Origin of the sequence: Cellulomonas sp. 73-92, assembly GCF_001898175.1 — a bacterium.
Classification (GTDB): Bacteria; Actinomycetota; Actinomycetes; order Actinomycetales; family Cellulomonadaceae; genus Cellulomonas.
In genome coordinates, this window is the sequence record NZ_MKTH01000014.1 from 850 (window position 1) to 116,192 (window position 115,343).

102 protein-coding genes, 2 tRNA genes and 1 pseudogene (1 of these 105 running past the window's edge) are annotated in these 115,343 nt (G+C 73.0%); 66 read left to right on the forward strand and 39 right to left on the reverse strand.

Annotated elements, in window-relative coordinates; translation table 11 throughout:
• Nucleotides 1-139: 139 nt before the first annotated feature.
• The 15 genes from BGO37_RS10280 (at nt 140) to pyk (ending at nt 19,804) form a co-directional block, all read left to right on the forward strand.
• On the forward strand, nt 140-1,966 hold the full coding sequence (locus BGO37_RS10280) for an ABC transporter ATP-binding protein (RefSeq protein ID WP_291754573.1): 1,827 nt from the start codon (nt 140-142) through the stop codon (nt 1,964-1,966).
• A gap of 329 nt (nt 1,967-2,295) precedes the next feature.
• Nucleotides 2,296-4,086: an ABC transporter ATP-binding protein gene (locus BGO37_RS10285; RefSeq protein WP_291755193.1), complete on the forward strand. Its 1,791-nt coding sequence runs from the start codon at nt 2,296-2,298 to the stop codon at nt 4,084-4,086.
• A gap of 25 nt (nt 4,087-4,111) precedes the next feature.
• A complete protein-coding gene (hisI, locus tag BGO37_RS10290; protein ID WP_291754575.1) occupies nt 4,112-4,495 on the forward strand; it encodes a phosphoribosyl-AMP cyclohydrolase in 384 nt (127 codons plus the stop codon).
• Nucleotides 4,492-6,057 carry an anthranilate synthase component I gene (locus BGO37_RS10295; RefSeq protein WP_291754576.1) on the forward strand — a complete coding sequence of 522 codons (1,566 nt, stop codon included), beginning with the start codon at nt 4,492-4,494 and terminating at the stop codon, nt 6,055-6,057. The genes hisI and BGO37_RS10295 overlap by 4 nt, the downstream gene beginning before the upstream one ends.
• Entirely contained in the window at nt 6,054-6,647 is a 594-nt protein-coding gene (locus BGO37_RS10300; protein WP_291754577.1) for a Trp biosynthesis-associated membrane protein, read from the forward strand. Before BGO37_RS10295 ends, BGO37_RS10300 begins: the two co-directional genes overlap by 4 nt.
• 50 nt (nt 6,648-6,697) lie before the next feature.
• Nucleotides 6,698-6,985: an HGxxPAAW family protein gene (locus tag BGO37_RS10305; RefSeq protein WP_291754578.1), complete on the forward strand. Its 288-nt coding sequence runs from the start codon at nt 6,698-6,700 to the stop codon at nt 6,983-6,985.
• A 44-nt stretch (nt 6,986-7,029) separates the two neighbouring features.
• A complete protein-coding gene (locus tag BGO37_RS10310) occupies nt 7,030-7,632 on the forward strand; it encodes a DUF4190 domain-containing protein (RefSeq protein WP_291754579.1) in 603 nt (200 codons plus the stop codon).
• A 4-nt stretch (nt 7,633-7,636) separates the two neighbouring features.
• Nucleotides 7,637-8,083 carry a DUF2752 domain-containing protein gene (locus BGO37_RS10315; RefSeq protein WP_291754580.1) on the forward strand — a complete coding sequence of 149 codons (447 nt, stop codon included), beginning with the start codon at nt 7,637-7,639 and terminating at the stop codon, nt 8,081-8,083.
• A gap of 191 nt (nt 8,084-8,274) precedes the next feature.
• Nucleotides 8,275-9,087, forward strand: coding sequence for an indole-3-glycerol phosphate synthase TrpC (gene trpC, locus BGO37_RS10320; RefSeq protein ID WP_291754581.1), 813 nt, complete (start codon nt 8,275-8,277; stop codon nt 9,085-9,087).
• Between the two features lie 35 nt (nt 9,088-9,122).
• Entirely contained in the window at nt 9,123-10,367 is a 1,245-nt protein-coding gene (gene trpB, locus BGO37_RS10325) for a tryptophan synthase subunit beta (RefSeq protein WP_291755194.1), read from the forward strand.
• On the forward strand, nt 10,364-11,185 hold the full coding sequence (gene trpA, locus BGO37_RS10330) for a tryptophan synthase subunit alpha (RefSeq protein ID WP_291754582.1): 822 nt from the start codon (nt 10,364-10,366) through the stop codon (nt 11,183-11,185). Before trpB ends, trpA begins: the two co-directional genes overlap by 4 nt.
• The gene (lgt, locus tag BGO37_RS10335; protein WP_291754583.1) at nt 11,182-12,060 is read left to right on the forward strand and encodes a prolipoprotein diacylglyceryl transferase; all 879 of its coding nucleotides are present in this window, start codon (nt 11,182-11,184) and stop codon (nt 12,058-12,060) included. Before trpA ends, lgt begins: the two co-directional genes overlap by 4 nt.
• A gap of 161 nt (nt 12,061-12,221) precedes the next feature.
• A complete protein-coding gene (gene gltB, locus BGO37_RS10340; RefSeq protein WP_291754585.1) occupies nt 12,222-16,784 on the forward strand; it encodes a glutamate synthase large subunit in 4,563 nt (1,520 codons plus the stop codon).
• Nucleotides 16,777-18,243, forward strand: coding sequence for a glutamate synthase subunit beta (locus BGO37_RS10345; RefSeq protein ID WP_291754586.1), 1,467 nt, complete (start codon nt 16,777-16,779; stop codon nt 18,241-18,243). Before gltB ends, BGO37_RS10345 begins: the two co-directional genes overlap by 8 nt.
• A 130-nt stretch (nt 18,244-18,373) precedes the next feature.
• Nucleotides 18,374-19,804, forward strand: coding sequence for a pyruvate kinase (gene pyk / locus BGO37_RS10350; RefSeq protein ID WP_291754587.1), 1,431 nt, complete (start codon nt 18,374-18,376; stop codon nt 19,802-19,804).
• Between the two features lie 59 nt (nt 19,805-19,863).
• On the opposite strand, the gene BGO37_RS10355 is transcribed toward pyk, so the two are convergent.
• The 13 genes from BGO37_RS10355 to BGO37_RS10420 all read right to left on the reverse strand — a co-directional run bounded on the left by BGO37_RS10355 (nt 19,864) and on the right by BGO37_RS10420 (nt 33,365).
• Nucleotides 19,864-20,043, reverse strand: a complete 180-nt coding sequence (locus tag BGO37_RS10355; RefSeq protein WP_291754588.1) for a hypothetical protein — start codon at nt 20,041-20,043, stop codon at nt 19,864-19,866.
• 126 nt (nt 20,044-20,169) lie between these two features.
• Nucleotides 20,170-21,273 (reverse strand): sugar kinase, encoded by a 1,104-nt coding sequence (locus tag BGO37_RS10360; protein WP_291754589.1) that lies wholly within the window; start codon nt 21,271-21,273, stop codon nt 20,170-20,172.
• Nucleotides 21,274-21,297: 24 nt separating this feature from the next.
• Complete coding sequence (gene eda, locus BGO37_RS10365) at nt 21,298-21,951, reverse strand: bifunctional 4-hydroxy-2-oxoglutarate aldolase/2-dehydro-3-deoxy-phosphogluconate aldolase (protein WP_291754590.1); 654 nt, start codon at nt 21,949-21,951, stop codon at nt 21,298-21,300.
• Between the two features lie 3 nt (nt 21,952-21,954).
• A complete protein-coding gene (locus BGO37_RS17850; protein WP_367188102.1) occupies nt 21,955-23,595 on the reverse strand; it encodes a DapH/DapD/GlmU-related protein in 1,641 nt (546 codons plus the stop codon).
• A 1-nt stretch (nt 23,596) separates the two neighbouring features.
• Complete coding sequence (gene kduD / locus BGO37_RS10380) at nt 23,597-24,361, reverse strand: 2-dehydro-3-deoxy-D-gluconate 5-dehydrogenase KduD (RefSeq protein ID WP_291754591.1); 765 nt, start codon at nt 24,359-24,361, stop codon at nt 23,597-23,599.
• Nucleotides 24,358-25,176: a 5-dehydro-4-deoxy-D-glucuronate isomerase gene (gene kduI, locus BGO37_RS10385; RefSeq protein WP_291754592.1), complete on the reverse strand. Its 819-nt coding sequence runs from the start codon at nt 25,174-25,176 to the stop codon at nt 24,358-24,360. Before kduI ends, kduD begins: the two co-directional genes overlap by 4 nt.
• Entirely contained in the window at nt 25,173-26,060 is an 888-nt protein-coding gene (locus tag BGO37_RS10390; protein ID WP_291754593.1) for a fumarylacetoacetate hydrolase family protein, read from the reverse strand. Before BGO37_RS10390 ends, kduI begins: the two co-directional genes overlap by 4 nt.
• A gap of 10 nt (nt 26,061-26,070) precedes the next feature.
• Nucleotides 26,071-27,249, reverse strand: a complete 1,179-nt coding sequence (locus tag BGO37_RS10395; protein WP_291754594.1) for a glycoside hydrolase family 88 protein — start codon at nt 27,247-27,249, stop codon at nt 26,071-26,073.
• 81 nt (nt 27,250-27,330) lie between these two features.
• Nucleotides 27,331-28,008 carry a DUF624 domain-containing protein gene (locus tag BGO37_RS10400; RefSeq protein WP_291754595.1) on the reverse strand — a complete coding sequence of 226 codons (678 nt, stop codon included), beginning with the start codon at nt 28,006-28,008 and terminating at the stop codon, nt 27,331-27,333.
• 5 nt (nt 28,009-28,013) lie between these two features.
• Complete coding sequence (locus BGO37_RS10405) at nt 28,014-28,904, reverse strand: carbohydrate ABC transporter permease (protein WP_291754596.1); 891 nt, start codon at nt 28,902-28,904, stop codon at nt 28,014-28,016.
• The gene (locus tag BGO37_RS10410) at nt 28,904-29,845 is read right to left on the reverse strand and encodes a carbohydrate ABC transporter permease (RefSeq protein ID WP_291754597.1); all 942 of its coding nucleotides are present in this window, start codon (nt 29,843-29,845) and stop codon (nt 28,904-28,906) included. The genes BGO37_RS10405 and BGO37_RS10410 overlap by 1 nt, the downstream gene beginning before the upstream one ends.
• Before the next feature lie 112 nt (nt 29,846-29,957).
• Complete coding sequence (locus BGO37_RS10415; protein ID WP_291754599.1) at nt 29,958-31,304, reverse strand: ABC transporter substrate-binding protein; 1,347 nt, start codon at nt 31,302-31,304, stop codon at nt 29,958-29,960.
• Between the two features lie 57 nt (nt 31,305-31,361).
• Nucleotides 31,362-33,365: a DUF2264 domain-containing protein gene (locus BGO37_RS10420; protein WP_291754601.1), complete on the reverse strand. Its 2,004-nt coding sequence runs from the start codon at nt 33,363-33,365 to the stop codon at nt 31,362-31,364.
• A gap of 172 nt (nt 33,366-33,537) precedes the next feature.
• On the opposite strand from BGO37_RS10420, the gene BGO37_RS10425 reads away from it, so the two are divergent.
• Together BGO37_RS10425 and BGO37_RS10430 are read left to right on the forward strand one after the other, a co-directional pair.
• Nucleotides 33,538-35,439: a heparinase II/III family protein gene (locus tag BGO37_RS10425; RefSeq protein WP_291754603.1), complete on the forward strand. Its 1,902-nt coding sequence runs from the start codon at nt 33,538-33,540 to the stop codon at nt 35,437-35,439.
• Complete coding sequence (locus BGO37_RS10430) at nt 35,436-36,569, forward strand: substrate-binding domain-containing protein (protein ID WP_291754605.1); 1,134 nt, start codon at nt 35,436-35,438, stop codon at nt 36,567-36,569. The genes BGO37_RS10425 and BGO37_RS10430 overlap by 4 nt, the downstream gene beginning before the upstream one ends.
• A gap of 162 nt (nt 36,570-36,731) precedes the next feature.
• Here the strand turns inward: BGO37_RS10430 and BGO37_RS10435 are convergent, their stop codons facing one another.
• Nucleotides 36,732-38,444: a hypothetical protein gene (locus BGO37_RS10435; RefSeq protein WP_291754607.1), complete on the reverse strand. Its 1,713-nt coding sequence runs from the start codon at nt 38,442-38,444 to the stop codon at nt 36,732-36,734.
• Entirely contained in the window at nt 38,441-38,998 is a 558-nt protein-coding gene (locus tag BGO37_RS10440) for a SigE family RNA polymerase sigma factor (protein ID WP_291754608.1), read from the reverse strand. Before BGO37_RS10440 ends, BGO37_RS10435 begins: the two co-directional genes overlap by 4 nt.
• 156 nt (nt 38,999-39,154) lie before the next feature.
• Between BGO37_RS10440 and BGO37_RS10445 the strand changes: the two genes are divergently transcribed.
• The 3 genes from BGO37_RS10445 (at nt 39,155) to BGO37_RS10455 (ending at nt 41,397) form a co-directional block, all read left to right on the forward strand.
• Nucleotides 39,155-39,619, forward strand: a complete 465-nt coding sequence (locus tag BGO37_RS10445) for a phage tail protein (RefSeq protein WP_291754610.1) — start codon at nt 39,155-39,157, stop codon at nt 39,617-39,619.
• A 156-nt stretch (nt 39,620-39,775) separates the two neighbouring features.
• Entirely contained in the window at nt 39,776-41,059 is a 1,284-nt protein-coding gene (locus tag BGO37_RS10450; protein ID WP_291754611.1) for an ammonium transporter, read from the forward strand.
• The gene (locus BGO37_RS10455) at nt 41,059-41,397 is read left to right on the forward strand and encodes a P-II family nitrogen regulator (RefSeq protein WP_291754614.1); all 339 of its coding nucleotides are present in this window, start codon (nt 41,059-41,061) and stop codon (nt 41,395-41,397) included. The genes BGO37_RS10450 and BGO37_RS10455 overlap by 1 nt, the downstream gene beginning before the upstream one ends.
• A gap of 224 nt (nt 41,398-41,621) precedes the next feature.
• Here the strand turns inward: BGO37_RS10455 and BGO37_RS10460 are convergent, their stop codons facing one another.
• Both BGO37_RS10460 and BGO37_RS10465 read right to left on the reverse strand, forming a co-directional pair.
• Nucleotides 41,622-42,326, reverse strand: coding sequence for a DUF4839 domain-containing protein (locus BGO37_RS10460; RefSeq protein ID WP_291754615.1), 705 nt, complete (start codon nt 42,324-42,326; stop codon nt 41,622-41,624).
• Nucleotides 42,327-42,779: 453 nt separating this feature from the next.
• Nucleotides 42,780-44,095 (reverse strand): annotated as a pseudogene (locus tag BGO37_RS10465) (ISL3 family transposase).
• Nucleotides 44,096-44,501: 406 nt separating this feature from the next.
• Here BGO37_RS10465 and BGO37_RS10470 point away from each other — a divergent pair.
• From BGO37_RS10470 to BGO37_RS10480, 4 genes are all read left to right on the forward strand, one after another.
• Nucleotides 44,502-45,563, forward strand: a complete 1,062-nt coding sequence (locus BGO37_RS10470) for an IS110 family transposase (RefSeq protein WP_291754616.1) — start codon at nt 44,502-44,504, stop codon at nt 45,561-45,563.
• Nucleotides 45,564-46,030: 467 nt separating this feature from the next.
• Entirely contained in the window at nt 46,031-46,651 is a 621-nt protein-coding gene (locus tag BGO37_RS10475; protein WP_291754618.1) for a DUF6308 family protein, read from the forward strand.
• A 171-nt stretch (nt 46,652-46,822) separates the two neighbouring features.
• Nucleotides 46,823-47,125, forward strand: coding sequence for a YkvA family protein (locus BGO37_RS17855; RefSeq protein WP_367188103.1), 303 nt, complete (start codon nt 46,823-46,825; stop codon nt 47,123-47,125).
• Between the two features lie 524 nt (nt 47,126-47,649).
• Entirely contained in the window at nt 47,650-48,786 is a 1,137-nt protein-coding gene (locus BGO37_RS10480) for a hypothetical protein (RefSeq protein ID WP_291754619.1), read from the forward strand.
• Here the strand turns inward: BGO37_RS10480 and BGO37_RS10485 are convergent, their stop codons facing one another.
• From BGO37_RS10485 to BGO37_RS10495, 3 genes are all read right to left on the reverse strand, one after another.
• Complete coding sequence (locus BGO37_RS10485) at nt 48,787-49,314, reverse strand: N-6 DNA methylase (RefSeq protein WP_291754620.1); 528 nt, start codon at nt 49,312-49,314, stop codon at nt 48,787-48,789.
• A complete protein-coding gene (locus BGO37_RS10490) occupies nt 49,271-50,191 on the reverse strand; it encodes an Eco57I restriction-modification methylase domain-containing protein (protein WP_291754623.1) in 921 nt (306 codons plus the stop codon). Before BGO37_RS10490 ends, BGO37_RS10485 begins: the two co-directional genes overlap by 44 nt.
• Before the next feature lie 200 nt (nt 50,192-50,391).
• Nucleotides 50,392-50,464, reverse strand: a tRNA-Leu gene (locus BGO37_RS10495).
• Between the two features lie 136 nt (nt 50,465-50,600).
• Here BGO37_RS10495 and BGO37_RS10500 point away from each other — a divergent pair.
• Nucleotides 50,601-51,233, forward strand: a complete 633-nt coding sequence (locus BGO37_RS10500; RefSeq protein ID WP_291755195.1) for a response regulator — start codon at nt 50,601-50,603, stop codon at nt 51,231-51,233.
• Nucleotides 51,234-51,364: 131 nt separating this feature from the next.
• The gene (locus BGO37_RS10505) at nt 51,365-52,069 is read left to right on the forward strand and encodes a GNAT family N-acetyltransferase (protein ID WP_291754625.1); all 705 of its coding nucleotides are present in this window, start codon (nt 51,365-51,367) and stop codon (nt 52,067-52,069) included.
• Here BGO37_RS10505 and BGO37_RS10510 read toward each other — a convergent pair.
• Nucleotides 51,985-52,380: a hotdog fold thioesterase gene (locus BGO37_RS10510; RefSeq protein ID WP_291754626.1), complete on the reverse strand. Its 396-nt coding sequence runs from the start codon at nt 52,378-52,380 to the stop codon at nt 51,985-51,987. The genes BGO37_RS10505 and BGO37_RS10510 overlap by 85 nt on opposite strands.
• Here BGO37_RS10510 and polA point away from each other — a divergent pair.
• Nucleotides 52,379-55,123 carry a DNA polymerase I gene (gene polA / locus BGO37_RS10515; RefSeq protein ID WP_291754627.1) on the forward strand — a complete coding sequence of 915 codons (2,745 nt, stop codon included), beginning with the start codon at nt 52,379-52,381 and terminating at the stop codon, nt 55,121-55,123. The two genes, BGO37_RS10510 and polA, sit on opposite strands and share 2 nt — an antisense overlap.
• A 128-nt stretch (nt 55,124-55,251) precedes the next feature.
• Here the strand turns inward: polA and BGO37_RS10520 are convergent, their stop codons facing one another.
• Nucleotides 55,252-56,073 carry a class I SAM-dependent methyltransferase gene (locus tag BGO37_RS10520; protein WP_291754628.1) on the reverse strand — a complete coding sequence of 274 codons (822 nt, stop codon included), beginning with the start codon at nt 56,071-56,073 and terminating at the stop codon, nt 55,252-55,254.
• A 28-nt stretch (nt 56,074-56,101) separates the two neighbouring features.
• Complete coding sequence (locus BGO37_RS10525) at nt 56,102-56,668, reverse strand: hypothetical protein (protein ID WP_291754629.1); 567 nt, start codon at nt 56,666-56,668, stop codon at nt 56,102-56,104.
• Nucleotides 56,669-56,827: 159 nt separating this feature from the next.
• On the opposite strand from BGO37_RS10525, the gene BGO37_RS10530 reads away from it, so the two are divergent.
• The 7 genes from BGO37_RS10530 (at nt 56,828) to BGO37_RS10560 (ending at nt 65,186) form a co-directional block, all read left to right on the forward strand.
• Nucleotides 56,828-57,853, forward strand: coding sequence for a 6-phosphofructokinase (locus tag BGO37_RS10530; protein WP_291754631.1), 1,026 nt, complete (start codon nt 56,828-56,830; stop codon nt 57,851-57,853).
• Between the two features lie 204 nt (nt 57,854-58,057).
• Nucleotides 58,058-59,524: a 30S ribosomal protein S1 gene (rpsA, locus tag BGO37_RS10535; RefSeq protein WP_291754632.1), complete on the forward strand. Its 1,467-nt coding sequence runs from the start codon at nt 58,058-58,060 to the stop codon at nt 59,522-59,524.
• A gap of 95 nt (nt 59,525-59,619) precedes the next feature.
• On the forward strand, nt 59,620-60,234 hold the full coding sequence (coaE, locus tag BGO37_RS10540; protein WP_291754634.1) for a dephospho-CoA kinase: 615 nt from the start codon (nt 59,620-59,622) through the stop codon (nt 60,232-60,234).
• A 130-nt stretch (nt 60,235-60,364) separates the two neighbouring features.
• On the forward strand, nt 60,365-60,817 hold the full coding sequence (locus BGO37_RS10545; RefSeq protein WP_291754636.1) for a hypothetical protein: 453 nt from the start codon (nt 60,365-60,367) through the stop codon (nt 60,815-60,817).
• Between the two features lie 51 nt (nt 60,818-60,868).
• Complete coding sequence (gene uvrB / locus BGO37_RS10550) at nt 60,869-62,971, forward strand: excinuclease ABC subunit UvrB (RefSeq protein ID WP_291754637.1); 2,103 nt, start codon at nt 60,869-60,871, stop codon at nt 62,969-62,971.
• Nucleotides 62,972-63,153: 182 nt separating this feature from the next.
• Nucleotides 63,154-64,161 carry a TerC family protein gene (locus tag BGO37_RS10555; RefSeq protein WP_291754638.1) on the forward strand — a complete coding sequence of 336 codons (1,008 nt, stop codon included), beginning with the start codon at nt 63,154-63,156 and terminating at the stop codon, nt 64,159-64,161.
• Complete coding sequence (locus BGO37_RS10560; RefSeq protein WP_291754639.1) at nt 64,158-65,186, forward strand: TerC/Alx family metal homeostasis membrane protein; 1,029 nt, start codon at nt 64,158-64,160, stop codon at nt 65,184-65,186. The genes BGO37_RS10555 and BGO37_RS10560 overlap by 4 nt, the downstream gene beginning before the upstream one ends.
• Before the next feature lie 172 nt (nt 65,187-65,358).
• Here the strand turns inward: BGO37_RS10560 and BGO37_RS10565 are convergent, their stop codons facing one another.
• The gene (locus tag BGO37_RS10565) at nt 65,359-65,643 is read right to left on the reverse strand and encodes a YciI family protein (protein WP_291754641.1); all 285 of its coding nucleotides are present in this window, start codon (nt 65,641-65,643) and stop codon (nt 65,359-65,361) included.
• Between the two features lie 36 nt (nt 65,644-65,679).
• Between BGO37_RS10565 and BGO37_RS10570 the strand changes: the two genes are divergently transcribed.
• The 3 genes from BGO37_RS10570 (at nt 65,680) to uvrA (ending at nt 71,587) form a co-directional block, all read left to right on the forward strand.
• Nucleotides 65,680-66,837 carry an acyl-CoA dehydrogenase family protein gene (locus tag BGO37_RS10570; protein ID WP_291754643.1) on the forward strand — a complete coding sequence of 386 codons (1,158 nt, stop codon included), beginning with the start codon at nt 65,680-65,682 and terminating at the stop codon, nt 66,835-66,837.
• A 62-nt stretch (nt 66,838-66,899) separates the two neighbouring features.
• The gene (locus BGO37_RS10575) at nt 66,900-68,630 is read left to right on the forward strand and encodes an AMP-binding protein (RefSeq protein ID WP_291754644.1); all 1,731 of its coding nucleotides are present in this window, start codon (nt 66,900-66,902) and stop codon (nt 68,628-68,630) included.
• Between the two features lie 95 nt (nt 68,631-68,725).
• The gene (gene uvrA, locus BGO37_RS10580) at nt 68,726-71,587 is read left to right on the forward strand and encodes an excinuclease ABC subunit UvrA (RefSeq protein ID WP_291754646.1); all 2,862 of its coding nucleotides are present in this window, start codon (nt 68,726-68,728) and stop codon (nt 71,585-71,587) included.
• 120 nt (nt 71,588-71,707) lie between these two features.
• Here the strand turns inward: uvrA and BGO37_RS10585 are convergent, their stop codons facing one another.
• On the reverse strand, nt 71,708-72,238 hold the full coding sequence (locus BGO37_RS10585) for an OsmC family protein (protein WP_291754647.1): 531 nt from the start codon (nt 72,236-72,238) through the stop codon (nt 71,708-71,710).
• Between the two features lie 79 nt (nt 72,239-72,317).
• Between BGO37_RS10585 and uvrC the strand changes: the two genes are divergently transcribed.
• The 10 genes from uvrC to BGO37_RS10635 all read left to right on the forward strand — a co-directional run bounded on the left by uvrC (nt 72,318) and on the right by BGO37_RS10635 (nt 81,629).
• Nucleotides 72,318-74,408 carry an excinuclease ABC subunit UvrC gene (gene uvrC / locus BGO37_RS10590; protein WP_291754648.1) on the forward strand — a complete coding sequence of 697 codons (2,091 nt, stop codon included), beginning with the start codon at nt 72,318-72,320 and terminating at the stop codon, nt 74,406-74,408.
• The gene (gene rapZ / locus BGO37_RS10595) at nt 74,405-75,355 is read left to right on the forward strand and encodes an RNase adapter RapZ (RefSeq protein ID WP_291754649.1); all 951 of its coding nucleotides are present in this window, start codon (nt 74,405-74,407) and stop codon (nt 75,353-75,355) included. The genes uvrC and rapZ overlap by 4 nt, the downstream gene beginning before the upstream one ends.
• On the forward strand, nt 75,352-76,344 hold the full coding sequence (gene yvcK / locus BGO37_RS10600; protein WP_291754651.1) for a uridine diphosphate-N-acetylglucosamine-binding protein YvcK: 993 nt from the start codon (nt 75,352-75,354) through the stop codon (nt 76,342-76,344). The genes rapZ and yvcK overlap by 4 nt, the downstream gene beginning before the upstream one ends.
• A 62-nt stretch (nt 76,345-76,406) precedes the next feature.
• Nucleotides 76,407-77,387, forward strand: a complete 981-nt coding sequence (gene whiA, locus BGO37_RS10605) for a DNA-binding protein WhiA (RefSeq protein ID WP_291754652.1) — start codon at nt 76,407-76,409, stop codon at nt 77,385-77,387.
• Nucleotides 77,388-77,597: 210 nt separating this feature from the next.
• A complete protein-coding gene (gap, locus tag BGO37_RS10610) occupies nt 77,598-78,602 on the forward strand; it encodes a type I glyceraldehyde-3-phosphate dehydrogenase (RefSeq protein ID WP_291754654.1) in 1,005 nt (334 codons plus the stop codon).
• 140 nt (nt 78,603-78,742) lie between these two features.
• Entirely contained in the window at nt 78,743-79,945 is a 1,203-nt protein-coding gene (pgk, locus tag BGO37_RS10615; protein ID WP_291754656.1) for a phosphoglycerate kinase, read from the forward strand.
• A 6-nt stretch (nt 79,946-79,951) separates the two neighbouring features.
• Nucleotides 79,952-80,746: a triose-phosphate isomerase gene (gene tpiA / locus BGO37_RS10620; RefSeq protein WP_291754658.1), complete on the forward strand. Its 795-nt coding sequence runs from the start codon at nt 79,952-79,954 to the stop codon at nt 80,744-80,746.
• Nucleotides 80,747-80,875: 129 nt separating this feature from the next.
• On the forward strand, nt 80,876-81,118 hold the full coding sequence (gene secG / locus BGO37_RS10625; protein ID WP_291754659.1) for a preprotein translocase subunit SecG: 243 nt from the start codon (nt 80,876-80,878) through the stop codon (nt 81,116-81,118).
• Nucleotides 81,119-81,124: 6 nt separating this feature from the next.
• Nucleotides 81,125-81,472 (forward strand): RNA polymerase-binding protein RbpA, encoded by a 348-nt coding sequence (locus BGO37_RS10630; protein WP_291754660.1) that lies wholly within the window; start codon nt 81,125-81,127, stop codon nt 81,470-81,472.
• A 7-nt stretch (nt 81,473-81,479) separates the two neighbouring features.
• A complete protein-coding gene (locus BGO37_RS10635; RefSeq protein WP_291754661.1) occupies nt 81,480-81,629 on the forward strand; it encodes a hypothetical protein in 150 nt (49 codons plus the stop codon).
• Nucleotide 81,630: 1 nt separating this feature from the next.
• Here the strand turns inward: BGO37_RS10635 and pgl are convergent, their stop codons facing one another.
• The 5 genes from pgl to tkt all read right to left on the reverse strand — a co-directional run bounded on the left by pgl (nt 81,631) and on the right by tkt (nt 88,423).
• Entirely contained in the window at nt 81,631-82,470 is an 840-nt protein-coding gene (gene pgl / locus BGO37_RS10640) for a 6-phosphogluconolactonase (protein WP_291755196.1), read from the reverse strand.
• A 191-nt stretch (nt 82,471-82,661) separates the two neighbouring features.
• Nucleotides 82,662-83,579, reverse strand: coding sequence for a glucose-6-phosphate dehydrogenase assembly protein OpcA (locus BGO37_RS10645; RefSeq protein ID WP_291754662.1), 918 nt, complete (start codon nt 83,577-83,579; stop codon nt 82,662-82,664).
• Nucleotides 83,576-85,117 carry a glucose-6-phosphate dehydrogenase gene (zwf, locus tag BGO37_RS10650; RefSeq protein ID WP_291754663.1) on the reverse strand — a complete coding sequence of 514 codons (1,542 nt, stop codon included), beginning with the start codon at nt 85,115-85,117 and terminating at the stop codon, nt 83,576-83,578. Before zwf ends, BGO37_RS10645 begins: the two co-directional genes overlap by 4 nt.
• Nucleotides 85,114-86,241, reverse strand: coding sequence for a transaldolase (gene tal / locus BGO37_RS10655; protein WP_291754665.1), 1,128 nt, complete (start codon nt 86,239-86,241; stop codon nt 85,114-85,116). Before tal ends, zwf begins: the two co-directional genes overlap by 4 nt.
• A 64-nt stretch (nt 86,242-86,305) precedes the next feature.
• Entirely contained in the window at nt 86,306-88,423 is a 2,118-nt protein-coding gene (tkt, locus tag BGO37_RS10660) for a transketolase (RefSeq protein WP_291754667.1), read from the reverse strand.
• Between the two features lie 251 nt (nt 88,424-88,674).
• On the opposite strand from tkt, the gene BGO37_RS10665 reads away from it, so the two are divergent.
• From BGO37_RS10665 to der, 10 genes are all read left to right on the forward strand, one after another.
• Nucleotides 88,675-89,652, forward strand: a complete 978-nt coding sequence (locus BGO37_RS10665; RefSeq protein ID WP_291754669.1) for a heme o synthase — start codon at nt 88,675-88,677, stop codon at nt 89,650-89,652.
• A 10-nt stretch (nt 89,653-89,662) separates the two neighbouring features.
• Nucleotides 89,663-90,634, forward strand: a complete 972-nt coding sequence (locus BGO37_RS10670; RefSeq protein ID WP_291754671.1) for a site-specific tyrosine recombinase XerD — start codon at nt 89,663-89,665, stop codon at nt 90,632-90,634.
• A gap of 26 nt (nt 90,635-90,660) precedes the next feature.
• Entirely contained in the window at nt 90,661-91,518 is an 858-nt protein-coding gene (locus BGO37_RS10675; protein ID WP_291754672.1) for a ParA family protein, read from the forward strand.
• On the forward strand, nt 91,502-92,356 hold the full coding sequence (locus BGO37_RS10680) for a segregation/condensation protein A (RefSeq protein ID WP_291755198.1): 855 nt from the start codon (nt 91,502-91,504) through the stop codon (nt 92,354-92,356). Before BGO37_RS10675 ends, BGO37_RS10680 begins: the two co-directional genes overlap by 17 nt.
• Nucleotides 92,353-92,982 (forward strand): SMC-Scp complex subunit ScpB, encoded by a 630-nt coding sequence (gene scpB / locus BGO37_RS10685; RefSeq protein WP_291754673.1) that lies wholly within the window; start codon nt 92,353-92,355, stop codon nt 92,980-92,982. The genes BGO37_RS10680 and scpB overlap by 4 nt, the downstream gene beginning before the upstream one ends.
• Nucleotides 92,979-93,770, forward strand: a complete 792-nt coding sequence (locus tag BGO37_RS10690; RefSeq protein ID WP_291754674.1) for a pseudouridine synthase — start codon at nt 92,979-92,981, stop codon at nt 93,768-93,770. Before scpB ends, BGO37_RS10690 begins: the two co-directional genes overlap by 4 nt.
• Entirely contained in the window at nt 93,767-94,876 is a 1,110-nt protein-coding gene (locus BGO37_RS10695; RefSeq protein ID WP_291754675.1) for a prephenate dehydrogenase, read from the forward strand. The genes BGO37_RS10690 and BGO37_RS10695 overlap by 4 nt, the downstream gene beginning before the upstream one ends.
• Nucleotides 94,873-95,574, forward strand: a complete 702-nt coding sequence (cmk, locus tag BGO37_RS10700; RefSeq protein ID WP_291754676.1) for a (d)CMP kinase — start codon at nt 94,873-94,875, stop codon at nt 95,572-95,574. Before BGO37_RS10695 ends, cmk begins: the two co-directional genes overlap by 4 nt.
• A complete protein-coding gene (locus BGO37_RS10705) occupies nt 95,571-96,260 on the forward strand; it encodes a 1-acyl-sn-glycerol-3-phosphate acyltransferase (protein WP_291754678.1) in 690 nt (229 codons plus the stop codon). Before cmk ends, BGO37_RS10705 begins: the two co-directional genes overlap by 4 nt.
• Before the next feature lie 342 nt (nt 96,261-96,602).
• Nucleotides 96,603-98,072 (forward strand): ribosome biogenesis GTPase Der, encoded by a 1,470-nt coding sequence (gene der / locus BGO37_RS10710; RefSeq protein ID WP_291755199.1) that lies wholly within the window; start codon nt 96,603-96,605, stop codon nt 98,070-98,072.
• Nucleotides 98,073-98,076: 4 nt separating this feature from the next.
• On the opposite strand, the gene BGO37_RS10715 is transcribed toward der, so the two are convergent.
• Entirely contained in the window at nt 98,077-99,294 is a 1,218-nt protein-coding gene (locus BGO37_RS10715; RefSeq protein WP_291754680.1) for an FAD/NAD(P)-binding oxidoreductase, read from the reverse strand.
• Nucleotides 99,295-99,349: 55 nt separating this feature from the next.
• On the opposite strand from BGO37_RS10715, the gene BGO37_RS10720 reads away from it, so the two are divergent.
• The 8 genes from BGO37_RS10720 to BGO37_RS10755 all read left to right on the forward strand — a co-directional run bounded on the left by BGO37_RS10720 (nt 99,350) and on the right by BGO37_RS10755 (nt 108,673).
• Nucleotides 99,350-100,048, forward strand: coding sequence for a Crp/Fnr family transcriptional regulator (locus BGO37_RS10720; protein ID WP_291754683.1), 699 nt, complete (start codon nt 99,350-99,352; stop codon nt 100,046-100,048).
• A 68-nt stretch (nt 100,049-100,116) separates the two neighbouring features.
• Nucleotides 100,117-100,737 (forward strand): DUF6448 family protein, encoded by a 621-nt coding sequence (locus tag BGO37_RS10725; protein ID WP_291754684.1) that lies wholly within the window; start codon nt 100,117-100,119, stop codon nt 100,735-100,737.
• Nucleotides 100,737-101,156: a signal peptidase I gene (lepB, locus tag BGO37_RS10730; RefSeq protein WP_291754686.1), complete on the forward strand. Its 420-nt coding sequence runs from the start codon at nt 100,737-100,739 to the stop codon at nt 101,154-101,156. Before BGO37_RS10725 ends, lepB begins: the two co-directional genes overlap by 1 nt.
• Before the next feature lie 136 nt (nt 101,157-101,292).
• Complete coding sequence (gene mscL, locus BGO37_RS10735) at nt 101,293-101,676, forward strand: large conductance mechanosensitive channel protein MscL (protein ID WP_291754687.1); 384 nt, start codon at nt 101,293-101,295, stop codon at nt 101,674-101,676.
• 56 nt (nt 101,677-101,732) lie between these two features.
• A complete protein-coding gene (locus tag BGO37_RS10740; RefSeq protein WP_291754690.1) occupies nt 101,733-103,499 on the forward strand; it encodes a thiamine pyrophosphate-dependent enzyme in 1,767 nt (588 codons plus the stop codon).
• Between the two features lie 7 nt (nt 103,500-103,506).
• Nucleotides 103,507-106,536 carry an FAD-binding and (Fe-S)-binding domain-containing protein gene (locus tag BGO37_RS10745; RefSeq protein WP_291754692.1) on the forward strand — a complete coding sequence of 1,010 codons (3,030 nt, stop codon included), beginning with the start codon at nt 103,507-103,509 and terminating at the stop codon, nt 106,534-106,536.
• Nucleotides 106,536-107,633: an enolase C-terminal domain-like protein gene (locus tag BGO37_RS10750; RefSeq protein ID WP_291754695.1), complete on the forward strand. Its 1,098-nt coding sequence runs from the start codon at nt 106,536-106,538 to the stop codon at nt 107,631-107,633. Before BGO37_RS10745 ends, BGO37_RS10750 begins: the two co-directional genes overlap by 1 nt.
• Nucleotides 107,634-107,659: 26 nt before the next feature.
• Nucleotides 107,660-108,673 carry an SDR family oxidoreductase gene (locus BGO37_RS10755; protein ID WP_291754697.1) on the forward strand — a complete coding sequence of 338 codons (1,014 nt, stop codon included), beginning with the start codon at nt 107,660-107,662 and terminating at the stop codon, nt 108,671-108,673.
• A gap of 28 nt (nt 108,674-108,701) precedes the next feature.
• Here BGO37_RS10755 and BGO37_RS10760 read toward each other — a convergent pair whose 3' ends face one another.
• Complete coding sequence (locus tag BGO37_RS10760; RefSeq protein ID WP_291754698.1) at nt 108,702-109,271, reverse strand: low molecular weight phosphatase family protein; 570 nt, start codon at nt 109,269-109,271, stop codon at nt 108,702-108,704.
• Between the two features lie 141 nt (nt 109,272-109,412).
• Here BGO37_RS10760 and BGO37_RS10765 point away from each other — a divergent pair, with 141 nt between their 5' ends.
• On the forward strand, nt 109,413-110,816 hold the full coding sequence (locus BGO37_RS10765; protein ID WP_291754699.1) for a PLP-dependent aminotransferase family protein: 1,404 nt from the start codon (nt 109,413-109,415) through the stop codon (nt 110,814-110,816).
• Nucleotides 110,817-110,878: 62 nt separating this feature from the next.
• Here BGO37_RS10765 and BGO37_RS10770 read toward each other — a convergent pair whose 3' ends face one another.
• The 7 genes from BGO37_RS10770 to BGO37_RS10800 all read right to left on the reverse strand — a co-directional run.
• On the reverse strand, nt 110,879-111,454 hold the full coding sequence (locus tag BGO37_RS10770) for a DUF1097 family protein (protein WP_291754702.1): 576 nt from the start codon (nt 111,452-111,454) through the stop codon (nt 110,879-110,881).
• Nucleotides 111,455-111,551: 97 nt separating this feature from the next.
• Nucleotides 111,552-111,965, reverse strand: a complete 414-nt coding sequence (locus BGO37_RS10775; RefSeq protein WP_291754704.1) for a cupin domain-containing protein — start codon at nt 111,963-111,965, stop codon at nt 111,552-111,554.
• Nucleotides 111,966-111,969: 4 nt separating this feature from the next.
• Nucleotides 111,970-112,812: a phosphoenolpyruvate hydrolase family protein gene (locus BGO37_RS10780; RefSeq protein WP_291754706.1), complete on the reverse strand. Its 843-nt coding sequence runs from the start codon at nt 112,810-112,812 to the stop codon at nt 111,970-111,972.
• 13 nt (nt 112,813-112,825) lie between these two features.
• A complete protein-coding gene (locus tag BGO37_RS10785; protein ID WP_291754709.1) occupies nt 112,826-114,067 on the reverse strand; it encodes a Tm-1-like ATP-binding domain-containing protein in 1,242 nt (413 codons plus the stop codon).
• Between the two features lie 273 nt (nt 114,068-114,340).
• Nucleotides 114,341-114,414 (reverse strand) — tRNA-Pro (locus BGO37_RS10790).
• Between the two features lie 66 nt (nt 114,415-114,480).
• The gene (locus BGO37_RS10795) at nt 114,481-114,834 is read right to left on the reverse strand and encodes a hypothetical protein (RefSeq protein ID WP_291754712.1); all 354 of its coding nucleotides are present in this window, start codon (nt 114,832-114,834) and stop codon (nt 114,481-114,483) included.
• A 73-nt stretch (nt 114,835-114,907) separates the two neighbouring features.
• Nucleotides 114,908-115,343, reverse strand: the 3' end of a protein-coding gene (locus tag BGO37_RS10800) for a LacI family DNA-binding transcriptional regulator (RefSeq protein ID WP_291754714.1). It continues 593 nt past the right edge of the window; 436 of the gene's 1,029 nt are visible here — the last part of the coding sequence; the start codon falls outside the window, past its right edge; its stop codon occupies nt 114,908-114,910.

The window sequence follows — 115,343 nt, forward strand, 5'->3', positions numbered from 1 at the left end:
GGGGCTGGGCGGGGAGGCGGTGAGGGGGGTGGGGGGCTGGGGGGCACGGTTGCGCGGCATGGGCGGCCCGGCGGCCGCCGGGCGGGGCGTGCGAGGATCGGAGGCACTCCCACAAACCCCCGGCGAGAGGTCTCCGCGCGTGTCCACCCCCCGGCGCCCGGCCGCGCTCCGGGGGTCGCTGGCGCATCGGGGTGTCGTACTCATCTGGCGCGGGGTGCGCACGCACCCCTGGGTGTACGCGGCCGCCATCGGCTCGTCGGCGTTGTTCGGGGCAGCGACCGTCGCGGTGAGCAAGGCCCTGGGGTGGGCGACGGACGCCGTGGTCGTGCCGGCGCTGCGGGGCGAGCCAGCGGCGCGCGCCCGCCTCGGCGAGGCCGGGCTCGCGGTGCTCGCGGCGGCGCTGCTGCTGGCGCTCGGCGTCTGGGGCCGGCGCGTCTGGGCGGGCATGGGCGTCGCCGACCTCCAGGCCGACCACCGGCGTGCGGTCACCCGCCGGCTGCAGGAGCTGCCGATGTCGTGGCACCGCGGTCACGCCACGGGACGGCTGCTCGCGACCGCCAGCGCCGACGCGGAGGCGGCGACCGAGGTCTTCAGCCCCACCCCGTTCGCGCTGGGCGTCCTGGTGATGCTCGTCGTCGCCGCGGTGGAGCTCCTGGCGACGGACGTGTGGCTGGCACTGGCGGCGCTCGTCGTGGTGCCGGGGGTGCTCGCCGCGAACGTCGTCTTCCAGCGCCGCATGAGCCCGGCCGTCGCGACGGCGCAGCGGCTGCGCGGCGAGGTCGCCGAGGTGGCGCACGAGAGCTTCGAGGCGGCCGTCGTGGTCAAGGCGCTCGGCACCGCCGACCGCGAGGAGGAACGGTTCGCGACGAAGGCGGCGCAGCTGCGGGACGCCAACGTCCGGGCGGGCACGGTGAGGGCGTGGTTCGACCCGGTGGTCGACCTCATCCCGAACGTCGGCACGCTCCTGGTGCTGGTCGTCGGCACGTGGCGGCTGGCGGCCGGGGCGGTCGGCACCGGCGACGTGGTCGGCGCCGGGTTCCTGCTGTCCATGCTGGCCGTCCCCGTGCGGTCGATCGGCTTCATGCTCGGTGGCCTGCCGCGCAGCCTGGTGGGCTGGGACCGGATCGCCACCGTCCTCGACGCGACGGGCGACCTGTCCGACGGCGCCGAGCCCTGGCGGGAGCCCGGTCCGGGCGCGGCGGTGGTGCTGGAGGGCGTCGACTTCACGGTGGGCGCCCCGGGCGACCGGGTGACGCTGCTGCACACGGTGGACCTCGACATCGCCGCGGGTCGGACCGTCGCGATCGTCGGCCCCACCGGCGCCGGCAAGACGACGCTCGTCGGGCTCGTCGCGCGGCTCGCCGACCCGACCGGCGGCCGGGTGCTCGTCGGCGGCGTCGACCTGCGGGCGCTCGACCCTGCCGAGCGGGCCCGGCACGTCGCGCTCGTGCCGCAGGCCGCCTTCGTGTTCGAGGACTCGGTGCGGGGCAACGTGACCCTCGCGGACCGCGACGACCCGGGGGCGCCGTCCGACGACGAGGTGTGGGCCGCCCTGGCGGCAGCCCGCCTCGACGACGTGGTGCGCGCCCTCCCCGGTGGCCTGGACGCCCCCCTCGGTGAGCGGGGTGCCAACCTGTCCGGCGGCCAGCGGCAGCGGCTGGTCCTGGCGCGGGCCCTGGTGCGCCGGCCGCACGTGCTGCTGCTGGACGACGCGACCAGCGCGGTGGACCCGCGCGTCGAGCGTGACATCCTCGGCGGGCTCGGCGGTGGCGGCGGCCCGACAGTGCTCCTGGTCGCGTACCGGATGTCGTCGGTCGCGCTGGCCGACGAGGTGGTGCACGTGGCGGGCGGCCGCGTGGTGGACAGGGGCACCCACGACGAGCTCATGGCGCGCGACGCCGGGTACCGCGAGCTCGCCACCGCCTACGAGCGGGACGCCGCCCGCCGCGCGGAGGCGGCACGGTGAGCGGCCGCGGTGCGGTGAGCGGCCGCGGTGCGGCGGGTGGTGGCGGTGCGGTGGGCAGCGGCTCGGTCGGTGGTGGCAGCGCGGCGGACGGCGGCAGCACGGTGGGCGGCGGCCCGCTGGGCGGCGGCAGCGCGGTGGGCGGCGGCCCGCTGGGCGGCGGCCCCACGGTGGGCGGCGGCCCGCTGGGCGGCAGGCCCACGGTGGGCGGCGGCCGGCTGGGCGGCGGCAACACGGTGAGCGGAGGCCCGCTGGGCGGCGGCCCCACGGTGAGCGGAGGCCCGCTGGGCGGCGGCCCCACGGTGGGCGGCGGCCCGCTGGGCGGCGGCCCCATGGGCGTGGCGGCGGCCCGCCTCGCGGTGACGAGCGAGCTCGGCGTCCGTCAGACGCTGCGGCGCGGCGTCCAGGTGTCGCCCGAGCTGCTCTCGGGCGTCGGCGTCTCGATGGCGCTCGCCGTGCTCTCCGCGATGTCCCGCGTGCTGGTCCCGGTCGCGGTGCAGCAGGCGATCGACGGCGGCATCCTCGCGCCGGGCGGCCCCAACGGCGCGCGGGTCGCGGCGATGTGCCTCGTCGCGCTCGTCGGGCTGCTCGCCGGGACCTGGGCGCAGGCGTACGCCAATGTGCGGCTCTTCCGCTCGAGCGAGCGGGGGCTGCTGACGCTGCGCCGGCGTGCCTTCCGGCACGTCCACGACCTGTCCGTGCTGACGCAGGGCACGGAGCGGCGCGGCGCGCTGGTGTCGCGGGTGACGAGCGACGTCGACACCATCTCGTTCTTCGTCCAGTGGGGCGGCGTGCTGCTGCTGGTCAGCGCCCTGCAGCTGACGGTGGCGACGGTCGTCATGGCGGTCTACTCGTGGCAGCTGACCCTCCTGACGTGGGCATGCTTCGTGCCCCTGCTGCTGGCGGTGCCACCGATGCAGCGCGAGGTGAACCGGCGCTACGCCGCCGTCCGGTACCGCATCGGGCTCCTGCTGGGGGCCCTGTCGGAGTCGGTGGTCGGCGCCGAGACCGTGCGCGCCTACGGCATCCAGGCCCGCACGCGGCGTCGGGTCGAGGCGGCGATCGTCGCGGCGCGTGACGCGGCGGTCCGCGCCCAGACGATGGTGGCCACGGCGTTCTCCGCCGGCGTGCTGGTCGCCAACGGCGTGCTGGCGGCGGTGGTCGTCGTCGGGGTCCTGCTGGGCGTCGGCGGGCACATCACCATCGGCCGCCTGCTGGCGTTCCTGTTCCTGGTCCAGCTCTTCACCCAGCCGGTGCAGCAGGCCACCGAGGTGCTGAACGAGCTGCAGAACGCCGTCGCCGGCTGGCGACGCGTGCTGGGCGTGCTGGAGACGCCGATCGACGTGCCCGCGCCGGCGGCCGGGGTGCCGAGCACCCGCGGCCCGGCGCGCCTGGAGCTCCGGGGCGTGTCCTACGGCTACCCCGACGGCCCGGCGGTGCTGCACGGCATCGATCTCGAGGTCCCCGCCGGGTCGCAGGTGGCGGTGGTCGGTGCGACCGGCTCGGGCAAGACGACGATGGCCCGCCTGGCGGCGCGCTTCGTCGACCCGAGCGCGGGGCGCGTGCTGCTCGACGGCCAGGACCTGCGCACGCTCGACGGCGACGACCTGCGCCGGCGTGTCGTCTACGTGCCGCAGGAGGGCTTCCTCTTCGACGGCAGCATCGCGGAGAACCTGGCCTACGGGCTGCGGGACGGTGCCCCCGACGACCCGCGGATCCGCGCCGCGGTGGACGAGCTCGGGCTCGGCCCCTGGGTCGACGAGCTGCCCGCCGGACTCGACAGCCCGGTGGGCCAGCGCGGCGAGCGGCTGAGCGCGGGGGAGCGGCAGCTCGTCGCGCTCGTGCGTGCCCGGCTCGCCGACGGGGACCTGCTGCTGCTCGACGAGGCGACGAGCGCGGTCGACCCCGCCACGGAGGTGCGCATCGCGCGGGCGCTGACCGGCCTGACGGGTGGCCGGACGACGGTGACCATCGCGCACCGCCTGTCGACGGCGGAGGCAGCCGACCTCGTCGTCGTCCTCGAGGCCGGCCGGATGGTGGAGCTGGGCCACCACCGCGACCTCGTCGGCCGCGACGGTGTGTACGGGCGCCTGCACGCGGCCTGGGTCGCCCAGACGCGCTGACCCGCCGGCGTGCGAGGATCGGGCCGTGCCCGAGACCGCCATCCCGACCTCCGGACTCGATCCCGCGATCGCCGCACGCCTCAAGCGCGATCCTGCCGGCCTGGTGGCCGCCGTCGTGCAGCAGCACGACAGCCGCGAGGTGCTCATGGTGGGTTGGATGGACGACGAGGCGTTGCACCGGACGCTCACCAGCGGCCGCGTGACGTTCTGGAGCCGGTCGCGGCAGGAGTACTGGCGCAAGGGCGACACCTCCGGGCACGTGCAGTGGGTCAAGGCGGTCAGCCTCGACTGCGACGGCGACGCGCTGCTCGTCGAGGTGGACCAGGTCGGCGCGGCGTGCCACACCGGCGCGCGCACCTGCTTCGAGGCCGGAGGTCCGCTGCCGGTGGTCGTCGGGACGGCGGAGTGAGCGCCGCGATCGCACCGGCCGACGTCGTGCACCTGCCGTGGGGTGCCACGTGGCCGGCGCTCGACGAGTTCCGCGCGCTGGCGCCCGGACGCCGCGTGATCCCCGTCGTCCGCAGGCTGCTGGCCGACGGCACGACGCCCGTGGGGCTGTACCGCGCGCTGGCCGACGGGCGCCCCGGCACGTTCATCCTCGAGTCGGCCGGGTCCGACGGGACGTGGGACCGGTACTCGTTCGTCGGCGTCAACTCCCGCGCCATGCTGACCGCCCGGGACGGCGCGCCGGTGTGGGCGGGGGACGTCCCCGTGGGCGTGCCGACGAGCGGGACGCTGCTGGACGTGCTGGCCCGCACCCTCGAGGTGCTTCGCACGCCGGCCGTGCCCGGCCTGCCGCCGCTGACCGGCGGGCTCGTCGGCGTGCTCGGGTGGGACATCGTGCGGCAGTGGGAGCCGACGCTGCCCGCGACGGCGCCCGACGAGCTGGGCGCGCCCGAGCTGGCGCTGCTGCTCGTCGGCGACCTGGCCGTTGTGGACCACCACCAGGGCACCGTGTGGCTCGTCGCGAACGCGATCAACCTCGACGCGACCGACGAGCGGGTCGACGAGGCCCACGCCGACGCCGTCGCGCGGCTCGACGCGATGGAGGCGCTGCTGGCGCGGTCGGCCGACCCCGCCGTGGCGGTGCTCGACCCGGCGATCGAGGAGCCGGACCTCGAGTTCCGCACGCCCCGCGGCGAGTACGAGGCGGCGGTGCTCGCCGGCAAGGAGGCCATCCGCGACGGCGAGGTGTTCCAGGTGGTGCTGAGCCAGCGCCTCGACCTGGACTGCCCGGCGTCGCCGTTCGACGTCTACCGCGTGCTGCGCACCATCAACCCGAGCCCGTACATGTACTACCTGCAGCTGCAGGACGCGGAAGGACGGGACTTCGCGGTCGTCGGCTCCAGCCCCGAGACGCTGGTCAAGGTGACGGGCGACCAGGTGCTGACGTTCCCCATCGCGGGGTCGCGGCCCCGCGGCGCCACGCCGGAGGCGGACCGCGAGCTGGCCGACGAGGTGCTCGCCGACCCGAAGGAGCGCGCCGAGCACGTCATGCTCGTCGACCTCTCGCGCAACGACCTCGTCAAGGTCTGCGAGCCGGCGAGCGTCGAGGTGCTGGAGTTCATGGCGGTCCGCCGGTACTCGCACATCATGCACATCGCCTCGACGGTCGTCGGGCGGCTGCGGCCGGGATCGACGGCCCTGGACACGCTGGTCGCGACGTTCCCGGCCGGGACGCTCTCGGGGGCGCCCAAGCCGCGGGCGATCGCGCTCATCGACGAGATCGAGCCGGCGCGACGCGGCATCTACGGCGGCACGGTCGGCTACTTCGACGTCGCCGGGGACATGGACATGGCGATCGCCATCCGCACCGCGTTCCTCCGTGACGGCCGTGCGAGCGTGCAGGCCGGTGCCGGCATCGTCGCCGACTCGGTGCCGGCGACCGAGTACGAGGAGACGCGCAGCAAGGCGGCCGCCGCGGTGCGGGCGATCCAGGTCGCGGCACGGCTGAGGTCGGCGGGCGCGTGAGCTCCGCCTCGGCGCGTGAGCAGCGCACGACCCGCGGCCGCGGCGTCCTCGTGGTGCTGCTGCTGGCGGCCGCGGCGGGCGCGTCCGCGGCGCCCACGTGGGTGACCGCGAGCGGCGTCAGCGCCCTGGCCGGGCAGGTGGCGGTGCGGGTGCCGGGCTCGGCGGCGGCCCCCGTGGTGCCGGCGACGGCGCTCGTGCTGGCGGCGGCCGGTGCTGCGGTCGCCCTCGCGGGACGTGTGGGGCGCTGGGTCGTCGCCGCGGTGGTGCTGTCCGGGGGAGCCGCCCTGGTGACGGCGGCCGCGGTCGTCCTCACGGACCCGGCGGCCCCGGCGGCCGACGCCGTCCGGGCCCAGACCGGGGTGGATCACCTCGTCGGCCCGGCGGTCGCGACGGCGGCGCCGTGGTTCACGGTCGCCGTCGGCGTGATCACCGTCCTGGTCGCCGTCCTCGTGGTGCGGTGGTCGGGCGCCTGGTCGGCGCCGAGCCGTCGCCACGAACGCGCGGCCGGGTCGGCTGCCACACCGACGCCCGACGAGCGCTCGGACTGGGACGCGCTCACGCGCGGCGCCGACCCGTCGGAGGGCCCCTGACCGGGGGCCCGGCGGTTAGGGTTGTCCCATCCGACCCACGGAGGACTGACATGGTGGACCAGCACGTCGACACGCCCGCGACCGCGGTGGACCAGCCCGTCCCGGCCGCCGCGTCGCGGCCTTCCGAGGTCCCCCTCGCCGCCGCACCGGCGAACGAGGGCAAGACCGTCGCGGCCTGGACGACGGTCGCGATCGTCGTGCTCGGCGCCATCGTCGCCGCGCTCGGTGTCGCCTCGGGCCAGGTGTGGCTCGACTGGACCGGGGCCGCGATCATCCTGGTCGGCCTCGTCGTGGGTGCGTTCATGCGCCGGGCGGGCTACGGCCAGCCGCGCCGCTGAGGCAATCGTTGTTCGCTCAGGGCTGAATCTCGCGAGGGAGTGCGATGTCGAACCCGTCGGACGATCCGTTCGCACCACGGCCGGAGCAGCCGGCCGGCGGCCCGGCGACGCCCGGTACCCCGCCACCGGGGCCGGGCGAGCCCGCCGGCGGCTACGGCCAGCAGCCGTACGGCCAGCAGCAGGGCTACGGCGCGCCACCGCCGCCGTACGGCCAGCCGGCGGCGGCCCCGCCGTACCCGGGCGCCGGCCAGTACCCGCCGGCCCCGGCCCCGCCGTACCCCGGTGCCGGCCAGCCGGCCGCCGCCCCGCCGTACCCGGGCGCCGGCCAGTACCCGCCGGCCCCGGCCTACGGCACGTATCCCGCGCCGCCGTACGGGGCCTACCCGACGCCGTACCCGAAGAACCACTTCGGCGTGATCTCGCTCGTGCTGGCGATCGCCTCGTTCTTCACCCTGGGCTTCCTCATCGCGATCCCCGCCGTGATCCTCGGGAACATGGGGCGCCGGGCGGCCGACGAGGGGCAGGCGAACAACCGCTCGCTGTCGACGGCCGGCATCATCGTCGGCTGGGTCAACATCGTGGTGAGCGCCCTGGCGATCGTGGCCGTCGTCATCTTCGCCGTCGCCGCGGCCAGCCGCCACGCCTGAGCTCGTGAGCACCGCGGGCGTCGTCGGGCCGCAGGCAGCGGAGCCGGCGGCGCGCGCGGCTGCCACGGCGCAGGTCAGGCGCCTGCTCGGCGTCGGCGGCTTCGTCGTCGCCGCGGCCGCGCTGGTCGCGCTGCACGACCCGCACGCGCCCGGCAGCTACGGCTTCTGCCCGCTCCATGCGGTCACCGGCCTGTGGTGCCCCGCCTGCGGCGGCCTGCGCGCGACGTACGACCTCGCGCACCTGCACCTGGCGGCTGCCTGGGGCGAGAACGCGCTGTGGGTCGTGGCCGCGCCGTTCGTCGTCGTCGGCTGGCTGCTCGCGCTGGCGCGCCGCGCACGGGGGCTCCCGGCGCGACCCGTGCCTGTCTGGGCGCAGGTGGCCGGGCTGGTCGTCGTCGTCGCGTTCGGCGTCCTGCGCAACGTCCCGGCGTTCTCCTGGCTCGCCCCGTAGCGCGTGCCGCACCTCCGACCCACGTCGTGTCCGCGTGGTGCCCGCGTGGTGCCCACGTCGTGCCCGCGTGGTGCCCACGTCGTTCCCACGTCGTTCCCACGTCACGGGCGCGTGACAGAGGCGCCGGTGCGCCCATCTACGATGGCCGGTGTCCGCGGATCGTCCCGCAGAGCACCGGAGAGGTGGGGGCTATGACCGTGCTCGACGACATCGTCGCCGGCGTCAGGGAGGACCTCGCCGTGCGGGAGGCGGCCATCCCCCTCGATCGCCTCAAGGAGCTCGCCGGCCGCCGGCCCTCCGCCCTGGACGGGCCCGGCCGCCTCCGGCTCGACGACGCGGTGACGGTCATCGCCGAGGTCAAGCGCTCCAGCCCCAGCCGGGGCGCCCTCGCGGAGATCACCGATCCGGCGGCCCTCGCCGCCGAGTACGAGAAGGGCGGCGCCGCCGCGATCTCGGTGCTCACCGAGCGGCGCCGGTTCCGGGGCTCGCTCGAGGACCTGGACGCGGTGCGCGCCGTGGTCGACGTCCCCGTGCTGCGCAAGGACTTCGTCGTCACGCCGTACCAGGTGTGGGAGGCCCGCGCGCACGGCGCGGACCTCGTGCTCGTCATCGTCGCCGCGCTGGAGCAGATGGTGCTCGAGGGCCTCGTCGACCGCGTCCACTCCCTCGGCATGACCGCGCTGGTGGAGGTGCACGACACCGAGGAGGTGGCGCGGGCCGTCGACGCCGGCGCCCGGGTCATCGGCGTCAACGCCCGCAACCTCAAGACCCTGGACGTGGACCGCACCACGTTCGCCCGCGTGGCGCCGGCGATCCCGGCCGGCATCGTCAAGGTCGCGGAGTCGGGCGTCCGCGGCCCGCACGACGTCATGGACTACGCCCGCGCCGGTGCCGACGCCGTCCTCGTCGGCGAGGCGCTCGTCACCGACGACGCGCCGCGGCAGTCGGTCGCGGACCTCGTCGCCGCCGGTTCCCACCCCTCGCTGCGCAAGGTGCGCCAGTGAGTCCGATCCGCGGTGGGCGGGCGTCCGAGGGGCGGCTGGGGGTGCCGGCCACCGGTCCGCTCGCCACGCACACGGGTCCCTACTTCGGCGGCTTCGGCGGCCGGTTCGTGCCCGAGGCGCTGATCGCGGCGCTCGACGAGCTCGACACCGCCTACCACAAGGCGCTCGCGGACCCGGCGTTCGGCGCCGAGCTCGCGCGCCTGCACCGCACCTACACCGGCCGGCCGAGCCCGCTGACCGAGGTGGCGCGCTTCGCAGCCCACGTCGGTGGCGGCGCGCGGGTCTTCCTCAAGCGGGAGGACCTCAACCACACCGGGTCGCACAAGATCAACAACGTCCTCGGCCAGGCGCTCCTCGTGAAGCGCATGGGCAAGACCCGCGTCATCGCGGAGACGGGTGCGGGCCAGCACGGCGTCGCCACCGCGACGGCGGCCGCGCTCATGGACCTGCAGTGCACCGTGTACATGGGCGAGGAGGACACGCACCGGCAGGCGCTCAACGTCGCCCGGATGCGGCTGCTCGGCGCCGAGGTGATCCCGGTGACCAACGGCAGCCGCACGCTGAAGGACGCCATCAACGAGGCGCTGCGCGACTGGGTGGCCAACGTCGAGACGACCCACTACCTGCTCGGCACGGTCACCGGCCCGCACCCGTTCCCCGAGATGGTGCGCGACTTCCACTCCGTCATCGGCGAGGAGGCCAAGGCGCAGCTGGCCGACGAGATCGGGGCGCTGCCGGACGCCGTCATGGCCTGCGTCGGCGGTGGGTCGAACGCGATGGGCATCTTCAACGCCTTCCTCGACGACCCGTCCGTGCGGCTGTTCGGGTTCGAGGCCGGCGGGCTCGGCATCTCGTCGGGCAAGCACGCGGCGCGGTTCTCCGGCGGTGAGCCCGGCGTGCTGCAGGGCACCCGCAGCTACCTGCTGCAGGACGACGACGGGCAGACGATCCCGAGCCACTCGGTGTCCGCCGGCCTGGACTACCCGAGCGTCGGCCCGGAGCACGCGTGGCTGCACGACATCGGGCGCGCGGAGTACCGGCCCGTGACGGACGTCGAGGCGATGGACGCCTTCTCGCTCCTGTGCCGCACCGAGGGGATCATCCCGGCGATCGAGTCGGCGCACGCGGTGGCCGGGGCGCTCCAGCTCGGCGCCGAGCTGGCGGGCTGGGACCTGGACCACGCGCCGGTGCTGCTCGTCAACCTCTCCGGCCGGGGCGACAAGGACGTGGAGACCGCCGCGCGGTGGTTCGGGCTGATCGACGAGGGGAGCACGCGGTGACGACGCAGACCGCCTCGCCCGTGCAGGCGCGCCTCGACGAGCTCGTCGACGGCGAGGGGCGTCCGGCGCTCGTCGGCTACCTGCCGGTCGGGTACCCCAGCGTGCCGGGCAGCGTCGACGCGGTGCGCGCGATGGTCGACGCCGGCGTCGACGTCGTCGAGCTCGGCATGCCGTACACGGACCCGGTGATGGACGGCCCGGTGATCCAGCGGGCCGTCGAGGCGGCCCTGCAGCGCGGCACACGGGTGCGCGACACGCTGCACGTGGTGGAACAGGTCGCCGGGCGCGGTGCGCCGATCCTCGTCATGACCTACTGGAACCTCGTCCTGCGCTACGGCGTGGAGGCCTACGCGCGCGACCTCGCGGCCGCCGGCGGCGCCGGGCTCATCACACCGGACCTCATCCCCGACGAGGCCGCCGACTGGCTCGAGGCCTCCGACCGGCACGCGCTCGACCGGGTGTTCCTCGTCGCGCCGAGCTCGACGCCCGAGCGCCTCGAGCTGACGGCGAAGGCCAGTCGGGGCTTCGTCTACGCGGCGTCGACCATGGGTGTCACGGGGGAGCGGGCGACCGTCGGGTCGCGCGCGGAACGGCTCGTCGCCGACACCCGCGCCGCCGGAGCCCACCGCGTCTGCGTCGGGCTGGGTGTGTCGCGGCCGGAGCAGGCGGCGCAGGTGGGGAGGTACGCGGACGGCGTGATCGTCGGCTCCGCGCTGGTCCGGGCGCTGCTCGAGGCGCCCGACGAGTCCGCCGGTCCCGCGGCGGTCGCAGCCGTCGCGGCAGGTCTGGCCCAGGGTGTCCGGGAGGCACGACGATGAACGGTCTGCTGGCGGCGATCCCCAGCCCGCCCCGCGGGGTCTGGTACCTCGGCCCGGTGCCGATCCGGGCGTACGCGCTGGCGATCCTGCTCGGGATCGTCGTCGCCTACTTCATGCTCAAGCGCCGGTGGGCGGACCGGGGAGGCGACCCGGAGAAGGTCCTCGACATCGTCTACTGGGCCGTCCCGTTCGGCATCGTCGGCGGGCGGATCTACCACCTCATCACGTCGCCCGACGCCTACTTCGGCAAGGGCGGCGACCCCATCCACGCCCTGTACATCTGGAACGGGGGCCTCGGCATCTGGGGCGCCGTCGCCCTGGGTGCGGTCGGCGCCTACATCGGGACCCGACGCGCCGGCGTCAAGTTCGCGCCGTTCGCCGACGCGCTGGCGCCCGGCCTGCTCGTCGCGCAGGCGATCGGGCGGCTCGGGAACTACTTCAACCAGGAGCTGTTCGGCGGCCCGACGACCCTGCCGTGGGGGCTGCGCGTCTCGGACGCGAACACGTTGGCCGCGGGCTACCCCGTCGGCACGCTGTTTCACCCGACCTTCCTCTACGAGCTCCTCTGGGACCTGGCCGCCGCCGCGGTGATCATCTGGGCGGACCGGCGGTTCCGGCTCGGCCACGGGCGCACCTTCTGGCTCTACGTCCTCGTGTACTGCATCGGCCGGGGCTGGGTCGAGCACCTGCGCATCGACACCGCGCACCACTTCTGGGGGCTGCGGCTCAACGACTGGACGTCCATCCTGGTCGGTCTGGGGGCGCTGGTAGCGTTCGTGCTCGTCGGCCGCCGGCACCCCGGGCGCGAGACGACCGTCCTGCTGGACCCACCGGCGGCGCAGGACGACGAGGAAGCGACCGAGGCCGCGCGCTGACACGGCGGGCGCCGGCCGGTCGAGCCAAGGGATGGCGGGATGCTGACCCGGCGCGGTCCGGGAGGTAGTGTCGCCCCACTGAGCGGGCCGACGACGTCCCAACCACTCACCAGGACGGACGTGCGGTCCCCAGCGACACGGGACCGCGGAGGGCGGTGCTGATGTCGACGTCGCGCGTGACCGGCTCGTGGCAGCCGGGCATGCCCACCGGGTTGTACGACCCGGAGGCGGAGCGGGACTCCTGCGGCTTCGCGTTCGTCGCGACGCTGCGCGGCACGCCCGGCCGGGACATCGTCGACGCGGGCCTGACGGCGCTGCTCAACCTCGACCACCGCGGGGCGGTGGGCTCCGAGGTCGACTCCGGCGACGGTGCCGGCATCCTCACCCAGATCCCCGACGCCTTCCTGCGCGACGTCGTCGACGCCGAGCTGCCGCCCGCGGGCCACTACGCCATCGGGCTCGCGTTCCTGCCGACCGACCTCGAGGAGCAGCAGCGCGCGGTGCGCGCGATCGAGGCCATCGCCGCCGACGAGAAGCTCGACGTCCTGGCGTGGCGCGAGGTCGTGGTGACGGCCGACCTCGTCGGGCCCACCGCGCGTGCGAGCATGCCGGCGTTCCGGCAGCTCGTCGTCGCCGACCCGTCGCGCGAGCTGGCCGGCATCGACCTCGACCGGCTGGCCTTCCGCCTGCGGCGGCGCGCCGAGCACGAGGTCGGCGTCTACTTCGCGTCGCTGTCGAGCCGCACCCTGACGTACAAGGGCATGCTCACCACCGGCCAGCTCGAGCCCTTCTTCGCCGACCTGTCCGACCCGCGCTACTGCACCGAGATCGCCGTGGTCCACTCGCGGTTCTCGACCAACACGTTCCCCTCCTGGCCGCTCGCCCAGCCGTTCCGGCTGCTGGCCCACAACGGCGAGATCAACACGGTCCGTGGCAACCGGAACTGGATCGCCGCGCGCGAGGGCCAGATGCGCTCGGAGCTGCTCGGCGACCTGGCGCCGCTCATGCCGATCTGCACGCCCGGCGGCTCGGACTCCGGCAGCTTCGACGAGGTGCTCGAGCTGCTGCACCTGGCCGGACGGTCGCTGCCGCACGCGATCCTCATGATGATCCCGGAGGCGTGGGAGAACCACGCCCAGATGGACCCCGCGCGGCGCGCGTTCTACGAGTACCACTCGACGCTCATCGAGCCGTGGGACGGCCCGGCGGCGATGGCCTTCACCGACGGCACGCTCGTCGGCGCCGTGCAGGACCGCAACGGCCTGCGCCCGGGTCGCTACTGGGTGACCGAGGACGGCCTCGTCGTCTGCGCGTCGGAGTCCGGCGTGCTGGACCTCGACCCGTCGACGGTGGTGACCAAGGGCCGGCTCGAGCCCGGGAAGATGCTGCTCGTCGACACCAGGCGCGGCCGCGTGGTGGACGACGAGGTGCTCAAGGCCGAGCTGGCGGCGACGCGGCCCTACGCGCAGTGGCTGGCCGAGAACGCCGTGCACCTCGAGCAGTTGCCCGAGCGCGAGCACATCGCTCACTCCGCGGCGTCGGTCCGCCGCCGGCAGCGCACCTTCGGCTACACCGAGGAAGAGCTCAAGGTCATCCTGACGCCGATGGGCGCGACGGGGACCGAGCCGCTCGGCGCCATGGGCTCCGACACCCCGGTGGCGGTGCTCTCGGACCGGCCACGCCTGCTGTTCGACTACTTCACGCAGATGTTCGCGCAGGTGACGAACCCGCCGCTGGACGCGATCCGCGAGGAGCTCGTCACCGCGATCGGTGGCGCCATCGGCCCGGAGCCCAACCTGCTGGCCGACGGCCCCGAGCACGCGCGCAAGCTGTTCCTGCCGTTCCCGGTGCTGGACAACGACCAGCTGGCCAAGATCGTCCACGTCGACCGCTCGCCGGAGTTCGGCTTCAAGGCCGCGATCGTCCGCGGGCTGTACAAGGTGGACGGCGGCGGCGCCGCGCTCGAGGCCCGGCTGGAGGAGATCTTCGCGGAGGTCGACGCGGCGATCGCGCAGGGCGTCACCCACGTCGTGCTGTCCGACCGCAACTCGGACGCCGACCTCGCGCCGATCCCGTCGCTGCTGCTGCTGTCCGCGGTGCACCACCACACGCTGCGCCGGCACACCCGCACGCGGATCTCGCTCGTCGTCGAGGCCGGTGACGTGCGCGAGGTGCACCACGTCGCGCTGCTCATCGGCTACGGCGCCGCCGCGGTCAACCCGTACCTGGCGATGGAGACGGTCGAGGACCTCGCGCGCCGCGGCTACCTGCCGGGCGTGGACCCCGAGAAGGCCGTCCACAACCTCATCAAGAGCCTCGGCAAGGGCGTGCTCAAGGTGATGTCGAAGATGGGCATCTCCACCATCGCCTCCTACCGCGGCGCCCAGGTGTTCGAGGCCATCGGGCTCTCGCACGCCCTCGTGGACCGCTACTTCACGGGCACGACGAGCCGGCTGGACGGCGTCGGGCTCGACGTCGTGGCCGCCGAGGTGGCCGCCCGCCACGCGGACGCCTACCCGGCCAGCGGCAACCGCCAGCCGCACCAGCACCTCGCGGTGGGCGGGGAGTACCAGTGGCGCCGGGGCGGCGAGGAGCACCTGTTCGACCCCGAGACGGTGTTCCGGCTGCAGCACTCGACGCGCACGGGCCGGTACGACGTGTTCGAGCAGTACGCCCAGCGGGTCAACGACCAGGCGCACCGCCTCATGACGCTGCGCGGCCTGCTCGAGCTCAAGGAGGGCGTGCGCCCGCCGGTGCCGCTCGACGAGGTCGAGCCGGTGTCGGAGATCGTCAAGCGGTTCAGCACGGGCGCGATGTCCTACGGCTCGATCTCGGCCGAGGCGCACACGACGCTGGCGATCGCGATGAACCGGCTCGGCGCCCGCTCGAACACGGGCGAGGGCGGCGAGGACCCCGAGCGCCTCCACGACCCGGAGCGGCGCTCCGCGATCAAGCAGGTGGCCTCGGGCCGCTTCGGCGTGACGAGCGAGTACCTGGTCAACGCCGACGACCTGCAGATCAAGCTGGCGCAGGGCGCCAAGCCGGGGGAGGGCGGCCAGCTCCCCGGCCCCAAGGTGTACCCCTGGGTGGCCAAGACGCGGCACTCGACGCCGGGCGTCGGGCTGATCTCGCCGCCGCCGCACCACGACATCTACTCGATCGAGGACCTCAAGCAGCTCATCCACGACCTGAAGAACGCCAACCCCCGCGCCCGCGTCCACACCAAGCTGGTCAGCGAGTTCGGCGTCGGCACGGTCGCGGCGGGCTGCGCGAAGGCGCACGCGGACGTGGTGCTCATCTCCGGCCACGACGGCGGCACCGGCGCGTCCCCGCTGACGAGCCTCAAGCACGCGGGCACCCCGTGGGAGATCGGCCTGGCGGAGACGCAGCAGACGCTCGTCCTCAACGACCTGCGCGACCGCGTCGTCGTCCAGGTGGACGGCCAGCTGAAGACCGGCCGCGACGTCATCGTCGGCGCGCTGCTCGGCGCCGAGGAGTTCGGCTTCGCCACCGCGCCGCTGGTCGTGTCCGGCTGCGTGATGATGCGCGTCTGCCACCTGGACACCTGCCCGGTCGGCGTCGCGACGCAGAACCCCGAGCTGCGCGCGCGCTTCAGCGGCAAGCCGGAGTACGTGGTGACGTTCTTCCAGTTCATCGCCCGGCAGGTGCGCGAGTACCTCGCCCGCCTCGGCTTCCGCACGCTCGAGGAGGCCGTCGGGCACGTCGAGCTCCTCGACGTGCGCGAGGCGGTGGAGCACTGGAAGGCCGCCGGGCTCGACCTGACGCCGGTGCTCGCGGTGACCGAGCCCAAGCCTGGCTCGTCCCTGCACCACGCCAAGTCGCAGGAGCACGGCCTGGAGAAGGCCCTCGACAACCAGCTCATCGCGCTGGCGGCCGGGGCGCTGGACGGCGGCGAGCCGGTCCGCATCGACCTGCCGGTGCGCAACGTCAACCGCACGGTCGGCACCATGCTCGGCTACGAGGTGACCAAGCGCTACGGCGGGGCCGGGCTGCCCGACGACACCATCGGCGTCACGCTCACCGGCTCGGCCGGCCAGTCGTTCGGCGCGTTCCTGCCCCGCGGCATCTCCCTGCGGCTGTTCGGGGACGCCAACGACTACCTGGCGAAGGGGCTGTCGGGCGGCAGGATCGTCGTCCGCCCCGACCGCTCGTCGGTGCTCTCGAGCCAGCACAACGTCATCGCCGGCAACGTCATCGGCTACGGGGCGACCGCGGGCGAGGTGTTCCTGCGCGGGCTCGTCGGCGAGCGCTTCGGCGTGCGCAACTCCGGTGCGACGCTCGTCGTCGAGGGCGTGGGCGACCACGGCTGCGAGTACATGACCGGCGGCACCGTGCTCGTGCTCGGCCGCACCGGGCGCAACTTCGGCGCCGGCATGTCCGGCGGCACGGCCTACGTCCTCGACCTGCAGCGCGACCTGGTGAACATCCAGGCGGTCGCGTCCGGCGAGCTCGAGCTCGGCGCGCTGTCCGACGAGGACTGGGCGATCGTCGAGCGCCTGCTGCGCACGCACCTGGAGGAGACCGGCTCGCCGGTGGCGGCCCAGCTGCTCGAGGACCTCGACGCGACGCGCGGGCGGCTGACGCGGGTGCTGCCCGCCGAGTACGCGCGGGTGCGCGAGGCGCTGGCGAAGGCCGAGGCCGACGGCGTCGACCCGGGGGCGCCGGGCGTCTGGGAGGGCATCCTGGCGGTGGCCCGTGGCTGACCCGCGGGGCTTCCTCAAGGTCCGGCACCGGGAGCTGCCTCCCAACCGGCCGGTGCCGGTGCGCCTGCAGGACTGGAAGGACGTCCACGAGCAGATGCAGGAGGGGCAGCCCTTCCTGCTGTCGCAGGCGGCGCGGTGCATGGACTGCGGCGTGCCGTTCTGCCACAACGGCTGTCCGCTCGGCAACCTCATCCCCGAGTGGAACGACCTGGTGCGCCGCGGCCAGTGGGCGGACGCGATCGACCGGCTGCACGCGACGAACAACTTCCCCGAGTTCACCGGACGCATCTGCCCGGCGCCGTGCGAGTCGAGCTGCGTGCTGGGCATCAACCAGCCGCCCGTGACCATCAAGAACATCGAGGTCTCGATCATCGACGAGGCCTTCGAGCGGGGCTACGTCACACCGCAGGTGCCGCAGCGCCTCTCGGGGCACACGGTCGCGATCGTCGGCTCCGGTCCCGCCGGCCTGGCGGCGGCGCAGCAGCTGACGCGGGCCGGCCACACCGTGGCGGTCTACGAGCGTGACGACGCGATCGGCGGCCTGCTGCGGTACGGCGTGCCGGACTTCAAGCTCGAGAAGCACCACATCGACCGGCGCCTGGCGCAGATGACGGCCGAGGGCACGCGGTTCCGGCCGGGCGTCGCGATCGGCACCGACATCACGTGGTCCGACCTGCGGGCCCGGTTCGACGCGATCGTCGTCGCGACGGGTGCCACCGTGCCCCGCGAGCTGCGCCTGCCGGGCCGCGACCTCGCCGGCGTGCACGTCGCGATGGACTACCTGCACCAGGCGAACGAGGTCGCCAAGGGCCACGAGGTGCCCGACCAGATCACGGCCGCGGGCAAGCACGTGGTCGTCATCGGCGGCGGGGACACCGGCTCGGACTGCGTCGGCACGGCGCTGCGGCAGGGTGCCGCCTCCGTCACGACGCTGGCGATCGGCCGCCGGCCGCCGGAGGAGCGCCCCGCGCACCAGCCGTGGCCCACCGACCCCATCGTCTTCGAGGTGTCGAGCTCGTACGAGGAGGGCGGCGAGCGCGACTACCTCGCCTCGACGGTTGCGTTCGTCGGGGACGACGAGGGCCGGGTGCGCCACCTGCGCCTGGCGACCACCGAGTACCTCCCCGACGGCCGGCGCGTGCCGACGGCGGGCACCGAGCGGGACATCCCCGCGGACCTCGTGCTCATCTGCCTCGGCTTCACCGGGCCGGAGACCGGGTCGATCGGCGCGCACCTCGGTGTCGGCGTCAGCGAGCGTGGCCTCGTCGTGCGCGACGACGACTTCGCGACCACCGTGCCGGGCGTGTTCGTCGCCGGTGACGCGGGACGCGGCCAGTCGCTGGTCGTGTGGGCGATCGCGGAGGGCCGGGCCGCCGCGGCGGCGGTCGACGCGTACCTCATGGGCAGCACCGAGCTGCCGGCGCCGGTGACGGCGAGCACCACGGCGCTGCGCGCGTGACCGCGGGACGAACGCCGGGCGGCCGCCCGGGGCTCGTCGTCGTGCGTGCGGGCGCCTAACGCCTCCAGACCACGACCAGACAGGACGTTCGGTCAGATCCGCAAGGAACGAAAGGCATAGGCTCCGAACCATGCGTAAGGCAAAGATCGTCTGCACCCTCGGCCCCGCGGTCGAGTCCCCGGAGCAGATCCAGGCACTCGTCGACGCCGGGATGGACGTGGCGCGGATCAACCGCAGCCACGGCGAGGCCGAGGCCCACGCGGAGGTCTACCGCCGCGTGCGGGCCGCCGCCAAGGCCTCCGGCCGCAACGTGGCCGTGCTCGTCGACCTCCAGGGTCCGAAGATCCGGCTCGGGCGGTTCGTCGAGGGCAAGCACTTCCTCGAGGTGGGCGACACCTTCACCATCACGACCGAGGACGTCGAGGGCACCAAGGAGCTCGTCTCGACGACCCACAAGGGCCTGCCGGGCGACGTGCGCCCGGGCGACCCGATCCTCATCGACGACGGCAAGGTGCTCGTCCGCGTCGTCGAGGTGAACGGCCCACGGGTCGTCACCCGGGTCGAGGTGCCGGGCCCTGTCTCGAACAACAAGGGCCTCAACCTGCCGGGCGTCGCGGTGTCGGTGCCGGCGCTGTCCGAGAAGGACGAGGAGGACCTGCGCTGGGGCCTCAAGCTCGGCGCCGACTTCATCGCCCTCTCCTTCGTCCGCAACGCCGCCGACTACGACGACGTGCGCCGGATCATGGAGGAGGAGGGCCGGATCGTCCCGGTCATCGCCAAGATCGAGAAGCCGCAGGCCGTCGACAACCTGGCCGAGATCGTCCACACGTTCGACGGCATCATGGTCGCCCGCGGCGACCTGGGCGTCGAGCTGCCGCTCGAGCAGGTGCCGCTGGTGCAGAAGCGCGCCGTGGAGCTGGCCCGCCAGAACGCCAAGCCGGTCATCGTCGCCACGCAGGTGCTCGAGTCGATGATCACCAGCCCGCGTCCGACGCGGGCCGAGGCCTCCGACTGCGCGAACGCCGTCCTCGACGGCGCCGACGCGGTCATGCTCTCCGGCGAGACGAGCGTGGGCGAGTACCCGATCGAGGCCGTGCGCACGATGGCGCGGATCATCGAGGTGACCGAGGAGCTGGGCCGCGAGCGGATGGCGCCCCTGGGCTCCGTCCCGCACACGCGCGGTGGCGCGATCACCCGGGCCGCCGCCGAGGTCGGCGACACGCTCGGCGTGAAGTACCTCGTCACGTTCACGCAGTCGGGCGACTCGGCGCGCCGCATGTCGCGGCTGCGCTCGTCCATCCCGCTGCTGGCGTTCACGCCGCTCGACTCGGTGCGCAACCAGCTGGCGTTGTCGTGGGGCGTGCAGACCTACCTCGTCCCGCAGGTGGAGAGCACCGACGTGATGGTGTACCAGGTGGACCAGACGCTGCGGGCGAACGGCCTGGGCGAGGTCGGAGACCAGGTCGTGGTCGTGGCCGGCACACCGATCGGCATCACGGGCACGACGAACTCCGTCGTGGTCCACCGCATCGGTGGCGAGGTCCCGGAGAAGCTGCGCTGACGCGCTGACGGACAGACGAGGGGCGGGACCGGTCGCGGTCCCGCCCCTCGGCCGTTCTCTCAGCCGGAGTAGGCCGGCCGGTGTGCCTCGATCTCGACGCAGTGCTGGCAACGCGGTCGGTCGTCCGTGCCCGGCCGCTTGTTCCACCACGGGATGTCGCGCCCCGCCGGGCACTCGTCGTCATCGTGGTAGACCTGCACGTCCGCCGGGTGGGCGGAGTGGTACGCCTTGACCTTCATGCAACGGCCTCCTTGCCGACGCGCTGACCCCACGGTGGCCGCGATGCCACGGGAGATGGGACGACGTTAGGCGGTCCGGCGGCGGTGACCTAAGACTTCGGTCCCGTGACGGTGGTCACGCGGGCGTCAGCGGTCGACGCGGGCGTTGCCGCCGCCGGCGAGCTTGAGGATCTCGGTCTTGGTGGCCATGGAGGTGTCGCCGGGGGTGGTCATGGCCAGGGCGCCGTGGGCGGCGCCCCACTGCACCGCGGTGGCCAGGTCCTGGTCCTCGAGCAGGGCGGCGATCAGCCCGGAGGCGAAGGAGTCGCCGCCGCCGACGCGGTCGAGGATCTCCAGGGCGGGCCGGTGGGTGGCCTGGACCAGGCCGGTGTCCTTCGACCAGGCGATGGCTCCCCAGTCGTTGACGGTCGCGCTGCGCACGGTGCGCAGCGTCGTGGCGATGACCTCGAAGTTCGGGTAGGCGGCGCTGACCTGCTCGATCATGGCGGCGAACGCGGCGGTGTCCAGGTCGCTCAGGCCGGCGTCGACGCCCTCGACGGCGAACCCGAGGGCGGCGGTGAAGTCCTCCTCGTTGCCGATCATCACGTCGACGTAGGGGGCGATCGCGCGGTTGACCTCCTGGGCGCGGGCCTGCCCGCCGACGGCCTGCCACAGCGAGGGCCGGTAGTTCAGGTCGTAGGACACCACGACGCCGTGTCGCCGGGCGGCCTGCACCGCGGCCAGCGTGGTGGCGGCGGCGGTGTCGGACAGGGCGGCGTAGATGCCGCCGGTGTGCAGCCAGCGCACGCCCAGGGTGCCGAACAGGTGGTCGAGGTCGACGTCGTCGGGGCTCAGCTGGGAGGCGGCGGTGTGGCCCCGGTCGGACACACCCAGCGCGCCGCGCACGCCGAAGCCCCGCTCGGTGAAGTTCAGGCCGTTGCGCACCGCCCGCCCGACGCCGTCGTACGCCTTCCACGTGATCATGGACGTGTCGACCCCGCCGGTGAGGACGAGATCCTCCACCAGGTGGCCGACCTCGTTGTCCGCCAGCGCCGTCACCACCCCCGTGCGGTACCCGAACGCCCGCCGCAGCCCCCGGGCGACGTTGTACTCCCCGCCGCCCTCCCACGCCGTGAACTGCCGGGCGGTGCGGATGCGTCCCTCACCGGGGTCGAGGCGCAGCATCACCTCGCCCAGGGACACTTCGTCGAAACGGCACTCGGACGCGGGGCGGATCGGCAGCACGGACATCGACGGCTCCAGGACGAGACGGGGTCAGGCGGTGGCCGGCCGGGCGGCCCGGGCGGTCCTCACGGCGGCGGACACCAGGTCGATCAGCCCGGACCGGTCGTGGGCGGCGATCCGGTCGGTGGGGACCATCCACGACCCGCCGACCGCCACGACGGACGGCACGGCCAGGTACTCGGCCAGGTTCGCCGGGCCGACGCCACCGGTGGGGACGAACCGCACCCCGGCGAACGCTGCCGCCAGCGGCCGGATCGCCGCCGCCCCACCTGAGGTGCCCGCCGGGAAGAACTTCACCGTGTCCAGCCCGAGCTCCAAGGCGGCCTGCACCTCGGTGGCCGTGACCGCACCCGGCAACGCCACGACCCCGTGCTCGGCGCAACGCTCCACGACCGCCCGCGAGAGGCCCGGCGAGACCACGAACCGGGCGCCGGCAGCCACCGCCTGGTCCACCTGCGCCACCGTCAGCACGGTACCCGCCCCGACCAGCACGTCCCCCCGGTCCGCGATCACCCGGATCGCCTCGGGCGCCGCGGCCGTGCGGAACGTCACCTCCGCCACCGGCAGGCCACCGGCCACCAGCGCACCGGCCAGCAGGCCCGCATCACCGGCCTCCTGCAGCACCACCACCGGCACCAGCACGCACGCCGCCAGCTCGGCCAGGACGGGGTCCACCGTCGTCATCGCTCAGTCCTCCGTCGTCGTTCGCCACGGCAGCCGGAGCGCCGGTTCGGTCCGGTGCACCCCGCGTGGACGGTAGCCCAGCGCCTCGGCGCGGTTCAGCAGGTCGGCCGCGTGCCAGGTGGTGGCCAGCCACATCTCGGTGCCCTGCAGCGAGGGTGGCAGCCCCCGGGCGAACGGCGTGCCCTCGCCCGGCACCCAGCGTGAGAGCGCGTCGTCCAGCACGGCGGCGGCGACCTCGGCGACCTCGGGCGCACGGTGCCGGCGCTCGCCGCCGGTCGCCCGCGCCCACCACAGGAGCCACACGACGTCGAGGGCGTCGCAGGCGGTCGCGGCGGGGTCGCCGGCCACCTCGGCGGCGCGCGCCAGCACGGTGTCGACGAGCTCCCGCTCACCCCCGATGCCCAGGCCCCACTGCGCGAGCGTGCCCCTCGCCAGCCGGTAGGTGCCGTTGACCGGCTGCCGCGGGCCGTGCTCGTCGGAGCCCCACAGCCCGGTGGCCGGGTCGCGATGCGCGACGAGCCAGCCGACCATCGCCTCGGCCGGCCCTCGGGCGGCGGCGTCCCCGGCACGCGTCGCCCAGGTCAGCGCCGTGCCGAGGGCGTCGACGAGAGCGCCGGCGCCCCAGGCATCGGTGCTCCACGGCAGCGCGTCCAGGGTGCCGGTCAGCGCGGCGGGCGACAGGTCGGCGACGGTCCGGACCGGGTGGGGGAACGACGAGCCGAGCAGGTCCAGGGCGTAGCCGACGTCGAGGACGTGGTACCCCTCGCCGTCGTCGAGCAGCGGCGTGACCCGGTCGCTGGTGACCGCCGGCTCGCGGACCAGACCGCTGCCGGGGTGCTGCAGCGCCCGCAGCCGGGCGACGTGCTCGTCGCGTGCCAGCTGTGGCGGCGGGCCGCCCGCCAGCAGGTCGGCGAGCTCGACCGCGTCCGTGTGGGCGCGGATCGTCACGGCGGCGCCGGCCGCGTCGCGGTAGGCGCCGTCCACCCAGGCGGCGGCGAGGATGCCGGCGACCTGCGCGCGGGCGGCGTCGCCGTGGGCGGCGAGGGCGTCGCGGGTGGTGCGGGGGCGCGGGGCTTGCCGCCAGCGGACGACCCGCGCCGGGTTGCCGACGACGACCGCCCGCTCCGGCACGTCGCGCGTCACGACCGAACCGGCGCCGACCACCGCATGGGACCCGATGTGCACCCCGTCGAGGACGACGACGTGCGCGCCGATCCACACGTCGTCGCCGATGGTCACGCCGGCCGCGGAGAGGGGCTGCCGGAAGATCTCCACGTCGGGGTCGTCGAAGCCGTGGTCGAACCCGATGAGGCTGGTGTAGGCGCCGATGCGCACGGCACGCCCCATCGTCACCGGCCCGCGCACGGCGACGCCGACGTTGACCGTGCAGTCGTCCCCGATCACCACGTCTCCCGTGACGTGCGCGTGCGCCGCGATCGAGCTGCGGGCGCCCAGCGTCAGCGACGTCGGGTGGACCGCGGCGAGGCGTGACACCACCGCGTCGGCCCCGATCGTGCACCCGCGCCCACGGAGCTCGGCGAGACGGCGGCGCTGGTCGGCGGCCTGCTCGTCGGAGGCGAGGCCCCAGTAGTCCCACGCCGCGAAGTCCGCCGCGAGGGGCTCGCCGCGCCCGTCGGTCGTCATGTCAGCGCGACAGCCAGCCGCCGTCGACGGCGACGATCGAGCCGTGCATGTAGTCGGACGCTGCCGACGAGAGGTACACGACGGTGCCCTGCAGGTCGGCGGCCGTGCCCCAGCGACCCGCTGGGATGCGGCCGAGGATGGCGGCGTCGCGGTCCGCGTCGGCCCGCAGCGGGGCGGTGTTGTCGGTGGCGAAGTAGCCCGGGGCGATCGCGTTGACGTTGATCCCCAGGGGGGCCCACTCGGTGGCCAGGGAGCGCGTCACGCCGGCGATGGCGCTCTTGGCCGCCGCGTAGGACAGGACGTTGATGCCACCCTGGAACGAGAGCATCGAGGCGATGTTGACGATCTTCCCGTGGCCGGCGCGCGCCATGACACGGGCCGCGGCCTGCGACAGGAAGACCACGGCCGTCAGGTTGATCTGGATGACGTCGTCCCAGTTCTCCTGCGAGAACTCGAGCGCGGGCTGGCGGCGGATGATCCCCGCGTTGTTCACGAGGACGTCGAGGCCGCCGAAGGTGTCGACCACCTCGGCGACCACGCCGGTCAGCTGCTCCGGCGTCGCGGTCGACAGGTCGCACACGACCTGGTGCACCCGGCGGCCCAGGCCCTGGATCCGGTCCGCGGTCTCCGGGCAGCCGGTGCGGTCGAGCAGCACGACGTCGGCACCCGCCTCCGCCAGGGCCAGCGCGTAGCCCTGCCCGAGGCCGCGGCCGGCGCCCGTGACGAGGGCGACCTTCCCGTCGAGGGAGAACTGGTCGAGGATCACGCGAGCTCCTTGGGGTCGTAGGTGACGACGTCGGCGTAGTCGACGTTCTCGCCGGCCATCGCCCACACGAACGAGTAGGCGCCGGTCGCCGAGGCGCAGTGGATGGACCAGGGCGGGGAGACGACGACGTCACGGTCGTGCAGGATCAGCTGGCGGGTGGCGCTCGGCTCACCCATGAGGTGCACCAGCACGTCGTCGCCGAGCCCGGTGTAGAGGTAGACCTCGGTGCGGCGGTTGTGCACGTGCGGCGGCATGGTGTTCCACACGCTGCCGGGTTCGAGGGTCGTGATCCCGAGCACCAGCTGGTTGGACTCGATGCCGTCCGCGTGGATGTAGCGGCGGATGGTGCGGTGGTTCGACTGCTCGAGCGAGCCGAGCTCCGCGGCGAACACCTCGTCGCGCCCGGCGAGCGCGGGGCTGCACGCCCGGTGCGCCGGGGCCGTGACCAGGTACACGGCACCCGTGCCGCGCACGACGACCTCCCGCGTGCCCATCGGCAGGTACAGGACGTCCTGCGGGCCGACCGCGTATGTGGCGCCGTCGGCCACCACCTCGACGGTCCCGGCGATCCCGACGACGCCGAGCTCGCGGCGCTCGAGCAGGTAGGCGGCCTTGATCTCGTCGGGCGCGGTCAGCGCGACCTCGTGGCCGTCGACGACCAGGCCGCCGACGAGCATCCGGTCGTCATGGGCGTAGCCCCACGACACCTCGCCGGTGGTGAACAGGCCCGAGAGGACGAACCGCTCGCGGAGGGTGCCGCCGTCGAGCCGGCCGACGTCGTCGGGGTGGGTGCTCCAGAGGCGGGTGACGCTCATCGTGCTGCTCCTTGGTGGTGTGCGAGGCGGGACGGGCTGTCGGCCACCGGGTTCGTCAGGGTTCCCAGGTGCCCGATGGTGATCGAGACCACGTCGCCGGGCTGCAGGAAGCGCTCGCCGCGGGCGAGCACCTCCGGCAGCTTCTGCGGCGTGCCGGTGGCGATGACGTCGCCCGGCAGGAGCGTCATCACCTGGCTGAGGTAGGAGACGAGCCACGCGACGCCGAACACCATGACGGCGGTGGTGCTGCGCAGCGTCACCTCGCCGTTGAGCGCCAGCTCGACCGTCAGGTCCTGCGGGTCGGGCACCTCGTCCGCCGTCACCAGCGCCGGACCGAGCGGCCCGAACGTGTCGAACGACTTGCCCGGCACCCACTGGCTGCCGTGGCGCTGCCAGTCGCGCGCGGAGACGTCGTTGAAGATCGCGTAGCCGGCGACGTGGGCGAGCGCCTCGTCCTGCGGCACCTCGTGGGCGGGCGAGCCGATGATCACGGCGAGCTCGGCCTCGTAGTCGACCTCGTCGGAGGCCAGCGGCCGCCAGATGGGCGCGCCGGGGCCGGTGATCGTGTTGGCCGTCTTGGCGAAGACGTCCGGGTACTGCGGGTCCTCGACCACCTGGTGGCCCCGGTAGTTGTAGCCGATGCACACGATCTTGCCGGGGTCGGGCACCGGCGCCAGGAGCCGCACGTCCGCCAGCGGCAGCCCGGCGCCGGCTCCGGCGTGGGCGACGAGGTCGCGGACACGGTCGAGCCCGCCCGAGGCGAGGAGCCGCACCATGCTCGCCGGGACGGACGCGTCCGCCGCCGGCAGGTCGAGCACGCGGTCGCCGGGCAGCAGGGCGCCGGGGCGGACGGACCCGCCGTGCTCGAAGGTCACCAGGCGCATGAGGAGCCGCTCACCAGTACAGCGTCCAGCCGGGCAGCACCTTGCGGGCGAGGGCCTCGAGGTAGAAGTAGTCCCCCCAGAGCGTGCCCTCGTCGACGCCGATCGAGCTCGGCCAGTCGTAGACGCCGTGCAGCAGGAGGGCGTTCGACCCCGCGACCGGCGTGTACGCCTCCGCCAGCGACGCCAGGATCGCGTCGGCCCGCTCGCGGTAGCGGTCCCGGTCCGGGCCGTCGGGCAGCCAGCCGACGACCTCGGCGAGCCCGCAGACCGCGATGGCGGCCGCGGAGCTGTCGCGCGGCTGGTCGTCGCCGTCCGTGAAGTCCAGGTCCCAGTACGCGACGCCGTCGGCGGGCAGGTGCGCCAGGAAGTAGTCCGCGCACGTGCGCGCCGCGTCGAGGAACGACTCGTCGTGCGTGTACCGGTAGTTCAGCGCGAAGCCGTAGATGCCCCACGCCTGGCCGCGCGCCCAGCACGAGTCGTCCGTGAAGCCCTGCTGCGTGGAGCCACGCAGCGGCCGGCCCGTGACGACGTCCCACCAGAACGTGTGGAACGTGGTCCCGTCGGGCCGGATCATCTGGTCCCGCAGCTGCGCGGTGTGCCGGCGCGCCGCGTCGGCGTACCGCTCGTCGCCGGTCTGCTCGGTCGCCCAGTAGAGCAGCGGCATGTTCATCAGCGAGTCGATGATCGTCCGGCCACGCTGACCGGGGTCCTCGAGGCTGCCCCAGGCCTGGATGATCCCGGCAGGCTCGAGGAACCGGGTCATGAGGTGGTCGGCGGCGGCCAGGGCGGCGTCGCGCGCGCCCCGGTCGGCGAGCAGCCGCCACGGTGCCACGCACGCGAGCGTGTAGAGGAAGCCGAGGTCGTGCGTGTCGAGGTCGATGCCCCGCTCGACCCGGTCCACGAAGCTCGCCACGGTGCCCGACGCCGCGACACGGAACTCCTCGTCGCCCGTCAGCTCCCAGGCGAGCCAGAGCTGGCCCGGCCAGAAGCTCGTCGTCCACCCGCGGTTGGCCCCGGCGGGGAGCCGGTCGGTCGCCGGTCGGGGCGGGTAGACGCCGCCGCGCGTCGTGTCGTCCGGGTACCCGGCGGCGAACGCGGCGATGTTGGCTCGCACGGTGGTCAGCGCGGTGGCGAGCGCCGCGTCGGTGCTCGTGGCGGCGGGGGTCTGGTCCGCCTGGATCGGCGTCATGGTCGGGATTCCTTGCTGTCGTGGGCGCGCGGCGGCTGGCCGGTGCCGGGTCGAAGGTCGTCGGGCGGGCGGCGGCCCGCGTCACGTGGGCGAGGGGGCCTCGTGGGCCGGGAGGGCGGGCCGCAGGCTGAAGCGGCTGTTCGCCCAGACGACGTAGAGCAGCGGGGCGGTGGCCAGCCCGATCGCGAGCGCCGGCTTGGCCGCCAGCAGCCCGACGAGGAGCGCGAGGACGGCGAGCGACACCACCGTGAGGTACCAGCGGCGCGCGCCCAGGTAGAGCGCCGCCTTGAGGACGGCGCGCAGCCGCGCCCCGGGCACCTCGGCGGTCGCCACGAGCGCGAGGAGGGTGGTCGCGACGACGAGGAGCGCCACCACGCCGAGCACGGGGACGGCCCAGGCCGCCACGGGGCGGGTGGCGGCGGCATGCGCATCGACGCCCAGCACGACGAGCGTGGCGGCGGCCAGCGCCCCGATGGTCGCCGCCCGCCGGAACGACGTGCGCCACGTCCTCGCGAACGTGCGGATGACGCCGATCGTCGGGTCCGCGGAGTAGGCGGCGAACACCGCGAACGCGGCGGCCAGGGTCGGGGTGGCCAGCGGCAGCAGCACGGCGAGCAGCGGCCACGAGGACGCCGGGTCGGTGGTCAGCAGCACCGCCAGCAGCGGGGCGAGGCCCACCGCGAGCAGCGCGTTGGTCACCAGGCCCAGGTAGGCGACCGAGAACACCGTCTCGTAGGTCTCGTGCGAGGTCCGGCGCATCGCCGTCAGCCCTTGAGCCCGCTCGTGGCGATGCCCTCGACGAAGTACCGCTGGCCGAGCAGGAAGATCACGGCGACGGGCACCACCGACAGGGTCAGCCCCGTGAACAGCAGGGCGTAGTTCGCGTCGAACAGCGTGGTGATGAAGGTCTGCAGGCCGAGCTGCAGCGTCCAGAGCTTGGAGTCGCGCAGGTAGATCAGCGGCCCCATGTAGTCGTTCCACGTGTTGACGAACGTCAGCAGCGTGAGGCTGGCGATGGCCGGCGTGGACAGCGGCAGCATGATCCGGGCCCAGATGCCGTACTCGGACAGGCCGTCGATCCGCGCCGCCTCGGACAGCTCCTCGGGGATCGACTCGAAGTACTGCTTCATGAGGAACACGCCGAACGCGCCGAACGCCTGCAGCAGGATGATCGACCACAGGGTGTTGGTGAGGTGAGCCTTCCCCATCATGATGAACTGCGGGATCATGTACGACTGCCACGGCACGGCGATGGTGCCGATGTACGTGAGGAACAGGACGTCGCGCCCGGGGAACCGCATCCGCGCGAACCCGTAGGCCGCGAACGAGCCGGTGAGCACCTGCAGGAAGGTCACGGCGACCGACAGCACGATGGTGTTCTTCCACCAGGTGCCGATGTCCGAGCCGGTCCAGATCTTGACGTAGTTGCCCCAGTGCCAGCTCGGCGGGATCCACGAGATGTGGATGGTGAACACGTCGTTGGGGCCCTTGAGCGAGCTCATGACCATCCAGAAGAACGGCAGGAGCACGCCCGCGGCGGCGACGATCAGCAGCGCGTACCCGAGGGCGCGGGCGGCGCGGCGCCCGGGCGTCATGGGCTTCTCGCGAGCCGCCGAAGCGGTCTGGGTGGCCGGGGTCTCGATGAGCGTCGTCATCAGGCAGCCCTCCGCTTGTTGACGACGAACTGGACGATCGTGATGACGATGCAGATGAGGAACAGGACCACCGACGCCGCCGAGGCGTAGCCGAACTGGAACTCCTGGAAGCCCTTCTGGTAGATGAACTGCGAGATCACCAGGGTGCTCGTGCCCGGACCGCCCTCGGTCATGACGAGGATCAGGTCGAGGATCTTGAACGAGGCGATCGTCAGCATGACGGTGACGAAGAACATCGTCGGGCGCAGGCACGGCATGGTGACGTTGCGGAACCGCTGCCAGGCGTTGGCCCCGTCGACCCGCGCCGCCTCGTAGAGCTCGCGCGGCACGGTCTGCAGGCCGGCGAGGAACAGGATCATGTAGTAGCCCATCTCGCGCCACGTGCCGACGATGATGACGGCGGGCATCGACCACTGGGCCGAGGTGGTCCACCCGGGCGGGTTGGCCACGCCGAGGACGTGCAGCACCTGGTTGATCGGCCCGTACTTGGGGCTGAAGAGCAGGTTCCAGACGATGGCGATCGCGACGATCGACGTGATGTACGGGAAGAACGCGGCGGTGCGGAAGAACGCGACGCCGCGCAGCTTCTGGTTGAGCAGCAGCGCCAGGGCGAGCGAGACGACGATCGTCAGCGGGATGTGGAACACCGCGTAGTAGAAGGTGTTCCGGACCGCCGTGGCGAAGGTCGCGTCGTGCAGCAGCCGCTTGAAGTTCGCCAGGCCGGTCCAGGTGGCCGACCCGAACACGTCCCAGTTGGTGAACGCCATGTAGAAGAGCACGAGCACCGGGATCAGCGTCAGGAGGGCGAACCCGACGAAGTTCGGCAGGATGAACGTCCACCCGATCGCGGTGTTCCGCCGGCGGATCTTGCGGCCCGGGTTCGGGCGCCGTGGCGTGCGGCGCGTGCCGGGTGCGGCGTCATCAACCGTGATGGTCGCCATGGGCGGTGCTCCTTCGTCGGGTGGTCGTGGTGCCGGGGTCGTCCCGGCCGGCGTCGCCGCCGGCCGGGACGACCGTCACTCGCGGTGGTCGGTCCCGCAGGACCGGCCGGGATCAGCCGAGGCCGACCTCGTCGTGCACGCGCTTCGTGGCCTGGGCCAGGGCGGCGTCGATCGAGGAGGAGCCGGACATGATCGCGGTGTGGGCGTCGCCCAGGATCTTCTGCACGGCGGCCGTGTTCTTGTCCGTCGGGTTCTCCGGCGCGGTCTTGTGCGTGGTCCACGCGAACTTGGACAGCGCGTCGGTCGGGGCGCCGGCGGTGGCGAAGTAGGTGGTCGCCACGGTGTCGGACGTCAGGGCCGGCGTGATGCCGATCTGCGCGAGGGCCTTGGCGGCGTCCTCGCTGGCGGCGAAGGCCAGGAAGTCCTTCGCGGCCTGCATCTTCTTGGCGTCGATGGCCTTGTTGATGCCGAAGCCGGTCGGGTCACCGAAGGTCAGCGGGGTGGCGCTGGTGCCGGTGGTGGACTTGTCCAGCTGCGGGATCGGCGCGAAGCCCCAGGCGAACTTGTCGGCGTCGCCGGACTTCTGCTGCGCGATGAGCGTCGCGACGAACCACGAGCCCATCGGCATCATCGCCGCCTGCTGCTTGCCGAACTCCGCCTGGTAGGTGAGCTTGCTCGTCGTGATCGTGCCGGCGTCCACCTGGGCGCCCGCCGACTGGAGGTCGAGGGCACGCTGGTAGTACGGCTTCATGTAGTCGTACTTGCCGGACAGGATGTTGGCACCCGGGGTCTGCGAGTTCGCGAAGCCCTGGATCACCGACTGCCAGCTGTGCTGGTAGGTGCCGAGCGCCTGGCTGCCGGCGCCCTTGAGCTTGGTCGTCAGCTGCTTGGCGGCCGCGGCGTAGTCGTCCCACGTCCACGAGCCGTCGGGGATGGCGACGCCCGCCTTGTCGAAGAGGTCCTTGTTGTAGAAGAGGACCCACGAGTCGTTGCGGTACGGAAGGGCGTACTGCTTGCCGTCCACCTCGTACGACTTCACGCCGTTGATGCCCTGCGGCAGGCCGGCGACGAGGTCGCTGACGTCGACGAGCTTGGGCGCGAAGACGGTCACGTAGGAGACGTTCTTCTGCGTGATGATGTCCGGCGCCGCGTTCGCCGCGAGGTCGGCCGTGATGAGGTCGTTGTACTTCGAGGCGTCGTACTCCTTGAGCGTCACGGTGACGTTGGAGTGCTTGGCGTGGAAGGCGTCGGCCAGCACCTTGAACTCCGGCGTGGTCGCCAGGCTCCAGCCGGACACCGTCAGCTCGACGGGCGCGGCGGGCGCAGTGGCCACGCCGGTGTCGGTGCCGCCCGACGCCTGGGACGTCGGGGTGCCGCCGCTGGTGCCGCCGCTGCATGCGGCGAGCGCGAGCGAGGCCACAGCGGCCAGGGCGGCCACCGCGGGGATCGAGCGCTTCATCCTTGCTCCTTTGACTCAGGGCCCGTCGTTGGGCCTGCTACCACGGAACCGGGTCGCCTAGGCGGCGTGCCCGGGTGACTCAACGGCCAGGTGGCTCGCGGTCCGGACGCCGTCCGGCCACGTGACCACCGCGTCGAGAGCGCCGTCCCGCTCCTGCAGCTCGGCACGTGCTCTCTGTTCCTGCGTCGACCCTGCGCCGGACAGGCCGACGAGGGCCGCGACCCACGCACCGACCCGGACGGGGAAGGTGAGCGTGGGCACGTGTGACGGGTCGCCGAGCGGGCTGGCGCCCGCCCTGGTGACGACGGCGGGCTCGGCCTCGCCGGCGACAGGGAGCAGCGAGGACGTGAGCCGTTCGGTCGTGACGACGGCGGCGCCGGCGGCCACGGTGGAGCCGACGTCCGGCCCGACGAGGGGCCAGCCGCCGACGCGCAGCGTCAGACCCGCGGCGTCGATGCCCGGCGCCAGCTCCTCGACGCGCGCCAGGCGCAGCTCCCACGGCCCGTGGAGCAGTGAGAGGACGGTGAGCGTGCCCGCCACGGTCACGGCGCCGTCGCGGCCGGACCCGTGGTGCGTGGTGGTCGGCGTCGGGTCCACCCAGTGGGTGACGGCGCGCGAGCCCGCGATGGCGACGCCGTCCTCGACGCGGGCGTCCAGCAGGGTCATCGCGGCGCGGTGCGTCGGCCGACCGGCGGTGTCGAGGAGCACGACCGCCTGCTCCAGGGGGGAGACCCAAGCCTCCTCGTCGAGCAGCGGCGCCGTGGCGGTCGAGTACCCGATGCGGGCGTACGCCGGCGAGTCCCCGACCAGCGAGCCCGCGCGGGCGTGGTCGCTGCCGTGGTTGGCGATCCGGACGATCCCGTCGGCGGCGGTCCCGGACACCGCCCAGCCCGCCGGGCGCACGACGAAGAGCGAGTCCTGCGTCTCGGAGGGCAGCCGCTCGGAGGGCGCGGCCCACACCGGGTGGTCGGCCGGCAGCGCGATGCCGAGCATGCCCTTGGCCGCCCAGTACGGGGAGCTGGGACCCGAGTACGACTGCGCCAGCTGCCGCCACTCGTGGTGCCAGCCCATGGTGAGCAGCCCGCGCTCGTCGGGCGCGCCGTGGTCGGCGAAGTGCCGCACGACCCTATCGGCGGCGTGCCGCAGCCGGCCGAGGGACGTCGACGGCACGCCCGCGACCGCGCCGACCCAGAACGGGGCGGCGGCGGCGAACCGGTAGATGAGGCTGCGCCCCTGGAACAGCGGGCCGCCGTCCGCACCGACGAGCCGCACCGCGTCCTGCAGGTAGCGGTCGAGGCGGTCGACGTCGGTCGTCGTGCGGCCCGCGGCCAGCTCGGCGGCGCCGGCCATCCGCGACCACAGCACCGGGTAGAGGTGCATCGCCCAGCCGATGTAGTGGTCGTAGCTGCGCTCGTACCCGTCGGAGTACCAGCCATCGGCGCGGTAGAGGTCGTCGTGCAGCGCAAGGTCGGCCGCGACGTCGTCGGCCGACCAGGGTCCGCCGACCGAGCGCAGGAACGTCTCGACGACGACCCGGAACCACAGCCAGTTCGTCTTGGGGTAGCCGTGGTCGCCGACGACAGGGGAGAGGTACTCGACCACCTGCTGCTGCGTGCGGTCCGACAGGCGGTCCCAGATCCACGGCCGCGTCATGTCGAGGATGAGCGCCGTCGAGGCCGCCTCGACCTTGGCCTGGCCGTGCTCGGTGGTGCGGACCCAGCGCTCCTCCTCGGGGGAGTCGGGATCGACGCCGGCGGCGATGCCGCGGGCGTAGAACTCGGCCAGGTCGTCCATCCCTTGACCGCGCTCGCCCGCGATGCGGAACCCCGCGAGCAGGAACGTGCGGCAGAAGCCCTCGAGCCCGTCCACGGCGTGGCCGTAGCCGCCCTCGGCACCCGGCAGCGTGATCCGGCCGTGGCCTGGGGAGGCGTACGGACGGACGGCCGCGAGGAGGCGGTCGGCGAACCCGGTCCACTCGTCCCGCGACCAGTCGGTGGCAGATGTCGCTCCGCCGGCCGTGGTTTCCTTGCGGAGGGTCGCCCCATGGTGCTGCTCGGTCAACGTGTCCTTCTTCGTTGAAAGTCACCTGACGCCGCACGCAACGATGCGCCGCAGACCGCGCCAGATACGAACCGGTTCGAAGTAAACGAGCCAGAAGCGATCGTGTCAAGTCTGTAACCGTTCTGATATGATCACGAACGATCACCTAGGCGCCCATCTCGACGGAGAGACCTTGCCGACCTCGCAGCGATTCGCCGGACCCCTGGCGGCGGCGTGGCAGACCGACGGCCCAGCCGTGCGCGCGCTGCTGCCGGAGCCGACGCTGCCGGTGCCTTCCGCCACCGACCGTGCCGTGTGGGAGCACCTCGACCCCACCACCCTCACCGACCTGTCGGAGCGCGCGCGGCACGACCTCGGCGCACCGTGGCCGGTCCCGCTCCAGCACGACTACTCCCGGCGCTGGCGGGACGGCGACCGCGACACGTACGAGCAGGCCGTCTTCGCGCGGCAGCGCCGGCTGAGCCGCGCCGCCGTCATGGCTGCGGCCACCCTCGAGGACGCCTGGCTCGACGAGGTGGCGGACGGCGTCACGCTCCTGTGCGAGCAGAGCACCTGGTGCTGGCCCGCGCACGACGACACGTTCGATGCCCATCGCTCGGTCGTCCCGACCGTGACCGACCCGTACCTCGACCTCGGCGCCGGCGAGGTCGTCGGACAGCTCGCCTGGCTCGACCACCTGCTCGCGGCGCCGCTCGACGTGCGCTACCCGGGCCTGCGCGACCGCATCCGGCACGAGGCGGACGCCCGCGTGCTGACCCCGTTCCTGCGGCGCCGCGACTGGCACTGGCTCGGCCTGGGCGGCGACGTGCACAACTGGAACCCGTGGATCCACGGCAACGTGCTGGTGGCGGCGCTGGTCCTCGAGCCGGATGCCGACCGGCGGGCGGAGCTGGTCGACCTCGTCGTCCAGGGGCTCGACCGCTATGTCGCCGTGCTGCCGGAGGACGGGGCGATCGACGAGGGCTACGCGTACTGGTGGAACGGCGCCTGCCGGGCCCTCGAGGCGCTGGACGTGCTGCGGCACGCCACGGGCGGGGCGCTCGACGCGAGCGGGTTGCCGGCGCTGCGCGCCACGGTCGCGTTCCCGCACCGGATGCACCTGTCGGACGGCTGGTACCTCAACGTCGCCGACGGCCCGGCGCGCCCCTCCGACGCCCAGCCGTGGCACGCGCTGCACCGTGCGGCGCGCGCGGTGGGCGACGACGAGGCCGTGGCCCACGCCGCGGCCCACCGTGCGCCCGGTGGCCCGGTGGCCGACGAAGCGGCGGGGTTCGGCCGGCTCCTGCGCGCGCTCGTCGACGCCGACTGGCGGGCGGCGGTGCCGGGGCCCTCGCCCCTGCCGCGCGACGTCTGGCTCGGCTCGACGCAGGTGCTGCTCGCACGGTCGCAGGCGGGCTCGGCGCGCGGCCTGACCCTGGCCGCCAAGGCGGGTCACAACGGCGAGCACCACAACCACAACGACGTCGGCGAGGTCGTCGTCGCGCTCCACGGCGTGCCCGTCGTCGTCGACGCCGGCCGCCCGACCTACACCGCGCAGACGTTCGGGCCGGACCGGTACTCGATCTGGACGATGCAGAGCACATGGCACAACGTGCCGGAGGTCCGCGGCACCGCCCAGGCGGCCGGGGCGGCCTACGGCGCCCGCGACGTGGCCGTCGAGACCGACGACGCGGGAGCCTCGCTCCGGGCCGACCTCGCCGCCGCGTACCCGCGCGACGACGTCGCGCGGTGGTGGCGCACGAGCCGCCTCGACCGCACCACGGGGGCCGTCACGGTGACCGACGAGTGGCGGCTGACGGGCGCGGCCGACGCCGGTGCCGAGACGAGCGTGCACCTGCTGCTGGCCGGCAGCGTGCGGACATCGGCCGGCGCGGCCGAGGTGGACGCGCTCGGCGGGGCCGGTACGGCCCTGCTGACCTGGGAACCCGCCGTGCCGTGCGTTGCCACGGAACGGCTGCTCGACGACCCTATGCTCGCGGACGTGTGGGGCGGCCGCCTGACCCTCCTGGCGTTGGACGTGAGCCAGCTGGGCCCGGCGGGAACGGTCCGCCTGACGGTGGAGGAGCGGCGATGAGTGCGTCCGACGGGCGCGGGCCGCTGCAGGTGGAGCGGCGCGCGCAGCTCCTGGACGAGCTGCAGCGGCAGGGCACCGTGCGGGTGTCCGACCTGACCGAGCGGCTGGGTGTCGCGGCGGTGACGATCCGGCGCGACATCGCGCAGATGGCCGCCGAGGGTCTGGTGCGGCGGGTCCACGGCGGGGTGACCCTGATCCTCCCCGACGAGACCGGTGGCGAGGAGAGCGCGTACGCCACGACGCACGCCGTCGGCGCCGGCCCGCGCACGCTCGGCATGCTCGTGCCGTCTCTCGACTACTACTGGCCCGGCGTCGTGCGCGGGGCGGAGGAAGCGGCGCGGGAGTACGGCCACAAGGTGGTGCTGCGAGGCTCGTCGTACGAGAGCGAGGACGACCGCCCGCAGCTGGAGCGGCTCGTCGACGGCCTCGGGGCGGACGGCCTGCTCATCGCCCCGCGCCTCGATGCGCCGACCGTCGACGCCACGCTCGAGTGGCTCGCCGCGACCGGCGTGCCGACGGTCCTCGTCGAGCGCACCGCCACCGTGGGGCCGCACCACGCGGTGCTGGAGTCGGTGACGACGGACCACGCGCTGGGCGCGGCGATGGGCGTGCGCCACCTGCACTCGCTCGGGCACCGCAGGGTGGGCGCGGTGCTGAGCAAGGGCAGCCCGACGTCGCAGCACATCCTGCGCGGCTGGCACGACGCCGTCACCGGGGCGGGGTTCGCGACGAAGGACACGGTGGACGTGCTGCTGCCGGGGCTGCGCTCGGCCGAGTGGGACGCGGCGCTCGACGAGACGCTCGACCGCTGCCTGTCGACGGGCACCACCGCGCTGCTGGTGCACGCCGACGCGGAGGCGATGGCGGTGGTGCAGCGGTGCGAGGAGCGGCACCTGACCGTGCCCGGCGACCTGTCGGTCGTGGCGTACGACGACGAGGTCGCGGGGCTGTTCAGCCCGCCGCTGACCGCGGTGCGCCCGCCCCGCCGGTCGATCGGCCGTGCCGCGGTGGACCTTGTCGTCGCCCGGTTCGCCGACCCGGGGCGGCCGACCCACCGGGTGGTCATCAGCCCGTCGCTGCGCGTGCGGGAGTCGACGGCGGCGCCGCGGGGCGCGGCCGCCTCGTCGTGACGAGGACCGGACCGTAGCGCCAGCAGATCGCTAGCAGGCCGCCGGGTCACGGCCCCCTTCACGGTGTGGCGGCGCGCGAGCCCGGTCGGCGGGCCCCGCAGCCGCGGCCGGGGGTGCGACGGGCGCGCGAGGCAGTCGGCAGCTTCCCGCGGCGTCGGCCGCTCAGCCGGCGGACGGCCGAGTCGCGGTCCACGTACGACCGCCGTCGGACGAGGCGTACAGGCCGGTGGTCTCGGTGCAGCTTGCCTTTCCCGTGGGGCAGGCGGTGACGGTCACCGAGGCGAGACCGTGCGTCGGGTCGAGGAACGTCAGCGCGCCGACGGGTCCGGGCAGCCCGGCCGGCGTCATGGTCGCCACGTCCGTCCCGGTCACCGTGACGAGCGTCGTCGATGGACCCACGAGGATCGCCGTGCCCGGTCCGGCGCTCGTCCCGCGGGCCGTGACGCCCTGGCCGAAGGTGCCGCCCGTCGGCACCTTGCCGAGGGACGTGAAGGTGCGCCCGTCGGTCGTCGTCAGCAGGTCGATGGTCTGCGCGGCCCCGCTCGCCAGCGTGACGGGGATGACCGCCCGGTCGGCGGCCATCGGCACCGGAAGGCCGATGCTCGGGGCGTCGGCGGGGATCGTCCCGCCGGTGGCCACCGTGACGCCCTCCACCGCGCTCTGCGTCCACGTCGCCCCGAGGTCGTCGCTGACGAACAGCTGCGAGCTGACCACGCCGCCGACGAGGAGCAGGTGAGTGCCCACCCAGGCGGCGGTTCCGGCGGCCGGCGCCGGCCGGGCGGCGACGTCGTGCCCGGCGGGCCCGACGAACAGCACACCGGTGCCCTCGACGCCCGACGAGTGCGGGGTCTGCGCGGCGATGGCGACCATGAGCCCGTCGGCGTCGAGCGCGACGTCGACCTGCCCGCCGTCCGGCATCGCCAGCGGGAGGCGTTGGCTGACCCACGTCTGCCCGCCGTCGCCCGACCGCTCGTAGGTCAGGCTGCCGGTGGCGTCGAGCGTCGCGGCCGCGATGGTGGCGCCGTGCACGTCCAGCCAGTGCCCACCGACGCGCCGCCCCGGCACCGTCAGCGCGCGCCAGTGACCGCCGGCGTCGGTGGTGAGCAGCGTGGCACCGCGGGTGGTGACGACGGCCTGACCCGCCTGGCCGAAGACGGCCTCGTCGATGGCGCTGGCCGCGTCGGGCGGGGTGACGGTCGGCGGCGGTGTGGCGACGGCTGAGGTCGGCGTCGCCGACGGCACGGGAGGCGCGACGACCTCGAACTGGCCGGCGGCGCTCCGGGGGCGCCCGGGTGTGCTGGAGACGTCGGAGACCGTCATGGTCAGGCGGTACCAGCCGGGCGTCAGGCCCGCGGTCGACAGCCCGAGCGCGGCGCTCGATCCCCGTGACGGCGCCGGGATGCCGATGGCGGGCACCGCCTCGTCGGCGGTGCTCGGGTCGATGCGGCTCTGGCAGGCCGCCACGGCGTCGCCGAAGCAGAGGCCGGCCCAGCCCGCGGCCGCCCAGGCGCGCCCGTTCCATCGCTGCGCCTCGACGCCGACGCCACCCACCAGGTCGCTCTGGCCGCGGTTGAGGATCGTCACCGTCACGGGGTCACCACTGTGAACCGTGGCGGGGCTGACGACGAGCGCGGCCCGCGCGTCGGCAGGTTCGGGTGGTGGCACGTCGGCCGGTCCGGGCCCGAACGGCCGGGGCATCCCCCCGAGCAGCAGCCCGACGACCACGGCCACACCCACCAGCCCCACGCCGGCCGCCCCCCGGGCCGCCCGACGGCGGCGGCCGCGCCGGACGATCACCGCGGGATCGATCGCGAGGACCGGCGCCGTGTACCGCTCACGCAGGCGTCGCGCGTACTGCTCGTCGTCGGCCGTCATCGGGCCCCTCCTTCGTCGTCCGACAGCTCGGTGCGCAGGCGCGCGAGCCCGCGTGAGGCGGCCGCCTTGACCGTGCCGACGCTGACGCGCAGCTCGTCGGCCACCTCGACCTCGGTCAGCCCGGCGAGGTGACGCAGCACGACGATCCGGCGCTGCCGCGGCGGCAGCAGCCGCAGCGCGCGCACCAGGGCGTCCCGCTCGTCGGTCGCCGCCGCGCCGGACGGGACAGCACCCTCCGGCACGGCGGGGGACAGCACCTCCCGCCGCGCGAGCCGCCACGCGTCGATGCGGGCGTTCGCGAGCACGCGGCGCGTGTAGGCGACCGGGTCTCCGGTGCGCACCCGGCCCCAGTGCGACCACGTGCGCAGGTAGGCGTGCTGGAGCAGGTCCTCGGCGCGTGTGCGGTCGCCGCAGAGGAACCACGCGACACGGCCCAGCTCGGCGGACGACGCACGCACGAAGTCGGCGAACTCCGCCTCGGCACCGCCGGGGACCGGGAGCACGGCGAGATGCTCGACGGCATCCTCGCCGGCCGGCTTCGGCTGTGCCTGCATGCCACTCCAACGGCGGGAGAGGGCGAAAGGTTGAGAGGCGGCTGCAACGGGCGGCTCGGGTCGGCGTCCGGCGGGGACCCGTAGAGTCCTGCTGCCATCGGGGGATCACGGGCGAAGCCCGGCCGGCCACGGGCGGGAACGAGAGAAGGAGCGGACATGCCAGGCGTCGACTTCGTCACCGTGTCGACCGAGGGCCTTGAGTCCTCTCCGGTCGCGGCGCAGCTGGCGGGACTGCGCGCCAACGAGGCGCGGTACTTCAAGAACAAGTACGACCACGACTTCGTCGTCGTCCCGGCGGCCGAGGCCGAGCCCCAGCTGGCGTACGTCAACCGGATCCTCGCCGACGAGCGCGGCCTGACCCTGAGCGCGGCGCCGCTCGAGGTGAGCGAGTTCGTGGTCGAGGGCGTGCGCTGGACCTACGTGTTCTACCAGGACGGCCTCGCGCTCAACGTGCTCTACGCGCTGGAGCCAGGCGGCAAGCGGGCCGTCGGCTTCAAGCTCTCCGACGGCATGGAGGTGCCCGCCGAGCTGGCGGCGGCCGGGTTCAAGTTCGCCCGTCAGCGCTCGAAGCTGGCGGGGACGATCCGCGGGTCGTTCTTCGTCATCAAGCACGAGTACTGACGTCGGCCGCCCGCGACGGCGGGGGAGCGGCGTGCCGTCCTCGGTTGACGCCCGCCACGGACGGGCGGCGTGGCCTGCCGCCATGACCCATTACGCTCCGGCGCGGCGCAGCCGCCGAGGCGGACCGGTCGGCAGCCACGCGAGAGAGATGGCGACATGCAGCTGCTGAGCACCGCCGCACCCGTCGACGCCGGCGACACGGCCTGGATCATCGTCTGCACCGCGCTCGTGCTGCTGATGACCCCCGGGCTGGCGTTCTTCTACGCCGGCATGGTCCGGTCCAAGCACGCGCTCGCGATGATCATGCAGAGCTTCACGACGATCGCCGTGGTGTCGGTCACGTGGGTCGTCGTCGGCTACTCGCTCGCCTTCGACGCCGACGCGGGGGACGGGCTGATCGGGGGGCTGCACCTGGCCGGCCTGGCGCACGCCGCCGTCGCCGTGCCCGGCCTCCCGCTGACGGTCCCGCCGCTCGCCTTCGTGGCCTTCCAGCTCATGTTCGCGATCATCACGGCCGCGCTCATCAGCGGCGCGTCCGCGGACCGGATGCGGTTCGGCGCGTTCGTGACGTTCGTCGCGATCTGGTCGGTCGTCGTCTACGCGCCGCTCGCGCACTGGGTGTGGTCTCCCGACGGCTGGCTCCACCGGCTGGGCCTGCTGGACTTCGCCGGCGGCACGGTCGTCGAGATCGCCTCGGGCGCCTCCGCGCTCGCCCTCGCCCTCGTCCTGGGCCCACGACGAGGGTGGCCGCGGGAGATGATGGCACCGCACAACGTGCCGCTCACCCTGCTGGGTGCCGGCCTGCTCTGGTTCGGCTGGATCGGGTTCAACGCCGGGTCCGCCCTGACTGCCGGCACCCTCGCGGCGAGCGCGGCCCTCGCCACGCACCTGTCCGGTGTCGGCGGCATGATCGGCTGGCTTCTGCTGGAGAAGCGCCTCACCGGGAAGGCGACGACGCTCGGCGGCGCCACGGGTGCCGTGGCGGGCCTCGTCGCCATCACGCCGGCCGCGGGCTTCGTGGCGCCCGTCCCGGCCATCCTCGTCGGCGCGGCGGCCGGCGTCGTCTGCCTGTTCGCCATCCGGCTGAAGTTCCGCTTCCGCTACGACGACTCGCTGGACGTGGTGGCCGTGCACTACGTCGGTGGCGTCATCGGCACGCTGTCCATCGGCCTGCTGGCGGCGGTCTCCGTGAACCCCGCCGTCACCCACCAGGGGCTGTTCCTCGGCGGCGGCCTGACCCAGCTGGGGCGCCAGCTGCTCGGCGTCGCGGTCGCCTCCGCGTTCGCCTTCGCCGCGTCGTACGGGATCGCCCGGGCGCTGCGGGCCACGATCGGGCTCCGGGTGACGCCGGAGGACGAGCACGACGGGCTGGACGCGAGCCAGCACGCGGAGAGCGCCTACGAGTTCACTGCCACCTCCAGCCTGGGAAGGACCTCCTGATGAAGCTCGTGACAGCGATCGTCAAGCCGTTCAAGGTCGGCGACGTGCGGGAGGCCCTCGGCGCCATCGGCGTGCGCGGCCTCACCGTCTCGGACGCGCAGGGCTACGGACGACAGGGCGGGCACACCGAGGTCTACCGCGGTGCCGAGTACCAGATCGACTTCGTCCCCAAGGTGCGGCTCGAGGTGGTCGTGAGCGACGAGATGGCCGCGACCGTGGTGGACGCCCTCGTCGCGGCCGCGCGGACCGGCAAGATCGGCGACGGCAAGATCTGGGTGGTGCCCGTCGAGGCGATGGTGCGCGTGCGGACCGGCGAGCGGGGCGACGACGCCGTCTGAGGCGGTGCGTGTAGACGTTCCGTGAGCGCGCGGGCGCTGGGTCATCCACCGACGCAAGCATGACTGACTGATCCCTAGGACGGCTCTCGGCGTCATCATTTCCGAGCCTGATCCGAGTGAAGAGCAGCCGCGCGGGGACGCTGCATCAGTGGCGACAACGCCGCTGTGCGTGCCGGATCATCTGGCGACGGCCGCGCGCGGACCGTACCGAACGCGTAGTGGATCTACCGGAACGACGTTTCGACGGGCTTCAGCAGCAAGAGGCATTGATTGGCGATGTACTGATCCACCGTCGCGACGACGTGCAGCTTGGCGCCGACGCCGATCGAGACAGGCACGTCGCCGGAGTAGTGCAGGTCGTAGGTCGTGTTCACGTCACGGAACTGGAACTGCGGACCTGGCTGCGCCACGGTCTCGCTGAAGTCGCCCTGGTTGACGAGGATGTCATAGCGGGTCTTCGCCCCGTCATGCGGGGCCATGGCAACGATGGCTCCGTCGAACGCGAGTTTCGTGCCCGCGTACTTCGCCGCGAACGATGCGATATCCGGGCTGCAGTAGTCCTGCTGCTTCATGACCGCTGCGAAGTCGGTGTTCGTCTCGACGGTGAGCGGCTGATCTGTGGCCGTTACGGGCGCAGTGGCCGCAGTTGTGGCGTCATCGGATGGCGTGGCTGAGGCCGCGCTGGTCGGCTCCGCCGGTGAGCTCGGCGGAGCCGGAGTGACGTCTGCGCACGAGCGATCGACCGTGAAGCGCGGCTTGTCGGTGACGGCTGATCCGGCCGCGGGCAACTGCTCGCAGACCACCCAGTTCGACTTGTCGACCACACCGAAGACGCCACCGCCGACCACCTCAACGTCGTCCTTGTTGACCCCGGCACGATCGACATCGCTCAGCGCAACGTCGAGTTTCTTCCCCACGACGTTGGGCATGACCGCGTCCTCGCCCGAACCCCCGCAGCCCGAGAGTCCCGCCGCCAACGCCAACGCCAGGACGATCGGAACAGCCATGCCACGCCCTTGCATCAAGTCCCCCAGTCGCTCGAACCGAGACCCTGGTTCCCAGGGCGGTTCGAAACTCGATCCGACGTGGCTCCTTCTGACGACCACGCGTATGGGCGCAGGCTATCGACCGGATTGGCTTCCATACCGGCCTTTCAGTAATGGCACATGATGAACTTGCGGCTCCGACGCCGGTGCCCGCAGCGTCCAGTGCTGCTAGCCGATGGCAGTCACCGCGTGAGCGACGCAGTGAGGACCGCCTCAGCCAAGTTCGGGACGGCGGAACCGCTCGACGATGCCGTCCTGGGGCACGACGGCAGCTAGGGACCCCACCGCACGGTGTGGGCATCTGCGGTCTGAGGCGTTGATATCCGCATAACTGGCTCATCCCAATCGAGGGTGTAGTTGCTGCTTGAAGCCGCCGGTCTCGAGCAGGCTGCGGGCGATGTAGTTGGTCAGGTTCCGGAAGCCGAGTGCGGAGCCGCGCAGGTGCTCCAGGCGGCCGTTGATGGCCTCGGTCGGGCCGTTGCTGGTGCCCGGTCGGTCGAAGAATGCCAGGACGTCGCCCGCGCGCTTCTTCAGCGTCCGCCCGAGGGTGATGACCTCGCGCAACGCGGCCGGGACGGCGTGGTCGATCGAGTCGATCAGCGCGGTCATGAGCTCGCGCCCGCGTTGCGGGTCGGGGTGTCGGTAAGCGGCGATCATCTTCTGGTAGATGCCCCAGGTTGCCTCGACCTGCACGTGCTCGTCGCTGGCGAACAACGCGGTCAGCCGGGCAGCTTGCCGGTCGGTGAGCAGGTCGGCGCCGGTGTGCAGGGTGCGCCGGGCCTTGTAGAGCGGGTCGCGGGCCAGCCCGCGGTGCCCGTGCAGCTCTTGTTGGACACGGCGCCGGCAGCGGTCCAGGGCGTCGCCGGCCAACCGGACGACGTGGAACGGGTCCATCACCGCGACCGCGTCGGGCAGCTCCTCGACGGTCGCGGACTTGAAGCGGTGAACCCGTCCATCGCGACGACCTCGATCCCGCCGGCCCACGCCTTGGGTCGGGCGGCGAGCCAGCTGGCGAAGACCTGCTTGGAGCGGCCGGCGACCATGTCCAGCAGCCGCGCGGGACCGGACCCGTCGCGGACCGGGGTCAGGTCGATGATCACGGTCACGTACTTGTCCCCGCGGCGCGTATGTCGCCACACGTGCTCGTCGACGCCGATCACCGCCGCCGCGTTGAACCGCGTCGGGTCGCCGATCAGGACCCGGTGGCCCTCGGCCAGCACCGCGTCGTTCGCGGTGTCCCAGGCCACCCCGAGGGCTTCGGCCACCCGGGCGACGGTCAGGTGCCCGACCACCAGGGCGACCAGCGCCCAGCGCAGCGCCGCCCGCGACAGTCTCGAGCGCGGCTCAGCCGCCCGCGTGGTGTCCTGCCGCCACACGTGCGCGCACCCCGCGCAGCGGTAGCGGCGCACCCGCACCAGCAAGGTGGTGGGACGCCACCCGAACGGCTCGTGCGCCAACCTCCTGGTCACGCTGTCACGGGCCGTTCCGTGCGCGCCGCATCGGCGGCAGAACCCATCGTCGTGGAGCTCTACGACACGGCATACAAGCACCGCACCGGTCGCGCTCACGCGCTGGCCGACCACGACCAAGCCGAGGTCGTCCAGGCGGCAGAACACAGTCAGGTCGGGCGGGCAGAAGGTAGCGTCGGCCACGTCGAGGTCTTCCGGTGGGCTGGTGTGAGAACCCCCATCTTCGGAAGGCCTCGACGCCTACCCAGACCCCGACACGCCCGCCGGCGTCACACCCCGACTACACCCTCTGTGAGTCTTTGGGGTGGCTGGTCTGGGACTGGCTGACAGGGTTGGCACCGGCCGCCTGGCCCTGATCGTGACTCGACACCCTCACGGCCCCTTCGGGGTGCCTTGCAGTTGACATGTCCGTCCGGAGTCAGGTGGCCGGCGCCGATCCGGCCCACCTCGGTGACTTGATCAGAAGGCTGCCCGACCCCATGGGGTCGTGGCTCGTCACAGTGCTGCCCCGAAGTGACTTCCTCCCAGACCGGCGCCGGCTACCAGCGGCCGGACCGCAGTCCCGCCAGAGGAAGGAAGCCCAGCCGCCGTGACCATCGTTGCGCACGCCCACCCGTTCGTCGTCGGAGTCGACACCCACGCCCGCCACCACACGCTGACCGTCCTGGTCGCGGCCACCGGCGAGCCTCTTGGAACCGAGCAGTTCCCCGCCACCGGTGCGGGCATGTCCCGGGCGGTGGCGTGGGCCGCCCGACGCACCGGCGGCGAGCTGGCCACCTTGTGGGTCATCGAGGGCGCCGCGTCCTACGGCGCCCGCCTGGCCCGCATCGTCACCGACGCCGGCTACCAGGTGGTGGAGGCCGCCCGGATGAGCGCACACGCCCACCACGGCGTCGGCAAGTCCGACCCCCTGGACGCGGCCCGTATCGCCGCCGCCGTCCTGCCCCTGCATGTCGACCAGCTCCGCCGCCCCCGCGCCGACGACGGGATACGTGCCGCACTACGAGTCTTGGTCGCCGCCCGTGACCACATGAGCGCCGAACGCACCGCCACTGTCAACGCGCTGATCGCCCTGGTGCGCGTGGTCGACCTCGGCATCGACGCCCGACGGCCCCTGTCGGGAAGGCAGGTCGACCAGATCGCCCACTGGCGCACCCGCGACGAGCCCATCGAGCTGGTGATCGCTCGCGCCGAGGCCGTGCGCCTGGCCAAGCACGTGACCATGCTCGACGAGGAGATCGCGACCAACACCGCCACGATGCGAGACCTGGTCTCCCAGAGCCGAGCTGCCAGCCTGCTGGACAAGACGGGCATCGGTCCCGTGACCGCCGCGATCGCGCTGACCGCCTGGTCCCACCCCGGCCGGGTCCGATCCGAGGCAGCATTCGCCGCCCTGGCCGGCGTCAACCCCATCCCCGCCTCGTCCGGGAACACCGTGCGTCACCGCCTCAACCGCGGGGGCGACAGGCGCCTGAACCGCGCCCTGCACATGGCCACGATCGTCCGGATGACCCACGACCCCGCCACCCGCGCCTACGTCGACAAGCGCCGCACCGAGGGACGCACGACCAAGGAGATCCGCCGCATCCTCAAGCGCTACCTCGCCCGACAGATCTACCGCACCCTCAACGCCGCGCTCCGCCCCGCTTGACAGACATAGAAGGGTCAACTGGGAAGAGCCGCATAACTCCTTAGGGGAAGTCGTTAACGTTTACACCGAACTGCACGACCGTGTCCGCCTCCCCAATGAGAAACGACGACGTCCCCGGCCTTCCTGCGGGGAGCGTCACCGCGTCGGCGACCCGCGAGTAGCCGCAGCTGCGCCGGCACTACCTCGACGACGTCAGCGACAGGGTGCTTCGTGCCCCCGACACGGCCTGAGACCTACTTGCCTTCACGTGACCCCCGCAGTCGCTGTCCGCGGGGTGTGGGGCGGAAGTCGTTCTTGCTTCGCCCCCGCGGCGTTGTCGTCAGTGGCAGGCTGCTGCCGGGATCCGATGCGTCTTGCCCCCTAGCGCGCATTGCGTCCCGCCGTGGCGGTTTCCCCGGTGAAGCCCGATGCGTGGGGAGTCGGTGGTTCGGCAGGCGGCAGGCGAGACGGGCGCGATCCGGAGCGCGATGAGGGAGATCGTCGAGGAGCCGGGTGCCGAGCTGGTGGCGCGCTACTACTCCGATGAGCGATTCGCGGGCACACTGTTCGACGAGTTCGGCGAGAACCCGGCCGATCGGATGACCGCCGACGACCTGGTGGCGGCTTCGCTGCTCGACGTCCGGTTCGGGCCGGAGGCCGTTCGCGCCCTGCTGGTGGACGGGATCGCTGACTCGCTGCTGGCCCGAATCCCCGGTGATCTTCCGATTTGGGCTGCCGACTACGACGAAGTCCTCAGCGTGAACGCCCCCGCCGGTCGGCTGTGGGCGCACCTCACGGACATCCCCGGAGTCGGGGGTACTCGCGCGAGCAAGTTGCTCGCCCGCAAGCGCCCGGCCTTGTTGCCGATCCTCGACTCGGTGATCCGCGAACGGCTGAGGCTGGGGAACATCGACGCCTGGGGAGCCTTGCGGGACGTGTTGGTCGACGAGGAGATTCGCTCGGCGCTGGATGGCCTAGCTTCGAAACTCGACGGCCCGGCTCCGACCACGCTTCGGCTGCTCGATGTTGCGACCTGGATGCGGTTCTCGGAGTCCGACAACGCCCGCTCGGTGCGGCACGACCTCGGAATGGCGGTGCAGCCTCGCTGAGGGATGCCTCCGGCGCCAATGGGGCCGGGCGTCAGGCCTGGGCCACGAACAGCACGTTCGATCCTGCCGGTTAGCGGAAGAGCGCGAGTGCCCGCGAGCGCTCTTCTACCGGAATCCCCATGCGGGACTGCTGGGGCCGAATGTAGCGACCCGGCCGGCGGCACGCCGTTGATGGAACGGGTCGATGTCGATGCATCGGCCGTCACGGCGACGGGTGTGTCACGGACCGGAGGAGAGGTCACCCCGCTAGCCTGCCAGGATGAACAAGCGGAAGGTTGTCGGTGCGGTGCTCCTGCGGGCCTGGCGCTGTGCTATGCCTTGTGGCCGCTCGACATTGTCCCGGACATCCTAGGCCCTCTTGGTTGGGTTGATGATGGGGCCGTGGTGCTTGGCGTTCTGGGCATCGCCGGGAAATTGATGCTCAGTGCCGGGACGACGGGGAGTTCGACAATACCGACAGCAGGGAGGAAGTAGGGGCCGGAGGCTTTCGAAGAAGGAAATTCTCACGCCGCCGATCGGGAAGACCTCGATGTGCCTGCCGCTACCCGGCCTGCCGGGTTCAGCTGCCCTGCCTCGCGTTGCCCCACATAGACGAGATCGGGCCGTAAGTGAACGGGGCAGCGGCGCGAGCCGCGCCGTGCGGTGTTGGCCTGTTGGCCTGCCGTGCCGCGGCGCGTCGTGAGCACCCCGGCCTGTGGGGTCGGCGACGTCCTGGTCTCCGACCTACCCGGCACTAGCAACGGCGCCACAGACGCGGTCAGCACTCGCTTCGAACACCTGCGCGTCTCGGCCCTCGACTTCCACAACTCAGCAACATAGCCGGATCACTCCTGGAAGCCGGAGGCTTCCAAGCCTCAACTACACATCCGAATCGGATGGGCCACTCTTACGGCACCCCTTACCGTGGCCGCAGGAAGCTACGCCCGACTTCTTACCTCCGCCCGCGGACGGGGCGCTAGCCTCTCCGTGGACCGATGGGACACCGGAGGAGGTACGCAGTGGACGACGCGCAGCACGTCACGCAGGATGCCGCGGAACACTACGCCGTGTACGTGATGGCGAAGACGGCCGAGGATCTGGGCGCTGCCACCACTTCTCACAGCGAAGCACTCTGGGACGGATTCGTCGCGTATCTTGCCCACCGGACTTGGACGCACGATGTGCAGTTCGTAGAGCTCTACCCTGAGTACAAGGCCAACGTGGATCGGCAGGTTCCAAGGTTCGTCGACCGGCTGGCGTCAAAATACCCGCGGAGCAAGTTCCGCTTCGCTATTGACGAGGCGCGGTTTAGAATCATGGGCATCAAAGCGGACTTCACTATTGAGTTCGACACCGAGCAAGATCCGCACTTTGTCAGTCTCAAGAACTATATTGGAAAGAGCGGCATCACTCGCCCGCAGGTCTCAAGTGGAACCTTCCTCTCGTTTGCCGCGGGGTTCGTTTTCGAGCGTCGCGGCGTGGGCACCTACGACGACCCCAGAGTCGCAGGGAGGACCTTCAGCGGAAGCAACAAGGTCGAGCGGGACGGCGTGCTCGCCTACCAGGGCCGAACTGAACTGATCGCACCGCTTCAGGAGCTTGATGACATTCAGCAGCACATCCGCAACGAACTTCTCTCAATGCGGATGTACGACGAAGCGACGGTGAAGGCCGTCATCCAGACGATCGTTCCGCGTGGCCAGGCGGCTATGTTGAACATCTTCGAGACGCTAGGGATGGGCGCGGTGCGCGCGAAGTTCCTCGAGCGAGCAGGCCTGGATGCGACGGAGGATGTCCTCTACTTCGATGCCCACAACTTCGTGGACAGCATCACGAATCCCAAGTTCAGTCGACTTGTGGATTTAGTTAACGACCCCGCGACGGAATTCTCGATCAGCCCAGTAGGCCAGAGCTTGCGGTTTCGATTTTCGGCAAATGGACAATCAATCCTGTCGGTCGACGTTCCTCTGACGATCAACACTAATGGTGCGTGGCATCGCCCAAAGCAGCGCTATGCGGGAACGCAGGAGAAGAACGACAAGGGCCACCGCGTCCAACTCCAGTGGGGCGAGTTGCGCCCCTATAAAAGTCGTGAGCTGGCGACTTCCACGAATACGTATATCAACCTAAAGGCGACAGGGATCTTCGATGGGTGACTAGAACAGAGTTGCCACTGCGGACTCCCGCACTTGCTTGCGAGAGTTGCGCTTTGTGCCCGCGACACGCTTCTTTCGGAGCCTGTCGGTGGACGGCTCACTAAACAGTCGCACCATGAGCTCGTGCTCATCGTCCGTTTGGCCCGGAAGGCATAGTTGCGGCTCAAGGGAGTTTCCCATCACGATCGTCCCGCCGCCGAGACGTCGCTTGCAGAGGTCTACGTTGTCGCGCATGAGGTCGACGCCGTAGATGTCGTGGAGAGCTTCCTTCTCGGGCATACCGTGGTGATAGACCTTGATCCACTTGGCGGCGACAAGGAACTGCCCGTCACCGCAAGCGGGATCAAAGACTGTCTTTCCCGGCGCGAGGAGCTCGAGATCGAAGTACCGGAGCATTTCGAGGACGAGGCGCGTCGGGGTGAAGACCTCCGCTGTTGCACGAACACGCTCGACCGTCCGCTCGACACCGTCCATATAGGAGTGCTCATCTAGCCGCGCGGCGACGAGTTCCCAGAGTTCCTCGGACATACTCGACCTCCTCGTGCGTCAGTGAAAACAGCGCAAACATCTCGTCGTCGGTGAGGCAGGAATCGCTTGGTACCTGTGGAAGGCCGGCAAAGACTCGCTCGTTGCCGAATCCAGACCATTTCGCAGTCTTGTACACGTACTGGAACAGTGCGCTGTTGAGGTTGTGCGCTAAGGCGCGGCCTTCCGCGTCCGTCGCCACGCGCACGTAGTAGACCATGTCCGTGCCGCCCAGGACGCCGGCATCGTAGAAGGGCTTCGTGTACCCGCTTCTCGTCCACATGACCTTGCGGTGATCCGCCCACCCCTGTCGGATAGAAGACCACCACGTCGACTTGTTGGTATGAAACACCGGATATGGGTGATCGGCGTCCTGATTCTCTCTAAGGCTGGGATTGTTGTCGTAGCGGCGGATGTTGTGCGCGGTCACGTAATCCCATTCAACGGGCAGCTTCGGGCCGCCAGCAAACATAACCTTCGAGTGGATCGAGAGCGAAAGTCGTGACAGGTCATTAGGTAGGTATCGAACGCGGTCGTCAAGTTCAACCTTGAAATGCTCGTCGCCGATGCTGACCAAAGTTGGTCGTGCGTCGTTAGGGGACTTCTCGATCCAGTAATCACTGAAAGTTGACGCGATGTCGGGGAAGTGGTGCTCGGTTTCGAGACGCAGTACATGGGTCTGATGTTTGGCCATGAGGTCGAGCACGACGTTGCTCGGGCTGGCGAAGCTTGCAGGCGACACCTGCACGAGGCTGCCGCCTTCTCGCAGCAGTCGGTCGAATACGTTCAGCGTAAAGTCGATCCAGAGCTTGTGGGGCGTCTTCTTGCGATTGATCCTGTCCTGAAAGGGGGGGTTGGTCAAGATCACGTCGAACTTCATCGTGTCCCTCGTCTTCAGCCAGCCGATGCCCAGAGCGTACGCACTACCTCTGACGAAGCCAGGCTTCCTGGGCAGGGCGGGGTGTGCTGCGCCCGGGAGCGTGGCCCTGCAAGGCCGGCCAATGCGGTTCCGGGTACGGCCGGCAGGGCGCTCGGCGGGCTCGTGTGTGTGTTCCCGGCCCGTGACCTGTAGACAAGGGGTGCCCCGGGCGGGATTCGAACCCGCACTGGATCGGGTTTGAGCCGAACGCCTCTGCCGTTGGGCTACCGGGGCCGCGCGCACCCAGGATAGTGGCGACGGCGGGCGCATCCGCGCAGGCCGGGTGGCCACTCCGGCCGTCCGGCGGCCCGCGGCGATTACTCTTGTCCGCGTGAGCACCAACGACGCCGCGGAGCCCGCCGCCCTCGACCTGTCCACTCCCGTGCGCCCCGCGGCCGAGCAGCCCTCGTCGGGCGCCCGTCCCGCGCGCCGCGCGGTGGTCGCCGAGGACGAGGCCCTCATCCGCATGGACGTCGTGGAGACGCTGCGGGAGGCCGGCTTCGAGGTCGTCGGCGAGGCCGGCAACGGCGAGGAGGCCGTGGCCCTGGCCACCGAGCTGAAGCCCGACATCGTCGTGATGGACGTGAAGATGCCCGTCCTCGACGGCATCTCCGCGGCGGAGCAGATCGGCAAGGCTCACCTCGCGCCGGTCGTCATGCTCACCGCGTTCTCGCAGACCGAGCTCGTCGAGCGCGCCCGCGACGCCGGCGCCATGGCCTACGTCGTCAAGCCGTTCAGCCCCGCCGACCTGCTGCCGGCGGTGGAGATCGCGATCTCGCGCTACGCGCAGATCGGTGCGCTCGAGGCCGAGGTGGCGGACCTCACCGAGCGGTTCGAGACCCGCAAGCGCGTGGATCGGGCCAAGGGCCTGCTCATGACGAAGATGGGCCTGACCGAGCCGGAGAGCTTCCGGTGGATCCAGAAGACCTCGATGGATCGTCGCCTGACGATGCGCGAGGTCGCCGATGCCGTGATCGAGCAGGTCGGCGGCTCGGCGGGCTGAGGCACGCCACCCGTCCGGGGGACGGGTGAATCTGGGACTGGTCCGCGAACCGGACAATGGTCCATGATCGGTGAGGCGCACCGCGGGGGCAGGTGAGCTGGAACGCCGGTCCCTGCGAGGAGGTCCCCTTCGTGCGTCCTGGTGTCTGCACCCGCCCCGCAACCTCGGATGACCTCGACGGCCTCGTCACGCTGTGCCTGGAGGCGCGGTCCGAGCTCCAGGTGGGCTCGCAGCTCTGCACGGACGACCCGCAGCGCCTGCGGGACCAGTTGGTCCTGCTGATGACGTCCGCCGGCGGGACGGTGCTCGCCGGCACGGTGGACGACGAGATCGCAGGTCTGCTGCTCGCGCACGTCGTGGGCCCGGGCCCGTTCACCGACGTCGTCGCGCTCAACCTCGAGGCGCTCTACGTCCGCGGCGACGCCCGTCGCCGGGGCCTGGGTCACGCCCTGCTCGTTGCCGCCGCGACGCTGGCCGACGAGGTCGGCGCGACCGAGGTGTACGCCTCACCGCTGCCGGGGGCCCGCGGGATGCACCGGTTCCTCGCCCGGATCGGGTTCGCCCCGGCCGCCGCGCACCGCGTGGTGACGACGAGCGCGCTGCAGCGCCGGTTGTCCCAGGACCCGTCGGCCGTGCTCGGCGCCGTCACGGGCCGGCAGCCGCGCCAGCGCCTGGAGGACCTGATCGCGCGGCGGCGCCAGGCCCGGGCCGCCCAGACCGGCGGAGCGCCGGTGCCGGCCGAGCCGTCGCGTCAGGCCCGCGCGTCGATCAGCATGCAGGTCAGCCGCGCCGTGCAGACCCGCCGCCCGTCGTCGTCGACCACCACGATCTCGTAGCTCGCCAGGTTGCCGCCGAGGTGCACGGCGGTGGCGACGCCGTGCACCCAGCCCTCGCGGGCCGAACGGTGGTGCGTCGCGTTGAGCTCGATGCCGACCGCGACCCGCCCTTCCGGCGCGTGCGCGTTGGCGGCGTAGGACGCCAGCGTCTCGGCCAGCGCGGCCGTGGCCCCGCCGTGCAGCAGCCCGTACGGCTGGGTGTTGCCGGCGACGGGCATCGACCCGGCGGTGCGCTGCGACGTGATCTCCTCGAACGTGATCCCGAGGCGCTCGATGAGGGTGCCGTCCGCGGAGGGGAGGGTGTCGGCCATGGCGGATAGGTTGACACCCGTGACCCCGACGCAGCCAGCCACCGCACCGTCCGAGCGTCCACGACTGCTGCTCGTCGACGGCCACTCGATGGCGTACCGGGCGTTCTTCGCGCTGCCGGTGGAGAACTTCGCCACCTCGTCGGGCGAGCCGACGAACGCGGTCTTCGGGTTCACGTCGATGCTGGCCAACCTGCTGCGCGACGAGCGCCCCACCCACCTCGCCGTCGCGTTCGACCTCGGTCGCGTCACCTTCCGCACGGAGCGGTTCAGCGCCTACAAGGCGACGCGGTCCGAGACGCCGGAGCCGTTCCGCGGGCAGGTGGAGGTCATCCGCCGGCTCCTGGAGACCATGCGGATCCCGGTGCTCACCCAGCCGGGGTTCGAGGCCGACGACGTGCTGGCCACGCTCGTCACACGGGCCCGCGAGGCTGACATGGACGTCTTCGTCGTCACCGGCGACCGGGACGCGTTCCAGCTGGTCGAGAAGCACGTGACGGTGCTGTACCCGGTGCGCGGCGTCTCCGAGATGAGCCGCATGACGCCGGAGGCGGTCGAGGCCAAGTACGGCCTGCCGCCGGAGCGCTATCCCGACCTGGCCGCGCTCGTCGGGGAGACCAGCGACAACCTGCCGGGCGTGCCCGGCGTCGGCCCCAAGACCGCGGCCAAGTGGGTCCTGCAGTACGGCGGGCTGGACGGCGTCCTCGCGGCGGCCGACGAGATCGCGGGCAAGGCGGGGGAGTCGCTGCGCGCCAACCTCGAGCAGGTCCGCCTCAACCGAGAGCTCAACGCGCTCGTCCGGGACCTCGACCTGCCCATCGACACCGACGGGCTGGCGGTCCAGCCGTGGGACCGCCAGGCGCTGCACGAGATCCTCGACGAGCTGGAGTTCCGGACGCTGCGCGACCGGCTGTTCGCGCTGCTCCCGGAGGAGGCGCACGACGAGGTCGCGGCCTCCGCGGGCGCCCTGCAGCTGGAGGACGTCGCCGCCGGCGGCCTCGCCGCGTGGCTGGGCGCGCAGCGGGGACAGCTGCTCGGCATCGACGTGCGCGGCGTCGGGGCGCCGGCGGCCGGTGACGCCTGGGGGATCTCCCTGGCCGGCGAGGGCGGCCGGTCCGTCGTCTACGACCTGGCCGAGATCGCGCCGGCCGACGAGTCGGCGCTCGCGACGTGGCTGGCGGACCCGGCCGCGCCGAAGGCGCTGCACGCGGCCAAGACGACGTGGCATGCGCTGGCGGGCCGCGGGCTGACGCTCGAGGGCGTCGTGTTCGACACGGAGCTGGCCGCCTACCTCTGCCAGCCGGATCGTCGCGCCTACGACCTCGGGGACCTGGCGGTCGGCTACCTGCGCCGGGAGCTGGGCGTCGAGGAGGAGGGGGCGCAGGGCGCCCTCGACCTGGCGCTCGGCGGGGTCGACGAGGACAGGCGCGCCGCGGTGCGCGCGGTCGCGGTGCGTGACCTGGTGGACGTGCTCGGCGGCGAGCTGGCCGACCGCGGGGCGAGCGCCCTGCTCGCGGACGTGGAGCTGCCCCTGCAGCGGGTCCTCGAACGCGTCGAGCGGACCGGGATCGCCGTGGACGACGGCTACCTCGCCACGCTGGAGAAGGAGTTCGACGGCCAGGTGCAGCGCGCCGCGGCCGAGGCGTACGCGGTCATCGGCCGCGAGGTGAACCTCGGCTCGCCGAAGCAGCTGCAGGAGGTGCTCTTCGACCAGCTCGGCATGCCGCGCACCAAGAAGATCAAGACCGGCTACACCACCGACGCCGCGGCGCTGCAGGACCTGTACGTGCGGACCGAGCACCCGTTCCTCGCCCACCTGCTGGCGCACCGCGACGCGATCCGGCTCCGGCAGGTGGTCGAGCTGCTGCGCCGGTCCGTCGCCGTGAGCGACGGCCGGATCCACACCACGTTCCAGCAGACGATCGCCGCCACCGGGCGCCTCTCGTCGACCGAGCCGAACCTGCAGAACATCCCGATCCGCACGGAGGCCGGCCGGCAGATCCGGCGCGCGTTCGTCGTCGGCCCCGGGTACGAGACCCTGCTCACCGCGGACTACTCCCAGATCGAGATGCGCATCATGGCGCACCTGTCGGGTGACGCCGGCCTCATCGAGGCGTTCCGCTCGGGCGAGGACCTGCACTCGTACGTCGCGTCGCTCGTCTTCGAGGTCCCGCCGGACCAGGTCAGCGGCGACCAGCGGTCGAAGATCAAGGCGATGAGCTACGGGCTGGCGTACGGGTTGTCGTCGTTCGGCCTGTCGCAGCAGCTGGCGATCGACGTCTCGGAGGCGTCCCGCCTCATGGAGGCGTACTTCGCGCGGTTCGGCGGCGTCCGGCGCTACCTGAAGAGCGTGGTCGACGAGGCGCGGGCCACTGGGTTCACCGCGACGATCCTGGGCCGGCGCCGCTACCTGCCCGACCTCCTGTCCGACAACCGCAACCGCCGGGACGCCGCCGAGCGGATGGCCCTCAACGCACCCATCCAGGGCAGCGCCGCGGACCTCATCAAGCTGGCGATGATCGGGGTCGACGCCGAGCTGACACGCCGCGGCCTCGCCTCGCGGATGCTGCTCCAGGTGCACGACGAGCTCGTGCTGGAGGTCGCCCCGGGGGAGCGGGACGAGGTGGAGGCGTTGGTGCGCGCCCAGATGGGCGCCGCCGGAGACGCCGTGCCGGGCGGGCCGATGTCCGTGCCGCTGGACGTGTCGGTGGGCACCGGCCCCGACTGGCACGCCGCCGGCCACTGACCGGTCCCACCGGCGCGGATGGTGGTTGCCGCCCGCTGCCCGGGGCGCCGGCACAACGCGGCGTCGCGAGGCGCCGAGTGGCCGCGGTCGCGCCGCGGGGCGACCGGCGCCCCGCCCGAGCCGGCTGCTCAGCCGGGCTTGTGGGTCGCCATGATCAGCGTGCCGGGAAGGACCGCGCCACGCACCGGGCCCCAGCCCGCGTAGATCTCGTCGCGCCCCTCGGGCCACTCGGGCTCGACGAGCCCGTCGATGACGAGCCCGGCGCCCGTGACGTCGGCGACGAGGTCGCCGAGCGTGCGGTGGTACTCGGCGTAGAGCACGGAGCCGTCTGCCGCCGTCTCGACGTACGGCGTGCGGCTGAAGTAGGAGAAGGTCGCGGTGAGCCCGGCCTCGCCTGGGTCGTCGGGGAACGCCCAGCGCACCGGGTGCGTCGTGGCGAACACCCAGCGCCCGCCGGGCCGGAGCACCCGGGCCACCTCGCGGTGCACCCGCAACGGGTCCGGGACGAACGGCAGCACGCCGAAGGCGGTGAACACGACGTCGAAGGACGCGTCGGCGAAGGGCAGCGCGCGGGCATCGGCCTGGACCCGCTGGGTGCGCACCCCGGTGGCGGCGTCGAGGCGCCCGCCGGCGACGAGCATGCCGCCGGAGACGTCGGTCGCCACGACGTCGACCCCGCGCGCCGCCAGCCAGCGGCTGCACTGCGCCGCGCCCGCGCCGACCTCGAGCACCCGGAGACCGGTGAGGTCGCCCAGCAGCCCGGCGTCCTCCTCGCGCAGCCCCTCCGGCCCCCACACGAAGTCCGCGGCGCCGAGCGACGGGCCGTGGTCGGCGAGGTACTCGTCGGCGTGCGCGTCCCACCAGGAGCGCGCGGCGGCGCCGCCTGCCTCGTCGGGCACCTCGGCGTAGGCGGCGGACGCGGCCGGCTCCTGGGCGGGGGTGACGCTCACCGGTCCGCCTCCCGGCCGGAGGTGACGCTCACCGGTCCGCCTCCCGGCCACGCAGCTCGCCGCGCAGTTCGCCACTCAGCTCGCCACTCAGTTCGCCACGCGGTTCGCCGCGGAGGTACCACCAGGCGCCGCCGACAAGCATGAGGGTGCAGATGACCAGGGGAGTGGCCACCGGCCCCACCCACGTCACCGGGATGAGGAAGTAGACGTCGAGGTCGGTGAGCCGCGCCGGCCACCCGGTGAGCACGTGCAGCCACACGTAGTAGGCGATGTCCCACGCCGCGAACGCCACGAGGAAGGCGGCGACCCGGCGCCAGAAGCCGCGCGCGGCGAGGTACGCCACGGCGGCGAGCATGACGATCGTCGCCGCCTCCCGGGCGATCTCGGCCTGCGTCACCACGTCGGTGCCGAGCACCGGCCGGTCGGGGGTGAGGAAGGCGATGAACCCGAGGTCGAGGTAGACGTGCTTGCCGACCACGGAGTAGTCGGCGTGGTAGTCGAGCAGGCGGCGCAGGTAGAACACCACCGCCGCCTCGACGTAGCCGAAGGCGACGCCGAAGACGAGCACCGCGAGGAGGTGGCGGGCGCGGCTCATGGCGGCCATCCTGCCGCGCGAACCGGGCACGCTCCTGTGAGCGGCGCCCCGTGGGCGTCCTTGTGCCCATCTCGTCGGCCCCGGCGCTGGCTAGCCTTGGCGAGGCGTCAGCCCGACGACGTGCAGCCGGCGCCCACCAGCCAGAGAAGGAGAGCGGACGTGCGAGTCGGTGTGCTGACGGGCGGCGGTGACGTCCCGGGGCTGAACGCGGCCATCCGGGCGGTCGTCAAGCGGGGCGAGGGGGCGCACGGCCACTCGATCGTCGGGTTCCGCAACGGCTGGAAGGGCGTCGTCGAGGGCGACGTGCGCCCGCTGGTGCGCGACGAGCTGCGCAACGTGCTCGCCACGGGCGGCACCCTGCTGGGCACGTCGCGGTTCCACCCGCACCGCAACCCCGGAGGCGTCGAGGCGGTCCTCGCCACGCTGGAGCAGGAGCGCATCGAGGCGCTCATCTGCATCGGCGGCGACGGCACGCTGGGCGCCGCCAGCGAGATCGCCGCCGCCGGCGTGCGTGTCATCGGCATCCCGAAGACGATCGACAACGACGTCTGGGGCACCGACCGGTCCATCGGCTTCGACACGGCGGTCACCATCGCCACCGAGGCGATCGACCGGATCCACACCACGGCGGAGAGCCACAACCGCGTGATGATCGTCGAGGTGATGGGCCGTCACGCCGGCTGGATCGCGGTGACGAGCGGCATCGCCGGCGGCGCGGAGATCGTGCTGGCTCCGGAGGAGCCGTTCGACATCGAGCGGATCGAGAAGTTCCTCGTCCACCGCCACCGCGCGCACGCGAGCTTCTCCATCGTCGTCGTCGCCGAGGGCGCGGTGCCGGCGGACGGCACGGCGATGAGCTACCAGACCGAGGTCGGCCAGTTCGGGGAGATCGTCGCCGGCGCCATCGGGGAGCGGCTGAAGTCCGAGATCGCCCAGCGGACCGGGTTCGACACCCGCGTCACCGTGCTGGGTCACGTGCAGCGTGGCGGCATCCCGACGGCGTCGGACCGGATCCTCGCCTCGCGGTTCGGCGTGGCGGCGATCGACGCCCTCAGCGAGGGCCGCAGCGACGTGATGACCGCGCTGCGCGGCGACCGCATCGAGCTCGTGGACATCGCCGACATCGCCGGCAAGGTCCAGTACGTGCCTGAGGACCTGCTGCGGGTGGCCAGGGAGCTGGCCTGACGAAAGGTTTGGCTGGTCCGTCCGCCGCCGGGTAAGGTTGACGGCGGTGCCGCGCGCCCACCTGCCTGCGGTCTGTCGTGACCCCGTCCGTCACCGGCTCGGTCCGTCCTCAGACTGCGGGTGGGAATCCCCCGGATCGCGGCGTCGAGATCACCACACCCCCTGTCCGCACTACTCCCTGTCCGCATCGGAGCCATTCCCTACATGAGCATCTCCACCCCCGCGAAGCCCGCCGCCCAGCAGGTCGCGGTCAACGACATCGGCACGGCCGAGGACCTGATGGCCGCGATCGACGCGACCATCAAGTACTTCAACGACGGCGACATCGTCGAAGGCACCATCGTCAAGGTCGACCGCGACGAGGTCCTCCTCGACATCGGCTACAAGACCGAGGGCGTCATCCCCTCCCGCGAGCTGTCCATCAAGCACGACGTGGACCCCGGTGAGGTCGTCAAGGTCGGCGACGCGGTCGAGGCCCTTGTCCTCCAGAAGGAGGACAAGGAAGGCCGGCTGATCCTGTCCAAGAAGCGGGCCCAGTACGAGCGCGCGTGGGGCACGATCGAGAAGATCAAGGAGGAGGACGGCGTCGTCACCGGCACCGTCATCGAGGTCGTCAAGGGCGGCCTGATCCTCGACATCGGTCTGCGCGGCTTCCTGCCGGCCTCGCTCGTGGAGATGCGGCGCGTGCGGGACCTCGCCCCCTACGTGGGCAAGGAGATCGAGGCGAAGATCATCGAGCTGGACAAGAACCGCAACAACGTGGTCCTGTCCCGCCGCGCGTGGCTCGAGCAGACGCAGTCCGAGGTCCGCTCCACCTTCCTGCAGACCCTCCAGAAGGGCCAGGTCCGCGAGGGCGTCGTCTCGTCGATCGTCAACTTCGGTGCGTTCGTCGACCTGGGTGGCGTGGACGGCCTCGTGCACGTCTCCGAGCTCTCGTGGAAGCACATCGACCACCCGTCGGAGGTCGTCGAGGTCGGCCAGCCGGTCACCGTCGAGGTGCTCGACGTCGACTTCGACCGCGAGCGGGTCTCGCTGTCGCTCAAGGCGACGCAGGAGGACCCGTGGCAGGCGTTCGCCCGGACGCACGCCATCGGCCAGGTCGTCCCCGGCAAGGTCACCAAGCTCGTCCCGTTCGGCGCGTTCGTGCGCGTCGAGGACGGCATCGAGGGCCTGGTCCACATCTCCGAGCTGGCGGTTCGCCACGTGGAGATCCCCGAGCAGGTCGTCCAGGTCGGCGACGACGTCTTCGTCAAGGTCATCGACATCGACCTGGAGCGCCGCCGCATCTCGCTGTCGCTCAAGCAGGCGAACGAGGGCTTCGACCCGGCGTCGGAGGACTTCGACCCGTCGCTCTACGGCATGGCCGCGGAGTACGACGAGCAGGGCAACTACAAGTACCCGGAGGGCTTCGACCCGACGACGAGCGAGTGGCTGCCCGGCTACGAGACGCAGCGCGAGGCCTGGGAGGCGCAGTACGCCGCCGCCCACTCGCGGTGGGAGGCGCACCGCAAGCAGGTGGCCGCTGCCGCCGCCGCGGACGCCGAGGCCGCCGTGAGCGGCGACGCGGCCGTCGCGCCGTCGTCGTACTCCTCGTCGTCCGACGAGGCGACGGGCACGCTCGCCTCGGACGAGGCGCTCGCCGCGCTGCGGGAGAAGCTCACCGGCAACTGACGGGAGCCGCGTCACGACGGGCCGGTCACCTTCGGGTGGCCGGCCCGTCGGCGTCTCCGCGTGCGAGACCCGGCGGGCAGGGCAGGATGGCGCCCATGCAGCGCATCGGGCTGACCGGCGGGATCGCGGCAGGCAAGTCGGTGGTGGCGCGCCGATTCACGGAGCTGGGCGCGGTGGTGATCGACGCCGACGAGCTCGCGCGGCTCGCCGTGCGGCCGGGGACCAGCGGGTACGACGAGGTCGTGGGCGCGTTCGGGCCGCAGGTGGTGGGCTCCGACGGCGCGCTCGACCGGGCCGCGCTCGGGCGGATGGTCTTCGCCGACGAGGCGGCGCGCCGGCGGCTGGAGGCGATCGTCCATCCGCAGGTGCGCCGGCTCGCCGCCGAGCGCGAGGCGGCGGCGGCCGCGGCGGACCCGGCCGCCGTCGTCGTGCACGACATCCCGCTGCTGGTCGAGACGGGTCAGGCCGACTCGTTCGGGGTCGTCGTGGTCGTCGCGGCGCCGGCCGCGCTGCGGGTCGACCGGCTGGTGCGGCTGCGGGGGATGCCACGGCCGGACGCGCAGGCGCGGGTCGCGGCGCAGGCGTCCGACGACGAGCGGGAGGCCGCAGCGGACGTGGTGCTGGACGGCACCGGGACGGACGACGAGCTGCGCGCGCAGGTCGACGCGCTGTGGCAGCGGCTGGCCGAGGAGCGGGCCGAGGAGTCGTAGCGCCCGCGGCACCCCAACGGGTGAATGGCAGCGGATCCGCACAACTTCTCGCTCGTGGATGCCGAAACCAGGTGGACGGGCGCAGCGACGCGCCCGGCCGCCTGCGGGCGGGATCGCACCGGAGGTGGAGATGTCCGTGTCGGCGGTGGGTACGCGCGGCTGGGCCGCCAGGCCATGGCAGTCGAAGGCTTCGGTGTCCGTGCAGTCGTCGCGGCTGACCGCCGCGCGGATGGTGGAGCTCGCCGTCGAGGCGAGCCGGCACGTGCAGGACGACCGTGGCTGGGTGGCGGTGCGCGACCGCGGCGCCATGCGCGTCGACCTGCGGATCCGGGACATGGTGCGCGACGACGGCGCCGAGGTGATGCAGTTCCACGTCGAGATGGCGCTCGGTGCGGGCCGCGTGACGGCCCGCAGCTCCGTCGACAGCTTCCAGGTGAAGGAGTCGGGCCTGGCCGGGCTCGTGTCGGCCGGCAACAAGAAGATCCTCGGCTACTCGGCGTACGAGCGGTACATGGAGGTCTTCGGCGCCCTCGTCTCCGCGGACGACCCCGCCGCCCAGGTGTCGTTCACCAGCGGGAAGTAGCGCGCACACCCGCCGGGAGGTCGTGTCGGTGGCGCGACGTACGGTGGTGGCATGCGCCCCGTCACTGACCTGCAACGCACGGTGGCGCCGTTCGAGGTGGTGAGCGAGTACCGCCCGAGCGGCGACCAGCCCGCGGCGATCGACGACCTCGCGCGCCGGATCCAGGCCGGCGAGAAGGACGTCGTGCTGCTCGGCGCCACCGGCACGGGCAAGTCGGCGACCACGGCGTGGCTCATCGAGCGGCTGCAGCGACCCACCCTGGTCATAGCCCCGAACAAGACGCTGGCGGCGCAGCTGGCGACCGAGTTCCGCGACCTCATGCCGCACAACGCGGTCGAGTACTTCGTGTCGTACTACGACTACTACCAGCCCGAGGCGTACATCCCGCAGACGGACACCTACATCGAGAAGGACTCGTCGATCAACGACGAGGTCGAACGGCTGCGGCACTCGGCGACGAGCTCGCTGCTCACGCGGCGTGACGTCGTCGTCGTGGCGACCGTCAGCTGCATCTACGGCCTGGGCACCCCGCAGGAGTACGTCGACCGCATGGTGACGCTCCGGGTGGGGGACGTGGTGGACCGCGACCAGATGCTGCGCGAGTTCGTGACGATGCAGTACACGCGCAACGACATGGCGTTCACCCGCGGCACGTTCCGGGTGCGCGGCGACACCGTCGAGATCATCCCGGTGTACGAGGAGCTCGCCGTGCGCATCGAGTTCTTCGGCGACGAGATCGAGGCGATCGCCACCCTGCACCCGCTCACCGGTGACGTCGTGCGGTCGGAGGACGAGGTCCACCTCTTCCCGGCGACCCACTACGTCGCGGGGCCGGAGCGGATGGAGCACGCGATCACGGGCATCGAGTCCGAGCTGGAGGCCCGGCTGGCGGAGCTGGAGCGGCAGGGCAAGCTGCTCGAGGCCCAGCGGCTGCGCATGCGCACCACGTACGACGTCGAGATGATGCGCCAGATCGGCTCGTGCGCCGGGATCGAGAACTACTCGCGGCACATCGACGGGCGCGCCGCCGGCACGGCGCCCAACACGTTGCTCGACTACTTCCCGGAGGACTTCCTCCTGGTGATCGACGAGTCGCACGTCACGGTGCCGCAGATCGGGGCGATGTTCGAGGGCGACATGTCGCGCAAGCGCACCCTCGTCGACCACGGGTTCCGCCTGCCGAGCGCCATCGACAACCGGCCGCTGCGCTGGGAGGAGTTCACCGAGCGGATCGGCCAGACCGTCTACCTGTCGGCCACGCCCGGCAAGTACGAGCTGTCGATGTCGGACGGCTTCGTCGAGCAGATCATCCGACCCACCGGGCTGGTCGACCCCGAGGTGATCGTCAAGCCGACCAAGGGCCAGATCGACGACCTCCTCGGCGAGATCCACGACCGCGTCGCGCGCGACGAGCGGGTGCTCGTCACCACGTTGACGAAGAAGATGGCGGAGGACCTGACGGACTACCTGCTGGAGAAGGGTGTCCGCGTCCGCTACCTGCACTCGGAGGTCGACACGCTCCGGCGCGTGGAGCTGCTGCGCGGGCTCCGCCTCGGGGAGTTCGACGTGCTGGTCGGCATCAACCTGCTGCGCGAGGGCCTCGACCTGCCCGAGGTGTCGCTGGTCGCCATCCTCGACGCCGACAAGGAGGGGTTCCTCCGCTCGGGGACGTCGCTCATCCAGACGATCGGGCGCGCGGCCCGCAACGTCTCCGGCCAGGTCCACATGTACGCGGACAAGATCACCCCCGGCATGGCGACGGCGATCGACGAGACGAACCGCCGACGTGAGAAGCAGGTGGCGTACAACACCGCGCACGGCATCGACCCGACGCCGCTGCGGAAGAAGATCAACGACATCACCGACCTCCTCGCGCGGGAGGACGCCGACACCGCCCAGCTCATCGGCGGCGCGGGCCGCCAGGCGAGCCGGGGCAAGGCGCCCGTCCCCGGGTTCGGGTCGCGCGTGCCGCAGGACGACCGGACGCGGCTCGCGGGGGCCGCCGCCGGTGACCTGGCGGACCTCATCCAGGAGCTCACCGACCAGATGCACGCCGCCGCGGCCGAGCTGCAGTTCGAGCTCGCGGCGCGGCTGCGCGACGAGATCTCGGGGCTGAAGCGCGAGCTGCGCGACATGAGGGCGGCCACCGCCTGACCTGCCGGCGGCCCCGCCGCGGCGAGGCTGCCCTACACTGACCCGCGGAGGGGAGTACTCCCCACGGTGTCGTCGTCACCACGGTCGCCAGCGTTGCCGGCCCGGTGACACCGGTCGGAGCCCTCGCGGGCCCGGCAGAGAAGACCTCCGGTCATGTCGTCATGCCGACCGGAGGTTCCCGTATGGACGTCCCTGGATGGGTCTGGGCGCTCACCGTCGCCGTCATCCTCGTCATGCTCGCCGTCGACTACGTCGGGCACGTCCGTTCGCCGCACGAGCCGTCGCTGCGCGAGTCCGCGCGCTGGTCGGCGGGGTACGTCGGCGTGGCCCTGGCGTTCGGGCTCGTCGTCTGGCTCGTCTGGGGCGGCGAGCTCGGCGGTCAGTACTTCGCCGGGTACGTCACCGAGAAGAGCCTCTCGGTCGACAACCTGTTCGTCTTCGTCCTGGTGATGAGCAGCTTCCGGGTGCCGCGGCGCTACCAGCAGAAGGTGCTGCTCGTCGGGATCACGGTGGCGCTGGCGCTGCGGACGGGGCTGATCTTCGCCGGCGCCGCGCTCATCGAGAACGTCAGCTGGATCTTCTACCTCTTCGGGGCGTTCCTGCTGTACACGGCGTGGACGCAGGTGCGCGGCGGCAGCACGGGCGAGAGCGAGTACTCCGAGAACGCGGTGCTGCGCCTCACGCGTCGGCTGCTGCGGACCACGGACGACTACGAGGGCGACGCGCTCGTCGTGCGCCGCGACGGCGTCCGGCACGTCACGCCCATGCTCGTCGTCATGCTCGCGATCGGCACCGCCGACGTGCTGTTCGCCCTCGACTCGATCCCGGCGATCTTCGGGCTCACGGAGCAGACGTACCTGGTCTTCACCGCCAACGCGTTCTCGTTGCTCGGGCTGCGGCAGCTGTTCTTCCTCGTCGACGGGCTGCTGGACCGGCTCGTCTACCTGTCCTACGGCCTGGGCGCGATCCTGGGCTTCATCGGGATCAAGCTGGTGCTGCACGCGCTCCACGCCAACGAGCTGCCGTTCGTCAACCACGGGCGGCCGGTCGACGTGCCCGAGATCGGCACGTGGACGTCGCTCGGCTTCATCGTGGTGGTCCTGACCGTCACCACGGTGCTGTCGCTGCATCGGCGGCGCCGCGATGCGGCGGTCGCCGACCGCGCGGCGGCGGGGGAGCAGAGCCGATGACGCTGCCGACGATCTTCGAGGTGGTCTCGCTGGTGGCCGTCGTCGGGGTGCTCGTGGCCGACCTCGCCATCATCGGCCGCCGCCCGCACGTGCCGACCGTGCGCGAGTCCGTCGCGTGGGTCCTGGTCTACATCGGGCTGGCGCTGGGGTTCGCCGGCCTGCTCCTCTGGTTCGGCGGGCCGACCCCCGCGGGGCAGTTCATCGCGGGCTGGCTGACCGAGTACTCGTTGTCGGTCGACAACCTCTTCGTCTTCATGCTGATCATGGGCGCGTTCACCGTGCCGCGGCAGTACCAGCAGCGGGTGCTGATGGTGGGCATCATCGTGGCGCTCGTGCTGCGCGGGGGGTTCATCCTCGTCGGCGCCGCCGTCATCGCCCACGTCAGCTGGGTGTTCTACGTGTTCGGCGCGTTCCTCGCGTACACCGCGGTCACCGTGTGGCGGGAGGGCAGCGCCGAGGACGAGGAGTACCGGGAGAACGTCGTCGTGCGGCTCGCCGAGCGGGTGCTGCCGCTGACCCGCGAGTACCACGACGGGCGGGTGCGGGCCGTCGTCGACGGCCGCCGCCTGTTCACCCCGCTGCTCATCGTCTTCGTCGCCATCGGCACGACGGACGTGCTGTTCGCCTTCGACTCGATCCCAGCGATCTTCGGGCTGACCCACGACCCCTTCATCGTGTTCACGACGAACGTGTTCGCGCTCATGGGCCTGCGCCAGCTCTACTTCCTGCTCGGCGGGCTGCTCCGCAGGCTGACGTTCCTGCCGTACGGCCTGGCGGTCGTCCTCGGGTTCATCGGACTCAAGATGCTGTCCGAGGCGCTGCACACCAACACGCTGCCGTTCGTCAACCGCGGCCGACCCGTCGAGTGGGCGCCGGAGGTGCCGACGTGGGTGTCCCTCGTCGTCATCGCGGCCGTCCTCGGTGCGACGGTCCTCGCCAGCTGGGTCCACGCGCGTCGCGAGTCCGCGCCGGCGCTCCCGGCGGCCGGAGAGCCGTCCGACGAGCGGGAGGTTCGGCGCGGCTGAGGCCACCTTCGAGCGCCGATGTTCCCGCTCGTGGGGTCGCGGGGCGGAGGAGCGGGAGGTTCGGCGCGGCTGAGGCCGCCGGGGGGCGCCGATGTTCCCGCTGGTCGGGTCGCGTGGCGAAGGAGCGGGAGGTTCGGCGCGGCTGAGGCCGGTTCCGGCGGCTCTGGCGGGCTCAGTCCACCCAGGGGCCGAAGACCTGCTCCCAGGCGCGCACCTCGACCGCGGCGAGCACGTCGGCGGCGGCGTACGGGTCCTGCGCGACGAGCGCGTCGAGCTCGCCGCGGGACGCGGCGCGGAAGACGAGCAGCGCCCCCGGGTCCCCGTCGGCGAAGGGGCCGGAGGCGAGCAGGTCGCCCGCGGCGAGCCGCTCGGTGAGCCAGGCGCGGTGCACCGGCCGGGTCGCCGCGAGGTTCGCGGCCTTGTCGTTGTACGTGTAGCGCACGGCGTAGACGGTCACCGGACCATCCTGCCGCCACCGTGCGAGAGTGACGGCATGCCACGGACCCACCGCATGCTGCTGACCGACGACCTGCTGGCGACCATCCGCGAGCGCGCCGCCGGCCACGACCGGGACAACACCTTCCCGGACGACGACCTGGCCGACCTGCGGGCCGCCGGCTACCTCCTGGCGTTCGTGCCGCCGGAGCTGGGTGGCCGCGGCCTGACGCTGGAGGAGGTCGCCCGCGAGCAGGTCCGGCTCGCCGGCGCCGCTCCCGCCACGGCACTGTCGATCAACATGCACCTGGTCGTCACCGGCATGGCGGCGGTGCTGCACGCGCGCGGGGACGAGTCGATGGCCTTCGTCCTGCGCGACGCGGCCGCGGGGGAGGTCTTCGCGTTCGGCAACTCCGAGGCGGGCAACGACCTGGTGATGTTCGGCTCCCGGACCCGCGCGCAGCGCCAGCCGGACGGCGGCTACCGGTACTTCGGCACGAAGATCTTCACGTCGTTGGCGCCCGTGTGGACGCGCCTGGCGACGTTCGGGCTCGACGACGAGCACCCGGACGGGCCGCGGCTGGTGCACGGCGTCGTCACCCGCGAGGGCACGACGACGAAGGACGACTGGGACACCCTCGGCATGCGCGCGAGCCAGTCGCGCACCACCGTCCTGGAGGGCGCCTACGCCCCGGCGGACCGGATCGTGCGGGCGCTGCCGCCGGGGCCCAACGCGGACCCGTTCATCGTGGCGCTCTTCGCGGTGTTCGAGATCCTGCTCGCCGCCGTGTACACGGGGATCGGCCGGCGGGCGCTAGCGCTGGGCGTCGAGGCGACGCGGCGGCGCACCTCGATGAAGTACGACGGCCGCGCCTACAGCCAGGACCCGGACATCCGGTGGAAGGTCGCGGACGCGGCGCTGGCGCAGGACGGCGCGGAGCTCGAGGTGTTCGCGCTGGCGCGCGGCATCGACGAGGCGGAGGACTACGGGTCCCGGCTCTTCGCTCAGCTCGTCGGGCTGAAGGTGCGCGCCACCGAGGCGGCCCGTGTCGTCGTCGACCTCGCGCTGCGCGTGTCCGGCGGGGCCGGCTACTCCACCGGGCAGGAGCTCAACCGGCTCTACCGCGACGTGCTCGCCGGCATCTACCACCCGTCCGACGACGAGTCCGCCCACGCGACCGTGGCGCAGTCGTTGCTGGGACCCCTCGAGGCCTGACCGACACGCAACCGTCACCCTACGTATCCGTAACCTACGGTTCCGTAGGTTAGGCTCGGTCCGTGCCTCCGGCCACCGCTGCCCTGCCCGTCCCGCCCGCCTATCCCACCGGTGTGCCGCGGGAGGTCGTGGTCCCCGACGAGCCGCTCGGCGTCGGCCTCGTCTCCGCCGCGGTGCGCTACCCGAACCGGGTCGCGGTGGACTTCCTCGGCCGCACGACGACGTACCGGCAGCTGTCGGACGAGGTCGCGCGGGCCGCACAGGTGCTCGTCGACCTCGGCGTCCGGGCCGGCGACCGGGTGGCTCTCGTGCTGCCCAACTGCACGGCGCACGTGGTGGCGTTCCACGCCGCCCTGCGGATCGGCGCCGTCGTCGTCGAGCACAACCCGACCTACACGGTCGAGGCCCTGCGGCACCAGCTCGCGGACTGCGGTGCCAACGTGGCGCTCGTCTGGACCAAGGCGGTGCCGGCCGTGCTCGAGGCGCGGACCGATGTGCTGCGGACCGTCGTCGCGGTCGACCTCGCCGCGGACCTGCCGCTGGCGAAACGGCTCGCGCTGCGGCTGCCGGTCGCGCCGGCGAGGGAGAAGCACGAGGCGATGTCCGGCCCCGTGCCGGAGGGTGTGCCGTCCTGGCACCGGCTCGTCGCCCGGACCGGTCCGCTCTCCGACGAGCACCCGTGGCCGGCATCGTCGGACACGGCGCTCATCCAGTACACCGGCGGCACCACCGGGACGCCGAAGGGCGCCGTGCTCACGCACCGGAACCTCTTCGCCAACGTCGTGCAGGCGCGGGCGTGGCTGGGCTCGCGGGACGGCACGGAGGTCTTGGACGCCGTGCTGCCCTTCTTCCACGCGTTCGGCCTGACGGTCTGCCTGGCCTACGGGACGTCGATCGCCGCGACCCTCGTCGTGCTCCCGAGCTTCGACGTGGACATGGTCCTCGCGGCGCAGAAGCGCCGGCCCGCGACGTTCATGCCGGCCGTGCCGCCGATGCTCGACCGGCTGTCCCGGGCGGCCGAGCGGAAGGGCGTGGACCTCACGTCGATCCGCCACGCGATCTCCGGCGCGATGGCGCTGCCGCCCGAGGTGGCCAGGCGGTGGGAGGAGCTCACCGGCGGGCTGGTCATCGAGGGGTACGGCATGACGGAGACGTCGCCCGTCGCGCTCGGCAACCCGTTCAGCGCCGACCGCCGGCCGGGTGCGCTCGGCGTCGTCTGGCCGTCGACGGAGATCCGTGTCGTCGACCAGGAGGATCCGACCCGCGAGCTGCCTGAGGGGGAGCCGGGCGAGCTGCTCATCCGCGGTCCGCAGGTGTTCTCCGGCTACTGGGACAGGCCCGAGGAGACGGCGCACCAGCTGCTGCCGGACGGGTGGCTGCGGACCGGCGACGTCGTGCGGATCGAGCCGAACGGCTTCGTGGTCCTCGTCGACCGGATGAAGGAGATGATCGTCTCCGGCGGCTTCAAGGTGTACCCGTCGCAGGTCGAGGACCAGCTGCGCGGTATGCCGGGGATCGCCGACGTGGCCGTCGTCGGCGAGCCCTCGGGGTCGCACGGGGAGAGCGTGGTGGCCGCGGTGGTGCTCGAGGAGGGCGCCCGCGGCGTCGACCTGGACGCGGTGCGTGCCTGGTGCGGGCAGCGGGTGGCGCGGTACGCGATGCCCCGCCGTCTCGTCGTGCTGCCGGACCTGCCGCGGTCGCAGGTGGGCAAGGTGCTGCGACGGGTCGTGCGCGAGATCGTGCTGGCCGTGCCCACGCCCGCCGCGGGCGCGACGACGACGAGCCTGGGCTGACGGCCCGCCGCGACGGCGGGCGGGGCGCCCTTTCCGGCGCGCCACAGGTCGAACACGTGTGCGAGTGTCAGTCCGGGGACGTAGACTCCCGAACCGTGAACGACCGGCTGGTGGTGCGGGGCGCCCGCGAGCACAACCTGCGGAACATCGACCTCGACCTGCCGCGCGACGAGCTCATCGTCTTCACCGGCCTGTCCGGGTCGGGCAAGTCGTCCCTGGCGTTCGACACGATCTTCGCCGAGGGCCAGCGCCGCTACGTGGAGTCGCTGTCCGCGTACGCGCGCCAGTTCCTCGGCCAGATGGACAAGCCGGACGTCGACTTCATCGAGGGCCTGTCGCCCGCGGTGTCGATCGACCAGAAGTCGACGAACCGGAACCCGAGGTCGACCGTCGGCACCATCACGGAGGTGTACGACTACCTGCGCCTGCTGTTCGCGCGGGCGGGCACCCAGTTCTGCCCGGTGTGCGGCGAGCGCGTCCAGGCGCAGACGCCGCAGCAGATCGTCGACCGGCTGCTCGAGCTGCCCGAGGGCACGCGGTACCAGGTGCTGGCGCCCGTGGTGCGCGGTCGCAAGGGCGAGTACCAGGACCTGTTCGCCGAGCTGCAGGCGAAGGGCTTCGCGCGGGCGCGCGTCGACGGCGAGGTGGTCCAGCTGGCCAGCCCGCCGTCACTGGAGAAGAAGCTCAAGCACGACATCGAGGTGGTGGTCGACCGGCTGGTCGCCCGCGAGGGCGTGCAGCGGCGGCTGACCGACTCGGTCGAGACGGCGCTCGCGCTGGCCGGCGGCCTGCTCGTCGTCGACCTCGTGGACCTGGACGTCGCCGACGAGGGCAAGGAACGGCGCTTCTCGGAGCGGCGCGCGTGCCCGAACGACCACGTGCTGACGCTCGACGAGGTCGAGCCGCGGACGTTCTCGTTCAACGCCCCCTACGGCGCGTGCCCGGAGTGCACCGGCATCGGGTCGCGGCTCGAGGTGGACCCCGAGCTCGTCGTGCCGAACGAGGACCTGTCGCTCGCCCAGGGCGCGGTGGCCCCGTGGGCCCAGACCTCGGCGGAGTACTTCGAGCGCGTCCTGACCGCCCTGGCCGACGACCTGGGCTTCTCGATGGACACGCCGTGGCGGGCGCTGCCGCAGCGGGCCAGGGACGCGGTGCTGCACGGCCAGGACTACGAGGTGCAGGTCCGGTACCGGAACCGGTGGGGCCGCGAGCGGCAGTACTCGACGGGCTTCGAGGGCGTCGTGAGCTTCATCGAGCGGCGCTACGCGGAGACGGACTCCGACTGGAGCAAGGAGCGCTACGAGGCGTTCATGCGCGAGGTGCCGTGCCCCGCCTGCCAAGGGGCGCGGCTCAAGCCGGAGGTGCTCGCGGTCAAGGTCGGCGGCAAGTCGATCTGGGACGTGTGCCAGCAGCCGATCCGCGACGCCCGGGACTTCCTCGACAGTCTCGAGCTAGGGGTGCGGGAGCGGGCGATCGCGGCGCAGGTGCTCAAGGAGATCCAGGCGCGGCTCGGGTTCCTGCTCGACGTCGGCCTCGACTACCTGAGCCTGTCACGGCCCGCGGCGACGCTCTCGGGCGGCGAGGCCCAGCGCATCAGGCTGGCGACGCAGATCGGCTCCGGCCTGGTCGGCGTGCTCTACGTGCTCGACGAGCCCAGCATCGGCCTGCACCAGCGCGACAACCGGCGGCTCATCGACACGCTGACGCGGCTGCGGGACCTCGGCAACACGCTCATCGTCGTCGAGCACGACGAGGACACGATCCGCACGGCCGACTGGATCGTCGACATCGGCCCGGGGGCGGGCGAGCACGGCGGGCGCGTGGTCCACTCCGGGGACCTGGCGGGGCTGCTCGCCAACCAGGAGTCGGTGACGGGGGCGTACCTGTCGGGCCGGCGGTCCATCCCGATGCCGCAGCTGCGCCGACCGGCGGACCCGAAGCGGCAGGTGCGCGTCGTCGGCGCCACCGAGCACAACCTGCGGGGGATCGACGTGTCGTTCCCGGTCGGGGTGTTCACCGCCGTGACGGGCGTGTCCGGCTCGGGCAAGTCGACGCTGGTCAACTCGATCCTCTACACGGTGCTGGCCAACGAGCTCAACGGCGCCCGCCAGGTGCCCGGCCGGCACCGCACGGTCACCGGGCTCGAGCACCTCGACAAGGTGGTGCACGTCGACCAGGGGCCGATCGGACGCACGCCCCGATCCAACCCGGCCACCTACACCGGGGTGTGGGACCACGTCCGACGGCTCTTCGCGGAGACCACCGAGGCGAAGGTGCGCGGGTACACGCCCGGCCGGTTCAGCTTCAACGTCAAGGGCGGCCGGTGTGAGGCGTGCTCCGGTGACGGCACCCTGAAGATCGAGATGAACTTCCTGCCGGACGTGTACGTGCCGTGCGAGGTCTGCCACGGGGCGCGCTACAACCGCGAGACGCTCGAGGTGCACTTCAAGGGCAAGACGGTGGCCGACGTGCTGGCGATGCCGATCGAGGAGGCCGCCGAGTTCTTCTCCGCCGTGCCCGCGATCTCGCGCCACCTCAAGACGCTCGTCGACGTCGGCCTCGGGTACGTGCGCCTCGGCCAGCCAGCGCCGACCCTGTCCGGCGGCGAGGCGCAGCGGGTCAAGCTCTCGTCGGAGCTGCAGCGGCGGTCCACCGGCAAGACGGTCTACGTGCTCGACGAGCCGACGACCGGCCTGCACTTCGAGGACGTGCGCAAGCTGCTCGGGGTGCTGCAGTCGCTCGTCGACAAGGGGAACACCGTCATCGTCATCGAGCACAACCTCGACGTCATCAAGAACGCCGACTGGGTGGTCGACCTCGGTCCCGAGGGGGGCAACGGCGGCGGCCTGGTGGTCGCCGAGGGGACGCCGGAGCACGTCGCGACGGTCGAGGCGAGCCACACGGGTCGGTTCCTGGCGGAGGTGCTCGAGCCGGAGCGACAGCGGGCGAGCGCCTGACGGCCGGAACCGGGGCCGGACCGCGTGAGGGGGCGGCGCGGCCGCCGGCGGGCGCCTGGCCCGGGCCGCGTGGCGGCCGCGGCCGCTGTCGCGCGGGTCGACCGCCTCGGCGGCGGCCGGTCAGGCCTCGTCGGGCGCGGTCGGGACGGCCCGCTCCACGTACGCCACGGGCGTGGGCAGCACGCGCACGGGGAAGTTCACCGACCGCGCGATGAAGCAGTGCTCCTGCGCCTCGTCGTGCAGCCGGGCGAGGACGGTGTCGACGACGGGGGAGCCGTCCGGGAGGGTCGCGCCGGCGGCGACGGCGACGCGCGGGTGGAGCACCACCTCGGTGAACCGCCCCTGCCCGGCGGCCTCGACGCGGATGGTGCCGGAGGCGGTGTCGGCGTAGCCGAGGATCGCGACACCGTCGCGGGCGGCCAGGTGCAGCAGCCAGATCATGTGGCACTGCGCCAGCGAGGAGACGAGGAGGTCCTCGGGCGACCAGCGATGGGGGTCGCCGCGGAAGTGGGGGTCGGACGTCGCCAGGATCACCGGCCGGTCGCCCGCGGACAGCTCGTGGTCACGTCCGTACGCGGTGAAGCTCGTCGTGCCGGACCGGCGGGCGCCGGTCCAGGCGAGGTCGACGGAGTACTGATGCAGCTGCGGCACGGGCCCACGCTACCGGCGGGGCCCGCCGACGGGGAGGCGGCGTGCGGGCTCGTCGTACCCGCGAACTAGGCTCGAGAGCATGGCCGATCCCGCCACCTACCGTCCCGCGCCCGGGGAGATCCCGGACGCGCCGGGCGTGTACCGGTTCCGGGACAAGGACGGCCGCGTCATCTACGTGGGCAAGGCGAAGAGCCTGCGGAATCGCCTCAACAGCTACTTCCAGGACCTGGCCGGGCTGCACCCGCGCACGCAGACGATGGTGACCACCGCGGCGTCGGTGCAGTGGACCGTGGTCCACACGGAGGTCGAGGCGCTGGCGCTCGAGTACTCCTGGATCAAGGAGTTCGACCCTCGGTTCAACATCAAATACCGCGACGACAAGTCGTACCCGTACCTCGCCGTGACCATGGCCGACGAGTTCCCGCGTGTGCAGGTGATGCGCGGCGCCAAGCGCAAGGGCACCCGGTACTTCGGTCCGTACGCGCACGCGTGGGCGATCCGGGAGACGGTCGACCTGCTGCTGCGCGTGTTCCCGGTGCGGACGTGCTCGGCGGGCGTGTTCAAGCGCGCGCACCAGCAGGGGCGTCCCTGCCTGCTCGGCTACATCGAGAAGTGCTCGGCGCCCTGCGTCGGGCGCATCAGCCCGGAGGACCACCAGCGGCTGGCGCAGGACTTCTGCGACTTCATGGCCGGCGACACCGCGCGGTTCACGCGGCGGCTGACGCAGGCGATGAAGGCGGCCGCCGCCGAGCTGGACTTCGAGCGCGCGGCCCGGCTGCGCGACGACGTCGCGTCGCTGGAGCGCGCCACCGAGCGGAACGCCGTGGTGCTGAAGGACGGCACGGACGCGGACATCTTCGCGCTGGCCGGCGACGAGCTGGAGGCCGCCGTCCAGGTGTTCCACGTGCGCGACGGGCGGATCCGCGGGCAGCGCGGCTGGGTCGTCGAGAAGGTCGAGGACGTCGACGACGCGGAGCTGGTGGAGCGGCTGCTCCAGCAGGTCTACGGCTCCGCCGAGGAGGAGGGCGGCGACGGCGCGGCCGTGCCGCGCGAGGTGCTCGTCCCCGTGCTGCCCACCGACGTCGACCAGGTGCAGGCCTGGCTGACCGGCCTGCGGGGCGGCCGGGTCGCGGTGCACGTCCCCCAGCGCGGCGCCAAGCGTGAGCTGGCCGAGACGGTGCGTCAGAACGCCGAGCACGCCCTGGCGCTGCACCGCACGCGCCGCGCGGGCGACCTCACGACCCGCAGCCAGGCGCTGCGGGAGATCCAGGAGGCGCTCGACCTCGCCAGCGCGCCGCTGCGCATCGAGTGCTACGACGTCTCGCACACCCAGGGCACCTACCAGTCGGCGTCGATGGTGGTCTTCGAGGACGGGCTGCCGCGCAAGAGCGAGTACCGCCTGTTCACCATCCGTGGCCCGGAGGGCGACGGGGCGCGCGACGACACCGCGGCGATGCACGAGGTGATCACGCGCCGGTTCCGCCGGTACCTCGCCGAGCGTGACCGCGCCAACGACGTCGAGCTCGGCGACGGTCAGGTGGAGGACGACGACGGCACGCCGCTGCGGTCCGGCCCGGTGGACGAACGGACCGGCAGGCCGGTGCGCTTCGCCTACCCGCCCAGCCTGATCGTGGTGGACGGTGGCCCCCCGCAGGTCGCGGCCGCCGCGGCCGCGATGGCCGAGCTCGGGATCGACGACGTCGCCCTCTGCGGGCTCGCGAAGCGCCTGGAAGAGGTGTGGCTGCCGGGGGAGCAGTACCCCGTGATCCTGCAGCGCAGCTCGGAGGGCCTCTACCTGCTGCAGCGCGTGCGCGACGAGGCGCACCGCTTCGCCATCTCGGCGCACCGGAAGCGCCGGAGCAAGGGCATGACGGTGTCGGTGCTGGACGAGGTCGCGGGGGTCGGCCCCGCGCGGCGGGCCGCGCTGCTGCGGCACTTCGGTTCCGTCAGGCGGCTCCGCGCGGCGAGCGTCGAGGAGATCGCCACGGTGCCCGGCATGGGGGAGCGGACCGCGGCCGCGGTGCTCGCGGCGCTCAACGGGTCGGCTGCCGGACGGGCCGTCGCGCCCGACGAGACCACGCTGCCCGACGACACCACGGGTCCGGGCGCCCACGGCGCGCCGACGCCCGCCGAGGGGGTCGACGAGCGGGCTGGCATGCTGGGCCCATGACGGAGGGCACTGAACCACAGCCGGTGACCGTCCCGGCGGGCATCCCCGCGGTCGAGGCGCACGCCATCGCGCCGGTGCTGGACCAGCCCCAGGTCATCCTCGTCACCGGCATGTCCGGCGCGGGCCGCACCCGCGCGGCCGCCGTCCTCGAGGACCTCGGCTGGTACGTCGTCGACAACCTTCCGGCGCAGATGCTCGTGCACCTCGTCGGCATGCTGACGTCGGGCACGGCGGGCGGGCGCGCGCAGCGCCTCGGCGCGGTGATCGACGTGCGGGGCGCCGAGTTCTTCGGGAACCTCGACGCGGCGATCGACGAGGTCCAGGCCAGCGGCGTGGACCTGCGGGTGCTCTTCCTCGACGCCTCCGACGACGCGCTCGTCCGGCGCTTCGAGCAGGTGCGCCGGCCACACCCGCTGCAGGGCGAGGGTCGCGTGCTCGACGCCATCACCGAGGAGCGCCGGCTGCTCGCGCGTGTGCGGGAGCGGGCCGACGTGGTGCTCGACACGTCGGAGCTCGCGCCGCAGGACCTCGCCCGCAGCGTCCGCTCCCTCGCGCACGGCAGCGGTCCCGACGTGCTGCGGATCTCGGTCGTGTCGTTCGGGTTCAAGTACGGCGTGCCGGTCGACGCGGACCACGTGGTCGACGTGCGCTTCCTCGCCAACCCGTTCTGGATCTCCGAGCTGCGCCACCTCTCGGGCCGGGACGAGCCCGTGCGGCGGTACGTCATGGGGCTGCCGGGCGCGCAGACCTTCGTGGAGCGCTACGTCGCGGCGCTGGAGCCCGTCATCGACGGCTACCTGCACGAGGACAAGCACTACGTGACCATCGCGGTGGGCTGCACGGGCGGCAAGCACCGCTCCGTGGTCATCGCGGACGCCCTGGCCGCGAGGCTGCGGCAGAAGGGCCAGCTCGTCTCGGTCAGCGCGCGCGACCTGGGCAAGGAATGACGCTCGACCAGCTCACGGCGGCCTCGCGCGACGAGGGGCGGGGCCTGGCGGTCGTCGCGCTCGGCGGCGGGCACGGCCTGTCGGCGAGCCTCTCGGCGCTGCGGCTGCTCTCGGACCGGATCACGGCGGTCGTGACGGTGGCCGACGATGGCGGTTCGTCGGGCCGGCTGCGCGAGGAGCTCGGCGTGCTGCCGCCCGGGGACCTGCGGATGGCGCTGGCGGCGCTGTGCGACGACAGCGACTGGGGCCGGCTGTGGCGGGACGTGCTCCAGCACCGCTTCGCCTCGGACGGGGCCCTCGACCGGCACGCCGTCGGCAACCTGCTCATCGTGGCGCTCTGGGAGATCCTCGGGGACCCGATCGCCGGGCTCGACTGGGTGGGCCGGTTGCTCGGGGCGCGCGGGCGGGTGCTCCCGATGGCCGCAGTGCCGCTGCGCATCGAGGCGGACGTCGTCGGGCCCGACGGCCGGACGCGACTGGTCGACGGCCAGAGCCACGTCGCCGTCGCCAAGGGTCGCGTCACCCAGGTGCGGCTCGACCCCCCGAAGCCGCCGGCCTGCCCGGAGGCACTCGAGGCGGTGCGCCAGGCGGACCTCGTCGTGCTCGGCCCCGGCTCCTGGTACACGTCGGTGCTGCCGCACCTGCTCGTCCCCGAGCTCCACGAGGCGCTCGCCACGAGCCCGGCGCGGACGATCGTCACGCTCAACCTCCAGCCGGAGCGGATCGGCGAGACGATCGGGATGCCGGTGACCGACCACCTGGCGGCGCTCGTCGCGCACGCCCCCGACCTGCGCATCGACGCCGTCGTCGTCGACCCCGGCGCGGTGGAGGACCTCGACCTGCTGGCCGAGGAGTGCGCCGGGGTGGGTGCCCGGATGCTCCTGCGCCAGCTGGGGCGGGGCGACGGCACCGCGCAGCACGACCCGCTGCGGCTCGCGGCGGCCTACCGTGACGTCGTCGACGGCTTCTACGGGGACGTGCGGCCCTGACGGCCCCACCCGGGGCCGACGAGCACGACATCAGTGGGCTGCGGGGATGGCAAGATGCCCCCATGGCTCTGACGGCACAGGTCAAGGACGAGCTCGCCCGTCTCAAGGTCGATCGCACGTCCTGCCGCAAGGCCGAGGTGTCCGCGACGCTCCGCTTCGCCGGCGGGCTGCACATCATCTCCGGGCGCATCGTCGTCGAGGCCGAGCTGGACACGGGCGCGGCCGCCCGCCGGCTGCGCCAGGCGATCTCGGAGGTGTACGGCCACGAGAGCGACGTCATCGTCGTCTCCGGCGGCGGCCTGCGCCGGGGCAGCCGTTACGTCGTGCGCGTTGTCAAGGACGGGGAGTCCCTCGCCCGCCAGACCGGTCTGCTCGACAACCGTGGCCGCCCGGTGCGGGGCCTGCCGCCCCAGGTGGTGTCCGCCGGCATCGGCGAGGCCGAGGCCGCCTGGCGCGGGGCGTTCCTCGCGCACGGCTCGCTGACCGAGCCCGGCCGCTCGTCGGCCCTCGAGGTGACGTGCCCCGGCCCCGAGGCGGCCCTCGCGCTCGTCGGTGCGGCCCGCCGCCTCGGCATCTCCGCCAAGGCGCGCGAGGTTCGGGGCATCGACCGCGTGGTGATCCGCGACGGCGACGCGATCAGCGCGATGCTCACCCGCCTCGGCGCCCACGAGACGATGCTCCTCTGGGAGGAGCGGCGGGTGCGCCGCGAGGTGCGCGGGACCGCCAACCGCCTGGCGAACTTCGACGACGCCAACCTGCGCCGCTCGGCACGCGCGGCGGTCGCCGCGGGCGCCCGCGTCGAACGGGCGTTCGAGATTCTCGGCGAGGAGCTGCCCGACCACCTGCGGCAGGCGGGCGAGCTCCGGCTCGCCCACAAGGAGGCGTCGCTGGAGGAGCTGGGCAAGCTCGCGGACCCGCAGCTGACCAAGGACGCGGTCGCCGGCCGCATCCGGCGGCTGCTGGCGACGGCGGACAAACGCGCGGCCGACCTAGGGATCCCGGACACCGAGGCGAGCCTGTCGCCGGACATGCTCGACCTCTGAGGTGGTGCGACCTTCGTCGCAGGCGGCGCCCCGGAGCCGGGGTATAGGGTCCTGTCATCCGATCGTCACAAGGGCGTCACGTGTTCGGCACGTTTGAGGACGGCCGGGCGTGGCTAACGGGTGATCGATGAGGACGCACATCGGCGTGCGAGTGTTCCCACCAGTCATTACGTGTGCGCCGACCCGTTCGGCGCGTGCCGAGGAGGGCAAGTGACCATCAAGGTCGGCATCAACGGCTTCGGCCGTATCGGGCGCAACTTCTACCGGGCGCTCGTCGCGTCCGGTGCGGACATCGAGGTTGTCGGGGTCAACGACCTCACCGACAACAAGACCCTGGCCCACCTGCTCAAGTACGACACGGTGCTCGGCAAGTTCGAGAAGACCGTCGAGTACGACGACGACAACATCATCGTCGACGGCAAGAAGATCCGCGTCCTCGCCGAGCGTGACCCCGCCAACCTGCCGTGGGGCGAGCTGGGCGCCGACATCGTCATCGAGTCGACGGGCTTCTTCACCGACGCGACGAAGGCCAAGGCCCACATCGACGGCGGCGCCAAGAAGGTCATCATCTCCGCTCCGGCGAAGAACGAGGACGCCACGTTCGTCATGGGTGTGAACCACACCGACTACGACCCGGCGGCCCACCACATCATCTCGAACGCGTCGTGCACCACGAACTGCCTGGCCCCGCTGGCCAAGGCGCTCAACGACTCGATCGGCATCGTGCGTGGCCTCATGACCACGATCCACGCGTACACCGGCGACCAGAACCTGCAGGACGGCCCGCACCGCGACCTCCGCCGCGCCCGTGCCGCCGCGCAGAACATCGTCCCGACCTCGACGGGCGCCGCGAAGGCCGTCGCCCTCGTGCTGCCGGAGCTCAAGGGCAAGCTCGACGGCTACGCCCTGCGCGTGCCGGTCATCACGGGCTCGGCCACCGACCTCACGTTCACCGCGCCGAAGGAGACCACGGTCGAGGAGGTCAACGCGGCCGTCAAGGCGGCCGCGGAGGGCGCCCTCAAGGGCCACCTGAAGTACGTGGACGACGAGATCGTCTCGAGCGACATCATCACCGACCCGACGCAGAGCATCTTCGACTCCAAGCTGACGAAGGTGATCGGCGACCAGGTGAAGGTCGTGGCCTGGTACGACAACGAGTGGGGCTACTCCAACTCGCTGGTCGCGCTGACCCAGTACGTGGGCGAGCGGCTCTGACCTTCCCGCGCTAGCACCACCAGCCATGCGTCCGCGTGCGCCCTGGCCTTCCCGCCGCCCGGCGCACGCGGACGCTGCTGCGTGAACCCCCGTCACCCTCCGCGGCCGGCCGGCCGCGACGTCACGACCAGGTAGGACACATGCAGACCATCGACGACCTGGGCGACCTGCGCGGCAAGCGCGTGCTCGTCCGTTCCGACTTCAACGTGCCGCTCAAGGACGGCGTCATCACCGACGACGGCCGCATCCGGGCGGCGCTCCCCACGCTGCAGGCGCTGCTGGGCAAGGGCGCCCGCGTCGTCGTCACGGCGCACCTGGGCCGTCCGACGGGCGAGGGCTTCGAGGCGAAGTACTCGCTGGCGCCCGTCGCCACCCGGCTCGGCGAGCTGCTCGGCCAGCCGGTCGCGCTGGCCGGCGACCTCGTCGGCGACTCCGCGAAGGCGACCGTCGCCGCCCTCGAGGACGGCCAGATCGCGCTGCTCGAGAACGTCCGCTTCGACGCGCGCGAGACGAGCAAGGACGAGGCCGCCCGCGGCGCGCTGGCCGACGAGCTCGCGGCGCTCGCCGACGTCTACGTCTCCGACGGCTTCGGCGTCGTGCACCGCAAGCAGGCGTCCGTCTACGACGTCGCCAAGCGGCTGCCGCACGCGGTCGGCTCCCTGGTCCTCAAGGAGGTCGACTCGCTGCGCAAGGCGACCGAGGACCCGGAGCGCCCGTACGTCGTCGTGCTCGGCGGCGCGAAGGTCTCCGACAAGCTGGGCGTCATCTCCAACCTGCTGACGAAGGCCGACCGGCTCGTCATCGGCGGCGGCATGGCGTTCACGTTCGCCGCGGCCCAGGGTCACTCGGTGGGCACGAGCCTGCTCGAGGCCGACCAGATCGACACGGTCAAGGGCTACCTCGCCCAGGCCGCCGAGGCCGGCGTCGAGATCGTCCTGCCGGTCGACACGGTCGTCGCGCCGGAGTTCAAGGCCGATGCCCCGGCGACCGTCGTCGGCATCGACGCGATCCCGGACGACCAGATGGGCCTCGACGTCGGTCCGGAGACGGCGACGCTCTTCGCCTCGAAGATCGTCGACGCCAAGACGGTCGTCTGGAACGGCCCGGCGGGCGTGTTCGAGTTCGAGGCGTTCTCGGCCGGCACCCGCGCGGTGGCGCAGGCCCTGGTCGACGCCCACGCGGCGGGCGCCTTCACCATCGTCGGCGGCGGTGACTCCGCGGCCGCGATCCGCATCCTCGGCTTCGACGAGGCCGACTTCAGCCACATCTCCACCGGCGGTGGCGCCTCCCTCGAGTTCCTCGAGGGCAAGAGCCTGCCGGGCATCGCGGTCCTGGAGGACTGAGCAACCATGGCAGGTCGCACCCCGCTGATGGCGGGCAACTGGAAGATGAACCTGGACCACCACGAGGCGGTCCACACCGTGCAGAAGCTGGCCTGGCTGCTGCAGGACGCCAAGCACGACTACGCGTCCGTCGAGGTCGCCGTCATCCCGCCGTTCACGGACCTGCGCAGCGTGCAGACCCTGGTCGACGCGGACAAGCTCGGCATCGTCTACGGCGCGCAGGACGTGTCGGCGCACACGTCCGGCGCCTACACGGGCGAGATCTCGCCGCTGTTCCTCACCAAGCTCGGCTGCAGCTACGCGGTCGTCGGCCACAGCGAGCGGCGGCAGTACCACGCCGAGGACGACGCGCTCGTCGCCGCCAAGGTGAAGTCGGCGCTCGAGGCGGGACTCACCCCGATCCTGTGCATCGGCGAGCCGCTGGAGGTCCGCAAGGCCGGCACGCACGTCGCGCACACGCTGGCGCAGCTCGACGGCGCCCTGGTGGGCCTGACGGCCGACCAGGTCAAGCAGATCGTCATCGCCTACGAGCCCGTCTGGGCCATCGGCACCGGCGAGACCGCGACGCCCGAGGACGCCCAGGAGATGTGCGAGGCGATCCGCAACCGCGTCGACGCGCTGTACGACGTCGACACCGCGGACGCCGTGCGCGTGCTGTACGGCGGCTCCGTGAAGTCGTCGAACGTGGCGGCGATCATGGCGAAGGCCGACGTCGACGGGGCACTCGTCGGCGGTGCCAGCCTCGACCCCGAGGAGTTCGCGAAGATCGTGCGCTACCAGGCGCACGCCGTCGCGCTCTGACCTGACGGTTCGGCGGGGTGGGTGATCGCGCCCGCCCCGCCGAACCATGTCCAAAGGCCGTTCACCACCTGGTCGAACGTCGCTTACCCTTGACTGCGTCCGTAACCGCTCAGTGAGGAACAGCTTCCCGTGACCGCCCTCCGCATCGTGCTCCAGGTGCTGCTGGTGCTCAGCAGCCTCCTGCTCGTCCCGCTCGTCCTGCTCCACAAGGGGCGCGGCGGCGGGCTGTCGGACATGTTCGGCGGTGGCATCACGTCGGGTGTGGGCTCCTCGGGCGTCGCCGAGCGCAACCTCAACCGGATCACGGTGACGGTGTCCCTCCTCTGGGTCCTCATCATCACCGGGCTCGGCCTGCTGGAACGCTGGAGCTGAGGCACCATGGCGAGCGGAAGTGCGATCCGGGGGTCCCGCGTCGGTGCCGGCCCCATGGGCGAGGCCGAGCGCGGCGAGGCTGCCCCGCGCGTGTGGATCTCCTACTGGTGCGCGAACGGGCACGAGACGCGGCCCAGCTTCGCGGAGGAGGCGGCGATCGAGGCGCCCGTCACCTGGGACTGCCCGCGCTGCGGCTTCCCGGCCGGGCAGGACAAGGACAACCCGCCCGCGCCGTTCCGCAACGAGCCGTACAAGACGCACCTGGCGTACGTGAAGGAGCGGCGGTCCGACGAGGACGGCGCCGCGATCCTCGACGAGGCCCTCGCGGCGCTGCGGGCTCGCCGCGGCCGCTGAGGTGGGCGTGAGCAGGCCGCTGGGCGCGCTCGTTCTGTCGGTGCTGCCCCGGGCCGGGCTCGGGCGCGGCCCCACGCTCGGCTCCGTGATCACGCCGTTCGTGGTGCTGGTGGTCGTCCTCGCGGTCGTCGTCGTCCGGCGCCGGCGCGGCCGCTGAGTCAGGCGGGGATGCCCCGCGCCGCGGCGACGTCCAGCAGCCAGAGCGTGCGCTCCGTGCCCACGGCGCCCGCCGCGGGGACCTGGTCGACGGGTGCTCGTGACAGGGCCTTCGCGACCGCATCCGCCTTCTCCTCGCCGGCCACGACGAGCCACACCTCACGGGCGGCGCGGATCGCCGGGTAGGTGAGCGAGACCCGCCGCGGCGGCGGCTTGGGGGAGTCGTGCTCGCCGACGACGGTCCGGCCCTCGACGTGCACGGTGGCGTGGCCGGGGAACAGCGACGCGACGTGGCCGTCGGGTCCCATGCCGAGCAGCAGGACGTCGAACTCGGGAACGGCGGGCCGGGCCTGTGCCGGCGTCCCGGAGGGGCCGTGCGGGGACGCGCCGGTGGCCTCGTCGCGCGGGGCCACGCCGCCGCTGGGCGAGGCGTCGTCGACGTCGTCGTCCAGGGGCGAGAACCGGGCGAGCTCGTGCGCGTACGCGACCGCCGCCGCGTCCTCGTCGGGCACCGCGCCCTCGGCGGGCATCGCATGGACGTTCGCGGCGGGGATGGGCAGCCCGTCCAGCAGCGCCTCGCGGGCCTGCCGCTCGTTGCGGTCGGGGGAGTCGGCCGGCACGAAGCGTTCGTCGCCCCACCACACGTGGACGCCGGACCAGTCCACGGCGTCGCGCACCGGCGACGCGGCGACGGCCCGGAGCGTGGCAATGCCGAGGCTGCCGCCGGTGACGACGACGTGCAGCGGGGACCGCACCGACTGCAGGTCGATCAGCCGCACGAGGAGCCGGGCGGCGGTCGCGTCCGCCACGGCGGTCGCGTCCGGGTGCACGACGATCTCCACGTGGCGCGCCGGCGCACCGGCGTGCCGGCCGCGCGAGCCGTCGGGGCTCAGGACGACCGGGAGCTCACCGTGGACGGCCGGCGCTTCCTCGCCTGCTGCCGGCCGTTCCGTCGTCCCGAGGGCACCTGAGGTACCGGCGGCCCGCTCGCCGACGGGCAGAGCGCCGAACGCGGCGGCTTCCTCGGGCGTGGTCACGCCGGGACCTTGGCCAGGCCCTTGGTGACGACCTCGCCGTAGACCTCGTCGGGGTCGAGCCGGCGCAGCTCCTCCACCAGGCACTCCTTGAGCTGGCGGATCGGCAGCGCGATCCGGTGCGAGGGCTGCCCGGGCTGGTGGAGCTCGGCGGTCTTGCCGTCCGGCCGGTCCAGGACGATGTCGCCGGCGGTGCGCGACAGGCGGACCTCCGTGATGGCCGGGGCGCCCGGGATCCGGTCGATCTCGACCGGGCAGCGCAGCGCCCACGCGAGCCAGGCGGCCATGAGGTCGAGCGACGGGTGCGTCGCCTCGCCGCGGACCACGGCCTTGTGCACCGGCTCGAACGGCGGCTGGTCGAGCGTCGCCGCGATGAGGCCCCGCCACAGCGTCGCGCGCGTCCACGCGAGGTCCGTGTCGCCGGCGGTGTACGAGCCGGCGAGCCGGCGCAGCGCCGACGTCGGGCTGCTGCACTGCGTGGTGTCGGTGATGCGGCGCACGCCCATCCGCCCGATGGGGTGCTCGGCCGGGTCGTCGGGCACCTCGAACGGCCACCACACGACGATCGGCGCGTCGGGCAGCAGCAGGGGCGTCACCAGGGTGTCGAGGTGCTGCTGCAGCTCGCCGGCGGGGTAGAGGACGACGACCTCGCTGGCGCCCGCGTCCCCGCCGAGCCGGATCTGCGCGGCGAGGTGGGAGTCGGAGCGCTCGTCGATGGTGGACAGCACGATGATCCGGCAGGGGTGCTCACGGCTGGCCGCGTTGGCCGCGTCGATCGCCTCCTCCGGGTCGTGCTGGCCGACGTCGATGACCAACGTCAGCACGCGGCCCAGGGCGACGACGCCGCCCTCGTCGCGCTCCTCGACCAGGCGCTTGTTGAGGTCCCGCGTCGTGGTGTCGGGCAGGTCGATGATCACGGCTGCCTCCAGGTGCGTCCGTCGCGCGCCATCATCCCGTCGGCCGACGCCGGTCCCCACGAGCCCGCGGGGTAGGGGTCGGGCTTGCCGTGCTTGTGCCAGTAGTCGATGACCGGGTCGAGCACCTTCCAAGACAGCTCGACCTCCTCCTGCTGCGGGAACAGCGGCGGGTCGCCGAGCAGCACGTCGAGGATGAGCCGTTCGTAGGCCTCCGGCGACGTCTCGGTGAACGCGTGGCCGTAGCCGAAGTCCATCGTGACGTCGCGGACCTCCATCGCCGTGCCCGGTACCTTGGCGCCGAACCGCACGGTGACGCCCTCGTCGGGCTGGATCCGGATGACGATCGCGTTCTTGCCGAGCTCGGACGTGTCCGAGGAGTCGAACGGCAGGTGCGGGGCCTTCTTGAAGACGACCGCGATCTCGGTCACCCGCCGGCCGAGGCGCTTGCCCGTGCGCAGGTAGAACGGCACGCCCGCCCAGCGCCGCGTGTCGATGTCGACCCGGATCGCGGCGAACGTCTCGGTGACGGAGCTCGGGTTGAACCCCTCCTCCTCGTGGTAGCCGACGACCTTCTCGCCGCCCTGCCAGCCGCCGAGGTACTGCCCGCGCGCGGTGTGCTTGCCCAGGTCGCGGGGGAGCCGGACCGCCGAGAGCACCTTCGTCTTCTCCGCCCGCAGGTGGTCCGCCTCGAACGAGAGCGGCTCCTCCATCGCGGTGAGCGCCAGGAGCTGCATGAGGTGGTTCTGGATGACGTCGCGCGCCGCGCCGATGCCGTCGTAGTACCCGGCGCGGCCCGCGATGCCGATGTCCTCGGCCATGGTGATCTGCACGTGGTCGACGTAGTTCGAGTTCCAGATCGGCTCGAACAGCTGGTTGGCGAAGCGCAGCGCCAGCAGGTTCTGGACCGTCTCCTTGCCCAGGTAGTGGTCGATCCGGAAGATGTCGTCCGGCCGGAACACCTGCGACACGATGTCGTTCAGCTCGCGCGCGCTGGTCAGGTCGTGGCCGAACGGCTTCTCGATGACCACGCGCCGCCACGTGCCCTCGCGCGGCTTCGACAGGCCCGACCGGGCGAGCTGCTCGCACACGACGGGGAACGACGCCGGCGGCACCGACAGGTAGAACGCGTGGTTGCCGCCCGTGCCGCGGTTGACGTCGAGCTCCTCGACGGTGTCGGCGAGCCGGTCGAAGGCGCCGGCCTCGTCGAACGTCCCGGCGACGAACCGGATGCCCTCCGACAGCTGGCGCCAGGTCGCCTCCCGGAACGGCGTGCGGGCGAACTCCTTGACGGAGTCGTGGACGATCTCCGCGAAGTCCTGCGTCTCCCAGTCCCGGCGGGCGAAGCCCGTGAGGGCGAAGCCGGGGGGCAGCAGGCCGCGGTTCGTCAGGTCGTAGACGGCGGGCATGAGCTTCTTGCGTGCCAGGTCACCCGTGACGCCGAAGATGACGAGCCCGCACGGGCCGGCGATCCGGCGCATGCGCCGGTCGCGCGGGTCGCGCAGGGGGTTCTGCCCGGGCGCGACGTGGGCCGGGCTCACCGAGCCGCCTCGGCGACGGCGGCATCGAGACCGGACCGCACGCTGTCGCGCAGCTCCTGCCACGACGCGACGAACTTGTCGACGCCCTCGGACTCCAAGGTCTCCGTCACCTCGTCGAACGAGATGCCGAGCGCCTCGACGCCGGCGATGGCGGCGGCGGCCTCGTTGGCCCTACCGGTGACGGTGTCCCGGCCGACGTCCCCGTGGTCGTCCACCGCCTCGAGCGTCGCCTCCGGCATGGTGTTGACCACACCGCGCACGACGAGCTCCTCGACGTACTTGGTGTCCGGGTAGGCCTTGTCCTTGACGCCCGTGGAGGCCCAGAGGGGTCGCTGCGGGCGGGCGCCCGCCGCCGCCAGCGCCGCCCAGCGCGGCGTGCCCACGACCGCCTCGTACGCGGCGTAGGCGAGCCGGGCGTTCGCCACGCCGGTCGTGCCGCGCAGCCGCGCCGCCTCGGGCGTGCCGAGCGAGTCGAGCCGGGGGTCCACCGCCGTGTCGACGCGGGAGACGAAGAACGACGCCACGGACCCGATCGGCGCCAGGTCGACCCCGGCGGCCTGCGCCTGCTCCAGGCCGGTGAGGAAGGCGTCCATCACCTGCCGGTACCGCTCGATGGAGAAGATCAGCGTGACGTTGACGCTGATCCCCTCGGCGAGGGCGGCCGTGATGGCCGGCAGTCCCTCGACGGTGGCCGGGATCTTGATGAAGAGGTTCGGGCGCCCGACCTCGGCCCACAGGGCCCGGGCGGAGGCGATCGTGCCCGCCGTGTCGTGGGCGAGGCCCGGCTCGACCTCGATCGACACGCGACCGTCGACCGTGCCCGAGCGGTCGTAGGCCGGGCGCAGCACGTCGCACGCCTCGCGCACGTCGTCCGTGGTGATGCGGAGCACCGCCTCGTCGAGCGAGGCGCCCGCGGCCGCCAGCTCCGCGAGCTGGTCGGCGTAGGCGGCGCCGTGCGAGAGCGCCTTCGCGAAGATCGTCGGGTTCGACGTCACGCCGACGACGCCGCGCTCGGCGAGCTTCGCGAGCCCGCCGGAGCGCGTGCGCTCACGTGAGAGGTCGTCGAGCCATACCGCCACGCCGGCGTCCGCCAGGCGGCGCAGGGGGCTGTCCTGGGAAGTCATGATCCTGCCCCTTCCGTGGAACCCGGCCGGGCGGAGATCCCGCCCGGCCGTGGGGCGCGGCCACCTACGCGGCGCCGCCCCTCGTCTCCGCGAGCGACGAGCGCGCGGCCGCCGCGACGGCGTCGGCCGTGATCCCGTACTCCCGGTACAAGGTCTCGTAATCCGCGGAGGCGCCGAAGTGTTCCAGGCTGACCGCTGTGCCGTGCGCGCCGAGGTACTTGTGCCACGACAGGGCGATGCCGGCCTCGACGCTGACGCGCGCCGGGACGGACGCGGGCAGCACCGACTCGCGGTAGGCCTCGTCCTGCTCGTCGAACCACTCGAGGCAGGGCGCCGAGACGACGCGGGTCGCGATGCCCTCGGCCTCGAGCGCGGTGCGCGCCTCGACCGCGAGCTGGACCTCCGAGCCCGTGCCGATGAGGATCACCTCCGGCCGGCCGCCGCTCGCCTCGAGCAGCACGTAGGCGCCGCGCTCCAGGCCGTCGGCGGGTGCGAAGCCCTCCTCGCCGCGGGGGAACGTCGGCACGTTCTGCCGCGTGAGGATCAGGCCCACCGGGCCGCCCCGGCGCTCGAGCGTCGCCTTCCACGCGGCGGCCGTCTCGTTGGCGTCGGCCGGGCGGACGATCGACAGGTGCGGGATCGCCCGCAGCGCGGCCAGGTGCTCCACCGGCTGGTGCGTGGGGCCGTCCTCGCCGAGGCCGATCGAGTCGTGCGTCCAGACGTAGATCGTCGGGATGTCCATCAGCGAGGCCAGCCGCACCGCGCCGCGCATGTAGTCGGAGAACTGCAGGAAGGTCCCGCCGTACGCCCGGGTCAGGCCGTGCAGCACGATGCCGCTGACGATCGCGCCCATGGCGTGCTCACGGATGCCGAAGTGCAGCGTGCGGCCGTACTCGTCGCCGGCGAACTCGGCGCTCGAGCGGTGGGCCGGCAGGAACGACGGCTCGCCCTTCATCGTCGTGTTGTTCGAGCCGGCAAGGTCGGCCGACCCGCCCCACAGCTCCGGGAGGACCGAGGCCAGGGCGGACAGCACGTTGCCGGAGGCGGCGCGCGTGGCGACGTCCTTGCCGGCGGGGAACGTCGGCAGAGCGTCGGTCCAGCCCTCGGGCAGCTGGTGCGCCACGAGCCGGTCGAGGAGGGCGGCGCGGTCGGCGTGGGCCGAGCGCCACTCGTCGTACCCCCGCTGCCAGGCGGCGCGCTCGGTGGCGGCCCGCGCCGCCAGCCTGCCGCGCGTGTGCTCGATGACGGCGGGCTCGACGTCGAACGAGGCGTCCGGGTCGAAGCCCAGGATCTCCTTGAGCCCGCGCACGGCGTCCGTGCCCAGCTTCGAGCCGTGCGCCGCGTGGGACCCGGTCTTGCCCGGCGTGGGCCAGGCGATCAGGGTGCGCAGCGCGATGAATGTCGGGCGGTGCGTCTCGGCCTTCGCCGTCGCGATCGCCGCGGCCAGCGCGTCGACGTCCTCCCGGTACTCCGAGCCCGCGGTCCAGTCGACCTCGAGGGTCTGCCAGCCGTACGCCCGGTAGCGCGCGAGCGTGTCCTCGCCGAAGGCGATGACGGTGTCGCCCTCGATGGAGATCTTGTTGTCGTCCCAGACGACGATGAGGTTCCCGAGCTCCTGCGTGCCGGCGATCGACGAGGCCTCGCCCGAGATGCCCTCCTCGAGGTCGCCGTCGGAGGCGATGACCACCACGTGGTGGTCGAACGGGCTGGTGCCGGGCGCGGCGTCCGGGTCGAGCAGGCCGCGCTCGCGCCGGGCGGCCATCGCCATGCCGATCGCGGACGAGATGCCCTGGCCGAGCGGGCCGGTGGTGATCTCGATGCCCTTGGTGTGGCCGTACTCGGGGTGGCCGGGGGTCTTGGATCCCCAGGTGCGCAGCGCCTCGAGGTCCGCCAGCTCGAGGCCGAAGCCGCCGAGGTAGAGCTGGATGTACTGCGTCAGGCTGGAGTGCCCGGCGGACAGCACGAAGCGGTCGCGACCCAGCCACGCAGGGTCGGCCGGGTCGTGGCGCAGCACGTCCTGGTAGAGCAGGTACGCGAGCGGGGCGAGGCTGATGGCGGTGCCGGGGTGGCCGTTGCCCACCTTCTCCACCGCGTCAGCCGCGAGAACCCGGGCCGTGTCCACCGCCCGGAAGTCCAGATCGGTCCAGCCGACCGTGGTCGCCAGGGGAGCCTTCGCGTTCACCGCACCTCAATCCTTCCGGGCCGCTGCCCGGGTCGTCTCAGCCGCCGGGCCGGGGGATCCGCGAGCCGGGCGGGGCGCCCCGCGCGGGGGCACCTCACGTCACCTGCATGCCGAGCCTATATCCGGGCCTCGGGCCTCCGCCCGGGCGGCCCATCGGGACCGTCCTGCTCCTCCCACCTGGGACGGAAGTCCCATGTACGATGGCCGGGCCGACGAAGTGTGACCGGTTCTCCGACGACGAACGGACAGGCGTGCGACTCTCCAGCCCGGTGGCCCCAGCGGCCTCGGCTGCGAGCCGCGCCGTCGTGCCGGTGCAGGCGCCGCCGGCCGCGGCCCGTCCTCGGGGCTGGCGCGCCACCGTGGGCGCGTACGTCGCGCTCACGAAGCCGCGCATCATCGAGCTGCTGCTCGTCACGACCGTGCCGACGATGGTGCTGGCCGCGCGCGGCCTGCCGTCCCTCGCCCTCGTGGCCGTGACGCTCGTCGGCGGCGCCCTGGCGGCCGGGTCCGCCAACGTCCTCAACTGCTACCTGGACCGCGACATCGACGCGATGATGCACCGCACGCGCCGCCGGCCGACGGTGACGGGTGCCGTCAGCCCGAGGGCGACCCTCGTCTTCGGCGTCGTGCTGGGGGTCGTGGCCCTGGCGATGCTGTGGTTCGCCGTCAACCCGATCTCGGCGATGTTCGCGGCGGGCGCGATCGCGATCTACGTGGTCGGCTACACGATGCTGCTCAAGCGGCGGACCTCGCAGAACATCGTCTGGGGCGGCGCGGCGGGCTGCATGCCCGTGCTCATCGGGTGGTCGGCTGTCACGGGCGGGGTGTCGTGGTCGGCGCTCCTGCTGTTCGGGGTCGTCTTCTTCTGGACACCGCCGCACTACTGGCCGCTGTCGATGAAGTTCCGTGCCGACTACCAGGCCGCGGGCGTGCCCATGCTGCCGGTGGTGCGCCGGGACGCGCAGGTCGCCGCCCAGATGGTCGGGTACGCGCTGGCGATGGTCGCGTGCTCGCTGCTGCTGGCGCCGGTCGCGGGCATGACCTGGGTCTACGCGGTCGCCGCGGCGGCGCTCGGGCTCTGGTTCCTCGGCTCGTGCCTATCGCTGCTGCGGCAGGCGCGCGACCCCGAGCACCACAAGGTGCGGGCCATGCGGGTGTTCCACCACTCGATCACGTACCTGACCCTGCTGTCCGTGGCGGTCGTCGTCGACGTCTTCCTGCCGCTGTAGCCTCGCGTCCATGCCGGACGACGGCGCCCTCGGGCAGGCGTTGGACGCGTACCTCGCCCACCTCGACGTCGAGCGGGGCCTGTCCGTCAACACCCTGGCGGCGTACCGACGGGACCTGTCGCGGTACGTCGACTTCCTCGTCGCACGAGGCATAGGCACTCCGGCGGCGGTCGTCGAGCGGGACGTCGAGGACTACGTCCTCGCGGTGCGCACCGGCGCCGACGGACGCGCCGCGCTGTCGGCCTCGTCGGCCGCCCGCGGCGTGGTGGCGATCCGCGGCTGGCACCGCTTCTGCGTGCCCGAGGGGCTCGCCGCCCAGGATCCGGCGCGCGAGGTCCATCCGCCGGCCCGGCCGAAGCGGCTGCCCAAGGCGCTGTCGGTCGACGACGTCCGGCGCCTCCTGGAGGACGGCGTGCCGAGCGACGGGCCCGTCCCGCTGCGCGACCGCGCGCTGCTCGAGCTGCTCTACTCCACCGGCGCGCGGATCTCCGAGGCCGTCGGCCTCGACGTCGACGACATCGACCTGACGCCGGGCGAGGGTGCGGTGCGCCTGTTCGGCAAGGGCAGCAAGGAGCGCATCGTCCCCGTCGGCTCGTACGCCGGCCAGGCGGTCGAGGCGTACGTGGTGCGCGCCCGGCCCGCGCTGGCGGCCGCCGGCCGGGGGACCCCGGCGCTGTTCCTCAACGTGCGCGGCGCCCGGCTGTCCCGGCAGTCGGCGTGGGCCGTGCTGCGCTCGGCGGCGGACCGGGCCGGCCTGGCCGCAGCGGCCCACGTGTCGCCGCACACCCTGCGGCACTCGTTCGCGACGCACCTGCTGCAGGGGGGCGCCGACATCCGCGTGGTGCAGGAGCTGCTGGGCCACGCCTCCGTCACGACGACGCAGATCTACACGATGGTGACGCCGGACCTGCTGCGCGAGGTCTACATCGCCAACCATCCGCGCGCGACCTCGTCGCGCACCGGCCAGTCGACCGGGCGCTGAACCCCTGCTCCGGTAGGTTTGCCCGCGTGAGTGCCCAGACCGTCGCGGTCGACGCCGTCGGCCGGCCGTTGCCCGAGTTCCCGGTGCCCGCGCCGCTGGCCTCGCACGGCCCGGCGCGCGTCATCGCCCTCTGCAACCAGAAGGGCGGCGTCGGCAAGACGACGACGGCGATCAACCTGGCGGCGGCCCTCGCCGAGTACGGGCGCCGCGTGCTCGTCGTCGACTTCGACCCGCAGGGTGCGGCCTCGGTGGGGCTCGGGGTGCCGCCCCACGAGCTCGACCGCACCGTCTACAACCTCATCATGGACCGGTCGGTCGACTACACCCAGGTGCTGCGCACCACGGCCGTCCAGGGCCTCGACCTGCTGCCGGCCAACATCGACCTGTCGGCGGCCGAGGTGCAGCTGGTCACCGAGGTCGCGCGCGAGTCGGCCCTCTCCCGGGCGCTGCGACCGGCCCTGGACGAGTACGACGAGATCATCGTCGACTGCCAGCCGTCGCTCGGCCTGCTGACGGTCAACGCGCTGACCGCCGCGCACGGCGTGCTCATCCCGCTGGAGTGCGAGTTCTTCGCGCTGCGCGGCGTCGCGCTGCTCGTCGAGACGATCGAGAAGGTCCGCGACCGCCTCAACCCGCGCCTGCAGGTGGACGGCATCCTCGCCACGATGTACGACTCGCGGACGCTGCACGCCCGCGAGGTCGTCGCGCGCGTGCACGAGGCCTTCGGCGACAAGCTGTTCCAGACCGTCATCGCCCGCACCGTGAAGTTCCCGGACGCCACGGTCGCCGCCGAGCCGATCACCACCTACGCCCCCGCGCACACCGGCGCCGAGGCCTACCGCCAGCTGGCCCGTGAGCTCGTCGCCCGTGGCGACGCCGCCTGAGGCGGACGAGCCGGGTCCCGTCGGCACCACGGGGTTCGACGTCCACCTCGACGTGTTCGAGGGCCCGTTCGACCTCCTGCTCGGCCTCATCGCCAAGCACCGGCTCGACATCACCGAGGTCGCCCTGGCGCGGGTGACCGACGAGTTCATCGCGCACATCCGCGCGGCCGAGGGCGGCTGGGACCTGGGGCAGGCGTCGGAGTTCCTGGTCGTCGCCGCCACCCTCCTCGACCTCAAGGCGGCCCGGCTGCTGCCGGCCGGGGAGGTCGAGGACGACGAGGACCTCGAGCTGCTCGAGGCGCGCGACCTCCTGTTCGCCCGGCTGCTGCAGTACCGCGCGTACAAGCAGGTGGCGCGCGACCTCGGCACGCGGCTGGCCGACGAGGCCAGGCACCGCCCGCGGGCGGTGGCGCTCGAGCCGCAGCTGGCGGCGCTGCTGCCCGAGCTGGTGTGGTCGCTCGGGCCCGACGAGCTCGCCGCGATGGCCGCCCGGGCGCTGGCGCCGCGGCCGGTCCCGATGGTCGACACCAGCCACATCCACGCGCCCGCGGTCAGCGTGCGCGAGCAGGCCGCCGTCATCGTCGAGCGGCTGCGCCGCGGGGGCACACTGACCTTCCGGTCGCTCGTGGGAGACGCCGGTTCGACGCTCGTCGTCGTCGCGCGGTTCCTCGCCGTGCTCGAGCTGTTCCGGGAGGCGGCGATCTCCTTCGAGCAGGCCGCGCCGCTCGCCGAGCTGACCATCCGCTGGACGGGTCCCGAGGACCACGTGATGCGCAGCAGCGACTTCGACGAGGCGCCGGACCTGGCGCCCGACCAGACCGAGGAGACCGTGCCGTGAGCGAGCAGGACGAGCGGCCGCCCGCGGCCGACGAGCTGGCGTTCGACGTCGACGCGCTGCCGGGTGGTGCGCGCGCCACGATCGAGGCGGTCCTCATGGTGGCCGACGAGCCGATCCCGGCCGTGCGGCTGGCGGCCGTCCTCGCCGTGCCGACGTCGCGCGTCGAGGGTCTGCTCGCCGAGCTCGCCGCCGAGTACCGCGGCGCCGGCGGTGGCCCGGTGCGGGGCTTCGAGCTGCGGGAGGCGGGCGGTGGCTGGCGCATCTACTCCGCGCCGGCCTACGCCGAGGTCGTCGGGCGCTTCGTGCTGGACGGCCAGCAGGCCCGCCTGACCCAGGCCGCACTGGAGACGCTCGCCGTGGTCGCGTACCGCCAGCCGGTGACACGTGGCCAGGTGTCGGCGGTCCGCGGCGTCAACGTCGACTCGGTGGTGCGCACCCTGACGAGCCGTGGGCTCGTGGCCGAGGTGGGCACAGATCCGAGCACTGGTGCCGTCCTGTACGGGACCACGGGATACTTCCTGGAGCGGATGGGTCTCACGAGCTTGGACGAGCTGCCCCCGCTGGCGCCCTACCTGCCGGAGTTCGACGCTCTGGAGGGCGTCGAGCAGACCGGAGGAGACGCATGAGTGGACAGGCCGGCCGCGGGAGCGGCCGGGGCGGCCGGGCGCAGCAGCGCGACGTGCACGACCCCGAGGGCATCCGGCTGCAGAAGGTGCTCGCCGCGGCGGGTGTCGCGTCGCGCCGCGCGTCGGAGGAGCTGATCCTCGCGGGCCGCGTGACGGTGGACGGCGTCGTGGTGCGCGAGCTGGGCGTCCGGGTCGACCCGGACAAGCAGGTGATCCACGTCGACGGGGACCGGGTGCAGACGAACCCCGACCTGGTGACGCTGGCGTTCCACAAGCCCGAGGGCGTGCTCTCGACCATGAGCGACCCGGAGGGTCGCGAGACCGTCGCCGACTACATCCAGGAGCGCACCGAGCGGCTGTTCCATGTGGGCCGCCTCGACGTGGACTCCGAGGGCCTGCTGCTGCTGACGAACGACGGCGAGCTGGCCCAGCGGCTGACGCACCCCTCGTACGAGGTGCCGAAGACGTACCTGGTGGACGTCATCGGGCAGGTGCCGGCGAAGCTGGGGCCGCAGCTGCTGAAGGGCGTCGAGCTCGAGGACGGCCTGGTCAAGGTCGACGCCTACAAGATCGTCGACATGATCCCCGGCCAGAGCCTGGTGGAGGTCGTGCTGCACGACGGCCGCAACCGCGTGGTCCGCCGCCTCTTCGAGGAGGTCGGCTTCCCGGTGATCCGGCTGGTGCGGACCAAGATCGGGCCGATCCGCCTCGGCGAGCTGAAGTCGGGCCGGACGCGCGTGCTCAGCCCGGCCGAGGTGGCGTCGCTCCAGCGGGCGGTGGGGTTGTGACGGTCGCGACCAAGGGCCCGGTGCGCGTGGTCGGCACCGGGCTCCTCGGCGCGTCCGTCGGGCTGGCGCTGACGCGCGAGGGCCTCGAGGTGCAGCTGTCCGACCCGTCGCGCACCGCCCTGGCCCTCGCCCGGGACGTCGGCGCCGGGGTACCGGCGCGGCCCGACGACCCCGAGCCGGCGCTCGTCGTCGTGGCGGCGCCCCCGGACGTCACGGCCGACGTGGTGCGCGCGGAGCTGGCCGCCCACCCGCACGCGGTGGTCACCGACGTCGCCTCGGTCAAGGGGTACGTGCTGGAGGAGCTGCGCGCGGCCGGCGTCGACCTCGGCCGCTACGTCGGCTCCCACCCGATGGCGGGGCGCGAGCGGTCCGGGCCCTCGGCCGCGGTGCCGGACCTCTTCCTCGGGCGGCCGTGGGTCATCACCGACTCCGGCTCGTCGGACCCGGACGCGCTGCTGGCGGTCCGCTCGCTCGCCGTCGACCTGGGCGCGGTGCCCGTGAGCATGGAGGCGGCCGAGCACGATGCCGCGGTGGCGGCGGTCTCGCACCTGCCCCAGCTGGCCGCGAGCCTGGTCGCCGCGCGCCTGCGGGCGCTCGACGAGCCGGCCCTCGGCCTGGCCGGGCAGGGGCTGCGGGACATGACGCGCATCGCCGCGAGCGACCCGGCCCTGTGGACCTCGATCCTCGCCGCCAACGCGCTGGCCGTCCGGTCCGTCCTCGTCGCGCTGCGCGACGACCTCGACCGGGTGGTCGACGCCCTGACGAGCGCGGCGCTGGCCACCGGTCCCGAGGACGTCGCCCCCGGCGCGCTGGCGGCGATCGCGGACGCCATCGCGGCGGGCAACGCCGGCCAGGCGCGGATCCCCGGCAAGCACGGCGGCCAGCACAAGGCGTACGCCGTGGTGACCGTCCTCGTGCCCGACCAGCCGGGGGAGCTGGCGCACCTGCTGACCGACGTCGGCGCCGCCGGCGTCAACCTCGAGGACCTGCGGATCGAGCACGCGGCGGGCCGCCCGGCGGGCATGGCGGCGATCTCGGTGCTGCCGGACCGGGAGGCGCACCTCGTCGACGCGCTGACGCAGCGTGGCTGGCGGCTGGTCCAGTGAGCCTGGTCGTCGCGATCGACGGGCCCTCCGGGTCGGGCAAGTCGTCGGTGTCGCGCGCGGTGGCGCGCCGCCTGCACCTGGCGTACCTCGACACCGGTGCGATGTACCGGGCGGCGACGTGGTGGTGCCTGTCGGAGGGCATCGACCTGACGGACGCGGCGACGGTGGCCGACGAGGTGCGGCGGTTGCCGCTGGTCATGGGACTGGACCCGGCGCGGCCCACCGTCCACGTGGCCGGTGTCGACGTGGCCGTTCCCATCCGTGAGACGTGGGTGTCCGAGCAGGTCAGCGCGCTGTCGACGAACCTGTCGGTGCGGGCCGAGCTCGTCGCGCGGCAGCGCGGCCTGGTCGCGGCCGAACGCACGGCCGGCTTCTCGGCCGGTCGGGGCGTGGTGGCCGAGGGACGGGACATCACGACGGTCGTGGCGCCGGACGCCGAGGTCCGGGTGCTGCTGACCGCCAGCGCGTCGGCGCGGCTCGCTCGTCGGGCGCTCGAGGTGCACGGCGCGGCCGACGAGGCGGCGGTCGCGGCGACGAAGGACCAGGTGCTGCGGCGCGACGCCCGCGACGCGACGGTCGTCGAGTTCCAGCGGCCCGCCGACGGCGTCGTGCTCGTCGACTCCTCGGAGCTCGACCTGCAGCAGACGGTCCAGGCCGTCCTCGACGTGGTGGAGCGCCTCACCGGGCGGCGCGCGTGACGGCGGAGCGGCCCGCCGGTTGGGTGCCGTCACCCGCGGGCCCCGCGTGGGCGCGCTGGATCGGCCGGTTCCTCGGCCGGGTGGTGTGGGACGCGCACGTGGTGGGCAAGGAGCGCGTCCCCGCGGTGGGCCCCGTGGTGCTGGCGGCCAACCACGTGACGCTCATCGACGGCCCGATCCTCATCGGCGTCGCGCCGCGGCCGCTGCACATCATCACCAAGCAGGAGCTGTTCCACGGACCGGTGGGGACGGTCCTCACCTGGGCGGGGCAGATCCCGGTGGACCGGGCGAGCGGGCGGGCGGCGCTGCAGTCCGGGCTCGGCGTGCTGCGGCGCGGCGGGGCCATCGGCATCTTCCCGGAGGGCAACCGCGGCCGTGGCACCGTCGAGGGCGTCCGCGCCGGCGCCGCGTGGCTGGGCGTGCACGGCGACGCGGCGATGGTGCCGGTAGCGATCCTCGGCACCCGCCTGACGGGGGAGTCGCTCGGGCACATCCCGGGGCTGCGCCGCCGCCTGTACGTCGAGTTCGGCGACCCGATCCGGCCCCCGGCCGAAGGGCCCGCGCGGGAGCGTATCGGCGCGACGAGCGAGCGGCTGCGCGACGCGATGGTGGCCCTCGTCGACGGCGCGCAGGCCCGCAGCGGCCTCGCCCTGCCGGCCGACGATCCCCGGAACCCCGCGGCGTAGCCCGCGCCACCCAGCGCGCAGCACGCGCCACCCCGTCGCCGGCACCCACCCCGGACAGGCGCCGAGCGCACAGTTCGTGCGCCAGATCGACGGTTCCGTGCACCGGAAGGGTCGATCTCGCCGACGAACGATGCGCTCGAAGCGGGTGGAGCGCGCCGACGAACGATGCGCTCGAACCGGGCGGGGCGCGTGGTCGGGGACAATGGGTGCGTGAGTTCCAGCGAGTTCCCCGGTTCCGCCGCGCCCGACGAGGCCGCCGCGCCGTCCGACGACGTCCTGACGCCGTTCGCCGAGGCGGTCGACGAGGGCGCGCCTGAGGTCGACGACGACGAGGCGTTCGACGTGGCCCCGGTCGAGGTCGACGACGAGACGGCCGCGTCCGACGAGGCGCGCGAGCGCGCCCTGCGCGCCGGCCTGGCCGAGTACGATCTCGACGAGGACGACCTGCTGCTGCTCGACGGCGCGGGCGAGCAGGGCGAGGCCGGCGCCGCCGGCCGCGCGCTGCCGGTGCTGGCGGTCGTCGGACGCCCGAACGTCGGCAAGTCGACCCTGGTCAACCGGATCATCGGCCGCCGCGAGGCGGTGGTCCTCGACACCCCGGGCGTGACGCGCGACCGCGTGCGGTACACGGCCGAGTGGGCGGGGCGCGACTTCGTCGTCGTCGACACCGGCGGCTGGGAGGTCGACGTCGCCGGGATCGACGCCCGGGTCGCCGAGCAGGCGGAGGTGGCGATCGCCCAGGCGGACGCCGTCGTCCTCGTGGTCGACGCGACCGTCGGGACCACCGACACCGACGAGCAGGTGGTGCGGCTGCTGCGCCGCTCCGGCAAGCCCGTCGTGCTCGCCGCCAACAAGGTCGACGGCCCGTCGGCCGAGTCGGAGGCGGCGGCGCTGTGGTCGCTCGGGCTGGGCCAGCCGTGGGGCATCTCCGCCCTGCACGGCCGCGGCACCGGAGACCTGCTCGACGCGATCCTCGAGGCGCTGCCCGAGGAGTCGGCCCACGGCGCGGCGATGCCGGACGGCCCGCGGCGCGTGGCGCTCGTCGGACGCCCGAACGTCGGCAAGTCGTCGCTGCTCAACCAGCTGGCGGGGTCGGAGCGGGTGGTCGTCGACGAGGTCGCCGGCACCACGCGGGACCCCGTCGACGAGCTCGTCGAGCTGCGCGGCACGCCCTACGTGTTCGTGGACACCGCGGGGATCCGCCGGCGGGTGCACCAGACCACCGGCGCCGACTTCTACGCGTCCCTGCGCACGCAGGCGGCGATCGAGAAGGCCGAGGTCGCCGTCGTGCTCGTGGACGCGTCCGACGAGCTCACCGAGCAGGACACCCGCGTGATCCAGCAGGTGGTCGACGCCGGGCGCGCGCTCGTCATCGCCTACAACAAGTGGGACCTGATGGACGACGAGCGGCGCCACTACCTCGAGCGGGAGATCGAGCAGGACCTCGTGCAGGTGCAGTGGGCGCCGCGGGTCAACCTCTCCGCCCGCACGGGCCGCCACACGGACAAGCTCGTCCCGGCCCTGGAGACGGCGCTGACCTCCTGGGACACGCGCATCCCCACCGGCCGGCTGAACGCGTTCCTCGGCGAGCTCGTGGCGGCGCACCCGCACCCGCTGCGCGGCGGCAAGCAGCCGCGGATCCTCTTCGCCACGCAGGCGTCGACGCGCCCGCCGCGGTTCGTCGTGTTCGCCACCGGGTTCCTCGACCCCGGCTATCGGCGCTACATCGAGCGCCGGCTGCGCGAGACCTTCGGGTTCGAGGGGTCCCCGATCGTGGTGTCCGTGCGGGTGCGCGAGAAGCGGAAGCGCTGAGGGGTCAGCCGGCCCGGATCGCGCCCTTGAGCACGGACGGGTCGGGCAGCGACCCGGGCTCGTGGTACCACGCCAGCAGCGCGCGGGCCGCGTCGGTGGAGTCCCACACGTTCCAGAGCAGCACGCCGACGAGCGCCTCGCCTTCGGCGTAGTAGACGACGCCCGTCTCGTCGGGCGACGCCCAGTCCTCGAGCACCGTCAGGCCGGCGTCGAGGCGGCCCACCGCCTCGTAGCCCAGCTCGAAGATGTCCGAGTAGAAGAACGGCGTGTGGTCGTAGGGCTCGAGGGGTCGGCCGGTGAGCAGGGCGGCCATGTTGAACCCCGCGGCGCGGCCCGAGACGGTCGCCTGGTCGACGTGCTCGACGCGGCGCCGCCCGAGGATGGCGTCGGGATAGCTCGCCACGTCGCCCGCGGCGAACACGGCGGGGTCGACGGTGCGCAGGAAGCGGTCGACGACGACGCCGTTGTCGGCCGCCAGCCCGCAGGACAGCGCCAGCTCGACGTTCGGCTCGATCCCCAGGCCCAGGACGACGCCGTCCGCGGCGAGGGACACGGGCGTCTCGCCGATCTGGGCGTGCACGGTCACGGTGCCGACGGAGGAGCGCTCCAGCCACCGGGCGAGCGTCCCGGTGCGGACGTCGACCCCGTGCTCGTCGAACGTCCGGCGGATGCGTGCGCTCAGGCCGCGCGGGTACTGCCGGGCGCCGACCTCGGCGTCGGGCGTGAGGAACGTGACCTTGGCGCCGGCCATCGCCAGGCCGGCGGCGAGCTCGGTGCCGATGAACCCGCCGCCGACGACCACGACGTGGCCCCCGGCGAGGGCGCGGGCGCGGTGGTAGTCGCCGATGGTCCGGTAGTAGACGACCTGCGTCGAGGGGCCGAGGTTCAGCTCGCGCGGGCGCCCGCCGGTGGCCAGCAGGAGGGCGCGGTAGCCGTAGAGGTCGTCGTCCGCCGTGACCGTGCGGGCGGCGCGGTCGATGGCGGTCACGCGCGTGGACAGGTGGAGCTGGGCGTCGGTGGCGCCCGCCGTGCCCAGGAACGGCTCGTGGGTGGAGGGGTCGCGCCAGAGGTCCTTGGACAGGGGAGGCCGCTCGTAGGGCGGGTCGGCCTCCTCGCCGAGGATCGCGATGCTGCCGTCCGGGTCGACCACCCGGATCCCTCGTGCTGCGGCGTCCGCCGCCATGCCGCCGCCGACGATGACGTAGTCGTAGTCGAAGCGCATGCGCCCACCGTACGGGTGTGGACGCGCGACGGCGCGTCGGTGACACGATGCCCCCATGCGCGCGTTGCCCCTGGCGGAGCCGGAGCCGTGCGTGCGCCTGGTGCCGGTCTTCGCCGGCCTGACGGCCGCGCAGCAGGCGGAGGTGGGACGCTTCGCGCGTCCGGTCACCGTGCGCGCGGGGGACGCCGTCGCGCGCGCCGGCGAGCGGTCCTCCCGGCTGTTCGTGCTCCACAGCGGGAGCGTCAAGGTGCGCCGCCTGTCGGCCGCCGGCCACGAGACGATCCTGCGCGTGCTGACTCCCGGGGAGGTCGTCGGCGAGGAGGCCTTCCTCACCGGCGACACGCCGGAGGCGGACACCGTCGCGCTGGCGGACTCGCGGCTGTGCTCGTTCGACCACGCCGACCTGGCGGGGCTGCTCGGGCGGATGCCGGACATCGGGGTGGGGATGCTGCGCGCGCTGGCCGTCAAGCTCACCTCGGCCGAGCGGATGGTGACCGCGCTGACCTCGTCGGACGTCGGGGCCCGCGTCGCGGCGTACCTGCTGGACGCTCCGGTCACCGTCAGCGGCGGCGGCCCCCCGGTGGTCCACCTGCCGATCCCCAAGAACCAGGTCGCTGCGCACCTGGGCACGACGCCGGAGACCCTGAGCCGCCGGCTGGCCGCGCTCGAGCGGGACGGGCTGATCGAGGTCCGTCCCGGGCGTGAGGTCGCGATCCTCGACGCCGCGGGCCTCGGTCGCCGCGCGGAGGCTTGACCCAGGTCAAGGCGCACCGGTCCCGCGCTTCGTACGGTGCCCACGTACCGACGACGAAGGGGACGGACATGAGGATCACCGGACGGCTGCAGGCCCTGGCCAGGCTCGTGGTGCAGCCCGCGAGCGCGCACTGCGACACCGAGGACGGACCGGTCGTCACGGCCGGCCGGCGGGCGCTGCTGACGGGCAACGTCAACCACGCGCTGGCCTGGGTCCCCGAGGCCGACGAGGCCGAGGTGCGCCAGGCGTTCGCCGCGGCGAGCACGACGAGCGGGGACGAGCCGGCCGCCGTCGAGCGGCGGTTCCTCGAGACGCTCGTGCGGCTGCACCGCGCGGGCGAGGGCGCGGGGTTCGCGGGCATCATGCCCAGCGGGACGCCGTGGCCGCCGGCCGTCACCGCGGCGGACCGCGCGCTCGCCGAGGGCGTGCTCGCGCCGCTCGAGCCACTGGTCGAGGCGACCGCGTGGCCGGACGTGCAGCGGCGCTTCGCCGCGGCTCGGGCGCTGCGGGACCACGACGTGGACGACGTCGCCACCGGGCGCCGGTTCGTCGCCGCCTACGTGGGCTACGTGCACCAGGCGCTGCACCACGCCGTGCGCCACGCAGCGCCGGACGCCCTGCACCACACGGTGCAGGTGACGGAGCACGCGGTGCCGGCCGGGGTGCCGACCCCGCGTCGAGGTGAGTGATGCCGCGTTGGTGGCTCACCCGGGTGCGGGGTGGCTCGATGGCGCCGGCCCTGCGTGACGGGCAGCTCGCCCTGACGAGGTCGCTGCGACCTGGCTCCGTGGTGCGGCGCGGCGACCTGGTGGTCGCGGAGGCCGGGCGGCGGGTGGTGAAGCGTGTCGTCGGGCTCCCCGGCGAACGGGTGACGTTCCGGGGCGGAGGCGTCCTGATCGACGGGATCGGCCTCGCCGAGCCGTACGCCACGGCGTCCTTCTTCCGCGGCGAGCTTGCGGTGCCGCCGGGGCACTACCTGCTCCTCGGCGACCAGCGCGACGCCTCGGACGACGCGCGGACGTGGCCGCGGCCCTACGTCGCCCGTCAGCAGCTCGTCGGGCGGCTGGTGCGACTCCGCCGGGTCGCGGCACGGCGCGCGTGCCTCTGACGAACGGTGGTCCGATGCGTGCGTGAGGCGGACGGCCGCCCTGCCGCACGCCATGCGAGGGACCCGGTCCGGTGGTACGCAGGTGCCACGCGCGCCCGCATCGTCGACCCGCCGCAGGCAGGAATGAGGCACGAACATGAAGGGCTTCAAGGACTTCGTCATGCGGGGCAACCTCGTCGAGATCGCCGTCGCCTTCATCATCGGTGCCGCGTTCGGCGCGGTCGTCACGGGCTTCACCAAGGTCGTGATCGAGCTGCTCGCCAAGGCCGGCGGCGCACCCAACTTCGACCAGTGGCAGCCGGGCGGGCTGGTGTCCGTCGGGCCGTTCCTCACGGCGCTCGTCGCGTTCCTCATCCTCGCGTTCGTCGTCTACTTCTTCGTCGTCAAGCCCTACGAGGCCGCCAAGCGACGCTTCTCCCGCGGCGCGGAGCAGGACGCGGCGCCCGACGAGAACACCGTCCTGCTGCGCGAGATCCGCGACGCCCTGGTCCGGCGCGAGGAGCCTCGCCCGCTCGCCTGACCAGGCCTTTCGCGGCCCCAGTGGCAGGGCCTCGAGGACCGACCTAGCGTCGAACGATGGCTGCTATCGCCTCGGAAGTCCTCGTCCAGCGCCTCGCGGAGTGGGGGGTCGACACCGTCTACGGGATCCCCGGTGACGGCATCAACGGGCTCATGGAGGGGCTGCGTCGGCATGCCGACAAGGCCCGGTTCGTGCTGGTGCACCACGAGGAGGCGGCCGCCTTCATGGCGACCGCGTACGCCAAGGCGACGGGGCGGATCGGGGTCTGCCTGGCCACGTCCGGCCCCGGCGGCATCCACCTCCTCAACGGGCTCTATGACGCGAAGCTGGATCACCAGCCGGTGCTGGCGATCACGGGGATGCAGGAGACGAGCGTCCTCGGCACCGGCTACCAGCAGGAGGTGCAGCTCGACCGCCTCTACGAGGACGTCGCCGAGTACGACCTCATGGTGACCAACCCGGCACAGCTGCCCGGGGTGGTCGACATCGCGATCCGGACGGCGCTGGCGCGCCGCGGGGTGGCCCACCTGACGCTGCCGAACGACATCCAGGTGGCCGACGCGGACGCCGAGCCGTACCCAAGCGTCGCCCCGGCGCGGCCGCCGGCCACCTCGGCCGTGTACGTCGCCCCGCCCGGCCGTCCGCGCGACGACGACCTGGCCCGCGCCGCGGAGCTGCTGAGCGGCGCGAGCAAGCCGGCGATCCTCGCGGGGGCGGGCGCCCGGGGAGCGCGCGACGAGGTCCTGGCGCTCGCCGAGGCGCTGGGCGCACCGGTCGTCAAGACGCTGTCCGGCAAGGCCGTCGTCCCGGACGACTCGGAGTTCGCCGTCGGCGGCATCGGGCTGCTCGGCACCCGGCCCGGGGGCCAGCTCGCCGAGGAGTGCGACGCGCTCCTCATGGCGGGCACGAACTTCCCGTACACCAAGTTCCTGCCGAACCCGGGTCAGGCCCGCGTGGTCCAGGTCGACATCGACCCGAGCCGCGTCGGCACGCGGTTGCCCGCCGACGTGGCGCTCGTCGGCGACGTCAAGGAGACCCTCGGGGCCCTGCTGCCGCTGATCACCCGCCGCACCGACCGGTCGCACCTGGAGTCCTACCAGAAGGCGATGGCGTCGTGGCGGGCGGACATGGACGCGCTGGAGAACCCCGAGCGCTCGCCGATCGCGCCGCAGTACGTCGTCGGCCTGCTCGACGAGCTCGCCTCCGACGACGCCGTCCTCACGTGCGACTCGGGCACGATCGCCACCTGGGCGGCGCGGCACTGGACCATCCGCGGCGGGCGCGAGTTCTTCCTCTCGGGGAACCTGGCGACGATGGCGCCCGGCCTGCCCTACGCGGTGGCGATCCAGGACGCCTTCCCGGGCCGTCAGGTCATCGCGTACGTGGGCGACGGTGGCTTCGCCATGCTCATGGCCGAGTTCCTGACGGCGGCCCAGCACGGGCTGCCGATCACGGTGGTCGTCAACAACAACAACTCCCTGGGCCAGATCCTCTGGGAGCAGATGGTGCTGGGGTACCCGGAGCACGGCGTGCGGTTCTCGGCGCCGGAGGGCGACTTCGCGGCGTGGGCGCGGGCCTGCGGCGGGTACGGCTCGAAGGTGACGCAGCCCGGCGACCTGCGGGCGGCGCTCACGGAGGCGTTGGCGTTCGACGGGCCGTCGCTGGTGGACGTCGCCGTCAACCCCGACGAGCCGCCCCTCCCTGGCAAGGTGAGCTACGAGCAGGCCACCCACTTCGCGCAGGCCTGGTTGCGCGGGCAGCCCCACAAGGTGGCCATCGCGACGACGCTGTTCAAGGACAAGATCTCGAAGCTGGGCGACTGACGTGGCCGTGGCACAGCTGCCGACGCCGGCCCTGCGCGCGCAGCGCCTCGCCCAGGTCGACGTGGCCGAGCTCGAGCGGCGGCTGCGCGAGCGGGTCGACGGCGAGGTCCGGTTCGACGCCGGCTCGCGCGGCACGTACGCGACGGATGCCTCCAACTTCCGGCACGTGCCGCTCGGCGTCGTCGTGCCCCGGACCGTCGACGCCGGAGCCGAGGCCGTCGCGGTGTGCCGCGAGCTGGGGGCGCCCGTCGTCAGCCGCGGCGGCGGCACGTCGCTGGCCGGGCAGTCGTGCAACGTGGCGGTGGTCCTGGACTGGTCGACGTACTGCCACCGCGTCGTGTCCATCGACGCCGAGCGTCGCACCGCGGTCGTCGAGCCCGGCCTGGTGCTCGACGAGCTCAACGCAGCCGCGGAGCCGTACGGGCTCCAGTTCGGCCCGAAGCCGGCGACGCACTCCCACTGCACCCTCGGCGGCATGATCGGCAACAACTCGTGCGGCTCGACGGCGCAGGCTTTCGGCACCACCGCGCAGTCGGTGCGGCGGCTCGAGATCGTCACCTACGACGGCCTGCGGACGTGGGTCGGCCCGACGAGCGCCGACGAGTACGACGAGATCGTCGCCGCGGGGGGCGCGAGGGCCGAGCTCTACCGCGGGCTGCGCGCGATCGCCGACGAGTTCGGCGACGAGGTGCGTCGGCGCTTCCCGGACATCCCGCGCCGCATCTCCGGCTACAACCTCGACGCGCTGCTCCCGGAGGGCGGCTTCGACCTCGCGAAGGCGCTCACCGGGTCCGAGGCGACGTTGGTGACGATCCTGCGCGCCGAGGTGGCGCTGGTGCCGCTCGTGCCGCGCCGTCGCTTCGTCGCGCTCGGGTACTCCTCCCTCGTCGACGCGGCCCGGGCCGTTCCCGCGGTGAACGAGCACCGCCCGCTGATCGTGGAGGGGATGGACAGCCGCCTCGTCCGCTACGAACGCTCCCAGCACGTCGACCCCGCCGTTCTCGACCTGCTGCCCGAGGGCGACGGCTGGCTCGTCGTCGAGCTCGGAGCGGACGACGACGAGACGCTGCGGGCCCGCGTGGCGGACTTCCGGTCCAGCCTCGAAGGGTCCGCGCGCTCGTTCCGGGAGTACGACGAGCGGGAGGCCGAGCACCTCATGTGGGTGCGGGAGGACGCGCTCGGGGCGACCGCCCACCCGCACGACCTGCGCCGGACCTGGCCCGGGTGGGAGGACTCGGCCGTGCCCCCCGACCGGCTGGGCGACTACCTCGAGGACTTCAACCGGCTGCTCGACGAGTTCGGCTTCGGCGAGGCGTCCCGGTACGGCCACTTCGGTCACGGCTGCCTGCACATCAGCATCCCGTTCGACCTCACGACGGCCGACGGTGTGGCTGCCTACCGCGCGTTCCTGGACCGCGCGGCGCACCTGGTCGCCCACTGCGGCGGCTCGCTGTCGGGGGAGCACGGGGACGGGCAGCAGCGCGGCCAGCTGCTGCCGGTCATGTTCGGCGAGCGCGTCGTCGAGGGGTTCCGCCGGCTCAAGGCACTGCTCGACCCGAGCGACGCGATGAACCCCGGCCGCGTCGTCGCGGCCGAGCCGCCCGACGAGGGACTGCGCCTGGGCACCGACTACGCCCCGACGACGCACAAGGACCTGCACTTCCTGTACCCGCACGACGGCGGGAGCTTCGACGCGGCCGTGCTGCGGTGCGTGGGCGTCGGCGAGTGCCGGCGTCACGACAGCGGGGTCATGTGCCCGTCGTACCGGGCGACCGGCGAGGAGGAGCACTCGACGCGGGGCCGGTCCCGGCTGCTGTTCGAGATGCTCAGCGGCCACGAGGACTCGCCGATCCGTGACGGCTGGCGATCCACCGCCGTGCGGGATGCGCTCGACCTGTGCCTGGCGTGCAAGGGCTGCCGCAGCGACTGCCCGGTCAACGTCGACATGGCGACGTACAAGGCGGAGTTCCTGTCTCACCACTACGCGGGCCGGGTCCGTCCCGCGTCGCACTACACCATGGGGTGGCTGCCGGTGTGGATGGCGCTGGCGGCGGTGGCGCCGGCCGTGGTGAACGCCGCGACCCACCTCGGCCCGTTGTCGCGGCTCGGCCAGCGCCTCGGCGGCGTGGACCCCGGCCGGCCGGTGCCGTACGTGGCCGACCACCGCTTCACGGACCTGTACCGTCGCCGCGGCCCCCGGGGGTCCGGCCGGCGTGGCGAGGTCATGCTGTGGCCGGACACGTTCACCAACAACCTCCACCCGCACGTCGGCCAGGCGGCGGTCGAGGTGCTCGAGGACGCCGGGTACCGGGTGGTCGTGCCGCAGCGTGCGGTCTGCTGCGGGCTGACGTGGATCTCGACCGGGCAGCTGGGGATCGCCGAGCGCGTGCTGCGGCGGACCTTGCGCACCCTGGCGCCCCACCTGCGCCGCGGCGGCCTGGTCGTCGGGCTGGAACCGAGCTGCACGGCGGTGCTGCGCACGGACGGCGTGGAGCTGCTCGGCCACGACGCGGACATGCGGCGGCTCAGCGAGCAGACCCGGACGCTCGCCGAGCTGCTCGACGGCACCGAGGGTTGGCAGCCGCCGGCCGTGGACGTGTCCGCCGTGGCGCAGCCCCACTGCCACCAGCACGCGGTGCTCGGCTTCGACGCCGACCGTCGGCTGCTCGAGCGGTCGGGGGTGTCGCTCACCACGGTCGACGGCTGCTGCGGCCTGGCCGGCAACTTCGGCTACGAGAAGGGGCACCTGGACGTCTCGCTCGCGTGCGCCGGGACGGAGCTGCTCCCGGCCCTCGAGGCCGCGCCCGACGACGTGGTGCTCGCGGACGGCTTCAGCTGCCGGACCCAGGTGGAGCAGGCCGCCGGAGGGCGGCGAGCCGTCCACCTTGCGGAGCTCCTGGCGGCCGGCCTGCGGGGGGCGGCCGCGGGGCCCGTCGAGACGATCGGCCCGCGACCAGGGCGGCCGCAGCCGCTGCCGGAGGGCCCGCGCCCACGGCCCTGGGTGGACCGGGCCGCCGCGGCGCGGGGCGCGCGCTGATGCCGGTCCCGATCACGGGTGTCGACGTGGCCGCGTTCCGTGTCCCGACCCCGGAGCCGGAGGCGGACGGGACGGCGACCTGGGGAGCCACGACGCTCGTCGTCGTCCACGTCCGTGCGGCCGACCGCACCGGGCTCGGCTGGAGCTACGCGGACCCGGCCGCCGCGGGCCTCGTCGCGCGGACGCTGGCGCCGGTCGTCGTCGGCCGTGACGTCATGGACGTGCCCGCGCTGAACGAGGCGATGCGCCGCGAGCTGCGCAACGTCGGGCTGCCGGGGATCGGTGCCACCGCGGTCTCGGCGCTGGACATCGGGCTCTGGGACCTCAAGGCCCGGTGCTGCGAGCTCCCGCTGGTGTCCCTGCTGGGCCGCGCGGCACCGGACGTGCCCGTCTACGGCAGCGGCGGCTTCACCAGCGAGACCGGCGGCCGGCTGCGCGAGGACGTCATCGGCTGGGTGGAGCACGACGGCATCCCGCGGGTCAAGATCAAGATCGGCGAGTCGTGGGGCGCGGCGGTCGATCGCGACCTGGCGCGCGCGGCGATCGCCCGGCAGGCCGCCGGCGACGAGGCCGAGCTCTACGTCGACGCGAACGGCGGGTACCGCCCCGGACAGGCGCGGCGGGTGGAGGCCGCGCTGCGTGACCTCGGCGTCTCGTGGTTCGAGGAGCCGGTCTCGTCCGACGACCTGGCGGGCATGGCCGCCGTGCGAGCCGCCTCCCGTGCGGACGTCGCCGCGGGGGAGTACTGCTGGACCCTGCCCTCGGTGGCCCACCTGCTGGACGCCGGGGCGGTGGACTGCCTCCAGGCGGACGTCACGCGGTGCGGCGGCATCACGGTGTGGCGGGAGGCAGCGGCACTGGCGGTCGGGCACGGCCTGCAGATCTCGGCGCACGGCGCGCCCCAGCTGTCGGCGCACGTGGCCGCGTGCGTGCCGAACGCCCGGCACATCGAGTGGTTCGCCGACCACGTGCGCATCGAGTCCCTGCTCTTCGACGGCGTGCTGCGCCCGTCGCACGGGTCGCTGCGGCCCGACCTCGAGCGCCCGGGCCACGGCCTGACCCTGAGAACCGGCGACGCGCAGCGCTACGAGATCTGACCAGCGAACCTGAAGGCGGTACGACCATGCGAGCACAGACCCTGGGACCGACGGACGTGGTGGTCGTCACCGGCGCGAGCGGGGGCGTCGGGCGAGCCACCGCGCGGGCCGTCGCGGAGCGTGGCGCGGCGGTGGCGCTCCTGGCTCGTGGCCGCGAGGGGCTCGAGGGGGCGGCGGCGGACGTGCGCCGTGCGGGCGGCCGACCGCTCGTCGTGCCCGTCGACGTGGCCGACGCGGCCGCCCTCGACGAGGCCGGGCGGCGCGTCGAGGCCGAGCTCGGTCCGGTGACGGTGTGGGTGAACGTCGCGTTCGCCTCGGCCTTCGCGCGGTTCGAGGACGTCAGCGCCGAGGAGTTCCAGCGCGCGACCGAGGTGACGTACCTCGGGTACGTCCACGGCACGGCGACCGCCCTGCGCCTCATGCGGCCGCGGGGCGCCGGCAGGGTGGTCCAGGTCGGCTCGGCGCTCGCCTACCGGGGCATCCCGCTGCAGGCGGCGTACTGCGGCGCCAAGCACGCCATCCAGGGCTTCACCGAGTCGCTCCGGTGCGAGCTGCTCGCCGAGCACAGCGCCATCCACGTGACGATGGTGCAGCTGCCGGCGGTCAACACGCCGCAGTTCTCCTGGACGCTGACGCGGATGCCCCGGCGGCCGCAGCCGGTGCCGCCGATCTACCAGCCGGAGGTCGCCGCCGGCGCCGTGCGCTACGCGGCCGAGCACCCGTGGCGCCGCGAGTGGTGGGTGGGGACGTCCACGATGCTGACGATCGCCGCGAACGCCATCGCGCCGGGGCTCCTCGACCGCTACCTGGCGCGGACGGGTTTCGACTCGCAGCAGACGTCGGAGCCCACGCCGTCGGACGCACCTGCCGACCTGTTCGCCCCGGCCGACCGGCACCAGGACTTCGGCGCGCACGGCCGGTTCGACGATCGCTCGCACGCGATGGATCCGCAGCTGTGGGCGTCGCGACACCATGGTGCCGTCGTGGGTGGGGTGGGTGCGATGGCGGCGGGCGCGTGGCTGCTCGCGCGGCGCCGCTGACGGACGCATGGCGCACCGCCCGACGAGCTCAGCCCGACGGCGTCCCGTGCGCCCGGGCGCCCGCGACGATGAGGTCCGTGGCCCGCCGGATCTGGTCGAACGCCCGCTCGTACGCCGCCTGGCCGTGACCGAACGGGTTCGGGACGTCGTCGTCGGCCCGCGGTGCCGGCGGACCCGAGCCGCTGGCCCAGGCGACCAGGTGGCGGAGCCGCTCGGCGGGTACCCGCTCCGCGTCGCCCGTCGGCGCCGCCCCGACGCTCCGCGCGAACGCCGTGAGCGTGAAGGCACGGCCCGCGATGGCCGGGACCTGGGCGATCACATGGTCGAGGTTGTCGCGCGCGAGGGCGAGGACGAGGTCGGTGTGCGCCAGCATCTCGGGGGTCACCCGCCGGGCCGCGAACGCGGCGACGTCGCAGCCGGCCGCCCCCAGGAGCGATGCCATCTCGGGCGCGATCGGCGCTCCGACGACCGCGGCGGTGCCGGCGCTCGCGACCGTCACGGTCGGCCCCAGCCCGGCCCTCAGGAGGCGCTCGACGGCGGGTGAGCGACTCGCGTTGCCGGTGCAGACCGCGAGAATGTGAAACGCCTGGCTGCGCATCCGGGGTTGCTCTCGACTCGTGCGTCGATGATCGGGAATCCGGGTCCGAGGATATCCCGCGTGCGCCGGCGCCGCCGGATTCCGTGCCGCCGTCGCGCTTTCTCAGGCACCGTCGGAGAATTCCACGGCTACCGTTGTCGGGTGGCATCGACGAGGATGGACACGGCGCAGCTCACGCGGCTGCTGGGCGACTGGTCGGCGCTGAGCCGGCGGCTGGCGGACGCGCTGGCCGACGCGGTGATCGACCTCGTCGACGCCGGTGTGCTGGCCCCGGGCGTCGAGCTGCCGCCCCAGCGCGACCTGTCGACCGCGCTGGGTGTCAGCCGCGGCACGGTGACCATGGCGGCGCAGATCCTCGAGAGCCGTGGCTACCTGGAGGCCCGCCGCGGATCGGGCGCCAGGATCAGGGTCGGCGCGGAGCACGCGTCGCACGTGGGGCAGGGCCGGTTCCTGTCGTTCACCGACACGCCCGCCGACGTCATCGACCTGTCCAGCGGCGCCCTGCCCGCGACCCAGGTGACGCGCGAGGTCCTCGCCACACCGGTCTCGGGGGAGATCGACGCCTACCTCGACACTGACGGCTACTTCCCGGCGGGTCTCCCGTCGCTGCGCCAGGCGATCGCCGACCACCTCTCGGCCGATGGCATGCCGACGAAGCCGACGGAGGTCCTTGTGACGACGGGGGGCCAGCAGGCGCTGGACCTCGCCCTGCGGCTGGCGACGGAGCCCGGAGACCTGATCCTCGTGGAGGAGCCGACGTATCGCGGAGCGCTGGAGACCGCCCAGGCGTGGGACGCGCGCGTCGAGGGCGTGCCGATGGCGCGCGGCGGGATCGACGCCGAGCTGGTGGCGCGGGCGATCCACCGCAAGCCCGTGGCGCTCTACTGCCAGACGAGCATCCACAACCCGACCGGGCAGTCGATGCACCAGGCGGACCGACGAGCGCTGGCCGACACGGTCAACCGCGCCGGCCTGCTGACCATCGAGGACTGCAGCTCGTACGAGATCACGCTGAGCGGCCGGCCGACGCAGAGCCTCGCCGGTCTGGTGGAGCCGGACCTGCTCATCACCGTGGGGACGCTGTCCAAGCTGTTCTGGGGCGGCCTGCGCGTCGGGTGGATCCGCACGGACGAGGCCCGGGTCCGCGCGCTGCTCGAGCTGCGGAAGTCCAGGGACCTCGCCTCCGCGGTGCCCTCCCAGCTGTGGGCGGTGCGGCTGCTCGCGCGGGCCGAGGAGGCCAGGCGGCAGCGCCGCGACGTGCTGACCGAGCGGCTTCGCGCCGCGGAGTCGGTGCTGGCCGAGTACTTCCCCGACTGGACGTGGGAGCCGATCGTCGGCGGCTCGGGGCTGTGGATCGACACCCATCACGACGCGCTGGCCATCTCCGAGGTGGCTCGGCGGGCCAAGGTGAAGCTCGCGGCCGGGCCGAACTTCTCGGTCTACGGCGGCCAGCGCGGCATGCTCCGCCTGCCGGTGTGGCACGAGACGGAGCTGCTCCACCGGGCCCTGCAGGCGGTCTCCGGTGGACTGTCGCCCCGGCGCTGATACGCCGAGGCCTCCGGCGCCGCACGTGCGGTGCGCCGGAGGCCTCGGCCGGGCGGGCCCGTCTAGGACCGGACATCCTTGGGGAAGGTGAGCCACACGTTGAACATGCCGAGCAGCACGCCGAAGGCGCCGAGGACGACCGTCCACACGCCGGCCCAGAGGGCCGTGAGCGAGGCCTGGTCGGTGACGTGCGGGAAGCTCGTCGTGAAGTAGACGGCCAGCACCATCGAGATGCCGTTGAAGAAGGGCAGCGAGCCGGACTGCAGCACCTGCCAGAACTTCATGAGGTAGACGAGCCCCCCGCAGCCCACGCCGAGGACGGCGATCACCGCGATGTCGCCGGCCGTGACGAGCTTCGCCGTGGAGTTCAGCGCGGCGATGATGGCCAGCAGGATCGCCGTGCCGATCGCGGACGTCGCGAAGGCCGGCAGGATCGTCCGCGCCGCGGCGGGCTTCGCCCCGAGCGCGAAATACTCCGCCCAGACGATGAACGAGCACCACACCGCGAGATTCCAGTGGCTGAGCCACAGGGTGAACGGGACGGAGACGGCCACCGTGATGCCGACGGCGATCCACAGCGGGATGGTCTCTTTGATGCGGACAGCGGGGGCCTGGGAAGAAACGGTCTCAGACGACATTGTGTGAGCCTTTCGATCGCAGTTGTGTGCCATTGGTGGCGGCGGGGGCGGGCCGGATCGGGGGGAACCGGCCCGCCTGCCGCGTGGCGCTCGTCGGTCAGCCGCGGACCCAGACGGGCGCCTGACCAGGGGGGAGCTGGGCGTAGTCGGGTGCCGCGCGCAGCGCCGTCTCGGCCCCACCGGGGCAGTAGATCGCCAGGATGCGCAGCTGCTTCCACCCGGTGTTGAAGGTCGAGTGCACGGTTCCCCTCGGGATGACGATGCTGTCGCCCGCGGTGACGGCGAAGCGCCCGGAGTCACCGACCGTCTGGACCCCCTCGCCCTCGAGCACGACGAGCACCTCGTCGGACTCCGGGTGGGTGTGCAGGTCGTGGCCCTTGGTGGGCTCGATGACCACCTCGCCGACGGTGACGGGCACGCCGGCGAACCGGTCGGGCGTCACGCCCCACTTGATCGCGCCCCAGTCGAAGACCTCGGTGGGCAGCTCGCCCGGGGTGGTGTGGACGGCCATGGGATCACCCGACCGTGGTGCGGAAGTGGATGGCCTTGAACTCCTCGGTCTGCTTGCGGATGCCGACCTCGGCGGGGAAGCGCTCGATGGAGGAGGCGCCGTAGAAGCCGACGATGCCCTCGGTGTGGTCGAGGACGTACTGCGCGTCCGGCGGGTTGGCGATCGGGCCACCGTGGCAGAGGCACAGGATGTCCGGGTTGACGCTCTTGGCGGCGTCCGCCAGCTCCTGGACCTTGACCGCGGCCTGCTCCAGCGTCAGGGCCGTCTGGGCGCCGATGGTGCCCGAGGTGGTCAGGCCCATGTGCGGGACGAGGATGTCCGCGCCGGCCCGGGCCAGGTCCTTGGCCTGCTCGACGTCGAACGCGTAGGGCGTGGTCAGCAGGTCCATCTCGTGGGCCATGCGGATCATGTCGACCTCGGGGCCGAAGCCCATGCCGGTCTCCTCGAGGTTGGCGCGGAACACGCCGTCGATCAGCCCGACGGTCGGGAAGTTCTGCACGCCGGCGAACCCGATCTCCTTGACCTGCTTGAGGAAGTAGGGCATCACCCGGAACGGGTCCGTGCCGTTGACGCCGGCGAGCACCGGGGTCCGCTTGACGACCGGCAGCACCTCCATCGCCATGTCCATGACGATGGCGTTCGCGTCGCCGTAGGCCAGCAGCCCGGACAGCGAGCCGCGGCCCGCCATGCGGAAGCGCCCTGAGTTGTAGATGACCAGCAGGTCGATGCCGCCGGCCTCGGCGGACTTCGCCGTGATGCCGGTGCCCGCCCCGCCGCCGACGATCGGCTTGCCCGCCGCCACCTGGGCGCGGAACCGGTCGAGGATCTGCGTGCGTGTCTCAGACATGTCTCTCCTTCGGCTACTGGCCGGCGACGAGCCGGCGCTCGGTGATCAGGGCGTGCAGGGCATCGGCCATCGCGACGGCGAAGGTCGGCTCGTTGATGTCGACGTCGCGCTCCTCGATCGTGACCCGGCTCCCGGCCAGGCCGGCGCGGAGCTCGGCGAACAGCGCGGCGTCCGCCTCGGCGTCCCGGAACGGGGCGCCGTCGACGTCGATGGCGCTGACACCCCGTAGGGGGATGAACAGCTCCGTCGGGCCGGTGGCGGCGGCCAGCTTGCGGGCGATGCGGCGCCCGAGCTCGGCCATCTCCTCGGTCGTCGTGCGCATGAGGGTGACGGTCGGGTTGTGCACGAACAGGTTCCGGCCCGTGAACTGCGGCGGGACCGTGTCCATCGGCCCGAAGTTGACCATGTCCAGCGCGCCGACGCTGACCACCTGCGGCACCCCGAGGCGGCCGGCCATCTCGAGCCGGTCCGGCCCCGCGGAGAGCACCCCGCCGACGAGGTCGTCGCACAGCTCGGTGGTCGTCACGTCGCAGACGCCGGCCAGCAGGCCGGACTCGACGAGCTTCTCCATGGCACGGCCGCCGGTCCCGGTGGCGTGGAACACCAGCACCTCGTAGCCGAGCTCGGTCAGCCGCTCGCGGGCGACGGTGCAGGCCGGCGTGGTGACGCCGAACATCGTCATGCCGACCAGCGGCTTGTGCTCGCCCTCGGGAAGGCCCAGGCGCGCCTCGTAGGCCTTGGCCATCCCCGCGATGCCGGCGGCCGCGTTGCCGAGCACCAGCTGGGAGATGCGGTTGATCCCCGCGACGTCGGTCACCGAGTACATCAGCGTGGCGTCCACCTCGCCGACGTACGGCTTGACGTCCCCGCTGGCCATCGTCGAGACCAGCAGCTTGGGGAAGCCGATGGGCAGCGCCTGCATGGCGGGAGCCGCCACCGAGGATCCGCCCGATCCGCCGATGCTCAGCAGGCCGTGGATCGCCCCCTCGGCCGCGAGTCGCTTGACGACGGCGGCCGCCCCGGCGCCCATCACCGTCATCATCTCGCCGCGGTCGCGGCGCTCCCGCAGCCCCGCGGCGTCCTGGCCGGCCGCGGCGATCACCTCGTCGGAGGTCACGGCGGCCAGCGGGGAGGTGGAGAACGACCCGACGTCGATCGGGAGGACCTCCACACCGTTCTCGATCAGTCGATCCGCGAGCCAGGAGTACTCGACGCCCTTGGTGTCGAGCGTGCCCAGCAGTGCAACCTTCGCCATGGTCACTCCTTTGTGTGGCGTGTCGTGCGCGCCTCACGCTAGGGGTGGGCCCACGGGCGGCACCGGGCCAATCCGACGCAATTGGCCCGCATGCGGGACGCCCGTCGGGACGGGTCGCGGCGCGCGGTCGCGACCGCCTCGGCGGGGCTCCGACGCCTCGTTGCCGGCGCCGGCATTGGACGAGCCGCTGCCGACGACGCTCCCGCCCGGACCCGGACAGAGCACGAGGCCCGCCGGACGACGCCGCCGAGCCTCGGAACTGCTACTTCGTTGTCGGGCTGGCGGGATTTGAACCCACGACCCCTTGACCCCCAGTCAAGTGCGCTACCAAGCTGCGCCACAGCCCGCTGGCCCCGGAGGGCCGTCGAGAATGCTACCGCACGGCTCGGACCGGCCCCGCGTCCGGCGGCGCGCTACAGGTTGACGATGACGAGCACCGTCATGCCGACGCCGAGCAGGGCGGCGAGCGCCAGCGGGACGATCCCCGAGCGATGCCCCGCCCGCAGGGCGCGGCGGGCGAAGACGACCCCTGCGATGCAGGGGAGCAGCGCGATCGCCAGGCCCGGGATCCCGGCGGCGAGGTTCGCCCACAACGGCGTGACGTCGCCCGTGCTGGGGTCGTGGCCGACGAGGACGTAGATGCCCTGCGCGGCGATGAACGAGAAGAAGAAGAACACCGGCACGAGGACGACGCACGCCCAGGACCAGATCAGGGGCGTCGTGGTGCCGTAGCCGGACGAGCCGATCGATCGCGGTGACGCGTCCATGAGGAGCACCCCCTCTGGCCGCACGGTCTCGCGGCGGGCTCGCCCGCGCCAGAGGCGAAGGTCCCCGCGACGGTCAGCGCGGCCGCGGTGGGGCGGTCGTCCCCCGCACGATGAGCTCGGTCGGCACGACGAGGCGGTCCTGCACGGGCCGCTGCTGCGAGCGGAGCTGCTCGAGGAGGATCCGCACCAGCTCGTGCCCGATGGTGTGGAAGTCCTGCTTGACGGTGGTCAGCGGCGGATACGCGTACTCGGACAGCGCGATGCCGTCGAAGCCGACGACGCTGACGTCGTCGGGCACGCGCCGGCCGAGCTCGTGCAGCGCCCGCATCAGCCCGAGCGCCATCTCGTCGTTCGCGCAGTACACGGCGGTGACGGAGTCGTCGGCGGCGACCTGGTGGCCGAGCTCGTAGCCCGAGCGAGCCGTCCAGTCGCCCCGCCACAGCCGCGGCGGGGCGATGCCGGCGCCCTCGAGGCAGCGCTGCCAGCTCGCGACGCGGACGTTGGCGGGC

Excerpts from the sequence above, each read along its gene's own strand:
- BGO37_RS10285 (WP_291755193.1), top strand. The coding sequence starts at position 2,296 with ATGGGCGTGGCGGCGGCCCGCCTCGCGGTGACGAGCGAGCTCGGCGTC.
- BGO37_RS10305 (WP_291754578.1), top strand. The coding sequence starts at position 6,698 with ATGGTGGACCAGCACGTCGACACGCCCGCGACCGCGGTGGACCAGCCC.
- BGO37_RS10310 (WP_291754579.1), top strand. The coding sequence starts at position 7,030 with ATGTCGAACCCGTCGGACGATCCGTTCGCACCACGGCCGGAGCAGCCG.
- trpC (WP_291754581.1), top strand. The coding sequence starts at position 8,275 with ATGACCGTGCTCGACGACATCGTCGCCGGCGTCAGGGAGGACCTCGCC.
- lgt (WP_291754583.1), top strand. The coding sequence starts at position 11,182 with ATGAACGGTCTGCTGGCGGCGATCCCCAGCCCGCCCCGCGGGGTCTGG.
- gltB (WP_291754585.1), top strand. The coding sequence starts at position 12,222 with ATGTCGACGTCGCGCGTGACCGGCTCGTGGCAGCCGGGCATGCCCACC.
- pyk (WP_291754587.1), top strand. The coding sequence starts at position 18,374 with ATGCGTAAGGCAAAGATCGTCTGCACCCTCGGCCCCGCGGTCGAGTCC.
- BGO37_RS10355 (WP_291754588.1), bottom strand. The coding sequence starts at position 20,043 with ATGAAGGTCAAGGCGTACCACTCCGCCCACCCGGCGGACGTGCAGGTC.
- BGO37_RS10360 (WP_291754589.1), bottom strand. The coding sequence starts at position 21,273 with ATGTCCGTGCTGCCGATCCGCCCCGCGTCCGAGTGCCGTTTCGACGAA.
- eda (WP_291754590.1), bottom strand. The coding sequence starts at position 21,951 with ATGACGACGGTGGACCCCGTCCTGGCCGAGCTGGCGGCGTGCGTGCTG.
- BGO37_RS17850 (WP_367188102.1), bottom strand. The coding sequence starts at position 23,595 with ATGACGACCGACGGGCGCGGCGAGCCCCTCGCGGCGGACTTCGCGGCG.
- kduI (WP_291754592.1), bottom strand. The coding sequence starts at position 25,176 with ATGAGCGTCACCCGCCTCTGGAGCACCCACCCCGACGACGTCGGCCGG.
- BGO37_RS10390 (WP_291754593.1), bottom strand. The coding sequence starts at position 26,060 with ATGCGCCTGGTGACCTTCGAGCACGGCGGGTCCGTCCGCCCCGGCGCC.
- BGO37_RS10395 (WP_291754594.1), bottom strand. The coding sequence starts at position 27,249 with ATGACGCCGATCCAGGCGGACCAGACCCCCGCCGCCACGAGCACCGAC.
- BGO37_RS10400 (WP_291754595.1), bottom strand. The coding sequence starts at position 28,008 with ATGCGCCGGACCTCGCACGAGACCTACGAGACGGTGTTCTCGGTCGCC.
- BGO37_RS10405 (WP_291754596.1), bottom strand. The coding sequence starts at position 28,904 with ATGACGACGCTCATCGAGACCCCGGCCACCCAGACCGCTTCGGCGGCT.
- BGO37_RS10410 (WP_291754597.1), bottom strand. The coding sequence starts at position 29,845 with ATGGCGACCATCACGGTTGATGACGCCGCACCCGGCACGCGCCGCACG.
- BGO37_RS10415 (WP_291754599.1), bottom strand. The coding sequence starts at position 31,304 with ATGAAGCGCTCGATCCCCGCGGTGGCCGCCCTGGCCGCTGTGGCCTCG.
- BGO37_RS10430 (WP_291754605.1), top strand. The coding sequence starts at position 35,436 with ATGAGTGCGTCCGACGGGCGCGGGCCGCTGCAGGTGGAGCGGCGCGCG.
- BGO37_RS10435 (WP_291754607.1), bottom strand. The coding sequence starts at position 38,444 with ATGACGGCCGACGACGAGCAGTACGCGCGACGCCTGCGTGAGCGGTAC.
- BGO37_RS10440 (WP_291754608.1), bottom strand. The coding sequence starts at position 38,998 with ATGCAGGCACAGCCGAAGCCGGCCGGCGAGGATGCCGTCGAGCATCTC.
- BGO37_RS10445 (WP_291754610.1), top strand. The coding sequence starts at position 39,155 with ATGCCAGGCGTCGACTTCGTCACCGTGTCGACCGAGGGCCTTGAGTCC.
- BGO37_RS10450 (WP_291754611.1), top strand. The coding sequence starts at position 39,776 with ATGCAGCTGCTGAGCACCGCCGCACCCGTCGACGCCGGCGACACGGCC.
- BGO37_RS10455 (WP_291754614.1), top strand. The coding sequence starts at position 41,059 with ATGAAGCTCGTGACAGCGATCGTCAAGCCGTTCAAGGTCGGCGACGTG.
- BGO37_RS10460 (WP_291754615.1), bottom strand. The coding sequence starts at position 42,326 with ATGCCCAACGTCGTGGGGAAGAAACTCGACGTTGCGCTGAGCGATGTC.
- BGO37_RS10475 (WP_291754618.1), top strand. The coding sequence starts at position 46,031 with ATGAGGGAGATCGTCGAGGAGCCGGGTGCCGAGCTGGTGGCGCGCTAC.
- BGO37_RS17855 (WP_367188103.1), top strand. The coding sequence starts at position 46,823 with ATGGAACGGGTCGATGTCGATGCATCGGCCGTCACGGCGACGGGTGTG.
- BGO37_RS10485 (WP_291754620.1), bottom strand. The coding sequence starts at position 49,314 with ATGTCCGAGGAACTCTGGGAACTCGTCGCCGCGCGGCTAGATGAGCAC.
- BGO37_RS10490 (WP_291754623.1), bottom strand. The coding sequence starts at position 50,191 with ATGAAGTTCGACGTGATCTTGACCAACCCCCCCTTTCAGGACAGGATC.
- polA (WP_291754627.1), top strand. The coding sequence starts at position 52,379 with ATGGCGGATAGGTTGACACCCGTGACCCCGACGCAGCCAGCCACCGCA.
- BGO37_RS10510 (WP_291754626.1), bottom strand. The coding sequence starts at position 52,380 with ATGGCCGACACCCTCCCCTCCGCGGACGGCACCCTCATCGAGCGCCTC.
- BGO37_RS10525 (WP_291754629.1), bottom strand. The coding sequence starts at position 56,668 with ATGAGCCGCGCCCGCCACCTCCTCGCGGTGCTCGTCTTCGGCGTCGCC.
- rpsA (WP_291754632.1), top strand. The coding sequence starts at position 58,058 with ATGAGCATCTCCACCCCCGCGAAGCCCGCCGCCCAGCAGGTCGCGGTC.
- coaE (WP_291754634.1), top strand. The coding sequence starts at position 59,620 with ATGCAGCGCATCGGGCTGACCGGCGGGATCGCGGCAGGCAAGTCGGTG.
- BGO37_RS10545 (WP_291754636.1), top strand. The coding sequence starts at position 60,365 with ATGTCCGTGTCGGCGGTGGGTACGCGCGGCTGGGCCGCCAGGCCATGG.
- uvrB (WP_291754637.1), top strand. The coding sequence starts at position 60,869 with ATGCGCCCCGTCACTGACCTGCAACGCACGGTGGCGCCGTTCGAGGTG.
- BGO37_RS10555 (WP_291754638.1), top strand. The coding sequence starts at position 63,154 with ATGGACGTCCCTGGATGGGTCTGGGCGCTCACCGTCGCCGTCATCCTC.
- BGO37_RS10560 (WP_291754639.1), top strand. The coding sequence starts at position 64,158 with ATGACGCTGCCGACGATCTTCGAGGTGGTCTCGCTGGTGGCCGTCGTC.
- BGO37_RS10570 (WP_291754643.1), top strand. The coding sequence starts at position 65,680 with ATGCCACGGACCCACCGCATGCTGCTGACCGACGACCTGCTGGCGACC.
- uvrC (WP_291754648.1), top strand. The coding sequence starts at position 72,318 with ATGGCCGATCCCGCCACCTACCGTCCCGCGCCCGGGGAGATCCCGGAC.
- rapZ (WP_291754649.1), top strand. The coding sequence starts at position 74,405 with ATGACGGAGGGCACTGAACCACAGCCGGTGACCGTCCCGGCGGGCATC.
- yvcK (WP_291754651.1), top strand. The coding sequence starts at position 75,352 with ATGACGCTCGACCAGCTCACGGCGGCCTCGCGCGACGAGGGGCGGGGC.
- whiA (WP_291754652.1), top strand. The coding sequence starts at position 76,407 with ATGGCTCTGACGGCACAGGTCAAGGACGAGCTCGCCCGTCTCAAGGTC.
- pgk (WP_291754656.1), top strand. The coding sequence starts at position 78,743 with ATGCAGACCATCGACGACCTGGGCGACCTGCGCGGCAAGCGCGTGCTC.
- tpiA (WP_291754658.1), top strand. The coding sequence starts at position 79,952 with ATGGCAGGTCGCACCCCGCTGATGGCGGGCAACTGGAAGATGAACCTG.
- BGO37_RS10630 (WP_291754660.1), top strand. The coding sequence starts at position 81,125 with ATGGCGAGCGGAAGTGCGATCCGGGGGTCCCGCGTCGGTGCCGGCCCC.
- tal (WP_291754665.1), bottom strand. The coding sequence starts at position 86,241 with ATGACTTCCCAGGACAGCCCCCTGCGCCGCCTGGCGGACGCCGGCGTG.
- BGO37_RS10670 (WP_291754671.1), top strand. The coding sequence starts at position 89,663 with ATGCCGGACGACGGCGCCCTCGGGCAGGCGTTGGACGCGTACCTCGCC.
- BGO37_RS10690 (WP_291754674.1), top strand. The coding sequence starts at position 92,979 with ATGAGTGGACAGGCCGGCCGCGGGAGCGGCCGGGGCGGCCGGGCGCAG.
- BGO37_RS10715 (WP_291754680.1), bottom strand. The coding sequence starts at position 99,294 with ATGCGCTTCGACTACGACTACGTCATCGTCGGCGGCGGCATGGCGGCG.
- BGO37_RS10720 (WP_291754683.1), top strand. The coding sequence starts at position 99,350 with ATGCGCGCGTTGCCCCTGGCGGAGCCGGAGCCGTGCGTGCGCCTGGTG.
- BGO37_RS10725 (WP_291754684.1), top strand. The coding sequence starts at position 100,117 with ATGAGGATCACCGGACGGCTGCAGGCCCTGGCCAGGCTCGTGGTGCAG.
- lepB (WP_291754686.1), top strand. The coding sequence starts at position 100,737 with ATGCCGCGTTGGTGGCTCACCCGGGTGCGGGGTGGCTCGATGGCGCCG.
- mscL (WP_291754687.1), top strand. The coding sequence starts at position 101,293 with ATGAAGGGCTTCAAGGACTTCGTCATGCGGGGCAACCTCGTCGAGATC.
- BGO37_RS10740 (WP_291754690.1), top strand. The coding sequence starts at position 101,733 with ATGGCTGCTATCGCCTCGGAAGTCCTCGTCCAGCGCCTCGCGGAGTGG.
- BGO37_RS10750 (WP_291754695.1), top strand. The coding sequence starts at position 106,536 with ATGCCGGTCCCGATCACGGGTGTCGACGTGGCCGCGTTCCGTGTCCCG.
- BGO37_RS10755 (WP_291754697.1), top strand. The coding sequence starts at position 107,660 with ATGCGAGCACAGACCCTGGGACCGACGGACGTGGTGGTCGTCACCGGC.
- BGO37_RS10760 (WP_291754698.1), bottom strand. The coding sequence starts at position 109,271 with ATGCGCAGCCAGGCGTTTCACATTCTCGCGGTCTGCACCGGCAACGCG.
- BGO37_RS10770 (WP_291754702.1), bottom strand. The coding sequence starts at position 111,454 with ATGTCGTCTGAGACCGTTTCTTCCCAGGCCCCCGCTGTCCGCATCAAA.
- BGO37_RS10775 (WP_291754704.1), bottom strand. The coding sequence starts at position 111,965 with ATGGCCGTCCACACCACCCCGGGCGAGCTGCCCACCGAGGTCTTCGAC.
- BGO37_RS10780 (WP_291754706.1), bottom strand. The coding sequence starts at position 112,812 with ATGTCTGAGACACGCACGCAGATCCTCGACCGGTTCCGCGCCCAGGTG.
- BGO37_RS10785 (WP_291754709.1), bottom strand. The coding sequence starts at position 114,067 with ATGGCGAAGGTTGCACTGCTGGGCACGCTCGACACCAAGGGCGTCGAG.
- BGO37_RS10795 (WP_291754712.1), bottom strand. The coding sequence starts at position 114,834 with ATGGACGCGTCACCGCGATCGATCGGCTCGTCCGGCTACGGCACCACG.